The sequence below is a fragment of the Ruminococcus sp. genome, assembly GCF_024684275.1.
The window spans coordinates 1-115,343 of sequence record NZ_JAIKXF010000090.1; the positions used below are offsets into that span (position 1 = coordinate 1).

Consider the following 115,343-nt stretch of genomic DNA (forward strand, 5'->3'; position numbering starts at 1 on the left):
CCTATGTTCAGAAAAATTGCTGCGGCTGTATCTGCCGCCATACTGTCAGTCAGTCTTGCTTCGTGTTCAATGACGGAAAAATCAGCTGAAGAGATCGAAAATATCACGGAAGTGCCTCCGAAAATGCTGTTTCTCGGCGATTCCATAGCGGCTGGCTATGGGCTTGAGGGGTACACTGCCGATGATAATTACAGCTGCCGCTCCTACTCAAATATACTCAAGGATAAGTACAGCGAGGAGCTGCGCGGCAAATGCAGCCATACCATGATAAATAAGGCTGTTTCGGGAGCTGCTTCCGCCGACCTTATAGAGCAGATTCAGAGCGGTCAGCTTGACAGTGACCTTGCAGACTGCGACGCAGTAGTTGTGTCTATCGGCGGAAATGACCTTCTTGGCATACTGCTGGAGGTCTTGAAAAATATTGGTATCAGTGAGAACGGTTCGTTTGATACACAGAACTTTGACCTTTTCGGTGCGGCATCGCTGCTTATGGGAATGAATAACGATATAGACAAGGCTCTTGAGCAGTTTGACAAGAATATAAAGATAATTTACGATGAGCTTTCACGAAGGACCGATGGTATCATATACATACAGACGCTATACGATCCTCTTGAGTACTACAGACAGGTAAAGCGTGTGACGGATTTTTCAAATGATAAGATTGGCAGGCTAAACGAGATGATCACCGAAAACTCTGCCTGCGGCTATAAGGTCATAGACGTTGCCGCGGATTTTGAGGGAAAGGCTGACAGTCTCACAAATATTGCAGATTTTGATATACACCCCAATGCTCAGGGACATGAGGTCATTGCCGAGGACGTGGACGCAGCTTTCCGAGCAACGGGCTTTACATATACTACCACAGTCTACGGCGACAGACAGCTCTCGGCAGAGGGCAGGATAGCCATTGGCGGTATCATTGCAGGCATCGCTTTTATGACAGTTGTGGGAGCGGCTCTGCTGGTGAAAAAGAAAAAGGAGTAATGGGAGAAGCATATGGACAGAGTTCGAAGGCATATTATTTTTTACGGTTATGTGCAGGGAGTAGGCTTTCGCTGGAAGGCAAAAAATACTGCAAGACGCTTAGGACTCAGCGGCTGGGTGCGCAATCTTGACGACGGCTCTGTGGAAATGGAGGCAGAGGGCACAGAGAGGGATATATCAGACCTTGTTGAAGCTATGGAGAACCACTCGTGGGGCAGCGTTGAGCGCATAGAATCGGAAAGAATTCCCGTTCACGGAGATTACAGCTTTGAGGTAAGATGAAACAAAAAGGGCGCGATAACTGATGATCGCGCCTTTTTTTATCTGTGTCTTTCGGTTCCGAAGAATACCTTGTCGAAGAAATCCTTTGTCTTATCCTCGCCGAGCTGTTTTTTGAACACATCTGTGGAAACTCCGCCCTTTGAAATAAGGTCGTCGGAATATTTCTGAGTGAGCTCAAGCTTTACTGCCTTTTCCTCGTCTGAGAGGACTTCAAGCTCCTTTGCCTTTTCAATGTAACAGCTTACAGCATCGCAGAACATAGCCTCTATTTTTTCGTCATCGGCACGTTTGCCTGCCTTATGGAGAGCTACTGTCATCAGGTCATCATACCATGCAGGATCGGTGGTTATGTCCTCAAAGCTGCTGTATTTGTTTTCAAATTCCTTAAAAGTACTTATAACGTCTGCATAATCAGCAGAGTTCTTATCGGGGACAAGGTCGTAGAATTCAATGTAGGACTTGCGCTTCCCAAAGATATACATGAAATCCATTGACATAAGAGGCATATTCTTGTCAAATGGAGTGATAACGTATGATACCATCTGCATAAAGCCCATATTTACCTTCATTACGGAAAGATTTCCGACATCTGTGATGTCATACTGTGAAACATCAAACTTCATTAAACCGTACATCTTTATCTGCTTGTATTCTCCCGGGTCAACAGGAGTGACTCCTGCGCAGTTTGAAAGTGTTTTTTTAGCTGAGCTGCAGGTCGAGTTCACGACCTTCATGTTCTGTGAAGCATTGTAGAGTATAAAGCCTGCAAGAGCTGCTATCAGCAGAACGATGACCAGAAGTACTTTTGGCCATTTCTTTTTCTTATTGATATTTTGTTCCTTCATGATGAATATCTCCTTTATGTCTGAATGATATGATAATCCAATGTCCTCTCAATAAAAATTATCCCGATAATTTTTTCTGCGTTTTGTTTTGCCCTGACAGGCACTTATTGAGCAAGATATATTATAGCATTGTCACAGTTAAATGTCAATAATATAGGGCGTGAACGATGTCACGCCCTCGCAGATTATGAACCTGTACCGCTGTAATTTTTAGCGCCGTGCATCCATATCTTATAGCTGAGCAGGAAGAATGCGATGCCTATAAAAGGCGAGAGCCACGATAATATGGGCACTTCATCGGGACGAAGTATCACAAGGCTCGGATAGTAGGCGATAAAGGCTATCGGCATAAGGAATGTAAAGATGAATCTGAATACAGAGCTGAATATAGTGATAGGGTATTTAGCGTAGTCTCTGAATCGGTATGCCAGATCAAGGACATAGAATGAGTTTTGTATCCAGAAGCAGGTTGCTGCCGCAGCGTTTTGCAGGGCTATCATTATAAGTGAAGCTGTTATGAGGAATACTATCATTTTCAGCAGCATAAGAGGTGTAAAGCCCAGCCCTAACTTTATCCATGAGAATATAAGTGTGACCAGTCCGAAGGCGAGCTGACCAAGACCTTTTATATCGAAAACCTCTGACTGATAGTAGAAGAACATATTGATAGGTCTGAAACAGTATTTGATGAAATCACCGGTGTATACGTTCTGTCTCAGGCTCCAGTTGTTGTCAAAGAAGCACTGCACCGGGGTAAGCGAGATCAGTGAAAAGCCGTAAAGGAACAGCATCTCATAATAGCCCCAGCCCTTTATTGACGGGAAATTCCTGAATAATATCCAGAAGCTTATAAAGCCTGCGATATTTGTGCATATCATTCCGATAGTAGAGATGATGAAGTCAGCACGATAGCTCATTTTGCTTTTCAGATCCTGTGCCAGTATTTTGCAGTATATCTTAGCGTAAAAGCGTAAACCTTTTCTTTTCATAGATCATCAGCCTCCGTTCACAGTTATCTGTCGCAGGGATAGCTTCCAGAACAGCTTGCTTATCACCAGCATTACGACGCACCAGAAAAGCTGAAATCCGAGCATACACCACGGTTCGTGAGGCTCCATGCTGATACCGTCCCAAAGAAGGAATTTCAGCGGCACATCATAGATAGCGGAGAAGGGGAGAAGCTCAACTGCGTCACGAAGCTTATCTGGGAAAAAAGCAAGAGGTATCGTTGCACCCGAAAGCAGAAGAACGATGACCTGCTTCATTATATTTATGCCCCATATTGACTCGGTGTAGAGACATATCGTACCTACGATGAAGTCTATGCTGTAATTGATGGAAACTGCCATGACCACCGAGACTGCAAAGAACAGCAGATTTATCCCAAGAGGTATAGCTCCGTGAGTAACTATCGCCACGGCTATGAATGTGGGCAGGAACGTGAGGAAGAACTGAGTCACGAACGAGCCTGAATATGACCAGAACAGATACTTTCTGTATTCCATAGGCTTCAGCAGGTCGAGTATGATTTTCCCCGACTGGATATTTCGTCCTATTTCCCAGACGGTGTACATCTCCATAAAGTTGAAGAGTGCAGTCGCCAGTACCAGATATATGAGCGTATCCGTAAAAGTCATGCCGTTTACAACGTCTGTGCCTGCGGATTCGTAGATAGCCTTCCACAGGAAGTATACTACTATAAGGTAAAGCAGATTTCCTATCACCATTACCACGAATGAAAGTCGGAACTGCAATGCCTCGATAATGCCTGCACGGGTGAGAGAAAGGTACTTTTTCAGCTTCATTGTACTCCCTCCTCGTATATCTTTTTGATGACCTCCTCGGTGGAGATCTCTTCAAGCTGCATATCTCTTATGTTAAATGAGTGCTGAAGCTTTCCGAGAACGTCTATTACCTTTGCCTTTTCCTCGTCAACGAGAACTGATATCCATTCATCGTCGGCAGACACCGAAAACTCGGGGAGCTCCTTCTGTATATGCTTTGCCTGTTCCTTCAGGTCGCCGTCTATGCGGAGCTTTAATGTACGGTATGATCCAAAGAAGCCTTTGAGGTGCTCAATATCGTTGTCGTAGAGCATTTTTCCCTTGTCAATTATGACGATCCTTCTGCAAAGTGCATCAACATCGCCCATATCGTGGGTTGTCAGGATAACGGTCGTGTTCTTTTCCTTGTTAAGAGCATGGATAAGAGTACGTATCTTAGCTTTCATTGAAACATCGAGACCGATAGTCGGCTCATCAAGGAATACTATCTTAGGATCGTGTAGAAATGCCGCAAGTATATCGCTTAGAGTACGCTGTCCCAAAGACATCTGACGTACAGGCTTATGCAGCAGCGGCTCTATATCCACCAGTGAGCGGTAGAGCTTTAGTATGCCCTCGTATTTTTCATCAGGTATCTGATATATGTCCTTGAGAAGCTTGAATGACTCCACCAGCGGCAGTGCCCACCACAGCTGCGAGCGCTGACCGAATACCACGCCTATTTCCTGTGCGTTTTTTGAGCGGTTATTATAAGGGACATTACCGCCCACAAGTATCTCGCCCGATGTTGGTTCGAGAACGCCTGTCATCATCTTGATAGTAGTGGACTTACCTGCACCGTTTGGTCCGAGGTAGCCTACTATCTCACCCTGCTCAATGGTCATTGAGATGTTGTCCACTGCCCGTACTGTCTTGTAGTCCCTTGAAAAAAGGTCTCTGAGACTGCCCTTGAGACCTTCGTGCCTGTTGAGCACCTTGAACTCCTTGCTTACGTTTTTGATTTCGATTATAGCTGACATATTTACCTCTCTTTTCTTTTCGCCTGCAATAAAAAAGCACTCCTACAGAATGCAGGAGTGCAGAATGTACACCGTTATATAATGCTGAAAAAAGCTGTTATACGGCTGTGCAGGCAAACTCCTTGCTTTGTGATATTTTGTTGTAATATGGTCTCTGATATGGTCGTGTATAAGTTGTTCTCATGAAGTTCACCTTCCTTTCAGTTAATATGAAAACATTATACCTTACAATTTTTTATTTGTCAAGGGAGTTTTTTCACTTCGTTGATATGCTTCTGATTATGCACATAATGTGGAGAATTATGACGGCTTTTCAGAGAAAATGTAATTTGCGCCCCCTGAACATTGTTCAGGGCAATAATCGCCGTTAGTCGGTTATTGAGTGGACATTTTTTATAAACAGTCAGGGCGATTTTTTTTAAGTCACATAAAAATTGCTTGACAAATGAAAAAATACCATGTATAATATGCTCATATCAACTGAAAGGAAGGTGAACTCAATGAAAAATACAGTATTTACATCAGGTCACAACATAACAATACAAAGCAAGGAGTTTGCCTGCACAGCCGTATAACAGACTATTTATCGGTATACGTTCTGCGCTCCTGCGTTTTGCGGGGGCGCTTTTTTCATGCAGGCGACGGTGTCACGACAGGAGGAAAAATGAAAATAGAACAACTTACAAGTACACATGAAAACTGGGATAAGGCTGCGGTATTCGCCGAAAACTGCTCATGGGGAGCAGGGAAGACGCTTGCAGGGTTAATGGGCAAAAATGAGTTCAAGGACTGGGAGCGCGTTTTCACAGCCTTTGAAGACGATGAGCCTGTGGGCTTCTGCACCCTTACCGAAAAGGACGAGCTTCACCCGAAATATCCATATACTCCGCTGATAGGATTCGTTTTTGTCGATGAGGCTCACAGAGGCAGGAGAATATCCGAAAAAATGATAGAAAAAGTCCTTGAATATGCGAAAAGTATTGGTTACGGCAAGGTATATGTCATGAGCGGCGAAAAGGGATTGTACGAGAAGTACGGCTTTATTCCGATGGGAGAATTTGAGTCTGTATACGGCGGCAGCGAAGAACTGCTCGTGATAGCGGTATGAAAGGAGATAATAATGGATAAATTCGTATCTTATGATAAAATGAGCAAGAAGGAGAAAAAGAAAATAAACGACGAAAAACGTCGGGACTGGAACGGCGTAAGCCCTGTTACTAAGGTAGTTCCCGACAGCAAAAAGATATATAAGCGCAAGCCCAAGCATAAGAATGAGGATTGGGAGCAATAATAAAAGGCTGCATGACCTCGTAGGTGATGCAGCCTTGAATATTTCAGAGATCTTTTTTCATTTTTTCCACAGCGGCTATGACCTTGTCGCACCACTGGTCGAATTCCTCGTCGTCGTTCTGGTATTCGGGGTGGGCAAGAATATGCTCAACTGTGCGGCGTATGCCCTCCTTAGCGGAGACCTCAGCCCTGAAATCAGGCACAAGTGCCTTTACCTTTGAGTTGTCAAAAACTACAGAGTTGGACTTGTCTCCGATAAGGCTTCCGAGGAAGTCATAATCGCTCATATCCACAAGAGTCTGTGACGAAACATAGTACGGCTTCAGCTCAACGCCGAGAGCGTCAGCAATAGCCTTATATATCTCGTTCCAGCTTACACTTTCGTCAGAGGTTATATGGAAAGCCTCGCCGATAGCCTTTGGATTGCCGATAAGTCCCACATAAGCCTTTGCGAAGTCGCTGTTGTGAGTGATAGTCCACAGAGAGCTTCCGTCGCCGTGGATAATGACGGGCTTGCCCTCCTTTATACGCTTTACGACCTGCCAGCTTCCACCGTTTCCGTGAACTCCCAGCGGTACGCTTCTCTCGTCGTAGGTATGACTTGGACGAACTATGGTCACAGGGAATCCGTCCTTATTATAGCGCTCCATGAGATATTCCTCGCAGGCCTTCTTGTTTCGTGAATATTCCCAGTATGGGTTTTCAAGAGGAGTTTCCTCGGTTATTACATAGCCTGTTGGAGGCTTCTGATATGCAGAAGCAGAGCTTATATATATGAACTGCTTTGTCTTGTCCTTGAAAAGGCGGTAGTCGCGCTCAAGCTGTGACGGCACGAAGCCGATGAACTCGCCGACACAGTCAAAGGACATACCCTCCAGCTTTTTTGCAGTTTCCTCCTCGTTGGATATATCAGCAATGATAGTCCTGACATTATCAGGAAGGTCAGTGTTACGGTTTCCGCGGTTGAGCAGATAGAGCTCATGTCCCTGCTGTGCAAGAAGTCTTGTTATAGCCATACTGATAGTGCCTGTTCCGCCGATGAATAGTATCTTCATAGTGTTCACCTCAGAGGCTTGCATTTGCAGCTATCTTGTATATCTCAGTGACATCAGCAGCAGAAAGTGCCACAAAGCCGCCTGTTCTGCCGTCGCCTACGCCGAACTTGTCAACGAGAGCAGGTATATCCTCCTCCTTAGCTCCCAGCTCTGCGAAGTTTATAGGCATACCGATGCTGTGGAGGAAGCTTCTGAAACGGCGGATACCCTCTAAAGCAGTTGCCTCGGGGTTCTCGAAATTCATCTGACAGCCGAAAACTCTTGTTGCCATCTGGCAGAAGCGCATAACATTATGCTTGTAGACAAACTCCATCCATGAGGGCATTATAACGGCAAGTCCTGCACCGTGAGCGCAGTCATAGAGTGCTGACAGCTCGTGCTCGATGCCGTGGCTGTTCCAGTCCTGAGAGCGTCCCACGCCGACGATGCCGTTGTGAGCCACCATTCCTGCCCACATGATATTTGCTCTTGCCTCGTAGTTGTTTGGATCAGCTATAACCCGGGGAGTTTCCTTGACCATTGTTATGAGTACGGCTTCACAGAGACGGTCAGTTATCTCGACTTCTGCTGTATTAGTGAAGTATCTTTCAAAAACGTGAGCCATAATATCCGTAGCTCCGCAGGCTGTCTGATAAGCAGGCAGTGTCTGTGTGAGAGCAGGATTGAGGATAGAGAATCTTGACCTCAGGGCGTCAGAGCCTGCGCCTCTTTTCAGCATACCGTCCTCTTTTGTGATAACTGAGTCGCCTGAACCCTCACTGCCTGCGGCTGCGATAGTGAGGACAACGCCGATAGGCAGAGCCTTTTCGATGTTCTTGCCGCTGTAGAAGTCCCAGAAATCGCCGTCATAGGGTACGCCTGCTGCGATAGCTTTTGCCGAGTCGATAGCCGAGCCGCCGCCGACTGCAAGGATAAAGTCAACACCCTCGCTGCGGCAGAGCTCAATGCCCTTGTATACCAGAGTATCACGAGGGTTCGGCTGAACGCCGCCCAGCTCAACGAAGCTTACTCCGCTTTTGTTAAGAGATTCTCTTACTCTGCCAAGAAGACCGGACCTTTCGGCAGAGCCGCCGCCGTAGTGGATAAGCACCTTGCTTCCACCGTATTTTTTTACGTATTTTCCGCATTCTGATTCTCTGTCCTTTCCGAAAACGAACTCAGTAGGACTGTAAAAGTTAAAGTTGTCCATTGTTTACCTCCATGAAGTATAATAGTATTTTTCGCAATGCCAACCTTTGTCCATTGCTGTATGGGTACAGGCAAGCAGCTGTGTTATTATGTCATGAAACATAGTATGATATAAACATTATATCATAGCAGATTTAAAATAGCAAGGCAAAAAGTACATTGTTTTTTTGCTTTCATGTAAAATATTGCGAAGTTTTACCGAAAATATTGCAATTCTCAGAGCTGTATGGTATAATATTTTATATGTTTTTTTGAGCTTGTGTGTCATCAAAGTGAAATGAGAAACCAATATTCGTTCATGCTGATGGATAACAGAACGTGATTTTACAAAAATTTCGGGCGAACACTGTTCGCCCGAGTTGGTTTAGTGATAAATTTAAAGGACCGCATTGCAGTCCTTTTTCATTCTCTTATCCTGTCCATGAACAGGTCATATGCACTTTTGCCTTCGTCCTTTGAATCAAGGTCAACGTCCTTTGAGCTTTCCTTCCATTCAGAGCTTTCGGGCAGCAGGAAATACGCCTGATTGTGCTTGCGCCATTCGTGAGCCATATCCTCGGCAGTCCGCCAGCCTGTCATATCCGCGCTGTGAACCGGGTTCACAGAAATAAGCGCCTGACATATGATAACAAGGTCGGCTTCATCTGTGATAAGGTACGAATCATTTATATGCCAGTTATCGGGCTCATAAAGAGCAGAGAAGCTTCTGCCGCCGTAGTGGAATTCGTAATTCTGACCGTTTCCGTCAATATCACGGAGTTTTATATCCTCGGCAGACCTTAGCAGTGATGCCGACACTGTTGTGGGTTCTGAGACTGCTTCTGTTGTGGGAGCTATAGCCGTTTCGGCAGCCGTTACCGCCGCGGCAGCTTCAGAAGATATGACCTTTGAGCTGTTGTTGTCAGAGCAGCTGTACACTAAAGCTGCAAGAAGCGCTCCCGTAAGTAATATGCCTGTTTTCATTTATTGTTTTTACAGCAGGCAGAGCAGTCTGAGCAGCAGCCTCCGCAGCCCCTGCCCTGTTTCCTGTTTCGTATGCATACTGCCACAGCGGCTGTAAATGCGGCTGCGATAGCTGCAATAAGGATAATATCTATAGTATTCATCATCCCACTCCTAACGCAATGCAGATAAGTCTGACTATAAGTGCGGCAGTCCATGCGATAACGCACTGCCATACGACTACTGTTACTGCCCATTTCTTGCCGAGCTCTCTCTTGACGGCAGCAATGGCTGCAACACAGGGAGTATACAGCAGAGAGAATACCAGCAGGGAAGCTGCGGAAAGTGATGACATGGAAGCCGAAACACCGCTGCTGTAGAGTATCTCAAGGGTGGATACAACGCTTTCCTTAGCCATGAAACCGCTTACCAGCGAAACAATGATGCGCCAGTCGCCCAGACCTACAGGCTTCATAACAGGGGCGAAAAGCCCTGCAATTTGGGCGAGTATGCTGTCCTCGGCGTCGCTGACGATATTCAGCTTAAGGTCAAAATTCTGTAAGAACCAGACGCATATAGTTGCGATAAGTATTACCGTAAATGCTCTCTGGAGGAAATCCTTAGCCTTTTCCCACAGCAGCTGAGCTACGTTTCTTGCACCGGGCAGGCGGTAGTTGGGCAGCTCCATAACGAAAGGCACAGCCTCACCTCTGAACAGGAAGGTCTTGTAGAAATAAGCGGCGAGTATTCCGATAATGATACCGAGAAGGTAAAGTCCTACCATAATAAGACCGCCGCGCTTCGGGAAGAATGCGTTTACGAAAAATGCATAGATAGGCAGCTTTGCTGTACAGCTCATGAACGGCGTCAGGAGTATAGTCATCTTTCGGTCTCTCTCACTGGGGAGAGTTCTTGTAGCCATTACCGCAGGCACAGAGCAGCCGAAGCCTATCAGCATAGGTACTATGCTTCGTCCCGAAAGGCCTATCTTACGCAGCAGCTTATCCATGAAGAATGCGACTCTTGCTATGTAGCCGCTGTCCTCAAGCATTGACAGGAAGAAGAAAAGCGTGACGATTATGGGCAGGAAGCTGAGAACACTTCCCACGCCTGCGAATATGCCGTTGATGATAAGGCTGTGTATGGTATCGTTGACATTGGCATTTATGAGAGCCTTGTCCGTTACCTCAGTAAGCTTGTCTATGCCTGTTTCCATGAGACCTTGCAGCCATGCTCCGATGACGTTGAAGGTCAGCCAGAAAACCAGAGCCATGATGCCTACAAAGGCAGGTATCGCTGTATATTTTCCTGTGAGGACACTGTCTATCCTGCGGCTTCGGATATGCTCCTTGCTCTCGGTAGGCTTAGTGACCGCTTCCTCCACAAGCTTTTGTATGAATGAGAACCTCATATCTGCGATAGCCGCGCTTCTGTCAAGTCCGCGTTCCTTTTCGAGCTGCATAACGATGTGGTCTATCATTTCCTCCTCGTTTTTGTCCAGAGCAAGCTGAGAAATGATAAGGCTGTCGTTTTCTATGACCTTGCAGGCGGCAAAGCGCAGGGGCAGTCCTGCTGTTTCGGCATGATCCTCGATGAGGTGGCATATTCCGTGGATACAGCGGTGAACTGCGCCGCCGTTTCTGCTTTTTCCGCAGAAATCAGTCTCTATGGGGCGTTCCTGATACTTTGCCACATGGATAGCGTGTTCCACAAGCTCCTCGATGCCCTCATTTTTAGCTGCCGAAATGGGAACGACAGGTACTCCGAGGAGGTGCTCAACACGGTTTACGTCGATACCGCCGCCGTTTGACGACAGCTCGTCCATCATATTCAGAGCCACGACCATCGGGACATTCATCTCTATCAGCTGCATGGTCAGGTAGAGATTACGCTCGATATTTGTGACATCAACGATATTGATTATGGCATGGGGCTTTTCTTCGAGGACGAAATTCCTTGATACTATCTCCTCGCTGGTGTACGGCGACATGGAGTAGATACCCGGGAGGTCTGTTATAATGGTGTCGGGGTGCTCCTTGATAGCGCCGTCCTTTCTGTCTACAGTAACGCCAGGAAAGTTTCCGACGTGCTGTTTTGAGCCTGTGAGTCTGTTGAAAAGCGTAGTCTTTCCGCAGTTCTGATTGCCCACAAGAGCAAATTTCAGCTTTGTGCCATCAGGCAGGGGATCACCGTCGCCTTTTGTGTGGAATTTTCCGCCCTCACCGAGACCGGGGTGGGCTATTTTCTTCTTTTCGGTTTTTTTAGCACTGACACCGCTTTTGTTATCGGCGGGGACCACCTCTATCTGCTCGGCGTCAGCAAGACGAAGCGTAAGCTCATAGCCGTGAAGCCTCAGCTCGACGGGATCGCCCATAGGAGCATACTTCACAAGTGTTATCTCTGTTTCGGGGATTATACCCATATCAAGAAAGTGCTGACGGAGAGCGCCGTCGCCGCCCAGCTTTACGACCTTGACTGTCTGACCTATCTTGGCATCTCTTAATGTTGACATTATCTCACCTTTATTCGTGATGTTAGTTTATCCAAATCAATTCTATCATATCCTTAAACGTACTGTCAATAAGAATGCCGCGAAAAAGCCAAGTTCTGCATTTTGAACAAAAAATGCTCCATTCGGACAGAGCTTTTGAGACTGTCAAAAACTATAACATGACAGCATGAGTGATGAAAACTGTACAGAAACTCACGGAGTATGTCTGTACTGCATAGGCTGAGATATCCAACTTTCAGCTTGTCAATAAGCTGGAGGTCCTAAGCTCCATAGATATGCTTACCGGCATAAAGAACCGCAATACCATGAAGAACCGTATTGACCGCATAGTTGCAGGCAGTCGGCAGAAGTCGATGGTCTGCATTTCGCCATAGGCGTGAGCTTTGGCAGTACAGGCGAGGATATACTGAGGTCCATGAGGCTTGCCGATGAGGAGATGTACAAGGATAAAAAGCGTTATTACGCTTCAAATCCCGAGCTTAAATACAGATAAAAATCATAAGCCGAAAGCAGAAAAGACTGCTTTCGGCTTTTTGCACGATATGAGATGATGAGCCGGAGGGGGTTCTGCCCATATTTGCACAAAATATCATACAACAAGCACGAAATGTTATTGCATACTTTGATGCGTTCTGATAAAATATAGTTGTAAAAAAACCAAACGCTAAGCCGGATATGCATAGTTTAGCATCGGGTGATGTTCCGACAGCGGTATCTGAATACCGCATCTGCACTGTATGGATAGTTATACCGAGCACATTATGTTATTCGGCGACAACACAAAATGAGAGGGAATCATATCATGAAGAAAAGTTCTATCAAGCGCTGTGCGGCTGTACTTGCAGCCTGCACCGTAATGGCAGCCTCCGCACCTGCTGTCAGCGCACCAACAATGGCTGCGGGAAATCTCATCAGCAATTCCACATTTGAGTCAGGTACCACAGATTGGGGAACCTACAAGGAGAGCGGCGGAAAGTGCTCTCTCAGCACAAAGGACGGACAGCTTGCCCTTACAGTATCCAATGTGGGCAAGGTAAACTACGCTGTACAGGTGTTCTATGACATCGTTCCGCTGTACAAGAACGGTGTTTACCGTCTTAAATACGATATATCAAGCTCTGTTGACCGCTTTGTTGAGGGCATGATACAGATGAACGGCGGCGACTACAGATCATACACATGGAAGGGACTTCAGCTCACCTCAACTCCTCAGACTGTTGATTATCAGTTCACTATGAAGGACGATACCGATATAATGGCAAAGCTGGTTTTCAACTGCGGTATACAGGAGAAGTATGAGGGCGAGCTTCCTGAGCACACTATCTTTATCGATAATGTATCATTAGAGCTGGTCGATGACAGTCAGGTGGACTACGCTTCGAGCCGTCCGTATGCTCCGTCAATAAATATCAATCAGGTGGGCTACAGACCTGACAGCAGAAAGATCGCTGTATTCCGCGATGTTACTGACCAGAAAGAGTTCAAGGTAGTAAATGCTGTTACAAAGGAAGCTGTCTATACAGGAAAGCTGGAAAATATGAAGGAGAACTCCAGCGCAGGCGAGACCAACTGGACAGGTGATTTCAGCTCTGTTAAGGAAGCAGGAAAGTACTACATTGCCTGCGAGGGACTTGACGATTCATACACCTTCGAGATCGGCGACAAGGTCTACTCGAATCTCATTGATGACAGCGTAAGAATGCTCTATTTACAGCGCTGCGGCGTCAAGGTAGAGGACAAGGACTTCGGTCATGAGCCATGTCATACATCTATGGCTACAGTTTACGGCACAAGCGATAAGATAGATGTAAGCGGCGGCTGGCATGACGCAGGTGACTATGGCAGATATGTAGTTCCTGCTGCAAAGGCTGTTGCAGACCTTATCTACGCATATGATGCAGCTCCCGAGCTCTACAGCGACAATATCGGTATACCTGAGAGCGGCAACGGAACTCCCGATATCCTTGATGAGGCTCGCTTCGAGCTTGAGTGGATGATGAAGATGCAGGCTTCTGACGGAGGCGCATACCACAAGGTATCCTGCAAGACATTCCCGGGCTATGTTGATCCTACAAAGGAGACAGGCGAGCTTATAGTAACTCCTGTAAGCTCAACAGCTACAGCTGATTTCTGTGCTTCAATGGCTCTTGCAGCAGAGTTCTATGAAAAGTACGACAAGGACTTTGCTAAGAAGTGTATGGACGCTGCCGAGAAGTCATGGGCTTGGCTTGAAGCTAATCCTGATTTCAAATTCAAGAATCCCGAGGATATAGTTACAGGTGAATACGGAGACCTGACAGACAGAGATGAGCGTTACTGGGCAGCTGTACAGATGTACCGTGCAACAGGTGACGAGAAATATATTGCAAATGTAAGCAGAGCTCTTACAGGACTTGACTGGTCAACAGTTGGCGATTACGGCAATATTGCTCTGCTGACCATGAAGAATGCTGATAAGGACTCTGAAATATATAAGAATGCTGTTAATGCTGTGACATCACAGGCAAAGTCTATGCTCAGCACCTCAAATTCTTCACCATACGGCGTTTCTATATCAAAGTACAACTGGGGCAGCAATATGACAATTGCCAACAGCGGCATAATTCTTTCACTTGCAAGTAAGCTTTCAGGGGATAATGAGCTTGCAAACGGTGCAAATGCTCAGCTTGATTACCTTCTCGGAACAAATCCTCTTGGTATCAGCTTTGTAACAGGCTACGGTACGGTATCTCCCGAGAATCCTCACCACCGTCCTTCAATGGCTGCCGGTCATGCTATGAAGGGTATGCTGGTAGGCGGTGTAAACCAGAGCCTTGAGGACAGCGCAGCTAAGGCATACTGTAAGGGTCAGCCAAGCGCAAAGTGCTATGTTGATAATTCCGAGAGCTATTCCACAAACGAGATAACTATCTACTGGAATTCTCCTCTTACATATCTGCTTTCTCTCACAGACAAGACAGAGAGCACACAGCCCGAGGTTACAACAACGACCACAACAACTTCTGCGACTACTACAACAACAACCTCGACAACAACAACTACTACAGAGAGCACAACTACTGCAACAAATAAGCCTGATAAAGCGGTAACTCTTGCAGGTGACGCAAACTGCGACGGTGCAGTTGATATGTCTGACGTAGTTATTATCATGCAGGCTCTTGCAAATCCTAACAAGTTCGACATCAATGGTACTGACGAGCACCATCTTACCGAGCAGGGAGCTGTAAATGCAGATGTCAGCGAAAGAGGCAACGGTATGACTACAGCAGACGCTCTTGAGATTCAGAGATATCTGCTTCATATCACAGACAAGCTTTCATAATTTGTCATAATAAATCTCTTGAAAGACAGACAGCCGTGGGGCTGTCTGTTTTTCATTTCTGTGACAAATGTCATTGAAAAAGTGATAAATGTCATCTTGAAATATTGATGAAAATCAATTATAATAAAATCACAGAATTGATCTGAAGGGGAGCTGTAGTATGTTAGTTCATTTTTTTGAGGTAAGAAACTGTACATTTGAAAGCTATAAGGGCGGACCTGTGCTTTTTGCACCGTCTGATACCGATGATGATACCCTTATGAAGCGCGGCTTCAGAAGGAGCAATGATGAGCGCTGGTACCGACCTGTCGATATAAAGGAGTACAACTACATAGTATATTGGGCACAGTACGGAGATGTAGAGATAAACGATGCTGCTTTCCAGAATATGCGCAGCTTCAATATGCCTATGCCCTATGTTCAGCAGCAAAACGACAATACCGCCAATATCCTGTGCTATGTATCGGTGGGACTCATGGCACTGGGATTCCCGATGACCTTTCTTGGGACTATACTTGTGGGCGGACTGTTCTTCATTGCTGCACTGGTGCTTATGATAATCGTCAGGGTAAAATATCCGCAGAATCAGTTTGGAAAGGTGCTTTGCATCGTTTATATAGTTCTTGCGGCAATAGCCCTGATCCTTACTATAGCAGCGATGATAATAATTGCCATAGTCTGCAATCAGATGGTGCAGGATTGTGAATCCTGCTGCCGTAATATGCCGGGCTGATAAAGGAGCTTAAATGCCATGAGAATACATATTGATACGACCTATTCGCTTATACCGCCTTATGTTGTGATGATAGTGGCTGCCTGTGCTGTTGGGATAGTATTGCAGTATTTTATGAACGTAAAACGGGGCATAGACAGGAAAACAGCAGGCTTTGTGGCGCTTTTGTCACCGTTTATGAGCCTTTTCTTCGGCCTTTTGCTCACTTATGTCTCGTCAGGAGGAAAATCCTTCGGCTTATCATCTGTCGGCGGACTTTTTGGAATGTACGGCAGTGTGCTGACTCTTGCGCTTATAATCGGTGACAAAGAGAAGTCAGGAGTGATGTTTGAAAACTGCACTTTTGCTCTGCCTCTGATGTACAGTGTATCGAAGTTAGGCTGCTTATTTGCAGGCTGCTGTCATGGCAGACCATACAGCGGACCGTTCTCTGTAGAGTATACAGGCAAGGTAACAGAAACGGGAGAGGTTTTTCCCGTGCAGCTTTCCGAATCAGTGATATTCTTCCTGATATTTGCGGCAGGTATCATAATGTTCGCAAAGGGCAGCAAGGCGGCAGTTTATGCGGTTTTCATAGCTTCTGCGGCAGCAAAGGGGCTTCTTGACTTTACAAGAGAGTCTCATATCGGGAAGATAGTATCCCTGAATCAGATACTGTGCCTGTTGCTGATCGTAGTCTGCATAGTATGCTTAATAGTAAAAAAACGAAAGACGATATATCCAAAAGAGGCATAAATTCAAGCTTTATGCCTCTTTTAAGCACAAAAAGCGGAGCTTTAGAGCTCCGCTTTTTTATATTTAAGCCTCTACATCGTAATGACCGTTTTTTAGACGTTCTTCAAAATCGGCGAGGGGAAGCGGCTTATCAAACAGGAATCCCTGAGCATATAAGCACTGATTATCCTTTAGTATCTTTACCTGATTCTGAGTCTCAACGCCCTCTGCGATACATTCAAGACCGAGATCCTTAGCCATAGCCACAACGTACTTGAACATAACAGTTCTGCTGCTGTTGTTATTGTCACTGTCTACGGGCAGAAAGCTCTTGTCGACTTTAAGTACGTTCCACGGTACCTCACGGAGCAGATTAAGGGACGAATAGCCCATGCCGAAGTCGTCCACCGAGGTAAAGATGCCCTGCCGCTGAAGTCCGCTTACAACGCGCTTAAGGTCGCGGAACTCGACGTCTGTGGTGGTTTCGGTAAGCTCGATCTCGATATATTTATGGGGAACGCTGTGTCTGTCAACGATATTTATTATATGCTCCAAGAGATCGACGTCCATCATGTGCTTGCGTGAAAGGTTGACTGATACGCGAAACACATTTCCGCCCTCGTTAAGCCAGCGGCGTATATCAGCGCAAACGTTGTCCAGCATATAGAAGTCGAGCTGGCAGATGTCTGTATTCTGCTCAAGAACAGGTATGAACTCCATAGGCGGAACTATCCTGCCGTCTCTTATCCAGCGGCAGAGCGCCTCTGCGCCTATGAGCTTTCCTGTTGCAATATCTATTTTTGGCTGATAGAACACCTTGAATTCCTTGTTTTTCAAAGCGCCTGGGAACAGCTTCTGTATTTCCATACGCTTTTCTTTGTTTATCTCCATTTTCTCGTCGTAGAACACGACGCTGTCCTTTCCTCCCATTTTTGCAGTCTGAGACGCTGAAAGAACTCTGTCCATGACATCTCCCGGAGCGTCAAAGGTGAAATCCTTAGGAATACGGAAAACGCCTGTGCTTGCGGAAAGCATTATGCGCTTGCCGCTGTTTGGCTCATAGATGACGGGAACTCCTCTTAGTATGCCGAGAACATCATCAAGGAGCGAATCATCGAAAACTCCGACGAAATTATCTCCGCCGACTCTGCAAAGTATACCCCTTTCACCGATTATATCCTTGATTATATTGAAATAGTTATGTATAGCGATATCACCTGCGCTTCTGCCGATATCGCGGTTGATAAGTGTGAGGTGGCGCAGATTGTAGTACACCGCAGTACTGCCGCCGAGAGCGTTTTTTGCTTTGAGCATTTCAAGGTAACGCAGGAACGAGCGGACATTCGGGTAGCCTGTATCGTCGAAGAAAACGAATTTCTCCACTACTCCCTCAAGTCTGTGACGGCTTATAAAGCTTAGAACAGAGTTCATGGCGATAGTAAGCTTGTCCTTTTCGTCGTCGTCCATTGGTTCCTCGTCTGGAGACCTGTAAGCACTGCAGATGACGACAGCCATTGACTTTGTGACAACGCGCTTTGACAAGAAAAGTTCCCCCTGCTTTCCGCTGTCGTAGCCGATCTTTATCTCGCCTATGCCTGCTTTTTCGTCAGGAACAGTGCGGTAAAACTCGGAGGTAGCCCTTGTGAGCCTGAAAAATACGGAAACCTTTTTGACGTTTGCGAGTATTTCTTCCTCATCGTAGGTGCTTCCCCGGGTCATAGAGCGTATAAGCTCTTCAAACAATTTATAAAATTCAAAAGTTCTCTCATTAGTCATAACCATCTCTCCATTATTAAATATGGATGCCCCTAATATTAAATACATTATAACATATTTTTTTAAATATTTCAAGAAGTTTTTGAATATTTGCACATGAAGATTGAAAAATCTTTATATATTGAATAATATATCTAACAAATGTTCGGTTTGCCGCGGTTCTGATCAATAAATATGATCTATGCATTGATTTCTGTTGTACAATATGATAAAATAATGTGAACTCAATATGAAAAGAGGTATAATATGATACAGGATATAGGAGAAAAACTATTTAAAAACGAATTTTCACTTTGCAGACGCCCTGCGGCTTCTGACAGAGTCATAGTTTACAGATCGGGTGAAATGGCATACCTTGCTGAAAACAACATCATAGGATTCCCTAAGGTCTGCCAGCTTCCTGCGGAATATGCAGATAAGCTAACGTATCTGTTTGAGGTAGAGGGCGAGGGCTTCTTTCTGCTTCTGACAGACGGAGATATTACTGAGGTACTTCCCGAAAAATACTCATTCGGCAGTATCAGAAAGATACGCAGCACCGATCCTCAGCCTCGTAAGTATCTTTTTGCCGGATTCACGGCTCAGCATCTTGCCGAGTGGTATCTGAACAGCCGATTCTGCGGACGCTGCGGTGCTGAAAATGTTCATGACGAGTCCGAGAGAGCCATGATCTGCCCCGAATGCGGCAAAAAGGTCTATCCGAGGATAGATCCTGCTGTCATTGTGGGCGTAGTCAGCGGCGAAAAGCTTCTTATAACGCGCTACAGGAAAGGCTTTGCCCACAATGCTCTTGTGGCAGGCTTTACTGAGATAGGGGAGTCTCTTGAGGCTACAGTTTCCCGTGAGGTAATGGAGGAGACAGGCATAAAAGTCAAGAATATCCGATATTACAAGTCACAGCCGTGGGGGATAGCGGCAAATATCCTGGCAGGCTTTTTCTGTGAAGCAGAGGGAGACTGCGCTATACATATGGACGAAAATGAGCTGAAATACGCAGAATGGCTGAGAAGTGACGAGATAGTTCTTCAGCCCTATGACCATAGCCTTACAAATGAGATGATGAAGCTTTTCAAGAGTATCGGCAGGAGAGTTCTCGAAAAATAAGATTTTGCATTATTCATATAATTTTTACTGGACATTTGATAAAATATGTGATATAATATCAAAAGAAGGTGTTTTATCTCCTCTATTTCAGAAAGGAGTTCTATATGGATTTTAGAGGCTATTTAGACAGCTGTGATTCTGTGACTTGTATTATGTCCGTAGAAAAAAAGCCCGGCGGCTACGGAAATATTCGTATTCTCGATGGAAATAAAGCATATATTGAATCAATAGAAAACAACCCCGACGCAAATTCAGACGTTGCAAAGGAAAAAGTATTTGTGCCGAATTCACTGTATACAAAATACTTTCCCCATGACCTGAATTTTGAGGATTTCTGCTATCGCTCGGCAGTCAGGAAAGAGGTCCTCCATACATATGTACATCCCGGAAGATTTGACATATGGTTCAATCTGTTCTTCATGCCTTTGCAGAGCGATGATGAGAATATCGGCTATTGCTCGTATACATATACTGTCACTGTCAATGCCGACAGCGAGCTTATGTCAAATATTTCTCTTGCAACTGCCTCTGCTGTACTGCAAAGCTGTATAAAATTATATGGAGCTACTGACTTCAAGAAGTCCATAGACGGGGTAGTAATGGATATACGTGACCTCTGCAAGGCTAACCGCTGCTGCTTGCTGCTTACTGATTTTGAAGCCGAAACCTGTAAGCTTCTCAGCGACAGCCATATTATTGAAGGCGAATTCGGTCCTATCGAGGGAATAATCGATGATTCTTTCTTTGAAATTGTAAAAACGTGGCCTGATACCATTGACGGCAGCGATTTCCTTATGATAAAGAATCATCAGGACATGGAGGTCCTGAAAAGCAGAAATAAGCTGTGGTACGAGTCACTGAAGGTCTATGATGTAAAGACTCTCGTGCTGTTTCCTCTTGTTTATAATGGCGATACAAAGGGCTATATATGGGTAACTGACTTTGATGTTGAAAATGCCCTCAAGATCAGAGAGACACTTGAGCTTACCACATATTTCATCGCATACGCCATAGCAAACTATCAGCTGCTTAATCAGCTTGAGATAATGAGCTCTGTCGATCTGCTTACAGGCATTTATAACCGCAACGCTATGAATCACCGTGTTGACCGATATATTGCAGGTACAGAGTCCACGCCCGAGAAATACGGTATAGTTTTTGCTGACCTTAACGGACTCAAACAGGTCAATGACAGCGGCGGACATATCGAAGGCGATAAGCTGCTTAAAAATGCAGCAGAGATACTTCGGGGCCTGTTTTATGACAGCGACATTTACCGTGCAGGAGGCGACGAGTTCATGATAATGGCGGTAAATGTTCCCGAGGAGGAGCTGGAAAAGCGTATGGAAAAGCTGCGCAGGGACTCTGAGGATCCAAAGAATATCAGCTTTGCTGTAGGCGGCTATTTTGAGGCAGAGGGCGGAGATATCCGCTTTGCAATGCGAACCGCTGACGAGAGAATGTACGCCGACAAGAAAAGATATTACAAGAAGTTCCCTGAACGAAAGAGAAAATAATTTGCAGAGTTGCTCCGCTTTAATGCAGCTCTTGATATTATTCACATAAATTTAACTGGACGCATCAAAAAATATGTGCTATAATGATAATGTAAAAAATATACGCCTGCTGGGCTGAAAGGAGAAAGTATGGATTTTCAGGAATTTGTCAATAATATTGAACCTATGACGTGCATTATATCCGTGGAAAAATTCTCTGACGGAAGCTATGGCAATATCCGTCTTGTTGCTGGCAATAAGGCATATATCGATTCTATAGAAAATCCTGAGAATATTTCTTCAAATCAGATGCTAAATAATAAGTTCATTCCCGATTCTCCTTATGAACAATATATTCCGAAGGACCTGAATTTTGAGGCGGCTATCTACAACTGTGCCATAATGAAGAAGCCGTTCCATACATATATCCACCCCGAGCGTTACAGCTTCTGGATAGATATGTATATGATGCCGCTTGCTTCTTCTGAACCTAATAAGGGCTACTGCACCTATACTCAGGAGTTCACACTTGAGAAAAACAGCGAGAGAATGACTAATATTTCGGCTGATGTCTCATCTGCGGTATTGCAGACGAGCCTGAAACTCAACGGCACAAGGGATTTTAAGAATACTATGGAAGATGTTATGTCGGATATACGTGAGATATGCAATGCCGACAGATGCTGCGTTTTCCTAACGGATTTCAAGGAAAGAAAGTGCTCTGTACTGACGCAGGTCATAGCTCCGGGATTAGACATCAAGCCTATGGAAGTCCACATGAGGGAGAATGCAGTTGATTTCTTTGATATCGTTGAAACATGGCCTGATACCATAGCAGGAAGCACCTGCCTTATCATAAAGAATTCAAGTGATATGGAAGAACTGAAAAGACGTAATCTGATTTGGCAGAGATCACTGGAAAATGCAGGCGTAGAGAGCCTTGTGCTGTTTCCGCTTGAATACAATGATGAGACTCTGGGCTATATCTGGGCGGTCAATTTCGATACTGAAAATGCCTCGAAGATAAAGGAAGTCCTCGAACTCACCACACATCTCATAGCTTCCGAAATAGCCAATTATCAGCTTGTTGACCAGCTGAGGATCATGGGTACTATTGATATGCTTACGGGAGTCTATAACCGCAATGCCATGAATAACCGCGTTGACTGGTTCATCAGAAGCAGAGACAAAAAGCCTGATGCCTATGGTGTTATTTTTGCTGACCTTAACGGCTTGAAGCAAAAAAACGACAATGAAGGACACAGTGCAGGAGACAGGCTTCTTAAAGGTGCTGCGGAGATACTTCGCGATGTGTTCTGCGACGGTGAGATATACCGCGCAGGCGGTGATGAGTTTATGATACTCGACTGTAAGACGGAGGAAGCTGAGCTGAAAAAGCGGGTCGAGAAGCTTCGCAGAGACTCGGAGGATCCAAAGAATATCAGCTTTGCACTGGGATACTATTTTGACAATGGAGAGGGCGACATACGCAAGGCTATGAGGACTGCCGATGAGCGAATGTATATGGACAAGGAACGCTTTTACGCAATGTTCCCGGAAAGAAAACGTACGTAACAGAGAGTGCGGTCAAGCCGTCTTCTCTAAGCCGAAGAACAGGATTACCGAGCCTGAAATTATGGGCTCGGTATTTTTTTGCCGTGATCCTGCCTGAGTGAGCTCAGTTCTGCACTTTATTGTTTACGGCGAGCGGCGATATGCGATTTTGTTGTAACATTTCTTTGTGCAAAACAGCCAAGACAGCGAGCACAATTTCGGCATAATTACGGATTGAAGAGTGTACCCCATTGTGATAAAATTAAAATAGAGTTAATTTTGAAAAGATTTTAAGCAAAGGAGGGATACCTATGCCAGTTCCATTTATTATTGCTCTTGTCGCAGCCTGTGTAGTTATTGCAGCACTTGTTTTTGTTATAACGAAGAAGAAAAAAGAGTCGGACGATATTTATTACAGCGAGCAGATAAGACGCTCAGAGGAAAGACAGGCGCAGCTTGCTGAGCAGGAGCGTCAGAGACGCATGATGCAGCGTGAACGTGCAAGCAGAAGTTAATGTATGATTTGGACTCTGACAAAATATCTGTGTGTGGAACGCCGTTCTCGGCGTTCCTTTTTTTCTTTAAGTGCAAAAAGGCGCTCATTAGTCGCCTCCTCTTAACGGAAAAGTATGGTTACCGTGCCTGAAATTTCAGTCTCGTAAATGTAACCTGCGTTCCGCCGGAGGGGGCTTCCCTTGAGCGCCTTTTTTGTTTAGTCTGAAGCTGACAGGTGGTCATTGCGGCTTTGAGCATACAACAGTCACCTTCATAAGGTCACCGTCGATTTCCGCGAATATATCGCCGCCCATGCCGTTCATAAGCTGTCGGCAGATATAAAGTCCCAGACCGCTGCCCTGCTGAGAGCCAGTATTGGAGCCGCGCCAGAAGCTGTCAAAAATGTGGTTCAGTTCTGTATCCGCAAGGGTGCAGCCGCTGTTGGAAACGGTGATAAGCCTACAGTTCTCCTCATCGGAGAAATCAATTGAGATATTGCCGCCGTCACCGTATTTTACAGCGTTTTCGATTATGTTTTGCAGTACCTCTTCAAGGCGGTCGGGGTCTCCTGAGATGAGGCAGTTCCCGAACTCTGCAACAGTAAAGTCTGTTTTCAGCACCGACAGCTTGTCGCTGTAGTAGTCTGAAATCCTGCTGATTACGTCTGCAAGGTAGAATTCGGTATTGTTGAAGTCAAAGGTCAGAACATCGCTGTTGAGTTCACCTATCATTTCTGCAACATAGCCCTCTATCTCATCAGCCTTTGAGTTTATGCTCTCAGCGGCTTCACGCTGTTTTTCGGCGTCGGGATAAAGTCCCTTTGAAAGCGCCTTTGAGTAGAGCTTTACTGCGGAAAGGGGGGTTTTTATATCGTGGGACAGGGAGAGCAGGAGAGTTTTTTCCTTTTTTGCGCGGTCACGGTCGCGCTGCTTTGCCTGTTCAAGCTCCTGACGAAGCATATCAAGTCCCCATGCGAGCTTGCCGAAATACTTGCCCTTATTTTCCTTTACGGGAGCAGTAAGAGTTCCCTTTGCAAGGTCATAGGGCAGGTCGCTGATCTTTCCGAAGGGCTTGACGATATTTCTGCGGATATAGAAAAGAACGGCTGTCAATATCAGGCACAGTCCGCCCATACATGAGTTGACCGCAATGGGCAGAGCTGAGCTTTTTATCACAGCTTTGTCCGTGTATTCTATACGGTATGTATTACCATTAACAATTCGTATAACGTATTCATTTTTGCATTCGTAGAAGTCATCACTGCCGTCGTATTCGTAGATACCGATGATATTGGGATAGCTGTCGGCAGTGACGGTCTGACCGTTTTTGAGTTCCTGCTCTATGCGGTTCAGCTCGACCTTATAAAGGGGCTGATTCTGCTTGGGAGCCTTCAGCATTATGAGGTTCACAGCTGCGATCACAGCCGCCATAGCAATGACTATCCATGCAATGAGCTTGTCAAATCTCTGCATATCAGCTCTCCCAGCGGTAGCCCTTGCCCCATACCGTAAGTATCCTTGCAGGAGTTTTGGGATCGTCCTCTATTTTCTGCCTCAGCCATTTTATGTGTACGGTGAGAGTCTGCTGCTCGGATTCGCTGTCTGAGCCCCATATCCTGTTGAAAATCAAGTCCTTGCCAAGAGTCTGTCCCTTGTTTTCGATCAGCATACGGAGCAGCTCGAATTCCTTAGCGGTCATAGCGATTGGCTCGCCGTTTTTGAGAACGGTCTCGTCGGCTATATTCAGCGTGATATTGCCCTCAGTGATAACGTCAAGAGCCAGCCTGCGCCTGAAAATGCCCTTTATCTTTGCGATGAGTATATCAATGTCATAGGGCTTTTCGATATAGTCATCGGCGCCAAGCAGTATGCCGTTAAGCTTGTCTTCCTTGTCAACTCTTGCGGTCAGGATGATTATTGGAGTATTATCCTGCTCACGTATCCTTTTGCACACTGCAAAGCCGTCAAGTCCGGGCAGGTTTATATCGAGCAGGACAAGCCTTGCCCCGTATTTTTCATACAGAGACAAGGCTTTTTCTGCTGTTTCGGCAGTGCTTACGGTATAATTTTCAGCGCGGAGAAAATCGCACAGCAGTCCGCAGAGCTCTGCGTTATCCTCAACGATAAGTACATCAGTCATATTACCAACCCATTTCCAGAAGCCAGTTATTCAGTCCGCGTTCACGGTCACGGAGTGGAAGCTTTCTGTTAATATTATACTCCCCATTTATGTTTCCGTCAACTATAAACAGCACTCGTGAGCACTTTGCGGCGACCTTTGCATCATGAGTTACCAGCATAACTGTTGTGCCCTCGTTGTTGAGCTTGGTAAGCTCCTCCATGACCTCGTCTGATGAGGTGCGGTTGAGAGCACCTGTGGGCTCGTCAGCGAATATCATACGTGGATTGTTTATCATGCTCCTGCAAATGCAGGCGCGCTGGAGCTGTCCGCCGGATACCTCGTTGATGTCGTTATCTGAGATGTCGATGATGCCGAGCTTTTTCATAAGTGCCTGTCCGCGCTTCATGGTCTCATTTCTTGATTCCTTTATCTTGTCGGACTTTACCGCCGGGAGTATGATATTGTCAAGTACGGAAAGGTTCTTCATCATGTACATCTGCTGGAAGATGAAGCCCATATCGTCGAGGCGCATTTTCGCAAGGTCATTCTCCCTGAGCTTTGAGAGCTCTCTGCCGCAGAACTTAACGTCGCCTGCGGTCATCTTGTCCATGCCCGAAACAGTGTAGAGCAGAGTGGACTTTCCCGAGCCTGACGGTCCCATAACGGCTACCATTTCACCTTCATTTATCCTGAAGTTTACGTTCCTGAGAACGTTGTTCTGTCTTTTGTTTATGATGTATGTCTTGCAGAGGTCCTTTACCTCAAGAATAGCTGTATTATTCATAACTCATATCTCCTTTTTATATATCGGCTGTATCCGAAGCCTTGATCGATCTCATGCAGAGTGCTGTGAAAAGCACACCTGCCACAGTTGCCGCAAAAACTATTACAGGGTATATAACATATATCTCCACAGGTCTGATGTTGTATTCCACGCCGTTGAGAGCACCCATTATCCTGAATATGGGATTGATGCAGAGCCTTGTCACGGGAGTGCTGAGGACGGCTGAAAGAAGTGAAGCAGCGGCGGCTACTATTGCAAAGCGGAGGCTGTGCTGAGCTATAACAGAGCCTGTTCTGAAGCCCATAGCCTTCATCAGCGCTATCTCGGCTTTTTCCTTTGTGATGAAGGAACGCTCCATAAGGATCGAAATCAGTATGATTATGACCACTGTAATGATTATCACCATAAGCTTTACGCCGTTTATGGTGTCCTTGATATTTGCTCCTATGCAATTCATTACGAAGCCGTCGGTGTCATCGACATACTTTGTATCGAGAATATCCTTGATCCTTTTGATGCGTCTGTTTATTTCAGCCTTGTCGGGAGAGTCGTCAAAATCTATCTGGTAGCCCATGACCTGTTTGATGAACTTATCGGGTATGTCAGTACTTTCGTGGAATCTTCCCGATTCACCAAGCTGTATCATGCTCTGGAAAAATGCGGTTACCATGTAATCATCTGTTTTGCCGTCAATGGTGATCTTTACATTGTCGCCTATACCTATCCCAAGCTTTTCTGCAACCTGTTCTGTAATAGCGATCTCGTCCGCATATTCGGGAGCATAGCCCGCTGAGTACAGGTAATCGGAAGCTTTTGAATCCCTGTTGAATGAGAATGCATAGGAGGCTTTTATGCCGTTTGCCTCGATGGTCGGGAAAATAAGAGCCTCAGATGTGACCTTTCCCGGCATACCGTTGTCGGCAAGCTTCTGTTCAATGTCGCTTTTGAGCTCTTTATATGTCATTTCGCCCGTCAATACCTTTGAGATCATATTGCTGTCGGTGATATAGACATCGCTTTTCTGAGTGCAGAATAATGGAAGGAGCTTCTCGCTTGCAAGAGTGTTTGCAGTATTGGCAAGGCACATTATAAGTAAAAGGCATACTGTGAATATAACTGTCATTACTCCGAATTGCTTTGGACTGCTGAATACATCATTGAACGCAAGGAAGCCTGTTGCGCCGAGCTTGCTCCTGCCCAGATGCATAAGCCCTTTCTTCTTGAATCTTTCTCCTGTCTGACCGCTTCTTACCGCGTCGATAGGCGAGAGCTTCTTTATCCTGCGTGTGCATCTCCAGCAGAACAGCATTATTATAAGGACCACAATGACACTGCACAGGATATTCAGGAGAAGTGTGTTGTCATTGCCGATCACCATGTTTTCACTGACTGATTTCATAAGGGCATTGCCGAAAGGAAAGCTCAGTGCAAGACCAATGACTGCTCCGATGACCGATATGCCCAGGTATTTTACGAGGTAGAGTCCGCGGACGGAGGTGTTTTTCAGTCCGAGTGCCTTCATTACGCCTATTTCACGGAATTCCTCGTTGATAGTAAAGCTTATGGTGAACCTCAGTACGACAAATGAGATAAGTATAAGGCAGATGCTGACGATAAGCAGAAGTCCTGCTACTATACTGTTCATGATGTAGCTTGTTCTGACAATGTTTATGCCCTTGTTGAACTGTGATTCGGGAATGTCTGACAGGTCAGATTCCAGAGCCTTCTTGTCATATCCGTTGATATAGAAAACAGAGCTTTGGTTATTTGCTATGACGCTTTCGTCTTCCAGGAATTTCTCATAGTCTGCATTATTGATTATTACACGCGGATTATAGAACATCTCAGAGCCGAGGAATGCGTCCTTTGCAAGCCCTTTATATTTTAGCGTCAGCTCGGTATTTCCCAGCTTTAGCTTAAACTCTTCACCTGCTTCGATGTCGGCATTGCTGACTAATGAACCTGTGAAGTATCCATATCCTTCGGGGACTTTTTTGAGTATCTCGTTATCCTTGTCGAAGTAATTGAGCTTTGCGTTGTCGATGGAGAGTATCATTCCCGCATTTGAAAACTCAGCAAGCTTTTTGCCGTTTTTTGTAAGGCTGATGTCGTTGAAAAACAGCTGATCCTCACGGCGGTAATCCTTGATGTTCGGGATGCCTGATAGATGCTCCTCTATGTCGTCGCCGTTGTCGTTGAGAGTTATCACAAAGTGATCGCTGAGTTCAGCTTTTTCAAAGTAATAATCGAGACCGTTCAGAACGGTAACGATATTGTTTACACTGCTTGCCGCAAACATAGTGGCAAGTATTACGAACATCAGGAGTATGATGTTCATGGTCTTTTTTCGTTTCAGGTCTTTTTTCAGTATTCTCATATACATGATTTATCCCTCGCTTTCTGTGATTATATATTAGCATGGGAATTATTAAATAATCCTTAAATCATTTCCGGAGTATAGTATATCGTGAAAAAAGCCTTTTGTCAAGGCAAAAGGAAGCCGTCCTCCGAATGGAGGACGGCGTATAGCTCAGCTTCTGAGATATTCCTTTACACTTGATATCAATGATGTATCATCGCAGGAATAGGTATATATATCTTCTGTATAATCGTCTCCTGATATATTGCTCGCACTGTCATAATATTTTGCAATTATCTTGTCGGAATATTCTTCAAGGCAGATAACATAGTTATAATCAAATAACTTACCTGTCAGAACTACATATCTGTCACTTTCTGGAGGGGGAGTATTCTTGTACAGCTCTTTTTCTTCCTCGGCGGAAATCGTTTTGCTGTCTCTGGATTCTTCCTTCCAGCAGCCTTTTTTTAATATGCTGCACAGCTTACGCTTATCTGTTTCAGAAAGCTCAGCAGGAACGCTGTTCTCGTCGCTTATTACAGACCATTCCTTGCCTAAGAAGCCCCATTGGTCCATGCTTATATCGCGGAAATTTTCTCCAAGTATCTCCTTTATCCTGCTTAGGAAAAAGGAAAAGTCTATCTTGTAGCACTTGGTAATATCATTGATATTCAGATTTTCATCGGCAGCAATGTAATGCGCTACAATTTGTTCAGGATCATCAGCAGGCACATCATATTTGGGTTCTATCATGAAGCTTGTGACTGTCAGAGTATCCTGATCGCCGTCGAATCCAAGCATATTGAACTCGCCGTCAGATAGACTGTAAAAACAGAACCGCTCATAGGTGTACAGGAAAAAAGGACAATTATTGACAGGTCCATATCTATCTTCCCATGGAATGCTGTCTGAGATTGTGGGGGGATAGTCAGGCACATTTATTTCTTCCCATTTACAGCTGCTGAAGAAATCAGCAAGCTGCTGCCGCTTTTCAAGGGGGATAATATTGCCGTCATATAGGTTGAATGATGTTTCGCCGTTACCACCCTCAGCTTCTGATTTTCCTGTGGAGACAAAGGTAAATTTTCGGCTGGCAGGATCAGGTCTGATAAATTCATGTGCCGCAAAATCAAATGGACAGCCGCTGATAAGTGCTTCTGTTGGTTCTTCGATGTTTTCATCATCGGAGATCATATTATCGTTAGTTGTATTTTCCTCTGTCACAGGATCGTCTGTTTTTACGTGAGCATTCATGAAATATTTGTATGCCTTGATACCGCCGGCTGCACCGCCTAATAGTATTACTGCGGCAGCAGCACTGAGACATTTTTTCCATATTGGCGGTTTGTAGACCTCGACTCCGCTGACGGTCTGTTCACTGTTTTCTGTGAATTTCGATGTGCTGCTGATTGCTTTATTGGATTTTTCAATGCTCATTCTGAATACATTTTCCTTTTCTTCTGTGTCATCTGGCGGAAACTCCTCAGATATCCTGTCAATGACGCTCTGTTCGGTGTTTTCGAGAATATCAAATTCGTTTTTTTCTTTCATGACATCACCTTCCCTCGCCGTTATCCGTAAGTATTTTTCTTAGCTTATCCATTGCGCGGCTTAGCCTTTTTCGCACCGCTTCGGGCTTCATACCTACCTTATCGGCAATATTAGCGGAGCTCCTTCCGTAATAATATTTCTGCATGATTATGCAGCAGTCAGGCTCTCCGAGAGACTTTACTGCGTCAAGGAGCGCGTGGCAGGTCTCGGCTCTCTCGGCAAGCTCAGTGATATTTTCGGAAGCTGCCAGCCGCATTGTTTCATATCCGTCAATAGGGACAGTATTTACCGACGCTGCACGCAGTCTTCGGAACATATCAACAGCTCTGTTACGGGCTATAGCTGCAATATATCCCTTTATATCGCCGCTGTAGCCGTGCTCTGTACTGTAATGGCGGAAAACGTCGCTGAAAACATCGCTGACGCATTCGTCTATATCCTCCCGTGAAGCAGAGCTTCTCAGGCGATTGAAAACTATTGTGTAGACGTAATTGTAGTATTCGTCGAAAATAAGCCTGTGAGCCTTTTGCGGAGAGCTTTTCAGAAGCTCTCTTGCCTGTTGGTCGGTCATTTTATCCCTCCGTTTATATAAGCTTTCAAATGCATTTGTCACGCTCTGTAATACATACTCGCAAAAGATAGGTAAACTGTGACTATTAGTTAATAATATCATTTTTTTCTTACCAATGCAATACTTGTTCTAAAATCGTTAATAATAAATTCGTAGTAAATCAACAATACAACTTGATTTTGTGCACCTGAAAGGGTATAAATTGCGGTTAATATTATTAAATAATCATTATTTATGAATAAAATATGTTTTTCACATTTGTTAATATCAAAAAATTACAAAAAATGTAATAAAAATGCTTGTATATTGAAATAAACTGTGATATAATGTAGAAAAGGTAACCAAATTAGAGGGTTACAGGAGGATATTAAAATGAAAATAGGATTTATAGGAGCAGGGAAAGTAGGATTTTCCCTCGGCAGGTACTTTGCTGAGAACGGTATCTTTATCACGGGATACTACAGCAAAAGGCTTCAGTCTGCCACTGAAGCAGCAAGATTTACCAAGAGCCGCGTATACGATAGTATGGCGGAGCTTGTGGGCGACAGTGACGTGATATTTTTAACTGTCCCCGACAGCGCTATCAAAGAAGTGTATGAACAGGTCAAGGCTGTGGGTATCGGCGGCAAGCAGATATGCCACTGCAGCGGAGCTATGTCAGTAGCTGATGCTTTTCCCGATATCGCAAGATACGGTGCAAGCGGCTTCTCTATACATCCGCTTTTCCCAATAACCAGTAAGTATGACTCGTTTAAGGAACTGGGCAAAGCGTTTTTCTGTATTGAGGGCAGCGATGAGTTTATAAACGGCTGGGATGAGCTGCTTCGCAAAATGGGCAACGGAACTAAGGTAATATCAAGCGAGAACAAGGCTCAGTACAACGCAGCCTGCTCTATTTCAAGCAATCTGGTCTGCGCACTTGCAGCAGAGAGCCTCGCTCTCATGGAAAAGTGCGGTTTTTCACAGACAGAGGCGCTCAAGGCATTTCAGCCTCTTATCATGAACAATATCAAGCGTATCTTAGCATTAGGTCCTGTTGAGGCTCTTTCAGGTCCTGTTGAGTGCAATGACATACGCATGGTGAGAAAGCACCTTGAATGCATGGATAATGACACCGACAGAAGTATGTATAAGGCAGTTTCCATGAAGCTTGTTGACGTGGCTCAGCAGAAGAATAATGAGGCGGATTTTTCCGAGCTCAGAAGAATACTCAGATAAAATATGTTCAGACAGATAAAAGCTCCGCGTATGCGGAGCTTTTTGTATTTGCTTTATACAGCTTGATCAGGAACTATGATAGCTCCGTTGAGGCTGAGGTTTCGCAGAAAAATAAGGCGAGCCTTGTCGATACATTCGGGCTTTACCATGTAGTAGAGATAGTGCTCCATAAGATTGAACATATCAAAGGTGCGTCCCTCTATCTTGAACTGATTGAAGCCCATGGGCACGTACTTGTTCCATATATCGTCGGGAGTAATATGATTGCTGAGGTCTTTTACATCAAAAAGGCTCCTGTGTTCGCATTTGCACTCAAATATAGCCTTGGCTTCAGGGTGAGAAGCGGCGAACTTTGCAGAGTCAAAAGGGACGTTAGGGTACTTCCTTACGTGATTTGCGTAGGCTATCTGTTCAAGTCCTATCATCTCATAGTGGAGAGAGCGGTTTGCACAGCCCGGATTACAGCAGGCATTCACAAGTATCTCGCACTTGCTCTTATCGGGTATCTTTTCGAGAATATCAAATTTGTTATTGAGGTCATAGTCCAGTACCACGATGTGGTAATCCTTACAGACCTCACTGTAGAGAGACTCAGGCTCAGTGATACGCTTGCAGGTTGAGCTTGTCAGCTTATAGTTCGGATAGGTCTTTCTTATGTAGTCTTCAAGAACAGGTGACATAACTATACACTCGTTCATGCCGTTGTCTGCAATATGCATTACCATGTTGCAGAACTCATCACCGAGGTGCTTTTTTTCTATCATGGGATTGGTGAAAGTAAAGCGGAGCGGAATGCCCTTTTTATTGAAGTAGCCGGTGACTCCCTTTACAAAGTCCTTCTGGCACATACCGTGTACTACACGTCCGCCGTTCCAGAGTGAAGGCGGAAATACGCCGTATATTGAAGCTATCTCCACTCCTTCGCGGAATAGCTCAGGACTGTTTTCGAGCATAGTGAGAAATACAACATTGAATTTGAACATTCTTGCGAAATCAGGCAGGTGAAATCTTACCTTCATGGTCATCCTCCTAAAAAGCGTCTTTACGCGGAAATTATACTTGTATTATAACACATAATTCTAAAAATAGCAATGATCGCGGAAAAAAAGAATGGCGCATTTTTATTATGACGCGAAAATGGTGGCGTGGGCTCCGCGCTTATAACATACATTTTTATAAATAGCAACCGAATAAAGAAAAACCGCAAGAATCACACAATAACATATGCGGAGATATGCTTGGCATACGGTATAACTCTATCGCGGAGCCGGGAGCGCAGGCACGTAATCACGCGCTGAGAGCAGTCTTTCATTTTTATATCACTCGCGGAGAAAGGGAGCGCAGGCACTGCGCCCAAAAAAAGAGCGCCGCAAAAATATGCTTTTGCGGCGTTTTCTTTACATCTTGGTTATCCGCACTTTTACCGAGCGTGCAGATACAAGGGTAAAAGAGGATAAAGGGGATTGGGATTGGATCGAAGTGACCTGTCTTTTTGGGGAAATACCCTTTCGGGCAAAGACAAGTTTGTTTTATGCTGAACAGTCAGTGACTGGTCAAACCATTATTCTGCAGTTTCTACTGCTGGTGCAGCTGGAGCCTTAATAGCACCTGCTGCGATAGCTGAGTCAAGCTCTTCCTGACCGATCTTGATATGCTTAGGAGGCTCTGGCTTCTTGTGCTCTTCATGTACCGGAGGTACAGGAGGAGTTGGAGGTGTAGGAGGCTCAGGCTTCTCATCATCTACCGGAGGAGCTGGTGGTGTTGGAGGTGTGGGAGGCTCTGGCTTCTCTGCGTTCTCGTCCTCTACAGGAGGAACTGGAGGAGCAGGAGGCTCCGGCTTTTCGTGCTTGAAGTGAATATCAGCATGGATATCCTTAGCATTCATGATCTGCTCCTTAACTTCGTCATCAAGGAAATCGATCTTGTCCATGTCGATCATGTCACGGAACTGATAGAAAAGGTCTGTAAGTTCAAGGTGAACATGGTGGAGAGGCTTTGTGGGCTTCTCAGCTTCCTCAGTTGCTTCAGCATCTGTTTCTTCAGCTTCTTCCTTTGCCTCTGTTACAGGAGGAACAGGAGGAACAGGCTTCTCATTCTCGTGGAAATGAACCTCAACCTTGTCGATAAGATCCCAGTTTTCGATAATAGTATCGTTTAATACCTCAATATTTGCTGCTTCAATGAAAAAACGAATCTGGTCAATGATCTCAGTTACATCAAGAATAACAGGAGCTGCAGGGGGCTGTGGCTTTTCGTCTTCAGTAACTGCCTCTGTTGCTTCTTCCTCAGCAGCAGCTTCTTCGGCTGCAGCAGACTCAGTTTCGACTGTCTCAGATGAAGCCTCAGTTACGACAGCAGTTGTAACTGCTTCTGCTTCGTCTGCCTCTGCGGCGAAAGCGTTGAAGCTTCCGGCTGATGCCATCATTGACATTGCAGCGAGTGCAGCAAAGATCTTTTTGCTTCTCATTGTAATTACTCCTTTTTTATGGACTGGATAAGTCCATTTATTTTACTCCCTTTGGGAGCAATTGACTTTGTGCGAACTTCTTATTTATTCGCCTTATGTTAATAGCTTACGGAGCATGAAATAAAAAAACGGGGTATTCTGAAAATAATCCAAAAAATTTTTTATGGGCATAGATCATTGTATTTTTGCAGTAAATGAAAAAGCACTGCTGTGCTAAAGCAGTGCTCTTTCCTTTGCCTGACCGACAGTTTAAGAGGAATGTGAGGTCAGGCAAATTTATGAAGGATCTCATGTTTCCTATTTGCAATAGGTTAGGGAAGGGGAATTGGAAGTGGAGGGCTTTGAATGTTTTCAGCTTCGGGCAGTGCTTCCCGAGCTGGTCCTGTATTCTTATCCGCTTCCGTAGCAGGAGCTTCGGGAGCAGCTGACTCTGGCAGCGGAGTAAGAGCTTTATATGTATTGATCTCCGAAAGACTGAGAGTGCCTAATACTTCTTTTTTTAGCTGTATTTTTTTCTTAGGCAACGCAGGTGCATGAGGAGCTGCGTCATCAACGTGCTTTGGCGGCTCGACCTTATCATTTGGCTTCGGAGCTGCACCCCCATCGGGCTTAGGCGGAACCGGAGCATCTGGTGAAGCAGGCGGAGCAGGAGGTGCTTCGGGCTGCTTTACCTGTGGAGCTGCATTATTGTTTGATGCAGGCGGAGATGCAGGTGCCGGCGGAGCTGAATCCGCAGGCCTTGGAGGCTCGGCCTTGTCATCTGGCTTAGGTGGTGTATTCTTATCCGCAGGCTTAGGCGGCTCCGGCTTCTTGCTGTCCTTTTCAGGATCAGCCTTCGGTGGTTCAGGCGGATTTATTTCGTGAGGCTTTTTGCCGTCAAGCTCCTGAACCTTTACCTTTACGTCGGGAATACCTGTTATGAGGTCGGATTTATAAGAATTGTATTCAGAAGGAGTCTCGGCTTTGATATAGAAATCGACTGTATCGCCGCTTTCGATGTATCCCTTGTCTTTTTCGATATCTATAATATCGTTTGCGGCGTCGAGCATATCCTTGCCCTTGCCGTCATAATTTTTGATTATCTCGTCACTGTCTGCATTTTCGGCGCTGATATTGAGCACCTTGCCCTTTTTGTTGAGCTCCATGCGAACATTAGCCTCAGATGAGATAAGTACAGTTGAATGAGCCTTATAGTTGCTTGAATAGTATAAAGCTCCTGCGGAGACTGCAATTGTAAGGCAGGCTGCAGCTGCAACAAATTTTGAAATATGCATACTGATCCTTCCGCGGTTTGACTCCTCGGCGTTCATCAGAACGGGATCGGTGACGGTCTGTCCGATCTTATAGCGGAGATTTGCCGCCTGTACGAAGCGGGAATCCTCGTCCATAAGGACAGCATAGCCCTCGTGACATTCCATTACCATATATTTCATTTGTTTTCACCACCTTTGAGTACCTGCATTATATGACCGCGCATTATCTCATAGCCGTTGGTGCAAATGAGAAGCACTGCCACAAGATAGCGTCTATGTCTTTCAAGGGACTTTCTCTCTACATTTGCGCCCTCTGCCAGCTTAGCCAGCGGAACGCGCTTAGTCCTGAGAAAGTCATCCAGTATTTCGGGATTGTTTCTTGCGTACTGAACAGCCTTCTGGCATATTTCAAGAGTACGGCGCTGACGTGGAGAATTCTCCGCAACGTCGGTCATTGAAACGCCGAAGTCCTGCATCTGAGCTGAAAGTTCTGCTATTTCCTGCTGTGTTGCTTCTCTTAGTTCGTTTTCTTGGTATTTATCGTGTTCGTCGCGTATTGTATCTTTCAGGTCCTGTTTGTCATCGTCGGAAACGTCCAGCGATATCTGTCCCTTATTTCGTTTTTCTTTTCTATAGTTATCTATCAGGCGGTTCTTTATCTGAAGGGCTGCAAATTTAAGGAATGAACCGCGCAGCTTAGAGTAGTTTCGGATAGATTCATAAAAAGCGAACATGGCTATGCTGAGCTCATCGTCGCTTTTGTCGGGCGGACGGTTTAGGAATTTGGCTGTTTCGGACTTGATAAATGGCATATAAGCCTGTATGAGCTCATCTGCCGCGTGGCTGTCTTTTTTAGCCTTATAGACCTGGGATATGATTTGATGTGCATCAGAATTCATATGTGCCACCCCCAATGTAATAATAGTTTACGTACGATAATTTATAAAAGCGGGGTAATAAAAATATTTTTTTGCAAAAAGCGCCCGACCATTGGGACGGGCGCCGAATATTCGATGGAATGTGAGTGTTTACTTTGCTGAGTTTTCCTCGTCCTGATGGCGTATCTGTGCACGCTTTATCTTGCCGCCGAGAGTTTTCGGGAGCTCCTTTACATACTCGATAACACGGGGATACTTGTAAGGAGCGGTCTCGCGCTTAACGTGATCCTGAAGCTCCTTTGTGAGCTCAGGTGACGGAGTATAGCCCTCAGCGAGAACGACTGTAGCCTTGACTACCTGACCTCTGATAGGATCGGGCGCACCTGTGATAGCTGACTCAACAACAGCGGGGTGGGTGAGGAGAGCGCTCTCGACCTCGAATGGTCCTATACGATAGCCCGAGCACTTGATAACGTCGTCGTTTCTGCCTACGAACCAGTAATAACCCTTTGAATCTCTCCATGCAACGTCGCCTGTGTCGTAGTTCTCGCCGCCGAGGACAGCCTCAGTCAGCTCAGGGTTCTTGTAATAGCCGCAGAACAGACCTGTAGGACGCTCCTTGTCTATGCCGCAAACCATGATGCTGCCTTCTTCACCGTCGTCGCACTCTGTACCGTCGGGACGGAGCAGGTGGATATTATAGAGCGGTGAAGGTTTTCCTGTTGAGCCGGGCTTTGGATCTATCCACGGGAAGTTTGCGATAAGTACGGTACCCTCTGTCTGACCGAAGCCCTCGCGCATCTTCTTGCCTGTGAGCTCGTAGATACGGTTGAATACCTCGGGATTAAGGGGCTCGCCTGCATTGCAGAAATTCTGGATAGAGGAAAGGTCGTATTTAGTCATATCCTCCTGGAGCATAAAGCGGTACATTGTAGGCGGAGCACAGAATGTAGTCAGCTTGTAGTGGCTGATGACCTCAAGAATATCCTTTGCGTTGAATCTGCCTGTGAAGTCATAGGCAAACTGGATAGCACCGCATATCCACTGTCCGTATATCTTGCCCCAGCCGAACTTAGCCCAGCCTGAGTCTGATATGGACATATGGAGCTTGTTTTCCTGTACCTGATGCCAGTATTTAGCGGTAACGATGTGACCTAAAGGATGTGCGAAGTTGTGACATACCATTTTAGGCATACCTGTTGAGCCTGATGTGAAGTATATGAGCATTGTGTCTGTAGCCTTTGTAGCCTCGGCGCCTGTAGGACGCTCAAAGGTGTCGGGATATTTTTCTATCTCGTCCTCGAAGAAGTCCCAGCCCTCACGGGGCTCTGCAACGGCTATTTTCTTGCGGAGAGTTTTTATTTCTGGAGCAGCCCCGTCTATCTGTCCGCGTATGTATTCGTCATCACAGGCGATAATAGCAGAGATACCGGCCATATTGCCGCGGTACGCAATGTCGTGTGTAGTAAAGAGCAGGTTTCCGGGGATAAGGATAACGCCCATTTTATGGAGAGCGGTAGCTATTACCCAGTACTCCCAGCGGCGGCGGAGTATAAGAAGTACTACATCGCCCTTTTTCAGTCCAAGACTGCGGAAATAGTTGCAGGTCTTGTTTGAAAGCTTAGAAATATCGGTAAATGTGAACGTTCTCTCCTGCTTATCGTGACTAAGCCATACAAGAGCCTTTTTCTCGGGCTCCTGCTTTGCCCATTCGTCAACGATGTCCCAGCCGAAGTTGAAGTCCTCGGGAACGTTTACGCGGTAATTTTTCTTGAAATCCTCGTATGAATCAAATTCGATACGGGGAAGATATCGGTCTAAAAGCATGATTATAAGAACTCCTTTTTATTTGCCCAGAAGCGGCTTTATTCAGCGATCATAGTGAGAAATCTTGCTTTGCTGTCGCCCACGCAGCGCTGTCCGTGGAGATAGGTAGGGTTGAAGTATATGGAATCGCCCTCGTTGAGGATGATTTCCTGATCCTCGAATATTACAGCGACAGTGCCCTTGAGTACAAGGTTGAACTCCTGTCCTGAGTGGCTTACGAGCTTTGCAGGCTCGTCAGAGGGCTCAAGTGTAACAAGAAGCGGCTGCATTATCTTATCGGCATATCGGAAAGCAAGATCCTTGAAGCGATAACCCGGGAAACGGCTTATGCTTCTGCCCTTACCGCGGCGGACGACCTGATATGTGTCGATACGGCTGGGTTCGCCTGTGACCAGCTCATTAAAATCGACTCCGAATTTATTTGCGATCTCATAGATGACGCTTATTGGAAAATCCCCATTCTGTTCATAGCCTGCATACTGCTCTGTGGAAAGTCCAAGTTCCTGAGCAAGCTTTTCCTGTGTGTAGTCGCACACCTCACGCAGCTCTCGGATACGTGCTGCGATCTCGTTAATAGTTTCCATAGCGCAACCTCCTCTTTATAAAAATACTAATACATTAAACTGTATAAATTTAATGATAGCACATTTTGAAGGCTTTTGTCAAGACATGGGGGTATTTATGGTAAAGAAAAACACTTCCGCGCGTAAAAGCAGAAGTGTTTTGTGCTTTTTGCTCATTTGAGCTTATAGGAAGCATTTTTTAGCTGGCAGTATTCGTAATTATTTTCCATATACGTCGTGAAGTCGCCTGTAACAGTGATCAGGGCGTTTTCGTGCGGATAGTCGTCGGGGTATTTGCAGCTGCTTCCGAGGTCGAATTCAAGTCCCTGCTGACAGCAGGCTGTTGCATCTGCAATAATAACGGAAAAGTATGTTTTATCAGTCTGATCATTGTGATAAGCATTGAAATTGCCTGTTACCCTGATTTTTTTACCTATATAGTCCTCAGGTTTTGTCATCATGCTGTAAACGGTGCTGTACACCATAGTACTGCTCATTTTTGTCAGGTCAAGGTCTATGCCGTCCGAGGAAGTACTTTTTGTTGTGTCGGGGGAGCTTTTATCAGTTTTATCAGTATTGCCGCAGCCGGAGAAAAGGGCTGTACACAAGCATAAAACAACTGCGATTGCAAGCTTTTTCATTTATTTTCCTCTCCTTAGTATGAATGATGTAAGACAGAATATGAAGAAAACGATAATGTCTGCCGAAACTATAGTAGAGCCTACAGGAGTTCCTGCAAGGATAGAGATTATTATGCCGAAAAATGCACAGAGCAGGGAGATTATAACCGAGCAGATGATAACGCTGCGGAAGCTCTTGAACACGCGCATTGCCGACAGGGCAGGGAAGATTATCAGCGCCGATATCAGCAGCGAGCCTACGAAATTCATAGCGATTACTATAATTATAGCGATCACTACTGCAATGAGCAGATTATACAGGTCTGAGCGGACACCCGTAGCTTTTGCAAAGCTCTCGTCGAATGTCACAGCGAATATCTTGTTGTAGAATATGAGGAATATTGCGATAACGATGACCGACATAGCCACGCATATCCATACGTCTGCAAGAGAAAGGGTGAGGATAGCCGTCGAGCCGAAAAGGGTACTGCACACATCAGCGGTAACATTTCCCGATGTTCTGCCGCTGCCGCTCTGTGAGGCGATATTCATGAGCATATAGCCCAGAGCCAGAGCTCCCACGGAGATCATTGCAATGGCAGCGTCGCCCTTTATCTTGGTGTTGCTGCCCGTTCTGAGCAGAAGAACTGCCGAGCATACTGTGACAGGCATGATTATGAGCATATTATTGGTTATCCCCGTGATTGTAGCTATCGCCATAGCGCCGAATGCTACATGGGAGAGTCCGTCGCCGATGAATGAAAAACGCTTCATTACCAGCGTTACGCCTAAAAGCGAGGAGCAGAGGGCTATCAGCAGTCCAACTATAAGAGCATAGCGGACTGTGGGCATTTCAAAGTATCTGCCCAGCGTTGAAAACATTTCACTCATCGTCCTCACCTCCCATAACGGAAAGGAAAGCCTGACCTATCTTGCTGTTGATATAGTCATCTTTAGTGCCGAAAAACAGCTGTTTTCCGCCGATGTGCAGTATATGCGAGGCGTATCTCACAGCGGCGTTCATATCATGGGAAACCATGATGACGGTTATACCGTCCTTTTTGTTGAGGCTGCTGATAAGCTCGTACATCTCGTTGGTAGCCTTTGGATCGAGGCCTGTTACAGGCTCGTCAAGGAGTATCATCTTTCTTGCAGCGCACAGAGCTCTTGCAAGGAGCACACGCTGCTGCTGACCGCCTGAAAGCTCTCTGTAGCAGCGCTTGGTGAGAGGCTCTATCTCAAGTCTTCTCATCATGTCATGAGCCAGCCGTTTTTCCTCTTTGTTGTAGAACGGACGAAGTCCGCAGCGGTTCATACAGCCCGAAAGGACTATCTCGCGCACTGAGGCGGGGAAGTCTCTCTGCACCATAGTCTGCTGGGGAAGATAGCCTATCTCGTTTTTGCCCATTCCGCCGCAGAGCTCAATATTGCCGCTGATGGGAGGCTTTAGTCCGAGAAGAGCCTTTATCAGCGTACTCTTGCCCGAACCGTTCTCGCCGACGATACAGAGGTAATCGCCGCTGCTTACAGTGAAATTAAGATTTTTGGCGATGACATCACCCTCATAGCCGAGAGAAACGTTCTCGCATTTAAGCAATGCACTCATTAGTCAAGCACCCTCTCAAGTGTTTCAAGATTTTGCTCCATAAGGGAAATATAGGTCGCTCCGTTGTTTATGTCTTTCATTGTTATGGACTGAAGCGAATTGAGCTTTTCGATATTGACGTCCTTGTTTTTAGAGTTTGCGATTATGGATTTTGCAATGGAATCATCAGAGTTTTCGATGATAAATACGGTGTCAAGGCTGAGCTCGTTCACTTTTTCAGCAAGCTTTGCGATAGTCTCAAAGCTTGCGGCAGTTTCCGCCGAACAGCCTGCAAAGGCTGCATAGTAGTCTATGCCGTAGTCATCGACAAGATAGCGGAATGGAAAGCGGTCTCCGAAAAGAATAGTCTTTGTCTTAGCGTTGTCAGCCATTTCGGTGAAGCTGTCGTCCAGTTTTTTCAGCTCAGCCTTGTAGGATTCAAGGTTAGCGCGGTATTTATCGGCATTTTCTGCGTCCTTTTCGCATATCGAGCTGCATATAGCCTCACAGATGACCTCGGCATTCTTTACAGACAGCCATACGTGCTCGTCGTATTCAGGACCTTCCTCGCCTTCGTCTTCCTCCTCCTCGGGCTCCATGCCCTCTTTGAGCTCCTCTTCCTTGATGCTCTGACCAAGAACGTCAAAGAGCCTCAGTACCTTCATATCCTTATTCTTCGTGTCCTTTAGGGCATCTGTGACCCAGCTCTCGGACTCGCCCCCAACGTACATAAGCAGGTCACAGCTGGAAATGGTCAGTATATCCTGTGCTGTGGGCTGGTAGTTATGAAGGTCAACGCCGCTGCCGAGAAGATAAGTTACTTCAGCACTGTCGGTGTCTCCGATAATATTTCTTGTCCAGTCGTATTCCGAAAATGTGGTGCAGACTATGCTTATTTTGCCGTTCTTTTTGGAAGAAGCACTATTGGCACAGCCTGTGGATACTGAAACCGCAAGAACAGCGGCTGCTGCAAGGGAAAGAAATCTGCCGATCCGGAACATTTGAACAACACCTCATATTTGAATTTGATAATCATTTTCAATTTATTATATACCATGTTTTGCGGTTTGTCAAGAGCTTTTTTAAAGAAATCCTCTCCTGCAGCGATATACTTGACATTTGCTGCGCTTTAATGTATAATTACCTTGTAATATTGATAATAGGGGGCGGTATTATGCCAAAAACGAACAAAGATAAAGAGCTTGACAAAATGTACAAGGAGCTCCTTGAAACTCGTGACAGCGCACGTGCTGCAAACAAGAGCAAGGGGAACAGGCTTTTGTCGTTCTTTATAGGACTTCTTCTGTTGGGCGGCGGACTGTTCATGATATTCCAGAATATCGAGGTCACGAGCTCATGGGGCTACGGAGGCTCATTTTTCAGGATAGGGGGCTTCGGGCTTCCCAACGGACTGATAATGCTGCCTATAATCATAGGCATAGGTATGCTGTTTCTCATGGATAGAAAGATATTCGGCTGGATAGTGCTTGCTATCGGAATAATAATCGTTCTGCTCAGTGTTATGATGACTACACATCTCCACTGGATACGCTCCAGTGCATTCACGTTTATAGTGATGTTCGGCATGACTGCGGCAGGCGGAGCAATGGTGCTCAGAGAGCTTTTCAGGAAAGACTGAGAAACAGGCGTAAAGAATTATCTTTACGCCTGTTTTATGTATAGATGTCAGTAAGCATCAGGCAGAATCAGGCAGAAAAAAGAGGGCGTGACAATTGTCACGCCCTCGCTTTTACTGCGTAATATATGCCGCGATCGGCTCAATGTATCTCTTGTCGGTATAATCGCCCGATTTTGAAACGTGTTCAGCCATTGCGATGTCGTCCGGAGTTTTCTCCTTTTTGCCGTTTATCATGGCAGCAAAGGTCTTCATGAGCATTTTTGAACCGAGGGACATTTTCTCGTAATTCAGTCCGCCCTCGCAGTAGAATACCTTTGCATACTTTTTCTGGTCGTCGGTAAGTGCTTTTTTTAGAAGATTGTCCACTCCCGAGTATTTAGCAGGGCTTGCTCCTACGCAGAACATGGCAAGCTTTTTGCTCTGCCATTTTTCTATCCTGCTGGTGAACCAATCAGCCTTATGTATCTTTTCAACAGCTACCCAGCCGCCGTAGATTATGGCGTCATAGCTATCAAAATATTTATCGTCCTTTTTGCGGGCGTCCTTTATTGTCATTATCTCGGCACCCAGCTTTTCTGCCAGCCATTCTGCGTATTTTTTAGTAAAGCCTGTCTGTGATGAATATACAATAATAGTTCTCATAATTATTACCTCTTTTTATGGCTCGTTGAATGTATTTTAGGTATCAGTGCAAAGAACAGTGCTGAGATGTTATGATTAGTCAAGAGCTGCAAATGCCTGTCTGAGGTCATCAAGGATATCCTCAACATTTTCAAGTCCGACTGATAATCTTACAAGACCGCCGTTGATGCCTGCTGCAATGAGCTGCTCGTCAGTGAGCTGACGGTGTGTAGCGCTTGCAGGATGGAGCACACAGGTACGGATATCAGCAACGTGTACCTCGTTTGAAGCGAGCTTGAGGGAATCCATGAACTTGATAGCTGCGTTCTTGCCGTCCTTGATGATAAAGGAGATAACGCCGCTTGTACCGTTGGGGAGGTACTTCTTAGCCAGCTCATGGTATTTGCTGCTTGCAAGTCCGGGGTAGTTTACTGATTCAACGTGTTCGTTTGCTTCGAGGTACTCAGCTACCTTCATAGCGTTTACGCAGTACTCCTTCATACGGATATGGAGTGTCTCCAGACCGAGATTGAGGTAGAATGCGGACTGTGCCGAAGGATAGCAGCCGAAGTCTCTCATAAGCTGCATTCTTGCTTTTACGATGTATGCAGCCTTGCCGTATGCCTTTGTATAGATAGTTCCGTGATAGCTCTCGTCAGGCTCTGTGAACTCAGGGAACTTGCCGTTTGTCCAGTCAAAGTTGCCTGAATCAACGATAACGCCGCCGCCCTGAACTGCATGACCGTCCATGTACTTAGTAGTAGAGTGGATAACGATATCCGCACCGAACTCGAAAGGTCTGCAAAGGATAGGTGTGGGGAAGGTGTTGTCGATGATGAGAGGAACGCCGTTTTCGTGAGCTATCCTTGCGAATTTCTCAATATCAAATACAGTGAGGGCTGGATTTGCGAGAGTTTCGCCGAAAACTGCCTTAGTATTGGGCTTGAAAGCAGCTCTTATCTCAGACTCCGGAGCGTCTGCGTCAACAAAAATACATTCGATCCCGAGCTTTTTCAGTGTGTATGCGAAAAGATTGATCGTACCGCCGTAGATGGTAGCTGCCGAGATGAAGCTGTCGCCTGCCTTCAGGATGTTGAGCAGGGAGAGCAGAGAGGCTGCCTGACCGCTGGAGGTACACATTGCGCCGATACCGCCTTCAAGAGCGGCTATCTTGTCCTCAACAGCCATAACTGTCGGGTTCTCAAAGCGCGAATAAATAAGACTTTTTGTAGGATCATCGAATACTGCCGCAACGTCATCTGTTGAGTCGTAAACGTATGTAGTACTCTGTACTATAGGTACTACTCTGGGCTCAGTATTCTTTGGTGTGTAGCCTGCGTGCAGGCATTTTGTTTCAATCTTCATTGTAGGATACCTCCGTTGTATATTATTACTGTGCTTTTCTGTGAACTATGCGCTGAACCTTTGGAACGCAGAATTCCAGTATCGCACAGTATTTGTCAATAACTGTGATAATATATGTTTCCTTATATTTAGGCATTGGTCTGGTCACGGGCCACATATGCTTCTCTATCATGTCCCGTTCGAGCTGTGAGATCTTTGTGATCTCTGAGGCGTTTGCGCAGGCGAGCATGGCATGGTTTTTGCTATGGGAAGCCTGACCTTTCAGCTTTTCGGAATTATACTGTTTTCTATCATAATAGAAAAGGTCGTGGAGAAGCCCTGCTCTTGCGGCTGAACGTGCGTTGAGCCTGAATTTTCTGCATACCATATAAGAATAGTATGAAACGTTCACGCAGTGCTGGAAGCGGGTGGTTGATACATGGTGGGTGATAGACCTGAGCTCCTGCACCTGCTGACAGCCGATTATGTCCTTGACGCAGTCGTAATAGCTGTTTGAGGTGAGCTCCTTTCGGGAACATATTGCTTTAAGCATATCGTTTCCCTCCTTGTTGTCTTTCTCTCTTTACATTGGAAAATTATCCAATATAGATATTATACAATAAATCACGCAAAAAATCAATATAAAAACAGCAAAATATAAAATAATAAATCCTGCCTGTCGAAGCATGGTACAATTTCTGTAAACTACATCTTACAAATTTGGAGCAGAGGAACTGTAGATCTATACAAAAGCATTGTAAGAAATCAATAAAAATCAATACGCATTTTGTGCAGTAGAGACAAAAACGAGAAAAAAATGAATTTCACCGCTTTAAGGTATTGCAAAATGCTGTGCGGAGTGCTATAATTATTCGTGAACTGCGTTAGTCGCAGAATTTTGAAAAGGAGGTTTTTTAACAATGGCGTTAAAAAATCAGTATCTTATCGATCTTTTAGAAACAGTTAAGAAGAGAAATCCGGGCGAGCCTGAGTTTATCCAGGCAGTTACAGAGGTTCTTGAGACACTTCAGCCTGTTGCTGAGAAGAGACAGGACCTTATCGATGCAGGCGTTTTCGAGCGTATCGTAGAGCCTGAGAGACAGATCATTTTCCGTGTTCCCTGGGTAGATGACAAGGGCAAGGTACAGGTAAACAGAGGCTTCAGAGTACAGTTTAACTCTGCTATCGGACCTTACAAGGGCGGTATCAGACTTCACCCATCAGTATATCTCGGAATCATCAAGTTCCTCGGTTTCGAGCAGGTATTCAAGAACAGCCTTACAACACTGCCTATGGGCGGCGGCAAGGGCGGTTCCGACTTTGATCCTAAGGGCAAGAGCGACGGAGAGATCATGCGCTTCTGCCAGAGCTTCATGACAGAGCTCTGCAAGCACATCGGCGCTGACTGCGACGTTCCTGCAGGTGATATCGGAACAGGCGCAAGAGAGATCGGCTTCATGTTCGGTCAGTACAAGAGGATCCGCAACGAGTTCGTTGGCGTTCTCACAGGTAAGGGCCTTACATACGGCGGTTCACTTGCAAGAACAGAGGCTACAGGTTACGGTCTCTGCTACTTCACAAACGAAATGCTTCAGGCTAACGGCAAGAGCTTCAAGGGACAGACAGTTGTTATCTCAGGCTCAGGCAACGTTGCTATCTATGCTACAGAGAAGGCTACACAGTACGGCGCTAAGGTAGTTACTGTTTCCGACTCTAACGGCTATATCTACGATCCTGACGGAATCGATCTTGATCTCGTTAAGCAGATCAAGGAGGTTGAGCGCGGCAGAATCAAGGAGTATGTCGGCAGAACTTCACACAAGAATGCTGAGTACCACGAGGGCAGCGTTTGGACACTCAAGTGCAATGCAGGCGATATCAAGCTTGACATCGCTCTTCCATGTGCTACACAGAACGAGATCAACGCTGACGGCGCTAAGGCTATCGTTGCTAACGGCGGCTACGCTATAGCTGAGGGTGCAAATATGCCTTCAACTCCTGAGGCTATCGAGACATACCTCTCAAATGGTCTCCTCTATGGTCCTGCTAAGGCTGCAAACGCTGGCGGTGTTGCTACATCAGGTCTCGAAATGAGCCAGAACAGCGAGAGACTCAGCTGGACATTCGAGGAAGTTGATGAGAAGCTCCACGGCATCATGAAGTCTATCTTCAAGGCTTGCGACGACGCTGCTAAGGAGTACGGCATGGCTGGCAACTACATGGCTGGTGCTAACATTGCAGGCTTCCTTAAAGTAGCTGAGGCTATGAAGGCTCAGGGCTGTGTTTGATCCGAAACTGATATATTTTAAACAGTAATGTAAACTTATTATCTCCCGTTGTGTTAAGCGACGGGAGATATTTTATTTTAATAATGTGCACAAATCATGCGGCAGCAAATTGTTGAAAACATAGAAATATCCGTTTTAGACAATAGTTATTGTAAGATAACTTGAAATATGTGCAAAATGTGGTATAATACTATTATGCTTGTTTTATCAAAGTTTCAATAATATTTTATCTATACGGAGGTAACACCGATGAAAAAACCTATCATTACAATTGAACGACAGTACGGAAGCGGCGGAAGCGTCATCGGTAATCTTGTTGCTGAAAAGCTTGGTATCAACTGCTATAATCGTCAGATACTGAAAATGACAGCCGAGAGATGCGGCATCGCTGTTAAGAATCTGGAAAATGCAGAGGAAAATGTTCCAACGAGCTTCCTTTATTCGCTGCTGCTTTCGGCAAATCCGGCAAGAACTATGGAGGAAAATCTTCCGCTCTCAGATAAGGTCTTCATTATGGAGAGCCGTATCATAAACGAGATCGCAGAGCAGGAAAAAAGCTTCGTGCTTGTAGGCAGATGCGGTAACTATATACTCGAAGAAAAGGGCTGTTTCAGCGTTTATATCTACGCTGATACTGAGTCGCGCATGAAACGTGCCATAGCTGATTACGGCGTTGAGGAGAAAAAAGTCGAATCAACGATGAAAAAGGCTGATAAGCGCCGCGAGACCTTCTATAACGTAAATACAGGAAAAAACTGGCAGGATAAGGATCAGTATTCACTCTGCCTCAACAGCGCCGAACTTGGCGACGATCTTTGTGCGGATATAATTGTAAAGGCTTATAAGGAATATAATAAGCGATTTGCAGGATAAACAGAATAAAACAGCTCCTTTTGCGGTACAATAGCTGCAAAGGAGCTGTTTTTATGTGCGTTATACTGATCCGCTCGGTTATTCTGTACGTTCTTGTAATATTTGCCGTGAGACTTATGGGAAAGCGGCAGCTTGGGGAGCTTCAGCCCTCTGAGCTTGTTATCACTATCCTCGTTTCAAACATTGCAACTCTGCCTATCGAGGACGTGAATATCCCTGTTATTGTCGGTGTTACGCCTATTCTGTCGCTGGTGTGTTTTGAAGTCATGGTGTCATGGCTGGATCTGAAGCTGCCGAAGCTTCGCCGCCTTATCTCGGGGAGTCCGAAAATAATCGTCAGAAACGGCTGCATAGAGCGCGATATACTGAGAGAACTGCGTTTTTCGGCTGATGATCTTCTCATGGCGCTGAGAAGCAAGGATATATTTGATATAAGCGAGGTGCAGTTAGCTATAGTGGAAACTACAGGCAGCGTTTCCGTTATGAAAAAGCCTTCGGAGGATACTCCCACAAGAAGCGATATGAAGCTGTCGGCGGACTGCTCTGATCCGCCTGTGATGATAATATCCGACGGGAAATTCATACCGCAGGCGATGAAGTCCTTGAAGCTGAGCAGATGTGCGGTAGAAATGCTGCTTTCTGCAAATAAAATTAGTGTGAATGATGTTTTTATCATGACCGCAGACAGTGACGGGAACTGCTTTATAGCTGATAAGCATGGAACTGCACCGAAAATCGTGAACTTGAGGGAGAAAAATGACGAGAGTTAAGATCAGCGGAGCGATATTGCTGCTGCTCATAGGTGTGAGCATATTTTCGGGTGTATGGGTGAACCGCCGCTGTGACGCGCTCCTTTCAGAGATAAACGTGATAAACGACCTTGAAGAAAGCGGCAATACTTCGGGAGCTGCCGAAAAAGCAAGGCAAATGAACGCAGATTGGGAGAATTTCCGTGAAAAGGCTTCGGTATTGCTGAAATACGACAAGCTTGTGGAGATAGACCGCCTGTGCTCGCGGATAGTTTATCTGACAGAGAACGAGGAGACTGAGATGACGGCGGAGCTTGCAGAACTGCACCATATGCTTGAAATGCTGAAAAGCGGCGAAACGCCGCTTTGGAATAGTGTCTTTTAGTTGAGAATTGAGAGTTCAGAGTTGAGAGTTTAAGGTATCGCTGCGGCGATGTTATAAAAAGGAGAGCTGAGCGTAAAAAAACTCTCAACTCTCCACTTTCAACTCTAAACTTACTTTTCCAGTGTTCCGTGTGAGAGCGACTTCAGATAAGCATTGATAAAGCCGTCGATGTCGCCGTCCATAACAGCCTGTATATTGCCGTTTTCAAAGCCTGTACGAGTGTCTTTTACAAGAGTATATGGCATGAATACATATGAGCGAATCTGTGAGCCCCATGCGATCTGGTTCTGAACGCCCTTGATGTCCTCGATCTTTTCAAGGTGTTCTCTCTCCTTGATCTCAACCAGCTTTGAACGGAGCATCTTCATGGCATAGTCCTTGTTCTGGTACTGGCTTCGCTGTGTCTGGCATGAAACAACGATGCCTGTGGGCTTATGGATAAGACGTACAGCTGAACTGGTCTTGTTGACCTTCTGGCCGCCTGCACCGCTTGAACGGTAAACCTCCATTTCGATATCCTCGGGACGGATATCTACCTCGATAGAATCATCGAGCTCGGGCATTACTTCAAGAGCTGCGAATGAGGTGTGTCTGCGTCCCTGTGCGTCGAATGGGGATACACGTACAAGTCTGTGAACGCCGGACTCAGACTTCATATAGCCGTAAGCATTTTCACCCTCAATAAGGATAGAAGCGGACTTCATACCTGCTTCGTCGCCGTCGAGATAGTCAAGAAGCTCAACCTTGAAGTCGTGGCGCTCAGCCCAGCGGTTGTACATACGATAGAGCATTTCTGACCAGTCCTGAGCCTCTGTGCCGCCTGCACCTGCGTGGAAGGTGAGGATAGCGTTAGCGTTGTCGTACTCGCCGGTAAGGAGAGTAGCCAGCTTTTCGTCCTCCAGCTTTGTCTTGAAGGCGTCGGACTCCTTTTTTATCTCGTCGATGTCGCTCTCGTCGTCAGCCTCGATAGAGAGCTCGATAAGAGTGATTATATCTTCAAGATTTTCGTTGAGCTGATTATAATGCTCGATCTTCCTTTCAAGGGACTTCTGCTCCTTGAGCACCTTCTGGGAATTTTCGAGATCGTCCCAGAAGCCCTCCTTTGCAGTCTCGTCGCCAAGCTCCGCAACTCTTTTCTTAGCGGCTTCTATATTCAGAACGTCGGCAAGCTCCGCCATTTCCTTGCGGTAGCCTGTCATTTCGACTCTGAGCTCGTCAAGTATTATCATGGTTTCAAATCCTTTCAAACATAGATACATATATTATATCACAGTTTTATTGCAACTTCAAGAGCAAAACATTATTTTTTAGAAAAAAACAAGCAGCTGACTTACCCTCACACAAATCGGCTGCTTCATTAAATAGTGAGAGAGGCGAATAATGTCACCCTACACTGGCTATTATATTTGCAGCGAAACTGCTGACTGCCAAAGGCAGCCCCTACAATCTTAGTGCTTAGCTCTCAGTTCTGACAATTCCGTCTTGACAAACGGGAATTTATCGTGTATAATAGTAAAGTATTCAAAGGCGATGATGAAGAGGAGTACGCAGGATACCCGATTTTCAGAGAGCTGCCGCGCGGTGAAAGGCAGTATGAGGGACTTGCGGAAGTAGCTTCGGAGCTTCGCGTGCCAACGGCTTTGCTCAGTAGTATGCGGCGTGATCCTCACGTTACAGGGGAAGAAGCTTAGCGGCTTCGCAGAGTGCGGGATATTATTCCCGAATTCAGGTGGTAACACGGACTTTAGTTCGCCCTGGACCGAAAGGTGCAGGACGGACTTTTTTATTTTAAGTTGAGAGTTCAGAGTTGAGAATTGAGAGTTATAGTGCCGTCAAGGACGGAATATTTAAATATATCTGCGTGAGCAGATACAATAACTTTCAACTCTCCACTTTCAACTCTCAACTCATGAGCGAAAAAATTTTTAAAGGAGAATTGATCGAAATGGCAAAGGAACTTGCAAAGGCTTACGATCCAAAGGACTTTGAGGACCGTATCTATGCCGCATGGAACGAAAAGGGCTGCTTCCGTGCAGAGGCTGATCCAAAGAAAACGCCCTACACTATAGTTATCCCCCCTCCGAACATCACAGGACAGCTTCACATGGGACACGCCCTTGATGAGACATTACAGGATATACTTATCCGCTGGAAGAGAATGAGCGGCTACAGCGCACTGTGGCTCCCCGGTACAGACCACGCTGCTATAGCTACCGAGGCTAAGATAGTTGAGGCTATGCGCAAGGAAGGCGTTACAAAGGAGGACCTCGGACGCGAAGGCTTTATGAAGCGCGCTTGGGAGTGGAAGAAGCAGTACGGCGGACGTATCGTTGAACAGCTCAAAAAGCTGGGCTCATCATGTGACTGGTCAAGAGAGCGCTTTACTATGGATGAGGGCTGCTCAAAGGCTGTCAAGGAAGTTTTCATAAAGTACTATGAAAAAGGTCTCATTTACAGAGGCGAGCGTATAATCAACTGGTGCCCTAAGTGTAAGACTTCACTTTCGGACGCTGAGGTAACTTACGAGGATCAGGCAGGTCATTTCTGGCATCTCCGCTACAAGATAAAGGATTCAGACGGCTATCTTGAGCTTGCTACAACACGTCCCGAGACTCTCCTCGGTGATACTGCTGTTGCTGTAAATCCAAAGGACGAGCGCTATACAGACCTTGTAGGCAAGACAGTTATCCTTCCTATCGTTCACCGTGAGATACCTATCGTTGCCGATGATTATGTTGAAATGGACTTCGGTACAGGTGTAGTTAAGATAACTCCTGCTCACGACCCTAACGACTTTGAGGTAGGTCTCCGTCACAAGCTGCCCGTTATCAATGTTATGAACGACGACGCTACTATCGTTGACGATTACCCTGCATACGCAGGCATGGACAGATATGAAGCACGTAAGAAGATAGTTGAGGACCTTGAAAAGGAAGGCGCTCTCGTAAAGATAGAGGAATACAGCCATAACGTAGGTACCTGCTATCGCTGCGGTACTACTGTTGAGCCTAAGGTGTCAACTCAGTGGTTCGTTAAGATGAAGCCTCTTGCTGAGCCTGCTATCAAGGCTGTAAAGAACGGCGATACAAAGTTCGTTCCTGAGCGCTTCGACAAGATATACTTTCACTGGCTCGAAAATATCAAGGACTGGTGTATCTCCCGTCAGATATGGTGGGGACATCAGATACCTGCATTCTACTGCGACGAGTGCGGCGAAATGGTGGTTACTAAGGAAAGCAGCGCAGTTTGCCCTAAGTGCGGCAAGCCCATGAGACAGGATCCCGATACCCTTGATACATGGTTCAGCTCTGCACTCTGGCCGTTCTCAACTCTGGGCTGGCCCGAGAATACCGAGGACTTGAAGTACTTCTACCCAACAAATACCCTTGTAACAGGCTATGATATAATCTTCTTCTGGGTAATCAGAATGATGTTCAGCGGTCTGGAGAATATGGGCAAGGTACCTTTTGATACAGTTCTTATCCACGGACTTGTCCGCGATTCACAGGGACGCAAGATGTCCAAGTCTCTTGGCAATGGTATCGACCCTCTCGAAGTCATCAACGAGTACGGCGCTGATGCCCTCCGCTTCATGCTGGCTACAGGCAACTCGCCCGGAAACGATATGCGTTATATCGATGACAAGGTAAAGGCTGCCCGTAACTTCGCAAACAAGCTCTGGAACGCTTCACGTTTCATAATGATGAATCTTCCCGAGGACTTCGAGTTCAAGGGACTTCCCACAGAGCTTGAATTAGAGGACAAGTGGCTTGTAAACAAGTTCAATCAGCTTGCTAAGGAAGTCGGCGAGAACCTCGATAAATACGAGCTTGGCGTTGCTTCACAGAAGATATACGACTTTATCTGGGACGTATTCTGCGACTGGTACATTGAGCTTACAAAGCCCCGTATACAGGCAGGCGGCGAGACAATGGCTAAGGCTCAGGCAGTTCTTGTATGGGCTATGCAGGGTATGCTGAAGCTTCTCCACCCATTCATGCCGTTCATCACCGAGGAGATATGGCAGGTCCTCAATAACGAGAAGTCCATGATAATCCTTGAAACTTACCCCACATATGATGCTTCTATCGACTTCACAGCCGAGGAAAAGGCATTCGAGAAGATAATCTCGGCTATCAAGGCTGTAAGAAATACACGTACAGAAATGAATGTACCTCCGTCAGTAAAGGCTAAGCTCTTTATTGAAACTGCCGACAAGGAGCTCTTTAACTCCTGTGCAGTATTCTTCGAGAAGCTTGCTTCTGCTTCCGCAGTTGAGACAGGTGACAAGTTCGATATTCCTGATTCTGCAAACGCAGTTACAGACTCGGCACGTATCTTCATTCCTATGGACGAGCTTGTTGACAAGGAGAAGGAGATAGCACGTCTTGAAAAGGAAAAGGCAAAGGTTCAGAAGGACATCGACTTCCTCAGCGGAAAGCTGAACAATCAGGGCTTTATAGCAAAGGCTCCTGCTCAGCTCATTGACGCTGAAAAGGCTAAGCTTGCAAAGGCTGAAGAGAAAATGGCTAAGATAGAGCAGTCTATCGCAGCGTTCAGAAAGTGATAAAACAGCAAAGCTCCCCAATATCGGGGAGCTTTTTGCTGTTATTATTTTATTTTGAAGGAGTAATGGTAAATGCTTATTCTTCCTCGTCAGCAGCCTCGGCGGACTTATCGGATTTTTCAGTTTTTTCTGTCTTTTCAGCCTTGTCGGACTTGCTCTTCTTTGTAGTCGTCTCTTCTTCCTCCTCGGCTTCGTCCTGTTCGTCTGTTTCTTCCTTAGCCTTGCTGCTCTTCTTGGACTTGCTCTCAGATGACTCGTCCTCTTCTTCAGTTTTCTCAACTATCTTTTCGTCGAGAGTTACCTTGACAGTCTTTTCTTCATCGTCTCTGACGAAGGTTATCTCAAACTCTTCGCCTGCCGAGTGCTTGCTCATCTGTCCGATAAGCTCCTCGGTTGAGGTTACCTTTTCACCGTCAGCCTTTACGATGATGTCGCCCTTCTTGAGGCCTGCCTTTTCAGCGGCGCTGCCCTTGTTTACGTTGAATACATAGACACCTGTCGGCCAGTTATACATCTTTGCGGTTACTTCGTCAATAGGCTGACAGCTGATACCGAGCTGAGGCTTGCCTGTTACGTAGCCGAACTTCATAAGGTCATCAATGATGGAAGCAGTCTCATTTGAAGGGATAGCGAAGCCGATACCCTCGATAGAAGCTCCTGATGATGAATATGATGATGACATTTTTGAGGAGTTTATTCCTATTACCTGACCGTATTTATTGATAAGCGGACCGCCTGAGTTTCCTGAGTTGATAGCAGCGTCGGTCTGGATAAGGTTCATAGCCTTGTCGTTGATAGTGATATTACGGTTAAGTCCTGATACCATGCCGCCTGTAACGGTGTCCATGAGCTCAAAGCCGAGAGGATTGCCGATAGCGATGACTGATTCGCCGAGTTTGAGCTCGTCGCTGTTGCCGAATTCTGCTGCGGTCAGACCTGTTTCGTCTATTTTGAGCACTGCAAGGTCGCAGTCAGTATCATAGCCGATAATTTCTGCATCATAGTAATCATCGTCATTAACTACTACTGAAACACTTGTTGCTTTTTCTCCGCCGTACTCACTGTCATATATTACGTGAGCGTTTGTGACTATATAGCCGTTTTCAGAGATTATAACGCCTGTACCTGTGCCCTTGAATTCTCTTGTTACAGGCTCGCTGTTTCTGCCGCTGCCGCCGAAACCATTGCCGAAGCCGAATCCGAAGTCAAAGAAGTCCTCAATATCGCCAAAGTTGCTGCCGATAGTCTGCTCAGTTGTGAATGTTGATTCGATACCGACTACAGAGGGGAGCACCTTTTCAACTATCTCTTCGTTTGAGAGAGCGCTGCCGCCAATTTCTTCAGGCTTTATAAGGCTTACTGCCTTTGATGCGAGAAGCTCTCTTGTTGCTTGCTTTGTGGTGGACTCAGCGTCGTCTTCAAGCTCCTCTATGACAGAATCACCTGAGAGGTTCTCGCCTGCGAAGTGGCGGTAGATACCGATAGAGCCGCCTGATACAACAGCCATAGCCATAATAAAGGCGGTTATCTTCAGACCTGTGTGCTTTTTCTTTTTGGGAGCCTCAGTGCTGTCGGTGCTGAAGCCGTTGTAATTTTCACCGTTATTATTGGGGTTCTGCTGGTTATTGTAATTGTAGTTATACTCACTCATAAAATTCACGTTCCTTTTTTTATTTTATTTCTGAGGTCCTCCCTCAGCCTGTGATTATATTATATTGGTTGTTTGTGATATTAATTTGCGGCAAATGTAATGTTTTGGAGAATTTTATGTGTAAATTCTATCACATTTCAAGGCTTTGTGTGTTAAATGTGATTGTTGTGTTAAGCGGAGCGAAGTTTAAGCAGTCAGTCGGGAAGCTGAAAAAACGGAACATTCCGGACATTTCCAAAACTTTATCGCCGTGCCTCTTGCTTTTTTGCAGCTTTTATGATACAATTAAAATATTATATATTAAGGAAAGGAATACTATGGACAGTTCAGATATATGGAAGATAGTTCTTGTAGTCGCTATGATGATATTTTCGGCGATATTTTCAAGTACCGAGACTGCCTATTCCAGCGTGAACAAGCTTCGTCTGAAAAATTATGAGGCACAGGGCAGCAAAAAAGCCAAAAAGGCTCTGAAGCTTGCCAATCGCTTCGACGAGGTTCTTACGGCGGTTCTCATCGGTAATAATATCGTCAATATCGCTACATCGTCTGTGAGCACTATCATATTTATAAGTATAATGGGCAGCAAGGGCGCGGCAGTCTCAACAATTGTGATAACTGTGCTGGTGCTGGTATTCTGCGAGGTACTGCCAAAATCCTATGCCAAGAAAAATGCCGAAAAGCTGGCACTGGCGTTTGCATCTCCGCTTTCGTTCCTTGTTATGGTATTCAAGCCCTTTGTGTGGCTGCTGAACAAGCTCTCGTCAGCTATCAGCAAGGGCGATACAGCACCGAGCGTTACCGAGGACGAGCTTAAATATATGATAGATGAGATAGAGGAGCAGGGTGTCATCGAGGAGCAGGAGAGCGAGCTTGTCAAAAGTGCTCTTGAATTCGACGAAATAACAATAAACGAGATACTTATCCCCCGTGTCAAGGTCATAGGTGCTGAGCTGGGCTCTACTATCGACGAGATAAAGGAGATATTCAGCAGAGAGATGTATTCCCGTCTGCCTGTTTATGAAAAGAGCCTTGATAATATAGTAGGTATCATTACTAACAAGGCTTTCTTCAAAATGCTCGTTGAGGGCGGCAGCGATGTGAGATCTATAATACAGGAGGTCCCGCACATTGCCGATACCAAGCTTATAAGCGAGGCTATGCGCGATATGCAGCGCTCAAAGGTGCATCTTGCAGTAGTTATCGACCAGTACGGCGGTACTAAGGGGATCGTTACCCTTGAGGACATCATTGAGGAGCTGGTAGGCGAAATATACGACGAGGACGACGAGATAGAGACAAATATCATGATGATAGCTCCCGATAAGTACGAGGTGGCAGGCGATATGAGCATAAGCGATATGCTTGAGATGCTTGACCTTGACGATGACATGATAACCACGGATTATACCTCTGTGGGCGGCTGGGTAACAGACGTCATGGAGCATATCCCCGAGGCAGGTGAGACTGCCGAGAGCGGTATTTTCCGCATTACTGCCGCTGAGGTGAATGAGCAGAATGTGGAAAAGGTCATAATCGAGGTGCTGCCGATTGACGACGATGATGATGACGACGAGGAAGAAGAATAGAACTAAGAACTAAGACCGTAGGGGCTGCCTTTGGCAGTCTGCTCGGTCATTGGCGGAAGAGAGGCTTCAGAGCCATGAAAAAGAAAAGCGGAAAGGCGTATATAATTTCGGGAGCAATACTGCTTATAGCAGGAATACTCGCTAATATCCGGACTATATCCCGTCTGGTGAGTATAATCACAGCTCCTGAGCCAGAGGGTATAGGCATTATCGGCGGCGCAGATGCTCCCACGGCTATATTCCTGACGGACAGGATTTTTATGGATATAAATATCATTGAAAAGGCAGGTCTTCTGCTGATAATAATAGCTCCTGTGCTGATTATTATAGGTATAGTAAAATGCCTATGTAAGAAACGCCGTTCCAAGGATTCGGAATAACCATTTGTAGGGGCGGATATTATCCGCCCGAAAAAACGATACAAACCGACGGGCGCACAATGTGCGCCCCTACACTAATAACTAAAAACTCCCGAAAGGTTATCCTTTCGGGAGTTTTGATTACTCTACAGTGCCCTCACTTCTGCCGATAGTGAGGACAAAGCCCTTATTTATAGGCATTATACCCTGTGGGTCAACGTTCTTTACAGTATTATCAGGAAGCTTAACGCTCCATGTGTCCTGAGTCAGATTGCGGAGGGCGTGTTTGCTGGGGTCCTTCTTGTTGCGGACTACCTCGCCGATGAGCTTGTGGAAGTCTCCCTCGGTGTCGCCTGTCATGCCCTCGTATAGCTTTGCTCCGCCGAATGAGGGCAGCTCAAAGCGCTTGAACTTGATACTCTCCGTGCAGGTCAGCTGACTGCCGCAGTACATACAGTTCACCGAGTACTTGGGAGCGATAAAGGTCTCCTTGCCGCAGTGAGGGCAGGGGACAGTCTCACTTCTCAGCTTAACGAAGGCGTCCAGCCATGTGAGCTCGATAACTCGGTCATAGGGAGGCTTTACCGATGCCTTTCCGAAGGACTGCACAAAAAGGTCGCGGATATAATCTGGATATATCTTCCAGAATCGCAGGGTATTCGTGTTGAGCTGATTGTTAGCAGCGTTGCGGTCGTCCTCGGGGTCAAGAACGAAAACAGGATCGCTGCCATAGAATTTTTTCTCCAGCTCGGGAGTCATACATGGGGGAGTGGAATACTTTCCTTCAAGAGGGTGCTCAATGAACAGCATACGAAATAGGATAACAGCAAGTGAGAAGCGGTCAGAGCGCTTGTCGGGAGCTCCGCCGAGAACCACCTCAGGAGCCATATATCGCTGTTTTCCTGCGATACCGAAGTTTACGCCGCGCTCGGAAACATTGTCATTGTCGCATATGAGAACATCGCCGTTCTGGGGATTTATGAAAAAGTTGCCGTTATTAAGGTCCTGATAGCTGTAGCCGTCGTTGTGGAGAGCACGGAAGCCCTCGATAATATTGATAGCTGCGTTGCAGCGGGCAGTGATATTTGCAAAGCTTGCCTTCATTCTGCGAGTTTTGGGATCCCACAGCAGGAATCGTGTGAGCTCCTCATAGCCCTGTGGGCGAAGGGGCATGATATAGCCGAAGCTGCCGTCTATCCAGTTTGAAAGCTCCTCAGGCCAGAGAAAATTCTTTGTGGGAGCGCCTTTTTTTATGTTCGCCTTGAGGTTCTCGTAGAATTCCTGTGGATTTTTCATCTTGTCGATAGTGGATTTATGATACCATTTCAGCGCCATTTCCTTGCCGCCGCATTCAATTCGGTAGACATTTCCCTGTCCGCCGCCGCCGAGAAATTCGAGTATGGTAAATGTTGAATTATATACTGTTTTGCCCTTGTATCCGACCTTTAGTTCTGCCATAGCGTACTCCTTTCGGTATTTGTCACTGATTTGAAAAGCTTTCGTTCTGAGGACGTGTTGCAGCAGCAGGCTCAGAGGTATAAGTTGAAGCCTCTGTAGTTTCTGGCTTTGCTGCTTCTGTTGCTGATGTGCCGGCAGGTGCAACAGTATTCTGGCATAGCCAGTCGCACCAGTCGGCATAGTACTTAGCCAGAACGTGGATGCCGTCACTGGTATATTCTGCGGTAAGTGCGCCCGAGCCGTCATCAAAGATGCTGTTCACTTCTATATAGAAAATAGACTTATTGTCTGCAAGTGCCTGTATTTTGCTGTTGAGAGCGTTGATACGCTCATTTGAGATAGTGGAGGTCTCAGCAAATGAAGCAACATGGAGATTTCCCTGAAGGTAGATGAGAGCGTTGGGCTGTACAGCGTGTATTTCGTCAACGATCTTTCTGTAAGCTGAGGCGGTATACTCAATATCGTTGCCCACTTCATTTATGCCGAGCATAAGGTATATCTTGGCATATGGCTTCTTTTTCAGAAAATCCCAAACTGTATCTCCATTCACATAGGAGGTGTCTATCTGATATGCAGAAAGACCTCTCTGGCAGAAATAATCTGCATTTTTCAGTGTTCCGTAATCTCGTATGCCTTCTGTACGTGAATCGCCGATAAACAGCGCATCGTCAAAATATTCTGGACCGCTCTGCACCCAGTTTACTGTAGAAGATACCGGCTCTGTTGGCTGCTCCTGTGTTGCAGGGGCAGTTGTCTCGCCCTCTGATGTGGGCTGAGCCTCAGTGGTACTTTCCTGAGAGGCTGTTGTTGTCTCAGCCTCAGGCTTTGAAGCAGCAGAGGGCTCCTTTGCTGAAGCCTTGGGGCTTATGACTGTGCTGTCATTCCATATCTGTTTATAAATATACGGTGAAGCCACCAGACAGGTGAGCAGAAGTATCACCGTGTATATGCATTGTTTTAACTTGCTCAATTTTTTCTCTCCTTAGAATCTGAAATACATGAATGGATCGTCCATGCCTCTGTACATACAGTATACAGCTGCACAGAATACCAGAAGCAGCAGTATAGCTGTCAAAATTGAGTTTTTTATCTTTTTGTAGACAGCCTCGGGTATCCTTGTGGAGAACAAGAGAGCTGCTGCAAAGTATTTCCAGTATTTCGACCAGTAAACTGCGTAATCCTTGTCCATTATGGCATAGGTCTTCTGAGGCAGGAATGGGATAAGCCTCTTGAAGTATATTCCCAGCTCGTGGAAATCTGTGATAGCGAATAACAGCCATGTCACAGGGATTATCAGCAGCATATAGAGATGACCGAGGGGCTTTATCCTGTTGAGGGTATTGCCTGTCCAGAATTTTTCTGTCATGATTATGACAAAGAGTACCAGTCCCCACAGTACAAAGTTCCAGCTTGCGCCGTGCCACAGACCTGTGAACAGCCATACCACAAGCATATTGAACACCATGCGTCCCTCGCCCTTGCGGTTTCCGCCAAGAGGGATATATATGTAATCCTTGAACCATGAGCCTAACGTCATATGCCAGCGGCGCCAGAATTCGGTCATGGTAAGTGACATATACGGGTGGTCGAAGTTCTTAGGCAGCTCAAAGCCCATTATCCTGCCCAGACCGATAGCCATGAGGGAATAGCCGCAGAAGTCGAAGTAGAGCTGGAATGAATAAGCGAAGATACCCAGCCATGCAAGCCTTGAGGATATGCTCTCATAGCCTATCATTGATATATCGCTCCAGAGACCGCCTATCTGATTGGCGATAAGCACCTTATAGCCCAGACCGATAGTAAAGGTCTTGAGACCGTCCTCTACTCGTGCAATGGTATGAGTACGGCTTTTCAGCTCCTTTGCAACGTGGTCAAAGGTAACGATAGGACCTGCTATGAGCTGAGGGAACATAGTGATGTATGCTCCGTAATTGACAAGGTTCTTTTCTGCTTTTGCCTTGCCTCTGTATATATCTATTATGTAGGAAACGTTCTGGAAGGTGTAAAAGCTTATACCTATAGGGAGAATGATGTCTCTAAGCGGTAAGCTCTGATGGAAGATACGGTTGATGTTCTCTGTTCCGAATGTCCAGTATTTGAAGAAAATGAGCCACCAGAAGTTGAAAACTATGCCGAAGAACAGCCAGAGCTTCTTAGTGTACCTGCTGTTCTCAATGAATTGTGCAACTATGAAGTTGAGAAGCACCGTCAGCAGGAAAAGCATGATATACACAGGCTTTTTTACGCCGAAGCTGTAGAAAAGGACGCTTCCCGTAAATATCACAAGGTTCTGATACTCTATCCTTGTGGACGAGTAGGCGTGTGCAAGGAGAAATCCTATAGTCAGCAGGAATATCAGGACGGGGACGGGTTTGAAAAGACCGTGGTCGTGGAAAAGTACATAGCCTGCTATGGCACTTGCAATGAGTATGACGTCACATCGGAAACGCTTTTCATGAGCTGTGCAGGACTCGAACAAAAGCCAGAAAACAGCCGCTAAATACAGCAATATGTTGAGTATTCCCGTCATATGCAGTACGCCGAATACCACGTAGCCCGTGATCATGCTCGATACAACTAAAACGATGTTTCTGTATTTTTTTTCAGATGCCGAATAAGCTATCAAAAAAACAGGCAGGAATATGAAGATAAATTCCAAGCTGCTGAATACCAAATATACCACCCTTTAATTAATTCATTTATTATTAAATGCAGAACGCAGCAGTGTGCGCTATCTGCGAAAAATAGCGTTATAAAAACTCATACATACTTATTTTACACGTTTGATATAAAAATGTCAATACCTTTGGAATAATGTAGCAATTTGCTGTAAACAGTGGAATAAAGGCACGGCTTTTAGTTGCTTTTGACAACGAAAAAATAAGGGAACACCGAGAGCGGCGTTCCCTTATGGGATATATTTTTAGATCTCTGTCACGAACGGCGTGATAAGTATCATTATCATGCACACAGGGCATACAGCCTTTATCATTACGCTGTAGAGAAGCTTTGAGCGGAATCGCTTTTCGCCGTACATTACCTCTTCCTCTATGTACTTTGTCTTTGCAATATAGCCTACAAGTATACAGGTGAGGAATGCAAGAACAGGCATCATCAGGTTGTTTGTGGTGAAATCGAAAAGGTCAAGAATCTGCATACCGAATATCTTCACGTCAGACCACGAACTGTAGCCAAGTACCGACAGCATACCGAGTGCAAGTGTCAGAGCTATGACAATACAGCAGCTCTTTGCACGGCTGAGCCTGAATTTCTCCATAACTACGGCAACTACTGTCTCCATAAGTGAAATGGACGAGGTGAGCGCAGCAAGTGCAACGAGAATGAAGAAGGCTGATCCGATGATACCGCCTGCCGGCATTTCTGAAAATACCTTTGGCAGAGTTATGAACATAAGTCCGGGACCTGCGTTGAGGGCGGAGCTGTCACCGCCTGAGAATACAAATACCGCAGGGACGATGATAAGTCCTGCAAGGAAAGCAACAGCAGTATCGAATATCTCTATCTGACGGACAGAGTTTTCGAGAGAGTCTTCTTTTCTCATGTATGAGCCATAGGTGACCATAATTCCCATAGCTATAGACATAGAGTAGAAAAGCTGTCCGCAGGCAGCAGCGATAGTCCGCATGAGCTTTGAAAATGTGAAATCCTTTGTGTTGGGGAGAAGGTAATATTTCAGTCCTTCACCTGCGCCGTCAAGAGTAAGTGTATATATTGCGATACCAACGATAAGTATCAGAAGAACAGGCATCAGGAACTTGCTTACCAGCTCTATGCCCTTTTCAACTCCGATAAATACGGCAACAGAGGTCAGCAGTACGAATATGATGAAGAAAACAGAGGGCTGTACCAGCTGACCAATGAAGTGCTCAAAGAAGCTTAGCTTCACATCGGGGGAAGCTCCTGCGTATTCGGCTTTGGCAGCTTCTGCACCGCTGTTTGTGATGAATACCGTCATATATTTCAGTACCCAGCCGCCAATAACGCAGTAATAGGGGAGTATCAGTGCAGGGATAGCGGCAGCAAGAACACCCAGAAATGAGAAGCGTTTGTCCACGGCTTTGTATGCGCCGATAACGCTTTTTCCCGTGCTTCTGCCAATGGCTATTTCGGTCAGCATTAGGGTAAAGCCGAATGTGACCGCAAATATGATATATATCAGCAGGAAAACACCGCCGCCGTATTTGGCGGCAAGATATGGGAAGCGCCATATATTGCCAAGTCCTACAGCAGAGCCTGCTGCGGCAAGTATAAAACCGAGCTTTGAGCCAAATCCGCCTCGTTCGGAGGCTTTTTTAGTATCATTCATGTGAATATGTCCTTTCATTTTGTCTTAATAATGCAATACAAATATAATTATAGCATTAGTAATAGGAAAAATCAATATCAAGTCATGCATAACATCAAAAAAAGAAAAAGGAACGGCGAAACGCCGTTCCTAAACGGGGCGATGTGGGTGACTCCCTGCTGTGCAGGGAGATGTCCGCAGGACAGAGGGTACGGGTGCCTGTTAGGCATCGCCCCCTACTACTTACTACTCTCTACTTACTACTCACTCGATCCCTGCCTGCTGTTTAGCAGCTGTGAGGGTATTCTTCATGAGCATTGCAATTGTCATAGGACCTACGCCGCCGGGTACGGGAGTTATGAACGAAGCCTTCTTTTCAGCGGACTCAAACTCAACATCTCCGCAGAGCTTGCCGTTGTCGAGGCGGTTCATGCCGACGTCGATGACTACAGCGCCTTCCTTTATCATGTCGCCTGTAACGAAGTTAGCGCGTCCGATAGCAACTACGAGTATATCAGCGCCGAGGCATATCTCCTTGAGGTTCTTTGTCTTTGAGTGGCAGATAGTAACAGTGCCGTTCTTCTGGAGAAGGAGCATAGCCTGCGGCTTGCCAACGATATTGCTTCTGCCGATAACTACGCACTGCTTGCCTGTTATATCTGTGCCTGTGCTCTCGATAAGGCGCATAACGCCTGCGGGAGTACATGGAAGGAATGAATATTCGCCTATCATTATCTTGCCTACATTGATAGGGTGGAATGCGTCAACGTCCTTATCAGGTGAAATAGCGTTGATAACAGCCTTTTCGTCGATGTGCTTAGGCAGAGGGAGCTGAACAAGTATTCCGTTCACTCTGTCGTCGCGGTTGAGTACATTTACAAGGTCAAGAAGCTGCTCCTGAGTTGTGTTTTCGTCAAGAGCATACTCATATGACTGGAAGCCTACAGCTTCACAAGCCTTTTTCTTGTTGTTTACGTAAACTCTCGAAGCAGGATCATTGCCTACTATAACAACTGCAAGACCTACCTTGAGTCCCTTTTCTTCCCTGAGCTTAGCTGTTTCCTCTGCGACCTCAGCCTTTACTGCTGCTGAAACTGCTTTTCCGTCGATTATCTGTGCCATGATCATTTATCCTCCTTGTTTTCAGCGGACTTCTCGTCCTCTGTGTCAGTAGCTTTATTTTCAGAAGTCTCTGCTGGCTTTGCAGGAGCTTCATCATCATCGTCATCGAATTCGTCGTCATCGTCATTGAGCGCGTCAAGCTCGGACTCGTCGAAATCATCGTCGTCATCGTTAAGTATATCCAGCTCGTCATCGTCGATGCCGTCTATTTTTGCGTCTTCATGCGAGATACCCATTTTCTTGCGGCGTGATTCCTCGATGAGGTGGTGTGATTCCTCGGTACTTGCATAGAGCACCATGCTCTCGGGATCACGTTTTTTCTTTGAGAAAAGCACTATCTGGAGTATTACTGAGGCTACGAAGATAACTGCTGAAAGAGCCTGTGAGATACGGATATTGCCCAGCATAAGGCTGTCTGTGCGGAGCCCCTCTACTACAAAGCGCTCAGCGCCGTACCATGCGAGGTACATGAGGAATATCTGTCCGTCGTACTTTCTGCGCTTAGACCAGAATGAAAGTATCACAAATCCCAGCAGACACCATACTGATTCATAGAAGAAGCAGGGGTGAACAGGCTTTTCCCATAGCATTTCAAGACCGTTATTGTACATATCTCCGCCCATCTGCATACCGTCGCTGATAGTGCGCTGGATAGTACCGCCTGTCATACCGAGGAAGGAGTCGGTGTTTGTGCCGAAGGCTTCCTGATTGAAGAAGTTGCCCCAGCGTCCCACGCCCTGTCCGATAAGGAAGCCGAGAGCCGTAATATCCAGCATGGGGAGCATTTTTACCTTGCGTATCTTACATATTATCAGTCCGACTAAAAGAGCGCCTATGATACCGCCGTAAATGGCGAGACCGCCCTGACGGGTGTTGATTATGGCTTTCCAGTCGCCTTTGTACTCGTCCCAGCGCATGAGCACATAGTAGATTCGTGCGCCGATAAGACCGCCGATAACTCCGCCGATAATTGCGTCAACAGTTCTGTCTGAGTCAAGTCCGAAGCGCTTCATTTTTGGGAGAGCGTAGACAAGTGCAAGGATAAGTCCGAGAGTGATGATAATGCCGTACCACTGGATATTGAAGCCGAATACCGTGAATGCGGTAGGATCAATATTGAATTTCCAGCCAAGCTCGGGAAATTGTATTTCGTGTGGTTCTAAAAGTGTATCTGTAGACATTGGTTAAGCCTCCGTTTCAATTACTGACAGAACACATCTGCCGCGGCGCAGCTGACTGCGCATAAATTCGATAACATCGCCGCAGGTCAGTTCTGACATTATGCTGATAGAGTCATAAGGTGAGACATTTTCCATATAGGCGTTGAGCATAAGGCTTGCAACAGCCTCGACGTTATTGAGCTCCCTGACCATTACGCCGTAGGCGGACTTCTTTACGCGCTGGAAGTCCTTTTCGTTAATGCCCTCGGCAATAAGGCGGTCTATCTCAGAGAATACAGCCTCGCGGATAAGCTCGGGCTTTTCTGCTTCGCCTGAGAATATCAGTGTAAAATAGCCGTCACCGTAGAATACCTCACAGTTGAAGGTGGAATTTATCACCTCGTCTTTGAGAAGCTTCTCGCACATAGGCAGTGCAGGATCGGTGAGCAGTGACGAGACTATGGAAGCCGCAGAGACCGCCTTCAGGCGGTCGATACCGTTCTGTGGGGGGCATTTGTATCCGAGATGGAATATAGAGGTGCCGATAGGCTGTTTTTCATGTACCTCAGCCTCGACTATCTCATCGGGCTCAGGAGGGAATACTGATTCAAGCCCCTTGTCTGCGCAGGGGTTAAGATACTCATCGCATATCTCAAGGACCTTGTCCGCACTGATGTTTCCTGCAATGGAAAGCACCATGTTATTGAGGTTATAGAAGGTATCATAGCACTTGTACAGAAGGTCAGCGTCTATCTTGGCTATACTCTCGACAGTGCCTGCGATGTCTATCTTTACGGGGTGGGTATGGTACATGGCTCTAAGCATATTGAAGAATACGCGCCATTCGGGGTTATCATTGGTCATTTTTATCTCCTGACCGATGATGCCGAGCTCCTTTTCAACAGTTTCCTGCGTAAAGTAAGGCTTCTGGACGAAATCCAGCAGTATTTTAAGATTTTCCTCATAATTTCTTGAACAGTTGAAAAGGTATACTGTCTTGTCGAATGAGGTATAGGCATTTCCCGAAGCTCCTGTCTGGGCATAGAGCTCAAAAACTCCGCAGTCCTCGTTCTCAAAGAGCTTGTGTTCCAGAAAATGAGCGATACCCTCGGGAACAGTGGTATAATCGCTGTCTGCGGCAGTTTTGAACATAGTGTTCACAGAGCCGTATTTTGTGCCGAAGAGGGCTTCGATACCGCTGAATCCGGGCATTTCGCAGATGTAGATGTCAAGTCCGCTGCTGTGCTTTACGTGGATACAGCTGTCGCCTGTACGGGCACTGGTGAGGATCTCCTTCTTCATTATTCCTGCACCTCCTTGTTGAGCATAAGGTAAATACTGTCAAGCTTCAAAGACTTTGCGGCTTCGACCATTCTTTCCTTTGTCACGCCGCAGAATCTTTTGTAGTGTTCCTCGGGGGTGTAGTAGTCGTTCTCAAAGAAGCAGTCCGCATACCATGTGATATACGATGTGGGGGTATCGCCGACCTGCGATACCGCGTTATCCAGAGCCATAAGTGAACCCTGTATCTCCATATCAGAGATATTGCCCTTCTTTATCTCATCAAGCTGAGCAAGTATCTCAGCCTTAGCCTTTTCGATGTTTTTTCTCTCTACGCCGCAGTCTATGAAGAATGCTCCCTTTATTGAGATAGAGCGGCTGGTGCAGTAATAGCACAGGCTCAGCTTTTCGCGCACATTGAGGAAAAGCTTTGAGAATGGCAGCTCGCCTAAGATTATGCTGACCATTTTCAGGGCGTATCTGTCGTCGGAATCAGTCTTGAAATTCAGCACAGCCTTGCACTGGTTGACGTCATATTCCTCAGAAACGGTCTCGACTTCGGCTTTGAGAGGGCTGTGGCTGCGTATGCTGACCTCTTTTGGTGCTCTTTCTATCTTTGCGAAGCTTTCGCGGAACATATCCGCAAACTTGCTGTCCTCGTCCGGGGATACCAGATATATCTCGATTTTTGCGGTTTTAAGAAGCTCCTGATATGCTTTATATGCTTCTTCGGCAGTTGAGGAGAGCACAGCCTCCCTTGAGCCGTATTCCATGATTGCCGCAGGCTCGCCGCGGTAGGCTGTCTGAACAGCCCTTGTTATAGCGTATCCGCGCTTCTGGTTGAACTCTGCGTTTATATTGTCAAGCAGGTCCTTTTTTACCATAGCGAATGATTCGCTGTCGTATGCTCTGTCCTTGATATTTGGGGCAAAGAGGCAGTCGTGAACGACAGATACCATTTCTCCGCTGATGTCCTCGCCGTCAATGGCGTATTTGTCGTCAAGCCACGAAGCATTGAGACCGAGGACCTGTGCGTCACCCTTTTTTCGGGCAATAGAGCCCACGGAAGCACCGTAAAGCTCAGAAAGCTTTTCACTCAGGGCTGCATAGGTGGGGTATCTGCTGTTTGATACCGCCAGAACGCCTGTGCCGAGGTTGTTGAGAGCGGCGGTTTTTTCGTCCGACTCTGTCAGAAAGTATATTGCAAGGACACAGGATTTGAATTTGCTGTCAACCATTGAGGTGAAGCCTATGCCCTCGCCCAGCTCTGACCTTTTGTATATCATAAGGCTTTTACTCCGATCATAAAATTGCTGTATGACCTTTGTCAGGTATTACATACACATTATTATATCACAGTTGAGAAAGAATTACCATAGTATTTTGAAATTTTTTATTTTTTGCGTCTTTGCTAAGGGCTTTTATCCTGTTCGATGCCATAATTCTTAATTTAATCTAAAAATTACTTGATTTTTACAGAGGAAAAGTGGTATAATATACTTTAAGATTTGTAATCATTAAAAAAGGGGGCTGAGAAATGGATTATATCGGAGAGATATGTCCCGTATGCAGCAAAAGCTTTACTGCTGATGATGATATAGTTGTGTGCCCTGACTGCGGTACTCCGCATCACAGGGAATGCTATAAGATAGAAAACAGATGTGCGAATATAGCTTTGCACGGAACAGGTGAAAAATGGAAGCGCAGCAGGCATGACGAGAAGCTGTACAAGATATGTCCTGTATGCAGATTCCCGAACAGGGCTTCGGACGAGACCTGTCAGCGCTGCGGCAGCACTCTTGCTGAGGCTACAAGCGATCCATTTGAGAAAGCAGGGGAGAACGGCGAGCAGCCGCGTGATCCGTTTTCGGCATATAGCCGCGAGGAACTGTTTGATCCTATAAAGTATCTTGGCTATGATCCCAATGAGGATATGGGCGGAGTTACCATGAAGGACGTTTCGGACTTTGTTGGTCCGAGCACGATATACTACGTCCCGAAATTCAAACAGATGAAGGAGAGCGGTGCAAGACCGTCATTCAATCTGTTCAGCCTGATATTCCCGTCGCTGTTTTTCGCGAACAGAAAGATGTGGGGCTGGGCTATAATTGCTGCCGTACTTGGCATAATATTCAACCTTCCTGCGAATATCCTTCTTTATATAGAGGAGTATCCCAGTGATATAGCAGGCTTTATCACTGAAAACAAGCATATTATACAGACTATGAACGAGGTCTTTATGATAGCCGATATGGGAATAAGAGCATTGTCATGCCTATTTGCCAACTGGCTGTATTTCAGGTTCGCAATGCGGTCAGTGAAAAAGCTCAAGCACAATGGCGCCGAAAGTACAAGGATAAAGTCAGTAGGCGGCGTAAAGCCTATGAATATGGTGCTTATACTGCTGATAAAGTACGGTATCGGCGTGGTTGCGGTAATGTCGCTGTATGTTTTATTTACAATGGTGACTACAATAAACAATTTCAGCACTCTTTGTCTGCGGTAAAGCCGCGGTATAGCGGTAGGTCCGGTATTTTAAGGGGGAAATCCGGCATTACTGCGGAAAGATATGTGCTGCTGTGTAACAGGGGGGATCGAGATTGAAGCTCAGAAGGGCATTGCTTCTGATAATGCCGTTTTTGCTGTTGTTGCTTTTCAGCTGCGGTATACAGGACTATCCCACGTATACCTATGAGCTCAGCAACGGGCTCGGCGAAAAATATCTGGTGAATTACTGCGAACAGACAAATTATCCTGATAATACCACCAGAATAAAGGTCTTTAAGGAAAAACACAAGATAAGCGATTTCGAGGGCGGAGCCTATTCGGGCTGCGATTCCTACATACCGTCACAGGTCATGCTCATTTGCAGCGGTGACGGCGTGGATTATTACTATATCCGCTCTCAGTTCGGAGAATACATTGCAGCAGACGGTCTTGCTGACCTGAAGATGAATTTCAACATGATGTCTATAAGCCGCGATGTTTCAGAGCTGAAGGATACCGAGAAGCATACGTATTCAAAGCTTTCCGGACTTATACGCGGTACAGTTTCGGCTGATGCTGCAAAAAAGCGGTTTGCAGACTGCGGCTACAGCTCCGAGCGATTTATGGCGTTTTACAATTATGAATGAAAAAGCTCCTCGCAAGAGGAGCTTTTTGTTTGCCCAAATATTATAAAAAACAGAGCCCTGCAAGGGGAGCCCCCTCTGGCGGAACGCAGGTTACATTTACGAGACTGTAATTTTAGGCTCGGTAACCATATTTTTCCGCTAAGAGAGGGCGACTAATTGCAGAGCTCAATGTTTTATTCATAATCGGATTGAGTATCAGGCCACATTCTGAACATAGGTTCATCATTGCTGCCGTCGCCTACCCATATCTCAACTGTTTCGTAGTTATTGTTTTTTGCACAAATGAACCAGCGATTGAGTTTTTTGCCTTTGGCAGATGTGGTGTACTTTACAGGAGTACTTTCACTGCCGAAGAAGCTGTTGACAGCGTCCTCAAATGGCTTAGAATCAGCACTTCCATTTGACCATAACGGCTGGTGGCTTCCTGTATTCTTAGCACCGTCCTTTGAGCAGACAACATAGAGATCATATGTCTCTCCTGTGCCTCCGTTAGGGATAGTTTTCTGACCTTTGTTATCATTGTTTTTTACAAAGGCTTCCTGAAGTTCGTCATTGTCGGCGAGAACAGTCATTACACCGGTATAGATAGTGTGTGCCGTTGAAATATCAGATCTGCGCTTTGACTTTCTGACGTATCCGATAAGAGATGGAACAAGTATAGCTGCGAGAACGCCGATGATAGCGATAACAACTATAAGTTCGATCAAGGTAAAACCTCGTTTTCTGTTTCTTTTCATAAAAAAGCCCCCCTTTATCATGATGAAGAAAACTAAGATTTTCCTATATTATACGTTGTTTTTTTTGATTTGTCAATAGCTTATTCAAGGAAAAATATATAAATAATTATTTTTTTTGATTAATTTATACTTGTCGTAAAATGCACTTATTTTATAACTATTTTCTTAAATGCTTTCTTTCCTTTGCGGACGATCGTCTCTCCCTCAAGGGCTATCATTTCCTTAGGATCAGTCTTCTTTTCATCATTGACTGTGATGCCGCCCTGCTGTACAAGACGTCTTGCTTCAGATACTGAAGGAGCAAGCTCAGCCTTTACAAGAAGGTTGAGAAGACCTATAGCGCCGTCTGTAAGGTCAGCAGAGTCTATCTCAGCAACAGGCATATTCTCGTTTGAGCCATTACCGCCAAAGAGAGCCTTTGCAGCAGACTTAGCCTTTTCAGCCTCTTCCTCGCCGTGAACAAGCTTTGTGAGCTCATATGCGAGAAGCTCCTTAGCTGCGTTGAACTGAGCGCCTTCCATAGTCTTTTCCATTTCCTCGATCTGCTCAACAGGAACGAAAGTGAGCATTTTCAGGCACTTGATAACGTCGGCATCTGCAACGTTTCTCCAGTACTGGAAAAATTCGTAAGGAGATGTCTTTTCGGGATCAAGCCATACTGCACCCTTTTCGGTCTTGCCCATTTTCTTGCCCTCTGAGTTTAGGAGAAGGGTGATCGTCATAGCGTAAGCGTCCTTGCCAAGCTTGCGGCGGATAAGCTCTGTGCCGCCAAGCATATTGGCCCACTGGTCATCGCCGCCGAACTGCATATTACAGCCGTATTTCTGGAAGAGCTCAAGGAAGTCGTAGCTCTGCATTATCATGTAGTTGAATTCGAGGAATGTAAGGCCGCGCTCCATACGCTGCTTGTAGCATTCGTGGGAGAGCATACGGTTTACGCTGAAATGAGCTCCCACGTCGCGGAGAAGCTCTATATAGTTCAGCTTCATGAGCCAGTCAGCGTTGTTCACGATGATAGCCTTGTCCTCGGAGAAGTCGATGAATCGGCTCATCTGCTTCTTGAAGCAGTCAACATTGTGCTGGATAGTCTCGGGAGTCATCATCTTACGCATATCGGTCTTGCCCGAAGGATCGCCGATCATGGCTGTACCGCCGCCGATGAGGACGATAGGCTTGTTGCCTGCCATTTGCAGTCTCTTCATAAGGCATAGTGCCATGAAGTGACCAACGTGGAGAGAATCGGCTGTAGGATCGAAGCCGATGTAGAAGGTAGCCTTGCCTGCATTAACAAGCTCCTCTATCTCCTTTTCGTCTGTGAGCTGCGCGAGGAGACCTCTGCGCTTGAGTTCTTCAAAAGTAGTCATGATTTATTTCTCCTTTATATTATAATTCATTAATTATCAATAACAGATTTCAGCTCATTGAGCCATTGCGGCGGTTCATTGCCGTATATTACAAGACTGCCGTTTTTATATTCGCCAACATTAACGAAGCCGTTTTCGTTGTCCCAGAATTCTGCTTCACTGCAATATGGAAGAATGGCGGAAAGGTCGCTGAAACGCTTTTCATATCTGCGCTGTACGTCCTCAGACGGGATATCGTGACCGCCCTTGCGTACTCTGTTAGCGATGCGTAGCAGGCTTTCCTCGCAGGAATTAACGCCGATATAGTACAGCCTGATATGATAATCAAGCTCTATTGCACGGCGTATGGTTTTCAGCGTTCTTACGCCAGAAAGAGTAGTTTCCTGCGTAAAGCAGAGTCCTTTTTCAAGGCAGTCCTCCATAAGAGCTATGGCTTTTTTGCCGCCCTGTATGCGGTCACCGTCAAACTCTGCATTGAGCTTGTCGGTATCTATTATGATACCGAGGTCATCGGTCTTGCGGACGAGAACGCCAGTGAAGCTGCTCTTGCCAACACCGTTGACTCCGCCGATTATGGTATATGTTTTCATATTTCACCGCCTTTACTTCAGATAGCTTTTCAGATACTGTCCCGTATAGGACTTTTCGCACTGAGCCACCTCCTCGGGAGTGCCCTGTGCTACAATAGTGCCGCCGCCGTCGCCGCCTTCGGGACCGAGATCGATGATGTGGTCTGCGACCTTTATGACATTGAGGTTGTGCTCGATGACAAGGACTGTATTTCCCTGATCTGTCAGCCTTTGCAGCACCTCTATGAGCTTGTGTACATCGGCTGTGTGGAGACCTGTTGTAGGTTCGTCGAGAATATAGATAGTATTGCCTGTTGAGCGCTTGGAAAGCTCTGTTGACAGCTTTACACGCTGAGCCTCGCCTCCTGAAAGAGTGGTAGCAGGCTGACCTATCTTGATGTAGCCCAGTCCTACCTCCTGCAGGGTTTTCAGCTTCTTGGCTATCTTTGGGATATGCTCGAAGAATTCCACGCCCTCGTCCACGGTCATTTCAAGCACGTCGTATATTGACTTGCCCTTGTAGTGTATATCGAGAGTCTCGCGGTTGTAGCGCTTGCCCTTGCAGACCTCGCATGGCACGTATATATCGGGCAGGAAGTGCATCTCGATCTTGATGATACCGTCGCCTTCGCAGGCTTCACAGCGTCCGCCCTTGACATTGAAGGAGAATCTTCCGCTGGAATAGCCATGAGCCTTAGCATCGGGAGTTTTTGCGAAAAGGTCACGTATATCGTTGAATACGCCCGTATATGTGGCTGGGTTTGAACGTGGAGTACGTCCTATAGGGGACTGGTCAATGCAGATGACCTTGTCAAGATGTTCAAGTCCCTCCATTTCGCGGAACTGTCCGCATTTAGTCTTGGCGTGGTTCAGCTTTGCAGCAAGGTGCTTGTAGATTATCTCGTTGACCAGAGAGGATTTTCCTGAGCCCGAAACTCCCGTAACGCATACCAGCTCGCCAAGAGGAATGGAAATGTCGATATTTTGCAGATTATGCTCGGAAGCACCGCGGACTGTAAGGAAATTACCGTTTCCGCTCCTGCGCTTCTTTGGTATCTCTATTTTCTTTTTGCCGCTGAGGTACTGACCTGTTATGGAGTTCTTGCATTTCAGCAGCTTATCAACGGTTCCTGCGAATATCACCTCGCCGCCGTGTATTCCGGCTCCCGGACCTATGTCCACAATATAATCAGCGGCAAGCATAGTGTCGTCGTCATGCTCGACTACAATGAGTGTATTTCCTAAGTCGCGGAGCTTTTTCAGTGTAGCAATGAGCTTGTCATTATCACGCTGGTGGAGTCCGATGCTTGGCTCGTCAAGGATATATAGTACGCCCACAAGGGATGAGCCTATCTGCGTAGCAAGGCGGATACGCTGGCTTTCTCCGCCTGAGAGAGTTCCAGATGAACGGGAAAGCGTCAGGTATTCAAGTCCAACGCTTTTGAGGAAGCCCAGACGCTCCTTTATTTCCTTGATAATGCGCTCTCCAACGAATCTGTCATGCTCTGAGAGCTTCAAGCCGCTGAAGAAGCCAAGACCGTCCTTGACGGAGAAATCTGTGAGGTCGCTGATGTTCTTGTCGCCGACAGTGACTGCAAGGTATTCGTCGCGCAGGCGCTTGCCCTTGCAGACAGGGCACTTGACCTCGCTCATGTACTCCTCTATCTCGTTCTTGGACCACTCGCTGGAGGTCTCCTTGTAGCGGCGTTCAAGATTGTTGACAACGCCCTCGAACGGTGAGCTGTAGCTTCCGCCCCCCAGAGAATCAGGGCGTTTAAGCTCTAATGTCTCGTCACCTGTGCCGTAGAGAAAGAGGTCAAGCTGTTCCTTTTTCAGTTCCTTGACGGGAACAGTGATAGGAACGCCGTATTTCTTGGATATAGCGCGGTAATACATGGTAGCGACAGATGTCTCGTCGAGACTGTTCCAGCCAGAGGCATTTATAGCACCGTCCTCTATAGACAGGTCTTTGTTCGGGATAATGAGGTCGGGATCAATGTGTCTGAAAACTCCCAGACCTGTACATTTGGGGCAGGCTCCCACAGGATTGTTGAATGAGAACATAACGGGTTCAAGCTCGCCTATGCTGATATTATGCTCGGGACAGGCGTAATTCTGAGAGAATAGTATCTCCTCGCCGTCGATGACATCGGCAATGGCAAGACCGCCCGTGAGGTTGAACACAGTTTCAAGGCTGTCGGTGATTCGGGATTCTATGCCCTCTTTTATGACGATACGGTCAACGATTATCTCAATATTATGCTTTTTGTTCTTGTCAAGCTTGATCTCTTCTGCAAGCTCGTACATGATGCCGTCAACTCTTGCACGGACAAAGCCTGATTTTCTGGCGCTTTCAAGCTCTTTTGAGTACTGTCCCTTGCGGTTGCGCACGATAGGGGCAAGGAGCTGGAGCTTAGTGCCGACAGGGAGCTCCATAAGGGTATCCACCATCTGGTCAATAGTCTGCTGTGAGATCTCCCTGCCGCAGACAGGACAGTGTGGAACGCCTATCCTTGCGTAGAGCAGACGGAGATAGTCATATATCTCGGTAACAGTTCCCACAGTTGAGCGCGGGTTCTTGGAGGTGGTCTTCTGGTCAATTGAGATAGCAGGGGAAAGTCCCTCAATGCTGTCAACATCGGGCTTTTCCATTTGCCCGAGGAACATTCTCGCATATGAGGAAAGGCTCTCTACGTAGCGGCGCTGACCGTCGGCGTAAATGGTATCGAAGGCAAGAGATGACTTGCCCGAGCCCGAAAGTCCCGTCATGACGATGAGTCGGTCACGGGGAAGCTCTAAGTCGATATTTTTAAGGTTATTGGTCCGTGCACCTTTGATAATGATTTTATTTGTCATAAAAACTCCTTTGGGGATCAGTCACAGTGCTTGATTATGGTCTTGATCAGACCGAGGAATGCCGAGTGGATAAAGGTGCGGACTGCAATGAGAGCCTGTCCGCCCATGAATACATATTTACAATAGGTGTAGAAATATTCTCCCGCGCCGCCTTTGTATCTGGCTGCAAGGGCTGTGTAGTATGGCTCGAGAGTAGTATTCCCGAAGCTGACATATTCGGTAAATAATGCGAGGGCTATGGCTATGGTGAAGCCGAGGTTGAGATGTGCGCTGTCAAGTCCTGCAAGCCCTGTTATTAAATGTATATAGCGTGTGGATAAGCTGATGACTATAATGCACAGCAGGGTGCATATTATCATGCGTATGAAAGGGGAGTCGGCAGCGTTTTTGGCTGGGCTTATGAAGCCGATATACATGAAAAGCAGCGATATGAGAAATACTGCCGCTGAAATACTTAGATATGCAATGGCTCTTTTCATATTTTCCCCCTTACTTATTATATAATACGGAAATATAAAAGCCCCCGAGCAGAGATACTGCTCAGGGGCGAAGCTACTCGCGGTACCACCCTGATTTATCCGTTTTGGACGGAACTCGAAAAGCTGTAACGGGCACACCCGTCCGCACCTACTTGCTTTCAATGCGGCAACTCCCGAATGTAGGTCACTGTGCGCCGTCGTTTCCTTACACCACACGGAAACTCTCTGTATCGGGCTCTGCACAGGTTTTATTCGTTCACGGTTTTTGCCTTTATATCATAGCATATCTTTCAGCCGTTGTCAAGACCTTGTCGACAGCTGTGTACCGTGCTTAAAAATGCCATTAAAGTTAATAAAAGATTTTTTCGGTGCAGTACTTGAAATTTGTCGGGCTTTGGTATATAATAAATTATTATAATGTTTACGGGAGGAAGAGAAAATGAGTTCCAAAATTGGTTTTGACAATGAAAAATATCTAAAAATGCAGTCTGAGCATATCAGACAGCGTATCGCAGAGTTCGGCGATAAGCTTTATCTGGAGTTCGGCGGAAAGCTCTTTGACGATTTCCACGCTTCGAGAGTACTTCCCGGCTTCAAGCCTGACAGCAAGCTCCAGATGTTATTGCAGCTCAAGGACGAGGCTGAAATAGTTATCGTCATCAACTCCGACGATATTGAGAAAAACAAGGTGAGAGGCGATCTGGGCATTACATATGACGTTGATGTTATCCGCCTTTTAAATGTATTCACCAAGATAGGGCTCTACGTCAGCAGTGTTGTCCTCACAAGATATGACAATCAGCCGACAGCCGATGCTTTTCAGAAGCGTCTTGAAGCACTCGGCGTAAAGGTCTACCACCATTACAGCATAAAGGGCTATCCTTCCAACCTTAAATATATCATCAGCGATGAGGGCTATGGCAAAAACGAATATATCGAGACCTCACGCAAGCTCGTTGTCATTACAGCTCCCGGTCCCGGAAGCGGAAAAATGGCTACCTGTCTCTCTCAGCTCTACCATGAGCACAAGAGAGGGCTAAACGCAGGCTATGCCAAGTTCGAGACCTTCCCGATATGGAACCTTCCTCTCCGTCACCCCGTTAATATCGCATATGAGGCTGCTACCTCCGACCTCAACGATGTGAACATGATAGACCCGTTCCACCTTGAGGCATACGGAAAGACTACCGTAAACTATAACCGCGATGTTGAGATATTCCCCGTGCTCAACGCTATGTTCGAGACTATCCTCGGTGAATCGCCTTACAAGTCGCCTACGGATATGGGCGTTAATATGGCAGGCAACTGCATAATCGATGACGAGGCTGTCTGTGAGGCTGCAAAGCAGGAGATAATCCGCCGCTACTATACAGGTATGTGCGAGTACCGCAAGGGACTTATCTCTGAGGACGAGGTAATGAAGCTGGAGCTTCTTATGAAGCAGGCAAGCGTTACCGTTGAGGACAGAAAGGTGGTATCTGCGGCACTTGAAAAGGAAAAGGCTACAGACGGACCTGCGGCGGCTATGGAGCTTCCCGACGGAACTATCCTAACAGGACGTACATCAAATCTTCTCGGTGCAGTATCGGCTCTGCTGCTGAATGCGCTTAAGCATTTCGCAAATATTGATGACGAGATACTTCTCATGTCTCCCCACGTAATCGAGCCTATTATGGCACTGAAGGTAAATCACCTCGGCAACAACAATCCGAGAATGCATACCGATGAGACTCTTATAGCTCTCTCTATCTGTGCAAACACCGATGATAACGCTAAAAAGGCTATGGAGCAGATATCAAAGCTCCGCGGCTGTGAGGTCCATTCTACAGTTATACTTTCCTCGATCGATGAACGTATCGCAAAGAGACTGGGTATAAATCTTACCTGCGAGCCTAAGTACGAGGCATAATTGATAGTTTAAAAGGCACTCATTTGAGTGCCTTTTTTGCTGTATATGAGGAGATAATACGGGCGCACACTGTGCGCCCCTACATAATTATTAGCTCTAAGCTCTTAGTTCTAAAGCTAACGGATAAAGGCTAACTATCCCTCTATCTGTCTTGCAAGGAACTGTGCGGCGGCGTTGATAAGGCTTTTTTGCAGGTCCGTTACCTCATTGCATTTTTCACTGGTGAGGAATGCTACAGCTCCCGAAACATCGCCTGCTGTGATTATAGGCAAAGCGGCAATGGCTGTTCGGTCTACGCCCTCGGCAGGAAAGAAATTATTGGTGCTTCCGTCGGGGCAAAAGAACTGTCCGCGGTTTTCCATGAGTTCCTCAAGCTGTCCTGTGACGCGGCGCTCAGCGAACTCCTTGCGCGGCACACCTGCTGAGGCTACTACGTGGTCCTTATCAAATATGACAACGGGACAGCCTGCTATCTTATGCATTATATCCGCTACGTATCCTGCGTTCTCGCTCATTTCGCTGACCGCGGAATACTTCTTGAAAATGACTTCGCCCTCGCTGTTTGTGTATATTTCGAGGGGGTCACCGTCACTGAAAACATTGACACTAAGAATTTCGCCCTTTCTTTTTTGAATATGGGCGAATAGTGACGAAAAATCGGTTATCTTAGTGCCTTGCTTAAAATTTGCGCCTGCTCCTATGGTTTCGGTCTGAAGCTCGGCAGGCATACCTGTTCTCAGCAGTGCATCTATGTCTGAGCGGAGCTTTACGTCGATGTGGTCCTCAAATACGTCGATGCGCTCAACGATGAAGTCAACATCGACCTTTGCAAGCTTTTCTTTATTAATTATGGCGTCAAATATCTCCATTACCGTCTTTGCAGTTCGGTTTACGGAGATAATGGCGTTATGCTTATCAGCCGAAAGCTGTATCTGACTGCGGAAGCCCTCTATCTGCTTCATCAGCTCTGTTACCTGCTCCTGATATACTTCTTCAAGCATATCCTCCTGCTCGGGGTGCCTTGCAATATCCTTGATGTGCTGACGGCTGAGGAATTTCATTTCCGTCTTGGCGTCCTCCATTCTCTGTATAAGGACTTCAACTACATCTTTACCCGAAGAAGTCTCTTTCTGCTCCCTGTCGATAGATTTCTGGAGCTGAGTCAGCATTTCCTCTGAGTTTTCCTTAACTTTTCTGATGAATGACCTCAGTGTCTCGTCAAGTGTGTCAACTCTGATGTGGTGCGAGGTGCAGCCCTTGATACCGCGCTTGTGGTATGTTCCGCAGCGGTATGCCTGCGGTATATCGGCTCTGCTCATGGCAAACATGGGACTTCCGCAGTCGCCGCAGAAAAGGTGCCCCGTGTATACATTGTCGAACTTCTTTATTCCCCGATAGCCGTTGTGAGAGCGGAGCTTCATCTGCTCCTGTACAGCCGCAAACAGCCTGTAATCCACGATAGGCTCATGGTTGTTTTCGAGTACGATATGGTCGGTCTCATGGAGCTTCATATCTCCGCCGTTTATTTTTTTCCGGTGGTATTTTCGCTGTCGGAGAGTGCCGATGTAGAAGTCGTTGCTGAGTATTGTACTGATAGTGACGATACTCCATGAATCCTTAGAGCGGACGGTGAATTCTTCGCCCTCGGCTTCCTTACGCATTTCTTCAGCCTTGCGCGGAGTGGGAATATGCTGGTCGGTGAGATAATTGGCTATCTTCTTATACCCCCAGCCCTCTGAGTAAAGCTGAAATATCTTTCTCACTACCTCTGCTGAGGGCTCATCGATGCTGAACTTCATAGTCTTGCTGTTGGTCATAACATAGCCATAGGGGACAGCGCATATCCACTTGCCCTCTTTCTGGCGGTTGTTGATAACTGCCCTGACCTTTTTGGAGGTATCCGTAACGGGCATTTCGTTTACAAGAAAGCGGAACTGTATCGCCATCCAGTCGTCAGAGGTGGGGAAGTCTATACCGTCGCCGATAGAGATTATCCGCATACCTGCGTCGCGGAGGTCCTCAAGCTCCACAAGTCCGCGGCTGGTGCGCCGTGAGAAGCGAGAGAAATCCTTTATGACCAGTATGTCATACTCATGGCAGAACAGCTTTTTGCGGAGCTCCTGATAGTTCTCACGCTGCTCAAAGGTATAGCCTGAGCGGTCACGGTCGGTATAGAAGTCAAGCTGAGCGTCGGGAAATGTCCGTGTTACGTAGTCTGCGATGAGCGCCTTCTGGTTCTCAATCGAGGTATTGTCACGGTCAAGCTCCTCGTCTACAGAGATACGGCAGTAGCCTGCTATTCTGAGTGCGCTGCCCATAAGATTCTCCTTTCTGTCAATGTTATTCATATTAATTTTGAATTGCTATTATCATTGTAACGTATGTGACTGCTTCTGTCAAGTGAAAAAATGAGGTGCGCATCATACGCACCTCATATTCTGTAACAGTAATCTCTCTGTGTTTGCGAACAGATCCTCGCTTCCAGACAATAGGTAGATCACACTGCATTTTTTTACCGTAGCTTTGGAAAGGAGCAGCTTTGTCAGTTCCTTGCGATCGTATATCTCCTGTTCTTCATTTGTAAGCCAGACTTCGATTAAGCCTTTATCCTGTTTATTATATATTTCCACGTAAGCAGCTCCCTCCTCTCAATTTGATTATGCCCGTTTCATGAGAATAAATACTGTTATTTCATGATAGGTACCATTCAGTCCGTTTTTCTTCTTCATCATTGCTAAAAATGTTATTAAAGATTGTCCATAATACGAAAGCAAGCACTCTGCATTATAATGCAGAGTGCTTGCTTGGTTAATAACCGAAAACTAAAAGTTTTGAATTTAATATATATTATAGCTTTTTATGAGACATATTCAAGATGTCGGATTTTTAGGTGTTCTACACATGATTCTCAATTATTCAAAACAGTAGCCGCTTGTTCTGTTTTCAATCTGAATGTCAATCTGCATACCTTAATTAACACAGGTTTATCAAAATCACTTCAGCTCCCAGCCGTTATCACCGTGGTATATCATCAGCTTTGTCATACCGCCGTCGATGCAGATATTCTCGCCTGTGATGAAGCCAGCCTTGTCAGAGCAGAGAAACATGACCATATTGGCAATATCCAGCGGATTCCCCACACGTCCACAGGGCTGCTGATATGCGTCGGGACCCTCATAGACCTTGTATGACGTATCTATCAAGCCGGGAGAAATGGAGTTCACACGCACCTTTCCTGCAAAGCTCACCGCAAGTGCGTGAGTGAGGGCAGCTATACCGCCCTTTGCGGCAGTATAGCTCTCGGTCTGAGGTTGGCTCATACGGTCACGGGAGGACGAAATATTGATGATACTGCCGCCCTTATTGAAGTTTGGAGCGAACAGCTTCGACAGGTAAAACGGTGCAGTCACTCCCACTGCGAGAGCGTACTGAAACTCCTCATAGCTGCACTCGTCAATGCCCTTCATCAGCGGCAGAGCGTTGTTGACGAGATAGTCGATGTGTCCGTGCTTTGCAATGACTTCCGCCGCAAACCTTTCAAGCACAGTCTTGTCGGAAATATCGCCGACGAAGTGATCTCCCTCAGCCTTGTCGATAACGCAAACCGTCGCTCCGTTTCTGCGGAATTCCTCGGCTATACACTTTCCGATACCATTTGCGCCGCCTGTTACTATGGCTACTTTGTTTTTGAACATATCAATCACTCTTTCTTATCGGGTGGCGGATAATCGTCTTCCACTTCTCAGGAGGCGTTTTTCTCGGATCTGAGAGGTATATCTCATGGTGCAGACGACCACTGCTGATGTCGTTCTGACAGCCATTTTCAGCGATAAACTTGTCCATCAACTCGACTGTTGCAGGCTCGTCATTGTAGGAGCCATAGTGCATTATCTGAACGCAAAGTCCCTCATTTATCGTAAGAAACTCTGCTGATGAGCAGTCCAGTTTTTTCTTCTTTGAAGCTGTTTCAATTGCCCACTGAAAGTCCTTCTCCGTGACAAAATCGGGAAGTCTGATAACAGATATCCACCTGAGCTGAGACTTGTCTGCGTAGTCGAAAGCTCCAACCTTATTGCTCCACCAGAAGCCCTCCAGAGGCGGTACGACATATTCGAAAAAACCGTCGATCTTATAGTCTGTCTTGTAACTCATTTTCAGTGTATAGGCAACGGCATAGAGCACTTCTATTGCCCGTTTGTATTCGCCGTTTTCATCATTAGGGTCACCTTTTCCGCGGACAGCGATATAGTTCATAGTCGGTATCTTAACGATCTGCGGCTTATTCTTTGGCATATAGTATTCCTTGTATTCTTTCTTGAAATCAAATGGCATGGTTACCTCCTGTTTTATTCAGAATTTGTAACACCTCTCCGGTCGATAATTCCTGATAACTATATTCTATCATTTTATCTGAAAAAAATCAATGCTCAATCCTTTGCATTCTATTTTTTGAAATAGAGCCAACAAGAAAAAATTCAAAAAAATTTTTGTGTGCCATGTAACACTTGTGATTTTTGCTTCGATTGTTCTTTATGAAAGGTCGACCAAGAACAAAAGTCCATACGGACATATCAATACACATAAGGAAAAATCTAAAGCCTTATGTGACAGAAATATCGGAGGAAAATATTATGAAAAATCTCGTTGCTATTATAGCCGCTTTCGGCATCATGTTTTCAGCATTTCCCACAGTTTCTGCTTATGCAGCAGATACAGCATCCGCTTCAGTTTCATCTGAGACTTCAGTAGAAACAACCGACATGGAGCACCTTGCAGGTGAATGGAAGTATCAGTACACCAATACTACTATGCCTGTATATGTAAGCCCTTCAGACGGCGGTACAGTAGTTATCAATAAAGACGGAACATATAAGTTCAGCCGCACAGACGGAACGGTCTCATCAGGAAAAGTTGAATTAGGATTGTATACCATTGGCGGTCAGGTATTTCAGAGTATAAGCCTATACGAAGGTCAGGAGCGTATGTTCGGAGGCTATTATCACAGCGATGATCCCGACATTATCTATCACGGAAACAATGTTGCTTCACGCCTTATCCGCAAGAGCTCGGCAGTGGTAAGCATTAAAGACTTCGTAGGAAGCTGGAAGGAACAGACAGCTGACACCAATGCTGATATAGAGGTATCTTTCAAGGAAACAGGCAGCTGCGAGATAAAGGCTGACGGCACATATGTATACACAGATGCCAGCGGCAAGACATCATCAGGTATAGTTTATGTCGGAGATGAAACAATAGGCGGTACAGTTATACCTGCACTCAGATTCTATAACGGCAATACACTGGAACGTGCATCTTCCTATCACCCTTCAAGAGCTGACCAGATATATTTTGGCAACGGTGCAAGAGTACGCTTTGTACGCGATCCAAAGGTGATGCTAAGTGGTGACGCTAACTGCGACGGCACAGTAGATATGTCAGATGTGGTTCTGGTTATGCAGGCTCTTACAAACCCTAACAAATACGGTATAAATGGTTTATCTGACAAGCACCTTACACCCCAGGGAAGAATCAACGCTGATATGGACGGCAGCGGTCTGACAGTGGGCGATGCTAATGCTATCCAGAATAAACTCCTTAACAAGTAATTAGCCTTGACGAAAAAACAAATGCCATAGAGTTAAAAACTCTATGGCATTTTTATATTTATGGAGAATTATGAGCCTGTTTTTCCATAAATTCTTCCATTGATATTATTTCTTCCTTTTCAGTTGAGGTATAGGCATAATAGGAAAGAATATTTGAAGCGTCTACGGCGTTGATACTGCCGTTACGGTCGACGTCTGCGGCAAGCTTCTGATTCGCATCGAGGTCGCCGTTCTTATTGGTGGAGGTCATGGCGTAGTATGTCAGGACCTCAGAAGCGTCCACAGCATTTATCAGCCTGTCATTATTTACGTCGCCAAGCTTATACTCAGCAGTTTCATCAGGGTTAGCAGTTGTTGTGACAGTAGTTGTAGTGGTTGTAGTTGTTGTCGTAGTTTTTTTCTCGCCGAGTATCTTGATGTAGCCGTTGTATATACCCTTGGTGAATACATAGGTCATCTGAAGCTTTCCTGCCTCGTCCTTTTGACTGTTTATAAAGGTATCAGCTACTATGCCGTCGTCTGTATACGCCAAGCCTATGGGGTAGACTTCGCCCTGCTCAGCATTTTCGGGAACTATAAAATCAATGGTGAATAAACAGCTGTGATCCAGCAGAGTATCCTCGGCATATGCGTAGAATGCCAGCTGTCCGTCTTCGATCTTTGCTGAACCCGTAGTGAAGCCGTTTAATCCTTTGCCTGGTGTTATGAACTTACCTGCTGAATTTTCTTTGACAGTGAGACGAGTGTCATAGAAAATATGGAACTTGATGTAGCTGACAGGTTCAGTTGCGCCTGTAATGCTGAAATATACACGCTGTACCTTGCCCTTTGCATATTCGGGTTCAAGTCCTATTTTATCGAAATAGAGCATAATGCCGCCATTATAATCCCTGGGATCTATCTTCGGAGTATTCCAATCATTCGGCTGTACCCAGCGAGTTCTGTCGTAGGGGACTTCCATGTCGTCCTGTTTGTCAAAGGGATTATCTGATATCGTATCAGACGTATCAGCGACACTTTCGGCTTCGGTAAGAGCATTTGAATTTGTCCTTATTATGCTGTCGGGAAAGCAATAATAAAGCGATAAGACCAGTGCAAGACTTGTTATTAATGATATAAAGCGAGTCAAAAGTCTATTTTTCATAATGGGCCTCCTGTTACACAGCAATTCAGTAATAACAGATTATCATAATTTCTGCAATGTGTCAATACCTTTCTTGGAAGAATATATGCATAGAATAAGGCAGTCCAACGGACTGCCTTGTTGTAATGCTAAAATACGTTTTTTTGTTCTGATTTGTCCCTTACAATTTATTTTAGAAATTATATCAATCTGTGCAGTGCTATGTGCAGATGCACTGCACAGATCAACATCGGAAAAGAATTATAACATCAGCTATTGATGTGTATGGATCAGTAAAGCCACTTTGAAGCAAATGTATCTGCAAATGAATCTTTATTCTTTGGAAGAGCAAATACAGATGTCTGAAGCTCATCAAGGTTCATTTTCGGCTGTATTCCGTATACATGATAATCGAAATACTGCACCATTTTCTCGACGTCCTCTGCTATGACTGCGTGGCCTGATTTGTGGATATTTATAGCCAGATGATCGCTGAGTCCCACATAATCCCATACGTGCTTCATACCGAGGTAAGCCATCCATACTGACGGAGCATTTACCCAGTCCTCACTTTCGCATGAGCCGATTATGAACAGATACCTGTCAGGATCACAGCAGAGAGAGCCAAGCATATGCTGATCCATCGGGAACTGTTCAGCGCTTCTGAACTCCATGAATCTGCCGTTGAACCAGCCCTGCTCGCCGGAAGCCTGTAGGCTTCCGAGAGGCTCGTTTTCCTTATATGTATAAGATGAAGAACCACCCTTGCTGGAGAAGTCATAGGTCTTTCCCACTGAGCTGTAGCGATACAGTGCAAGACCGCCTGCACCCGAGCATGAGGGCGCACACATTTTGATGCGTGTATCAAATGCTCCGCATACAGAAGCTGCCTTGCCGTATCTTGAAACACCTGTAACGATAGAGCTGTCAGGATTGATGTTCAGCTCCTTTGCGGCTCCGTTGTAAAGTGCGTCGAGTATCCTGCTGATTCCCCATGACCACGCCATAAGGTCACCTGTCTGCTCGTCCCAGTTCCTTCCGTAAGGATAGAGATCATAGAAAGCGCCTTTGTGCTGGTTGTTATCCTGTGCAGTTCCCGGAGCACTGAACATTCCGTCGCTGTCGTAGGTTATAACTGCATAGCCGTTGGAGGTAGCTGTGCTCTCGGAAATGCCCTTGTGCATACCAAGTATAACAGGAGCTCCGCCCTCATGGCGAACAGTCTTTGGAAGATTTATAACTGCCTTGAAAGAAGCGGTCTTGCCTGTGCTCTTGCGCTTAACATTAACAGTCATGGTGTTTCCGCTTATGCTGTAGGTAGTTTCGTCATCAGAGCCGTCTATCCACTTGCCGTACATATAGTACTCATACATACAGCTTATCTCGCTCTGACGCTTCCACCATTCATCGGTGGACTCCACCTTTGAGCCGTCCATGAATATAAACGGATCGGGAATATCCTTTGAGCTTTTCAGCTGATTTACAGCAGGGAAGTTGTAGCTCTTTTCAAAAACAGGCTTTTCTGTGACAGTTTTTTCAGCCACGGTGAACTCTTTTATCTTACCGACTATAAAGCTCTGGAGCTGGACAAGGTCTGCTGTCTCTGCCTTGCCGTTCTGATCTATATCAGCGGCTTTCTTTACGTTGTTATCCTTGAAGTCGTTTATGAGTCCCTTTCGCATGATAACAGCGTCAAATGAGGTTATCAGCTTATCTCCGTCGAGGTCGCCGTAAATAAGATCGGGACCGTTATTGCCCTGTGACGGCTGAGTTGGCTGTGTCTGCTGCGGATCATCAGATTTCTTTAAATAGCCCTCGATCTGTTCGAGCCAGTATTTGCCCATTTTCTCATAGCCGCCTGCGTTGGGGTGAACTCCGTCCGCAAGGTCCTTTGAAGCATCTATTACGCTGTGGATATCGGCGTAAATAACGTTTTTGCTGCTGTAGTCATTTGCAACTTTTTTTATGAGCTCATTGTATTTTGCAATATCGTCGTTTGAATTGCCGCCCCAGCCTGAATTGCCCAGGTCTGGGATAGTAGTCAGGAAAATCTTTCCGTCTGACGGCATATTTTCTCTAAGATAGTCGAGGAGCTTGTGCAGACGTTCCTCAGAGCCGTCAAGATGACCGTTTGAAACATCGTTTGTACCTATCTGAAGAAGTATTATATCGGGAGAGTACTTTTTTATATAATCTCCGCCCTGCATTGTCTCAAGGATACCGTTGAGCTGACCGAACCAACCGCCCGGCAGGTTGGTTATGGTATAGCCGCTGTAGCCTGCATGGTTGTCGTCGTACTTGACATTCTGACCGTTGTAATTGAAGGAAGCGCTGTCCTTTCCCTCAGGTCCTACGAGATCAACGTTTGTGTAGTCCTTTTGCTGCAAAAAGCAGCTGAGATACTTTCTGTAGCCGCCCTCGTCAGCCATACCATATGTAATGGAATCGCCCAGAGGCATAATCTTGATGGTGTCGGCTGCTGAACTCTGCCTCGGTGCAGAAGGAAGCAGGCTGAGTGTAGAGATAGAAAGTGCAAGAGATGTGCTGATCCTGAGAAAACGTTTTATTGTTTCCCCGACAATAAAGTGCTTTTTCATAAGTACCTCCCAAATAAAATTAATTAAATGAATGTGTGCTTTTTGTTTCCCCGTCTTTTGTTTTTATCAAGGCAGAATGCATAATTTTATTATATTAAATATAACATAATTGTGAATTGCCTTTGACAACAATATACACTAATCAACCGCAAATTGTAAAGAGTTTGTGAACGGAAGAGCAATTTTTGGTCAACAAACAGCAATAATTGGCGATAAAAAGGTAATATATTGATGTTATATGCAAAAATATATCAAAATTGTTACTGCATAAGCTGGATTCGTAACAAAAAATCCATATTCAAATCGTGCTAACAATATCATTTTCGGGTCAGATTGGTATAGTTATATTTATTTCTTAACTGCTCGTAACTTCTGAAAAAAGGCTGGCTATTAGTGCGCTTAATTTAATTAATACACATTGGGTGGATAATATCAATTAAGAAGATAATGTATTTGATCAACATAATCTGACAGGCTGAATTAAAAAACATATTGGCAAATCTGAATATGTGTGCTATAATAAACGTAAACTCAATTTTGTCAAGTATCATATCCAAGATTTTATTGGTACATCAATATTCATGAAATAGGAAATTTACTCGTAATTCGGGAGGATAACATTATGGATAACGTTTCAAAAGCAGTGGAGCTGTTCGGTAAAGGATTTAAGTGTTCACAGGCAGTATTTGCCGCTTTTTCGGAGGAGTTCGGCATCAGCGAAAAACAGGCTTTGCAGATCGGTGCCTGTTTTGGCGGCGGAATGAGCAAGGCGGAGGTCTGCGGTGCCTGCACGGGGGCACTTATGGTTCTCGGTATGAAGTATGGGCAGTACGATATTGATGACCTTGAAAGCCGTGCTGCCGAGAGCGAAAAGGCGTTGCAGTTACTTGAGAGATTCAAGAAACGTAATGGTTCATATATCTGCCGTGAGATACTCGGCTGTGATATTTCTACCGATGAAGGCAGAAATTTTGCGAGGGCAAATGGACTGTACGTAAAATACTGCACCGAAATGGTACGCACTGCAGCAGAGATAACAGCTGAAATGCTGGAAGAAGATAAGTGATTCTTGCGGTATGCACGGCTTTGAAAGCTTACCGCGGCTATCCGTTCACGGAGGTAAAAATGAAGGTATTTGATTTCGATAACACGCTATATCACGGAGAGAGCGCGGTAGACCTTGCTATTTTTATGATAAAAAATAACAAGAAGATCATATTGTATCTCCCTAAGATATTCATAAATCTCATAAAGTACAAGCTTTGCATTGTCAGGAAAGAGAAAATGGTCCGAGCTATCAATGACTTTATGAGAAATGTCCTTCGTGATAAAAATGAGATATATGAAGCAGTAGAGGGATTCTGGGAGAAAAACAGTCATAAGCTGGACAGAAAAATGCTTGCAAAAATCAGTCATGACGATGTTATTATTACTGCCGGACCCGATTTCCTGATAAATGGAATACGCGATATAATTAATACCGATCACATCATCAGCAGCAGGATAGACTCTGAAAAAATGAAGGTCAGATATCTCAATTTCGGTGAAAACAAGGTCAAAGGGTATAAGGCGTTATATGGGGATAAGCGGATAGAATGCTTCTATACCGATTCCTATAACGACAAGGCGCTTATGGAAATATCAGACAGGGTATTTATTGTAAAAAAAGGCAGACTCACCAGAATAAAATAAGTTCGTGAAATAGAATGAAGGCGGCTTTCGAGCCGCCTTCATATTTTATGTGAGCTTGTCTTTTTGTTTTTACAGTGATAGTGATTGCCGCATAAAACTGAGGCTATCAGTTTGCAGCTTCAAGTCTGCTTTCAAAATTGTCATTGGTAAAGCCTGATGTTCTTATCGCCATTATGTAATCATCATTTATTCTTCTGACATAGTTTACGTGAGCCTGATCAAAGACTGTGTAGCTTGCTTTGATGTAGCTTTTGCCGCAGAGTTCAACCGTTTCGGGAGCACTTATATCAGTTGCCTCAATATCAGGCGAGAAGCTCAGTTCATTGCGCTGCATGAATTCTTCGGCGGTAATATCGGGATCATCAGGGTATCTGAGCTTTGTATTGAAGAACCATACATCGACATATTTTACATTTTCCAAATCCTCGCCATAGCAGGCAGATGCGTCCAATGTGCTTGTGAAGTATGTCTCTTTTTCCGCCGCGCTCATGAATCTTGTAGGCATGATATAGTGAGTATCAAGATCGGCACTGTTCAGAAAACCTGCATTTTCGGGTAAAGTGATCTTTATGCCTGCAAAATCAGAGGTATATACGTTTCCGTTTGATACTCCTGCGGAAAAAGTATTATCCTCAGCAGGTTTGTTTTCAAGCTGAGCGGTATTTGTGTCTGATACCTGAACTTCTTCATTATTTGTCTCAGCAGATACAGCAGCAGTATCATTTGTCTCACTTGTGACAGTAGTTTCAGACGGCTTAGCAGTAGCAGCTTCTGTTGTTACATCTGCGGAAATAGCCACAGCATTGGGCTTATCAGCTGGTGAAGCGGCGGTTTCGGGGAAAGAGTAATTTTCCTTTCCGCATGATGTGAGTGCGCAAAGTGCGGCTGCAAGTGTGATAATAATTGACTTTTTCATAATTGTACTCCTTTATTTGTATAGGTTTCAAAATTAAATTGAACGTTCATAAATACTAATCGGAGCCAAAAAATGAAATGTGACATAAACTTCTGAAATTAAAAAATTATTTCTGAAAACGTCATGAGCCGCCGTTTACAGCGGCTCAGTGTGTAAAAAAGTCAGAGCAGAGCAGACAACAGCGCAGCTGCGATAATTTGTCCATGAACCTTTTTCGCACCAATGCAGTATTATGTAAACAGGCGGTTGTTTTACAGCCCATTTTACTGCAATTGGCGGGAAAGGAAACATATACATGATAACAAATGTGGTCATTGGGATACTTGTCCCTTTTATTGGCACAGCAGCAGGTGCTGCCTGTGTATTTTTTACGAAGCATGAGCTGGGAAGGGGAGTACAGCGCGCCCTTCTTGGCTTTGCAGGCGGTGTAATGGCAGCAGCCTCTGTATGGAGCCTCATTATCCCGGCTATAGAACAATCTGAGCAAATGGGGAGATTGTCGTTCTTTCCTGCTGTGGCAGGATTCTGGGGCGGAATATTGTTCCTCATGATGCTGGACCATATCATTCCGCGATTAAACAACAATGCTGCCAAAACTGACGCAGGCTCAGGCAAGCTTTCAAAGACCGCAATGCTGGTGCTTGCGGTGACACTCCACAATATTCCCGAGGGAATGGCTGTGGGAGCTATATATGCAGGCTATCTTTCGGGCTCGGCAGACATAACCGCAGGAGCTGCCTTTGCACTTGCAATGGGTATAGCAATACAGAATTTCCCTGAGGGTGCGATCATTTCCATGCCCCTTCACGCAGAGAACAAGAGCAAGTGCAGAGCCTTTGCTGACGGTGTGCTTTCAGGTGTTGTCGAGCCCATAGCCGCAGTCATCACGGTGTTCCTTGCAGGAGTTATAATACCTGCAATGCCTTATATTCTGAGCTTTGCGGCTGGTGCAATGATTTATGTTGTTATTGAGGAGCTTATACCCGAGATGAATGAGGGCGAGCGTTCAAACATGGGAGTCGTTATGTTTGCTGTCGGATTCACGATAATGATGGCACTTGATGTTGCGCTGGGGTGAAAAATGTGTTAAATGCTATATAAGTTCACTTTATATTGAAAGCGCGGTTGAGCTTTGCAGCAAGGTCGGTGGCAAGCAAGCCGTTTTCTATCATCTGCCTGTACATTGATTTCATCTCAGGCGGCATAGTTCTGAGCTCTTCCATTGATAAGCTGCCGGGCTCAACGTTTTCGCTGATATCGTTCATCTGGTTTGCTATGTCATATCTATGCTTATACATCTGTAAAACTTTTTGTAAAAAACCTTGAATATGACATTTTAAAATGATATAATACAAATACATTGATATATGTATGCAAATTATAAATCTCAGGAGGCATTAATCATAATACGGTGTTGCACTTGATGTTTACATATATCGGGTGATAAAATATATACAACTATTAATATTACAGGAGTGAACTATATGAAAAACAGACTATTAGCAATAGCGATGTCAGCGGCAGTTTTCTCTGAGTGCTTTGCTTCTATGCCGGATGTTTTTTCAGCGCAGGCTATATCCAGCTGGGGATTAGAGGGTGACTACGTTGAATACAGAGACGGTGCTGACGGAGAATTAGGCTTGACATATTATATTTATTCAGATCATGCTGTTCTGACTAATGTTGACTGGGATTTGTCCGGAGTAACTATCCCTGATACAGTTAAGGGTGTTCCTGTAACATCAATTACTGATGAGGCATTCATGGGTGAGCAGACCACAAATATAAGTATTCCGTCCACAGTCACGGATATAGGAAGCTCTCTCGGTTATCTGGATACGGAGTTTACTGTAGTATTCGATGTTGAGAATCAGAGCTTTAAAGATGTAGACGGGATCATTTACAACTCGGATATGACTGAGCTTATCAGATGTATTCCTACAGCTGACCTGAAAGAAGTTACTATACCTGACACTGTAAAAAAGATAGATGAAAAGGCGTTTAACAACTGCGAAAAAATAAAAAATGTGAATCTTCCTGCTTCTGTGCAGGATATCGGTGATGACGCTTTTAATAATTGCAGTAGTCTTGAAAGTATTGACGTAAACGGAGATAACAAAGAATATTGCAGTATAGACGGCGTTTTGTTCGACAAAAATATGGAAATACTGTATCAATATCCTATAGGAAGCTCTGAAAGCAGTTATACCATCCCTGACAATGTGAGCTTGATAAACAGCGGTGCCTTTCTTAACAGTGATAACCTTGAATCGGTTAGGTTTAATAAAGAAGTTCAAACTATTGGAAGCTATGCTTTTTTTAATTGCGATAAGCTGAATAATGTTGTGCTTCCTGACAGTGTGGCAGAGATCGGATATTATGCATTTGCGCAGTGTGAGAGTCTGAAAGATATTGTTTTTTCTGAGAACATTATAAAGGCTGACGGTGATATCATAACGGATTCTCCGTGGTTTGATGAACAGCCCGACGGCATCGTTTACATAGGAAAGGTTCTGTATAAGGTAAAGGGCAGACTGCCTGAAAACTCTGATGTGACCGTGAAAGAGGGGACTGTTTCCATATGCAATAGTGCTTTTTGTACTGAGGACGGTGAATACGGAAAAAATACGGAAGGTGATAAAAAACTCATATCTGTAAAGCTGCCTGAAAGCATCAGGTATATAAACAGAGAAGCTTTTAAAGGCTGCATCAATCTGAAAGAGATAAATCTTCCAGACAGTATTTCTGAAATAGGAATAAGTGCTTTTGAGGGATGTTCTGCACTTAAAGAGGTGCATATACCAACGTCGCTGGTTTCTGTGGATTATTCGGCGTTTGCTTTGTGCAGTTCTCTTGAAGAAGTTGTGCTGCCTGAAAATGTTGAGACTGTTAATTCAAGTGCATTCGCTGATTGAACTTCTCTTAAAGCTTTGACAATAGAAAACAAATATTGCTATATCGACGATCCTTTTGGTATGGAGAAGCCTGAATATCTGAGAGCTTCTGCAGATTTCAGCGGAACTATATATGGTTATGATGATTCAAATGCTCAGGCATACGCAAATGTATATGAATATAAGTTTTCTTCTCTTGGCAAAAAGGAAGAGCCGTCGTGGTCATATCCCGAAAATAGTGATATGTTTAATTCCGATGGTGTATGGGACTGGTATGAGTTCGGAGATCATGCTGAAATATGCGGCTACAGCGGTGAGTCCGAGACTATGGAGATACCTGATACACTAAACGGTCTGCCTGTTACCAAAGCATATAGCTATTTTTCTATTTATAATGGAGAGAATCATAACAACGAGATTAAGAAGGTAAAAATTCCTGCCGGCTTTACAGATATTTACTCTATGCTGAATGCCATTAATGGAGTCTCAGATATAGAAGTTGATAAGGATAATAAGTCATTTGCAGTTGAAGACGGGGTGTTATACAGTGCAGATAAGACACAGCTCCTGAAATGTCTGAAAGGAAAGGTCAAGGGCGAGTTTTCTATTCCGAATACAGTAACTAATGTTGCTAATGCTGCATTTAGTAATTGTTCTGAGGTGACAGTGATCAACGTACCTGCATCGGTTGAGAGTATTGAATATTCATTAAATGACTGCACTTCACTTGAAGCGATCAATGTTTCTAAACTCAATGTCAATTATTCGAGTATTGACGGTGTTCTGTTTGATAAAGGAAAGAATATGCTTTATCTCTATCCTCAGCAGCACGCAGGGACAAGCTACACTGTCCCTGAAACAGTAACCTGGATAGGCGATAATGCGTTTGAAAACTGTGACAAGCTTGAAAGTGTAAAGCTTCATGATAAATTGACATTGATCATGACAGGCGCATTCAGAAACTGCGGCAAACTTGATAATGTAGTTATCCCTGACAGTATAAACAGAATAGAAGCAGAAACATTTGAGAACTGTTCAAGCCTGAAAAATATTGAATTCACAGATAATATTATTGAAATTGGTTCAGATGCTTTGTATGGAACACAGTGGTTGAATGATCAGCCTGACGGTCTGATCTACTGCGGTTCAGCTTTATATATGCTAAAAGATGAAAAGACGGGATTTACAGAGATAACCGTAAAAGAAGGCACAAGATCAATATCTTCTCATGCATTCTGTAAATATACGATCGATAATGATAATATAAAACGTCTTAAAGAGAATACAAGCCTGAAAAAAATAGTGCTTCCTGAAAGTGTCGAACAAATAGGAAGCAGAGCTTTTGGCGGCTGTACTGCTCTTACAACTGTAAATATCCCTTCAAATGCGGAGAAATCGGGCTTTAATACATTCAGTGGCTGCACCTCTCTGAAAGACATTATTTTAGCTGATACGGATACTGAGATAGGTTCGGGAGAATACGAAAACTGCGGCTCGTTAGAAAATGTTGTTATCCCTGAGAGGATCACCACTATTGATAGTTACGCTTTTTGCGATTGTTCTTCACTTGATTCGATAACAATAAAGAATCCGGAATGTGAAATAAACGGCGGTTCTGAAACTATCAACAACTCTTTGATATATCCAGAAGATAGTGATGAAGTTATTGTTGCTTTCAATGGAACAATATGTGGCTATGACGGTTCTACAGCCGAAAAGTATGCTAAGGACTGTGGATATAAGTTCAAGTCACTGGGAAAAGCTCCGAATAAGCTGGGCGATGTCAATGATGACGGAAGTATAAATGCCGTTGACGCTTCTTCTGTACTTTCATATTATGCGATGATCTCAACTAAAAAGGACGGCGGATTCACAGATGAACAGAAAAAGGCAGCAGATGTAAACCATGACGGAGCAATAAACGCCGTTGACGCATCGTGTATCCTTTCATACTATGCTTATACCTCTACTACAAAGGAAACGGTTGTGCCGCTGGAAGAGTATTTGGAGAAAGAGGCATAAAAATAAAGAAACATATTAACTAAATAATCCCCGAGCCATTAGGCTCGGGGATTATGTTTTGGTTTATTTGATTTCATTTAAATAACGTGAAAGTGCGTCCTGCCATGTTGGTAAGGGCTTGAAGCCGTTTTCAACAAGCTTAGACTTATCAAGTCTGCTGTTGAATGGTCTTGCAGCTTTGGAAAGTCCGTACTCAGCCGTTGTCACGGGAGTAACCTTTGTGGACAATCCTGCCTGTTTGTATATCTCTACTGTGAAGTCGTACCATGAAATATAGCCGCCCTCATTTGTAGCGTGATAGTAGCCGTACTTCTCGGTCTCTGCCATATCAACAAGAAGTCTTGAAAGATCAAGAGTATATGTGGGAGTTCCTATCTGGTCGCTTACAACGCGAACTTCGTCGTGTGTCTTGCCTACATTTATCATAGTCTTGATGAAGTTCTTGCCGTTTACACCGAATACCCATGCGATACGAACGATAAAATACTTATCGAGAGTATTTGCAACTGCAAGCTCACCGTCAAGCTTTGACTGACCGTATACGTTCTGCGGAGCGTAGTCCTTGCAGTCGGGCTGCCACGGCTCAGTACCCTGTCCGTTGAAAACGTAATCGGTGGAAATGTATATCATTTTGCAGCCAAGCTTCTTACATACGTTTGCGATATTCTTAGTACCGTCAACATTTATCGCCTTTACCTTCGGACGATTCTTCTTTTCCTCGGCAGCGTCAACTGCCGTCCATGCTGCACAGTGAACCACAACATCAGGCTTTACATCTGATATTGCCTTATCAACTGCTTCAGCGTTGGTTATATCAAGCTGTACATAAGGATACTTTGTATCAACTGATTCAAGTATATCGGAGCCTACACCCTCATATCCGCGCTTTGCCAGTTCGTCCATTACATCATGTCCCAGCTGTCCGCCTACACCTGTTACAAATGCTTTCATCTATTATACTTCTGCACGGTTGCCGTACATCTTCTCGTAGTAGTTCTGATACTCGCCGCTGATGATAGTCTCCCACCACTCACGATTCTCAAGATACCACTTGATAGTCTTCTTGATACCGTCCTCAAACTTTGTCTCAGGAAGCCAGCCAAGCTCGTTGTGGATCTTAGTAGGGTCAATTGCATAACGCATATCGTGTCCCTTTCTGTCCTCAACGTGAGTGATAAGGCTCTCGGGTTTGCCAAGCTCCTTACAGATGAGCTTTACGATGTCGATGTTCTTCATCTCGTTGTGACCGCCAACGTTGTAGACCTCGCCAACTCTGCCCTTATGGATAATGAGGTCGATTGCACGGCAGTGGTCCTCAACATAGAGCCAGTCGCGGACATTAAGACCTTCACCGTAAACAGGGAGAGGCTTGTCTGCGAGAGCATTAGCTATCATAAGAGGAATAAGCTTCTCAGGGAAGTGATAAGGTCCGTAATTGTTTGAGCATCTTGAAATAGTCACAGGCAGACCGTAAGTTCTGTTGTATGCCATAACAAGAAGGTCAGCGCCTGCCTTTGAAGAGCTGTACGGGCTGCTTGTATGGATAGGTGTAGTCTCTGTGAAGAAGAGATCAGGTCTGTCCAGCGGAAGGTCTCCGTAAACCTCGTCTGTGGATACCTGATGATAACGCTGGATACCATACTTGCGGCAAGCGTCCATAAGAACCTGTGTACCGAGAATATTTGTTTGGAGGAATATCTCAGGATTCTCGATGCTGCGGTCAACGTGTGACTCAGCCGCAAAGTTTACAACGATATCAGGCTTTTCTTCCTCGAAAAGCTTGTAGATAGCTTCACGGTCACAGATATCTATCTTCACAAAACGGAAGTTAGGATTCTTCATAACAGGCTCCAGTGTTGAAAGGTTGCCTGCGTATGTGAGCTTGTCCAGACATACTATTCTGTAGTCAGGATATGTGTCAAGCATATGGAATACGAAATTTGAGCCTATAAAGCCGGCTCCACCGGTTACGAAAATTGTCATAGTTTTCACCCTTAAAATTCTATTTTTATATCTGCAAGAAGCGGCTGTATCTTATCTTTTTCACTCAGAATTATTTCGCCGGCTTCTGGCCATTCTATACCGATCGTGGGATCGTTCCAAATTATACCGCCCTCGTCCTCGGGGTGGTAAACGTCATCACATTTATAAGCGAATTCTGCATAGTCACTGAGTACAAGGAAGCCATGTGCAAATCCTCGCGGTATCAGGAACTGCTTCTTGTTTTCTTCGGAAAGGACAGCTCCTATCCATTGTCCATATGTTGGACTGCCCTTGCGAAGGTCAACAGCAACATCGAATACTTCTCCCTTCATAACACGGACAAGCTTAGCCTGTGGGTGCTTCTTCTGGAAATGCAGACCTCTCAGAACGCCTTTTCTTGAACTGGATTGATTATCCTGAACGAAGTTGTAGTTCAAGCCTGCTTCCTTGAAATCGGAATCCTTATAGGTCTCCATAAAATATCCGCGATTGTCACCGTATACTTTGACGTCTATTATGTATACGCCTTTTATTTTAGTTTTGTTGAAGGTAAAGTTACCCATATTAAACACTTCCTAATATTTAATATTGCCTTCGGCAATTTTCAGGAGATGTTCGCCGTATGGAGATTTTCCATATTTCTTGGCGGATCTGATAAGCGCGTCATTATCTATCCAGCCATTGATGAAGGCTATTTCCTCAGGAGCTGAGATCTCTATACCCTGACGCTTCTGAACGATCTGAACAAAGGTAGTTGCATCTACAAGACTATCCATCGTACCTGTATCGAGCCATGCAAATCCACGGCCGAGAAGCTTGACATCAAGCAGCTTATCATCGAGATACATTTCATTGAGTGTGGTTATTTCGAGCTCACCGCGGGCTGAAGGTTTGATCTGCTCTGCTCTGTCACTGACTCCGGCAGGGTAGAAGTATAAACCTGTAACAGCATAATTGCTTTTAGGCTCTTGGGGTTTTTCTTCAATAGAAATAGCCTGACCGTTGTCATTGAACTCTACAACGCCAAAGCGCTCGGGATCGGAAACGTAGTAACCGAAAACAGTTGCCCTGCTGTTAGTTTCTGCATTTTCTTTTGCTGAACGCAGAAGTGTTCCGAATCCGTTGCCGTAGAAAATATTGTCACCGAGTACCATTGCACAAGCGTCATCACCAATGAACTCCTTGCCGAGAATGAATGCCTGTGCAAGACCATCGGGGCTGGGCTGAACCTTATAGCTCAGACTGATACCATATTGTGAACCATCACCGAGAAGCCTTTCAAAATTCGGAAGATCAGTTGGTGTTGAGATGATAAGAATATCCCTTATTCCTGCAAGCATTAATGTGGAAAGAGGATAGTATATCATAGGTTTGTCGTATACGGGAAGCAGCTGCTTGGACGTTACCATAGTCAGCGGATAGAGTCTTGTGCCGGAGCCACCAGCGAGAATTATACCTTTCATAAATATTTCTCCTTAACCATTCTTCATTGCATGAACACAAATTAAATGGTATAATCTACTTTTCATTTTACAACTGAACAGCAGTTCTCAAAATGCCGCTACTTTTTATTATACATCATTAATAGAAAAAAAGCAATGGCATTAAGCAGATTTTATGCTATTAATATTATATAGGGGCGATTGTATGGTGTATTTTAGTTGTTATGCCAAGTAAAAAATGAAAAGAGTAAATGAGCTTGATAAATCAGACCAGTCTTTTTTTACACAGAGTTATATAATTATATGTTATATCATTCTATAGACTTATATTTTACAAAATATGTTGAAATTAGAAAGATAAATTTGCTATTTAGGAATAATCGGCAAGAAGATAAGATGTAATGAGCAGTATATGCCGATATACAAATCTTAAATAAGCCCTGTATTTTGACTTTAAGTATATTTTTTCGTGCTATTTTAACAGTTGACTATGCAATATTTTTGTTTAATATGCCAAAAATCTTTGTGGGTTTAGAATTCCCTAATTTTTACGCTTGCTTTTTTTTATGCCAAAGGGTATAATTGAAACGTACAGCCTTTGCTATACTATATTATTTATGTTTCTCTCAGTATCATTGATGCGGTGCGGAAATATGGCAGGGTGGTACATCATACTTTTATAAAACAGCAAATGAAAAATAATTTATTGCCCCACGATGGGCGAGGAAAATGATAAATATAGGCTTGTTGGTTCAGTCTGTGTCGTGAAGACAGAGTAGATCCCGTGATTACAGAATGAATCAATAACGCTTGGTGGATAGGAGTAGAAACAACAGATGTTTGTAAACAAGAGCAACATTAAACCCTTTGAAAAGAAAGTATGGCTTTCATCGCCAACTATGCACGGTGACGAGCAGAAATGGGTAAACGATGCATTTGAGAAAAACTGGATAACAACAGCAGGAGAGAACATCAACGAGGTCGAGAAGCTCGTTGCAGAGTACGCCGGAGTAAAGTACGCCGTAGCTCTTTCCTGCGGAACAGCTTCACTTCATCTTGCAATAAAGCTTGCAGGCGAAAGACTTTATGGTCAGCCTAAGCCGAATTGCGGCACACTTCAGGGACACAAGGTATTCTGTTCGGATATGACATTCGACGCTACCGTAAACCCTGTGGCTTATGAGGATGGTGAAGCCGTTTTTATTGATACAGAGGCGGATACATGGAATATGTGTCCAGATGCTCTTGAAAAGGCATTTGAGATATATCCAGATGTTAAGCTTGTAGTTGTTGCACATCTTTACGGTGTTCCCGGAAAGATCGACGCTATCAGAAGAATATGCGACAGACACGGCGCACTTATAGTTGAAGATGCTGCCGAGTCCTTCGGTGCTACATATAAGGGTAAAGAAACAGGCGGTTTCGGTGATTATAGCGCTATAAGCTTCAACGGAAACAAGATCATCACGGGTTCGTCAGGCGGTATGTTCCTTACAAACAGCATTGATGACGCTGACAAGGTTCGTAAATGGTCAACTCAGAGCCGTGAGGCTGCTCCTTGGTATCAGCATGAGGAAATTGGCTATAACTACCGTATGTCTAATATCATCGCAGGTGTTGTTCGCGGACAGATGAACTATCTTGACGAGCATATTGCTCAGAAAAAAGCTATATATGAGCGTTACAAGGAAGGCTTCAAGGGACTTCCTGTAACTATGAATCCTTTTGATGCAGTTGATAGCGAGCCTAACTACTGGCTCAGCTGTATGCTCATTGATAAAGAAGCGATGTGTAAGCAGGTTCGCGGCGAAAATCAGCCGATGTATATTTCTGAGCAGGGTAAGACCTGTCCTACTGAGATACTTGAGACTCTTGCAAAGTTCAATGCTGAGGGGCGTCCGATATGGAAGCCTATGCATATGCAGCCTATCTACCGTATGAACGGTTTCGTTACTGCAAAGGGCAACGGCAGAGGACAGTCCAATGCATATATTGACCGCGGTGATGTTCTTGACGTTGGTGCAGACATCTTCGAGAGAGGGCTTTGCCTCCCAAGCGATAATAAGATGACACCCGAACAGCAGGATATTATAATCGAACTTATCAGGAGTTGTTTTGAATAATGTATGCAAAGTATTTTAAGCGTATGCTTGATTTTACTCTTTCACTCGGAGCAATAATCGTTCTTTCACCAATACTTCTGGTTCTGACTATTGTAGGAACAGTCGCAATGGGCGGTAATCCGTTCTTTACACAGGATCGCCCCGGTAAGAACGAGAAGATATTCAAGCTTGTAAAGTTCAGAACTATGAACAACAAAAAGGACAAGAAAGGAAACCTTCTTCCGGATGAGAAGAGACTTACTTCTTATGGAAGGTTGCTCAGAAGTACAAGTCTTGATGAGCTTCCTGAATTGTTCAATATTCTGAAAGGCGATATGGCTATTATTGGTCCAAGACCTTTGTTAGTTCAATACCTGCCTTATTACAAAAAAAATGAAAGGAAAAGACATAGTGTACGCCCGGGACTTACCGGTTTAGCACAAGTAAGCGGAAGAAATTTTTTGAATTGGGATGATAGACTTGCTTGTGATGTGAAGTATGTTGATAATATATCTTTAAAGGAAGATGTAAAAATAATACTAATGACTATAAAAATAGTTTTCAAAAAAGAAGGTATTTCAGTAGATTCAACAAGTGTTGAAAGCTATCTTGATGAAGAAAGAGCAGTAATGTATACTAAATAGTGTAATGTAAAGTTGCTCGTAGGAGAAAAAAATGGATGAAAAGTATAAGATGCAAACTCCGTTTTATCTTATTGATAAACAGGAGTTGGATAGTAGTCTTGCAGCATTTAAATCAGCTTTAAATAAATATTGGAATAATTATATAATTGGCTATTCGTATAAAACAAATTCTTTGCCATGGATTATTGAGTATTTTAAAGCTAATGGATGCTTTGCTGAGGTAGTTTCTGATAATGAATATGAACTCGCTAAGTCGATTGGCATTGAAAATAATAAGATAGTTTACAATGGTATTATAAAATCAAAAGAAACATTTTTAGAGGCTGTTCATAATAAAGCGATTGTTAATATTGACTCTAATTACGAGATTGAATGGCTTGACGAGCTTAAAGGCGGTTCGGGTCATGAAATTGGTATAAGAGTTAACTTTGAACTGGAAAAGTATTGTCCTGGTCAGACACAGTGCGGAGAAGATGGGGGAAGATTTGGATTCTGTTATGAGAACGGTTCCCTTGAAAAGGCTATAAAGCGCATAGAAGAAAAAGGTGTTAAAGTAGTTGGACTTCATCTTCATGTAAGTTCAAAGACTCGATCACTGGATATTTACAGAGCAATTGCAAATATGGCGGTTGAAATAGCAAAGAAGTATTGTCTTGAACTTAAATACGTTGACGTTGGAGGAGGGTTTTTCGGAGGTTTACCGAATAAACCAAGTTATGCGGATTATATCGAATTGATTAGCACAATTCTTTCAGAGACATTTACTCCTGATAAGACAAAGCTTATTGTTGAACCTGGAATGTCGCTTATTGGGGCGCCTATAAGTTATGTTACCTCTGTCATAGACATAAAAGATACAACAGCTAATCGTTTTGTTGTAACAGACGGTTCAAGAACTAATATTGATCCGTTAATGTCAAAGAAAAGTTATTTTTATGGTATAATTAAAAATGACGAAAGTAATAATAGGCATTATTATAATAAGCAGATAATATCAGGGTTTACATGCATGGAACATGATCGTTTGTTTGAACTTAATGATCATGAGGAGTTGATGTGCGGCGATAAGATCGTGTATGATAAGGTTGGTGCATATACTATGTGTTTGACACCTTTATTTATAAAATACTTTCCTGATGTATATGTTACAGATGGTGAGAAGATTACTAAGGTCAGAAACAGATGGACACATATAGAATATAAAGCGTGAGAGTGATTTTTTGATGAATATTTTGATTTTAAGTGCAGGAACTCGTAATAAAATTGTTCAGTACTTTAAAAAGGCGATTAATGGAAAAGGAAATGTTATTGCTACAGATTGCAGTAATCTGGCTCCTGCTATATACGATGCTGATAAATACTATATAGTGCCAAGAATGACAGATAATGGTTATATTGATGTGATATTTGATATATGCAAAAAGGAAAGCATTGATGGAGTACTTAGCCTTATAGATCCGGAGCTTAGTTTATTAGCTGAAAATGAAAGTAAGTTTAATGAGTTAGGAGTTAAGGTAATCGGATCTTCTTATGAATTGTGTGAAATGTCGCTTGATAAGATTGAGATGTTTAAATGGCTGACATCACATAACTACAACTGTGCAAAGAGCTATATGGATAAAGAAGAGTTTTACAATGATCTTGAAAATGGAAACATTTCATTTCCTGTGTTTGTAAAGCCAGCTAGAGGATCGGCAAGCATATCTATTTCAAAGGTGTATGATAAGGAAACGGTTGAGATATTGTTTGCTCATGATGATGGATTGATGATACAGGAATTTCTTGATGGACAAGAGATAGGCGCTGATGTATATATTGATATGATATCACATGAGGTAGTATCTATCTTTACCAAAAAGAAGATAAAAATGAGAGCTGGTGAGACCGATAAGGCAGTATCTTTCAAGGAAGCAAAGCTTTTCGATCTAATTGAGAGATTTGTTAAGGAATCGGGGTTTAACGCTCAGATAGATATTGATATATTTGAAATTAATGGTGAGTATTATATTTCTGAAGTGAATCCAAGATTTGGTGGTGGGTACCCTCACGCTTATGAATCCGGTTCAGATCATATGTCATTAATAGTGAATAATATATTAGGTAATGCGAATAATAAGCAAATTGGTAATTATCGTGAAAATACATACATGATGAAATACAATGAATTAAAGGTTATTGATGGTACAAAGTGAGCTTTTTTGAGGTGGAGTTATGAAAAAGGAAGAAAAGGAATATTATGAAATCTCTCAGGATACATTCAAGAAAATGCAGAATAAGATGCTGGAAATGCTCTTATATTTTGATGATTTTTGTAAAAAACATGAGTTGATGTATTATATTCAGGGAGGCGCAGCTATAGGTGCTATCAGAGAGCACGGCTTTGTTCCGTGGGACGATGATATCGATGTTCTTATGCCGCGTCCTGATTATGAGAGATTTATCAAGCTGTGGAAGCAGTACGGTGATGAAAAAAGGTATGTTTTCTGTAAAACTGATCGTAAGGTAAATTACCATCACTCATGTGCATCACTGAGAGACCCTAATACAACATTTATCTGTTCTTATAATCAGAATCTTGATATATGCCACGGTCTTGCTTTTGAGATAGGCCCTATCGATGGTTGCCCAAATTCGAAAATTGCAAGAGCAATCCAGTTATTTCATGCATTCAATTATGCATTATTCAATACTCAGCGTCTTCCTAATAATAAGGGCAAGTTTTTCAGAGCACTGACAAAGGTAATACTGACAGTAATATCCTCTGAAAAATTGAGATATGTGTTCTGGAAGCATGCTGAAAGAGAGATGTCAAAGTATTCATGGAATGACTGTGAGTATGCAACAGAGCTTATTGGAAGCATTAAGGGTATGCTTAATGTGTATCCGAAGAAATGGTTCGATTCACAGGTATATGTTGATTTTGAAGGACATAAAGTTCCTGTTATGGCTGGTTATGACCATTATCTTAGAATGGTATTCGGTGATTATATGAAGAGACCGCCAGAGTCAGAGCAGCATGCTAAGCATAAGCTTGAATTCGTTGATATGGATCATCCATATACTTATTATAAAAACAAGAAATACTTCCCAGGACGTAAGGGAAAAACAGGAGGGGCGATTTAAATGGCTAATGTAGCAGTCATTTTTGCGGGCGGTACTGGTCAAAGAATGAATTCCAAAACCAAGCCTAAGCAGTTTTTGGAACTTCATGGAAAGCCTATCTTGGTATATACAATTGAGCATTTTCAAAAGCATAAGGACATTGATGGAGTAGTTTTAGTCATTTTGGAAAGCTGGATAGATTATTGCAAAGAACTTATTGAGCAATATCGTCTTACAAAGGTGAAGGCAGTTATTGCAGGTGGTGATACAGGACAAAGTTCTATTTATAATGGCCTTTCAAAGACGGCGGAGTTATTTGGGGATGATAGCGTTGTTCTTATTCATGACGGCGTCAGACCGCTTATTGATGAAAGCACAATAACTAATGCACTTGAATGTGTTAGAAAAAATGGAAATGCAATAACTGTAACTCCGGCTATCGAAACAGTTTCGATGATAGACGAAAACTGTAAAATAGTTGATGTAGTGGATAGATCAAAGTGCTTTATGGCACGAGCACCGCAGTGTTTCAGGCTTAAGGATATTCTTTCTGTTCATCACAAGGCAAAAGCTGAGGGTAATAAGCAGTTTATTGATTCCGCAAGTATGATGAGATACTATGGATATGATCTATATACTGTTGAAGGGGCTATTGAGAATATAAAAATAACAACCCCTTCGGACTACTATATATTCCGTGCTATAGTCGACGCGAGAGAGGATTCGCAGATATTTGGATTATGATACAGGAGTTGCTGAGATATGGATAATAAAATCATTAATGAAGATATTGATTATATATTGAATTCATCATGCATTGAATGGGAAAAATTAAAAAATACAAATATTTTGGTAACAGGTGCTACAGGCCTTATTTGTTCGCTTGTGGTAAAAGCTTTGGTAGCTGCAAGCGAAAGATATAACCTTGATTTGAAGGTGTATTGTTCGGTACGTAATATTTCCAAGGCTGAAAGTGTTTATTCCGACGTTCAGAATAAAAAAGCAATCAGATTTATAAAGTATAAAGCTGAAACAGATGTTTCAGATAAGTGCATTTTTGATTATATTATTCATGGCGCAGCACCGACGTCAAGTAAGTTCTTTATTGAGTACCCAGTTGAAACAATTCATTCAATGGTAAATGATACAATGCATTTTCTTGATATTGCAAAAATTAATAATTCAAAAGGATTTGTCTATCTTTCAAGCATGGAAGCATATGGACAGGTTAACAATGAAGAATTGCTGACGGAAGATAAACTTGGATTTATCGATTTATCAAATGTAAGAAGTTCTTATCCCGAAAGTAAAAGAATAAGTGAACTTTTATGCAAATCTTATGCCAATGAACACAATATTCGTATAATGAGTATTAGATTAGCTCAGACATTTGGCGCAGGAATATCTGCTGATGATAATCGTGTTTTTGCAATGATGGCAAGAAGCGTCATTAATAAAGAAAATATCGTTCTGCTTACAAAAGGTGAGAGTAAACATCCATATCTTTATACTGCTCAGGCTGCAGAAGCAATACTTTGCGTATTGATAAAGGGTGAAAAAGGTGAAGTATATAATGCAGCTAATCCATGTACTTATTGTTCAATTTATGAGATGGGATTAATGGTTGCTGAAAAGCTGGCAAACGGTGAGATCAATGTTGTGATTAATGAAACAAGTGAAAACAAGAAGTATCCGCCAGCAAGTTATTTAAATCTTGATATAGGTAAAATAATGAGTATAGGTTGGAAGCCATCAGGTTCACTTGTTGATATATACAGTAGGATGATGGCGGCAATGTAATTTTATGTGGTGATTAATAATAATGCGTATCAAATCAAAAATCATAATATCAAAAATGACAGGATGTATGGCTGTCTTTTTGACTTTTTTTTTGACAGGTGTCATATTTTTGTATAATGATTCTCATTTGTTCTTTTTACTTAGACTTGGCGTTATGTTTTTAGGAGCGGTTTGCGGCTATTATATATGCCTAAATAAGAAAAAGTGCAGGAATATTTTTATTATATCTTTAGCTTTTGTCTGTAGTTGGATTTGTTGTTTTGTTACACAGAATGTGCCGAATTCATCTCCTGTTGATTTAATATATACGCTTTTTTATATTGGAATATCTATCGTTATGCTATTTAATATAAGGCATTTAAAAATATGTAGTTTGATTATGTCTTTAATTGTAATGCTTTATATTTTATATAAATTGTTTATAGGAGTACATTTTACTAATATTTTGACAGCTACTTCACAGAATTATATTTCAGTTTTGATATTATTCTTTCTTCTTTTATATTATTCATCATGTTATGAAGCTAATGATACTTTTTTTGTTTTCCCAAGTTATTTGTTTTTTGTATGTTGTTTAATGGCCCAGGGCAGAAGCGGTATTGTTCTTTCTGCTATTTTTTCGATTGTAATTACATTTTTTAAAATAAAAAATATAGAAAATAAACTTTTTAGAAAATTTTTGAAAGTGATAATTGTCGTATTATTAGTCTTTATGGTTTTTTATTTGTTTTCAACTATAAAAAGACTAAAAGGCGATTTAAATGGAACATATTTAGCGAGATTTACAAATAAAGGAACCGTAGATTCGGCAAGAATTGTTATTTGGAAGGATTATTTTGCCAATAATTTTGCTTCATTAAATAATTTTTTATTTAGCTCTGAGACAGTGTTGATACGTGATGATGGTAATCTTCATAATTCGTTTTTTATGTGTTATGCTGGTTATGGATTCTTTATGTTCGTTTTTATGATGTCGTTGATAATTTATGCGGTTTTTTGCGGCATTAAGAAAAAGAATTATTTTATGGTTTTTCTTTTCATTACGTTACTTTTGAGGGCACTTACAGATAAAATATTTTTTCAAGGATACTGTGAGGTATTTCTTTATTATTATATTTTTTATTTTATTATTAATAGAAGTAATAGAATAAAGAAAGGAAAAAATGATGCAAATAATAGAATCTTGTTATATTTGTACAACTCCATTTCAAATAATAACAGCAACTGTGATGGCGTGTGAAAAAAAGGAAGTTGCTGATGTATATATAGTTCCTCAATTTATTGGAGCAGATAATTATTGTAACAGACTAAAAAAATTAAATGTTTTCAGAAAAGTCGTTCTTGTCGATTCTGATCAATTTGAAAAATATAAACGTTTTAAGAATGGTTTTTTTAGGGCTGCCGGTATAGTAGTTAATTATATTAGAATTAATAAAGTGGTTAGAAGCATTTTGCTGAAAGATACTTTATATGATAATATATATATATCTTCAAAAGCAAATATTGGACGTTTGATATGTTTATATCATTTAAAGCACAGACCTAAGACTATAATTTCTTATTTTGATGACGGTGAAGGAAGTTATAATAATGAAAGATTATATACTCCAAAGACGGGAGATTATATTATTCGTAGAGTAATATTTGGGAAAAGAAGTATTGATCTTAGTAAAACGATATACTTATATTCACCTGAGCTATTTAAAACTATTCATACACAAAGTGGAATGATAATAAAAAAAATAAAAACATGGCACAATGATTCCGAAATGCTTTCAAAAATAAATACTCTTTGCGATTATGATGAAAAAAAGGGGATCGAAGAGGACGTTATTTTTTTAGATACTCTGGCTGAAGATGTTTTTAATAAGGATTATGTTTCAAAATATTATAGAATACAAGATCAAATTAATGATTTGTTTCGGGGTAATATAGTTTATAAAAAGCATCCAAGAGATAATAAAAAAAGTGATCCTGACAAGCGAATATATTGCTATGATTCGATTCCTTTTGAAGTTATTTGTGCTAACTGTGATATGTCTAAAAAGATAATTATAACAACATCTTCGACAGCAGTAGCAACACCTAAAATACTATTTGATGCTGAACCTGTAATTGTGATGATGTTTAATTTTGTTCATTGGAAGAATAAAGATACTGGTGATAAAGAAAAATATTATTCAGCTTTAATGCGGGTTTATAATGATAAAAATAAGTTTTATTCTCCACATAATAAAAAAGAGTTCTTTAAGTGTTTGACTGAATTAAAAAATCGTATAATTAATTATACGGAGGATACAAATGAACAATGATAGAAAAGCATTAAAATCAGGTATATGGTATACAGTAGCAAATTTTTTGACAAAGAGCATAGGTATTCTTACGATCCCTATATTTACAGATTTGTTATCAGAAGCTGAATATGGTGCATATGGAAATTATGTTGCATATCTTCAGGTTTTGACAATTTTGATAACATTAAATCTGGAAAGCACATTTATTAGTGCTAAAAAAGATTTTGAAAAAGATTTTGATTCTTATGCAAGTACTATGTTTTTATTTAGTGGTTTATTTTCAGTAATATGGTGGATTTCTTTAAATGTGTTTTCTGGATTTGTTGTTTCTAAAACGCATATTAATATAGAATATATAAATTGTATGTGTGTATATCTATTCTTTTTGCCGGCAGTAAATTTGTATCAGGCAAAAGAAAGGTATAGATTTGGATATAAGAAATCAGTACTGATAAGTTGTCTCATTGCTGTAGGAACTGCTTTGGTGTCTGTTTTACTTGTTCTGTTTATGTCAGATCGTCTTGCCGGCAGAATATGGGGAAGTGCACTTCCAACTGTTTTGATTGGTGTAATACTGTTGCTATTATTGTTCAGAGCAGGACACAATTTTAAAATTGAATATATAAAATATGCTTTACCGATCTGTCTGCCGTTTATACCGCATTTGTTATCTATGACAGTGCTTAATGCACTTGATAAGATGATGATCACTGATATAAGAGGTGACAGGGAAAATGCTTTGTATACATTGGCTTATCAATGCGGAACAGTTGTAACTATCCTTGTAACGTCCTTGAATACTGCTTTTGCACCATGGTTAGGTGAAAAGCTTAATGATCATGCATTTTCGGAAGTACGTGAATTTGCAAAGAAGTATGTGCTTATTTTCATGTATTTTACCGTTGGCATCATGCTTATTTCTCCTGATATTATGATGATAATGGGACGAAAGGCATCATACATGGAGGCTCAGTACGTAATGCCGCCTGTAATGCTTGGATGTGTATGTCAGTTTGTGTATACAATGTATGTTAATGTTGAACAGTTTACAAAGCATACTGTGGGGATGGCAATAGCAAGTGTTTCTGCTGCAGGAATTAATTATGTTTTGAATTACTTATTGATTCCAAAACATGGATATATTGCAGCTGCATATACTACACTCATAAGTTTTGTTTGGCTGGTGTTGGCTCATATAGTGTTAGTTTATATATTAGGTTACAGTAAAACATACCCGAACAAATTTATTTTAGGAATGTTGGGAGTTGCAGCCGCTATAACTGTTGGCGTTAATTTTCTATACAAGGTGCCGATTTGTAGATATATAATTGTGGCGATATACGGTTGCATTTTTATTTTTGCAATAGTTAAGTACAAAGATCAGATAATTAATCTGTTTAGAAAAAAAGCTTCAAAAACAAATTAGGAGGTCAAAATATGTTTGAACTTTCGTCATTTATTTCAAAATACGTAACCAAGAGACCAGAGTCAATGTTTCTTGGCGATATAGAGGGAAACAGGTCAAGACTTACTGAAAAGATCAAGGATAAGAGTGTTCTTGTTATTGGCGGTGCAGGAAGTATTGGAAGCTCATACATAAAGGCAATTCTTCCATTCAAGCCAAAGACTCTTGTTGTTGTTGATATCAATGAAAACGCACTTGCTGAACTCACAAGAGATCTGAGAAGTACAGAAGGTATGTTTGTACCTGATGATTATATTCCTTATCCTATGGATTTTGCTTCCAGTGTATTCCGTAAGATGTTTATTGCCCGCGGAGGATTTGACATTGTTGCTAATTTCTCAGCTCACAAACACGTAAGAAGCGAGAAGGATATATACTCTGTTGAAGCTCTTATCCGTAACAATGTTCTGAATGCTAAGATATTGCTTGATCTTCTTGAACAGTATCCGCCCGAGGAGTATTTCTGTGTATCGACCGATAAAGCTGCAAATCCTGTGAATATCATGGGAGCGAGTAAGAGAATAATGGAGGATCTTATCTTCTCGTATTCAGATAAGTTCCCTGTAAAGACTGCAAGATTTGCAAATGTTGCTTTTTCAAACGGTTCATTGCCAGCAGGTTTCCTTGCAAGAATATCGAAGCTCCAGCCTCTCAGCGCTCCGTCTGATGTAAAGAGATATTTTGTATCTCCTGAGGAGAGCGGACAGATCTGTATGCTTTCATGTATGCTTGGAAACAACAGAGAGATCTTCTTCCCCAAGCTTGAAGAGTCGCAGATGATGACATTTGATTCTATTGCAACCAATCTTCTGCATGAATACGGATATGAAGTGTTACACTGTTCTTCGGATGAAGAAGCAATAAAGAAAGCAAAGAACCTTAGAAACGGCAGTATGGAGTATCCAGTACATTATGCAGTATCAAACACATCGGGTGAAAAGTCATTTGAAGAGTTTTATACAGAGAATGAAAGCCTTGATATGGACAGACTTTCTGCGCTTGGCATTATAACTGATAAGGAGATACCAAGCAGAAAGGACATTGAGATACTGTTTAACAAGCTTACAGATGTTTTTGCAAAGGATACAACCTCAAAGGAAGAGGTCGTTGATATAATCAAGTCATACTTACCTAATTTCGAACATATTGAAAAAGGCAAGTCGCTTGACAGCAAAATGTGATCATTGAAAGAAGGATATAATTATGGGACGTTTTATACCTCTGTCTATTCCTAATTTTGAGGGAAATGAAAGAAAATATGTTGATGATGCAATTGATCAGGGATGGGTGTCTACCGGCGGTGCATATATAACTAAGCTTGAAGAAGAAATGGCAAAGTTCCTGCATACGGATAATGTATCTGCTTGTCAGAGCGGTACTTCAGCGCTTCATCTTTCTTTAGTTGAAAGCGGCGTTAAGCCTGGAGATATTGTTCTCGTGCCTCCGCTTACTTTTATTGCAGCAGTAAATCCGGTAAAGTATCAGTTTGCACAGCCTATATTTATAGACTGTGATGACAGCTTCTGCCTCGATCCTGTAAAGCTTCGCGAGTTTTGTGAGAACGAGTGTGATTTTGCTGACGGAAAGCTTACATATAAAGCTAACGGATGTCAGGTCAAAGCAATTGTTGTTGTTCATGTATTCGGAAATATGGCTGATATGGAAGCTATAATGGACATCGCTCATAAATATGGACTTAAGGTCGTTGAGGATTCAACAGAAGCGCTTGGAACACACTATACTTCCGGTAAGTTTGCAGGCAAATACGCTGGTACTATTGGTGATTTCGGTGCATATTCCTTTAATGGAAACAAGATAATTACAACCGGAGGCGGCGGAGCTGTTACTTCAAATAAGTCTGAGACAGTTGACCATATTCGTTTCCTTTCAACACAGGCTAAGACAGATCCTCATTACTATATCCACGATGAAGTTGGCTATAACTACCGTATGACAAATTTACAGGCTGCTTTGGGTGTAGCTCAGATGGAAGAGCTTCCAGAGTTTATTCGCCGTAAGCAGGTAAATTATGATAAGTATGCAAAGCTTTTTGAAAACTATGAGCTTGCTAAACTTATTCCATTCCGTGAAGGAACATCATCTAACAAATGGTTTTATTCTCTTGAAATAAACAGAGAGCGTATAACTGTTGAGATGAGAGAAATCATTACAAAGCTTCAGGACAAGGGAATCCAGACCAGAGCTATCTGGGGACTTATTAACGAACAGAAGCCATATCTTAATGAAATAACATATAAGCTTGAAAAGGCTCCGTATTACGCAGAAAGAATACTGAATATACCTTCAAGTACACAGATTACTGATGAAGAGATAGAGTATGTTGCTTCGGAGATAAAGAAACTATTTGAGGAATTGGACAATGGTAAAAAGTGATATAGCTAAATTTGTAGCCTCCAAGAATGTTACTGCCGTTGAGGCAATGCAGCTTATTGATAATAATACACGCGGAATTCTTTTTATTGTCAATGATGATGACAAGTTGATCGGTAGTTTATCTGATGGTGATATACGCAGATGGATAATTAAAACAGGAGATCTTAATGGTGCTGCTGATAAAATGATGAATAAGAATCCCAAAATGCTTCTTGAAAATGAGAAGGAAACTGGATACGAGTTAATGAAAAACAAGCATATTGATTCTGTTCCGATTGTTAATGCTGAAAAGAAAATAGTTGATATTCTCTTTGAAAGTGATAAAGAATCTGCAAACGAAAACACTGATGGACTTAATGGAACACCGGTAATCATTATGGCAGGCGGAAAGGGAACAAGGCTTTATCCTTATACAAAGATACTTCCAAAGCCTCTTATCCCAATTGGAGATATTCCGATTCTTGAAAGAATCATTAATCGTTTCTATAATTGTGGAGCAGATGATTTCTATCTGACTGTCAATTATAAAAAAGAAATGATAAAATCGTATTTCAAAGAGCTTGCTCCGGATTACAACATTACATATGTTGAGGAGAATAAGCCTCTTGGAACAGCTGGAAGTATAAAGCTTATTGAAAAGAAGTTTGACAGACCTGTTATCATTACTAACTGTGATATATTGATTCAGGCTGATTATGAAAAAGTTCTTAATTATCATAAGGAATCAGGAAACGCATTAACTATTGTGTCTTCTCTAAAAAATGTTACTATCCCCTATGGTGTTCTTCATTCTACAGAGAATGGTGTAATTACTTCAATGGAAGAAAAGCCACAACTTTCGTATTTTATAAATACAGGAATGTATGTTATTGATCCAAAGTATATTGAAAAAATACCTGATGATACTTTCTATCACATGACACATCTTGCAGATCAGCTTATGAGTGATGGTTTGAAGGTCGGAATGTACCCTATAAGCGAGAATTCTTTCCTTGATATGGGAGAATTTGAAGAGATGAAGAAGATGGAAGATCGTATTAATAGTGGTTCTGTATCATAAACGGAGTTAAGTATGGGCAAAAAAATAGTTCTTATAGGCGGTGGAGGACATTGTAAATCAGTTCTCGATACGTTATTAAGAAATAATGAGTATGATGAGATAGTTATTACTGATAATGATATTCCAGTTGATTCTACAATAATGGGGTGTAGAGTAGCAGGTAATGATGATGTTCTTTCAGATTTGCTTGTTTCTGGATTTACTGATGCATTTATAACTGTTGGCAGTATTAAATCAACCAAGGTAAGACATATACTTTTTGAAAAAGCAGAAACAATTGGTTTTAATATGATCAATATAATTGATAAATCAGCAACTGTTTCTGAATATGCTAAATTGGGAAAAGGTATATTTATTGGTAAATGTACGATTGTAAATGCTGATGCAGCTATTGGTGATGCAGCTATAATCAATACCAATTCAGTTATTGAGCATGAATGTGTCGTTGGCAACTTTACACATATTTCTGTAGGCGCAAAACTGTGTGGAAATGTGAAAATAGGTAATGATACATTTATAGGCGCAGGCTCTGTGGTTATACAAGGCGTAAGAATAGGAAATAATGTTATTATTGGGGCAGGAAGTACCGTAATTGATAATGTGAATGACAACGCCACCAAGGTTGGATTAGTCAAGTAGTTTTTGAGGTGATAGATTTGGGCAAAACATTAATAATTGCTGAAGCTGGAGTTAATCATAACGGCAGTCTTGAGATAGCCAAGAAACTTGTCAGAACTGCTAAGGAATGTGGAGCTGATATTGTTAAATTCCAGACTGCAAAGCTTGATTCATTGGTTTCAAAGTACGCTGAGATGGCTGATTATCAGAAAAAAAATATTGGTAAAGAAGAGTCTCAGAAGGAGATGCTTAGTAAGCTTTTACTTAGTTATGATGATTTTGTTGAATTAGCTGAGTATTGTAATGAAGTTGGGATAATGTTTTTGTCTACACCTTTTGACATTGATAGTATTCGTTTTCTTGATCCAATGCAGGATATCTGGAAAGTACCATCTGGTGAAATAACGAATTATCCATATCTTGTCGAGATTGCTAAGACGGGTAAGAGAGTAATTATTTCCACAGGAATGTGCGAAATGAACGAAATTGAAGATGCATTGAAGGTTTTAAAAGACAATGGAACTAACGATATAACTGTTCTGCATTGTACAACTGAATATCCTGCTCCTTTTGATGAAGTCAATCTTAATGTAATGAGTACATTAAAAAAAGAATTTGGATATCCCGTTGGATATTCGGATCATACAAAAGGCATAGAAGTGCCTATTGCTGCTGTTGCTCTCGGAGCTGAAGTGATAGAAAAACACTTTACTCTTGACAGAAATATGGAAGGCCCCGATCATAAGGCAAGCCTCGAACCTTCAGAGCTTAAAGCAATGGTAGAAGGAATAAGGAATATTGAGAAGGCTCTCGGTAACGGCGATAAGAAGCCTTCTGATATAGAAATGAAAAACCGTCTTGTTGCAAGAAAGAGCATCGTTGCTCTTAAAGACATCAAGGTAGGAGATAAATTTACAGCTGATAATCTGACAACTAAACGACCAGGCAATGGTATTTCACCTATGAAATGGAATGATGTCATAGGTCAGACTGCAAAACGTGATTTTTCGGAAGATGAGTTGATAGAAATATGAAAAAAATCGCTGTTGTTACAGCTACAAGAGCAGAGTATGGTATTCTTACTCCGCTTATAAAAGCTATAGATGATGATAACGAACTTGAACTTGATCTTATAGTTACAGGTACTCATTTGTCTGAAAAGCATGGCTATACCAAGAAATTTATTGAGATAGACGGTTTCCATATATCTCATGAGATACCGATCTTAGAGGACGGAAATACTCCATTTGATATTTCGATAACTATGGCGAATGCAATTACAGGATTTGCTGAATGCTTTAGAGATGACAAACCTGATATGGTTGTCCTTCTCGGAGACAGAACCGAGATGCTTGGAATTGCAGCTGCGGCAATGAATGAACGTATTCCTATCGCTCATTTACATGGTGGTGAGGTTACAGAAGGTGCTGTTGATGACTGTGTTCGTCATGCTTTGTCAAAGATGAGTTATCTGCATTTTACTTCAACAGAGGCATATCGAAACAGAGTTATCCAACTCGGGGAATCACCTGAAAGAGTATTTTTTGTAGGTGCATTGAGTACCGAAAATATATTAAAAGCTCCGCTGCTGAATGAAAGTGATATCAGATTAGAGGTCGGTATTCCCGAAAACATACCATACTCTGTTGTTACTTTTCATCCTGTTACTCTTGAAGCTGATTCTGCAAAGCAGCAGACACTTGAATTGTGCAAAGCAATGGAGGAGTGTAGTGCTTATTATTATCTCATTACAATGGCAAATGCCGATGCTGGCGGAGATATGGTTAACAAGCTCATCGGCGAATTTGCTGACAGGCATGAGAATGTCCGGCTTGTTTCTTCTCTGGGAATGACAAGGTACCTAAGTGCAGTCAAGTATTGCAGATTTGTACTTGGTAATTCTTCGAGCGGTATCATAGAAGCTCCTGTTCTGGGAGCTCCTACAGTAAATATCGGTGATCGCCAGAAAGGCAGGCTAATGGCTGAAACTATAATCAACTGTGAGCCTGACTGCAAAGATATTGTTGAGGCAATACATAATGCTGAATCAATGGAGCATACTTCAACCCTGATGTATGGTGATGGTAATACATCAGAAAAGATTGTAAAAATCATAAAAGATGTATTAATGAATGATAAAGTTAATCTTAAGAAAAGGTTTTATGATATAAAGGGTGATGATTTTGAGAATTGAGGAAATGGCAATCCATCAGCTAAAAAATATTTTTGCACTTACTGAGTATGAAGAAAAAGA

General features: G+C 43.9%; 101 protein-coding genes and 2 other annotated features (1 of these 103 running past the window's edge). Of the genes, 46 read left to right on the top strand and 55 right to left on the bottom strand.

Annotation, left to right across the window (positions count from 1 at the left end; translation table 11 throughout):
• The coding region (locus tag K5677_RS09355) for an SGNH/GDSL hydrolase family protein (protein WP_366849229.1) at positions 1–987 on the top strand (987 nt) is incomplete at its 5' end.
• Between the two features lie 12 nt (positions 988–999).
• On the top strand, positions 1,000–1,269 hold the full coding sequence (locus tag K5677_RS09360) for an acylphosphatase (RefSeq protein WP_296727205.1): 270 nt from the start codon (positions 1,000–1,002) through the stop codon (positions 1,267–1,269).
• 38 nt (positions 1,270–1,307) lie between these two features.
• Here the strand turns inward: K5677_RS09360 and K5677_RS09365 are convergent, their stop codons facing one another.
• The 4 genes from K5677_RS09365 to K5677_RS09380 all read right to left on the bottom strand — a co-directional run bounded on the left by K5677_RS09365 (position 1,308) and on the right by K5677_RS09380 (position 4,917).
• Positions 1,308–2,114, bottom strand: a complete 807-nt coding sequence (locus K5677_RS09365) for a hypothetical protein (RefSeq protein WP_296727208.1) — start codon at positions 2,112–2,114, stop codon at positions 1,308–1,310.
• A 185-nt stretch (positions 2,115–2,299) separates the two neighbouring features.
• Positions 2,300–3,103 carry an ABC-2 family transporter protein gene (locus tag K5677_RS09370; protein ID WP_296727209.1) on the bottom strand — a complete coding sequence of 268 codons (804 nt, stop codon included), beginning with the start codon at positions 3,101–3,103 and terminating at the stop codon, positions 2,300–2,302.
• A gap of 6 nt (positions 3,104–3,109) precedes the next feature.
• Positions 3,110–3,919 carry an ABC-2 family transporter protein gene (locus K5677_RS09375; RefSeq protein ID WP_296727211.1) on the bottom strand — a complete coding sequence of 270 codons (810 nt, stop codon included), beginning with the start codon at positions 3,917–3,919 and terminating at the stop codon, positions 3,110–3,112.
• Positions 3,916–4,917: an ATP-binding cassette domain-containing protein gene (locus tag K5677_RS09380; RefSeq protein WP_296727212.1), complete on the bottom strand. Its 1,002-nt coding sequence runs from the start codon at positions 4,915–4,917 to the stop codon at positions 3,916–3,918. The genes K5677_RS09375 and K5677_RS09380 overlap by 4 nt, the downstream gene beginning before the upstream one ends.
• A 664-nt stretch (positions 4,918–5,581) precedes the next feature.
• Here K5677_RS09380 and K5677_RS09385 point away from each other — a divergent pair.
• Both K5677_RS09385 and K5677_RS09390 read left to right on the top strand, forming a co-directional pair.
• Positions 5,582–6,025 (top strand): GNAT family N-acetyltransferase, encoded by a 444-nt coding sequence (locus K5677_RS09385; protein ID WP_296727214.1) that lies wholly within the window; start codon positions 5,582–5,584, stop codon positions 6,023–6,025.
• A gap of 12 nt (positions 6,026–6,037) precedes the next feature.
• Positions 6,038–6,208 carry a hypothetical protein gene (locus K5677_RS09390; protein ID WP_296727216.1) on the top strand — a complete coding sequence of 57 codons (171 nt, stop codon included), beginning with the start codon at positions 6,038–6,040 and terminating at the stop codon, positions 6,206–6,208.
• 43 nt (positions 6,209–6,251) lie between these two features.
• Here K5677_RS09390 and K5677_RS09395 read toward each other — a convergent pair whose 3' ends face one another.
• The 5 genes from K5677_RS09395 to feoB all read right to left on the bottom strand — a co-directional run bounded on the left by K5677_RS09395 (position 6,252) and on the right by feoB (position 11,904).
• Positions 6,252–7,262 (bottom strand): SDR family oxidoreductase, encoded by a 1,011-nt coding sequence (locus tag K5677_RS09395; RefSeq protein ID WP_296727219.1) that lies wholly within the window; start codon positions 7,260–7,262, stop codon positions 6,252–6,254.
• A gap of 10 nt (positions 7,263–7,272) precedes the next feature.
• A complete protein-coding gene (locus K5677_RS09400; RefSeq protein WP_296727220.1) occupies positions 7,273–8,451 on the bottom strand; it encodes an iron-containing alcohol dehydrogenase in 1,179 nt (392 codons plus the stop codon).
• A gap of 401 nt (positions 8,452–8,852) precedes the next feature.
• Positions 8,853–9,413, bottom strand: a complete 561-nt coding sequence (locus K5677_RS09405) for a hypothetical protein (RefSeq protein WP_296727221.1) — start codon at positions 9,411–9,413, stop codon at positions 8,853–8,855.
• Complete coding sequence (locus tag K5677_RS09410; protein WP_296727223.1) at positions 9,410–9,556, bottom strand: hypothetical protein; 147 nt, start codon at positions 9,554–9,556, stop codon at positions 9,410–9,412. The genes K5677_RS09405 and K5677_RS09410 overlap by 4 nt, the downstream gene beginning before the upstream one ends.
• The gene (feoB, locus tag K5677_RS09415; RefSeq protein WP_296727225.1) at positions 9,556–11,904 is read right to left on the bottom strand and encodes a ferrous iron transport protein B; all 2,349 of its coding nucleotides are present in this window, start codon (positions 11,902–11,904) and stop codon (positions 9,556–9,558) included. The genes K5677_RS09410 and feoB overlap by 1 nt, the downstream gene beginning before the upstream one ends.
• Before the next feature lie 802 nt (positions 11,905–12,706).
• On the opposite strand from feoB, the gene K5677_RS09420 reads away from it, so the two are divergent.
• From K5677_RS09420 to K5677_RS09430, 3 genes are all read left to right on the top strand, one after another.
• A complete protein-coding gene (locus K5677_RS09420) occupies positions 12,707–15,226 on the top strand; it encodes a glycoside hydrolase family 9 protein (RefSeq protein ID WP_296727227.1) in 2,520 nt (839 codons plus the stop codon).
• Between the two features lie 160 nt (positions 15,227–15,386).
• The gene (locus tag K5677_RS09425; protein ID WP_296727229.1) at positions 15,387–15,959 is read left to right on the top strand and encodes a hypothetical protein; all 573 of its coding nucleotides are present in this window, start codon (positions 15,387–15,389) and stop codon (positions 15,957–15,959) included.
• Positions 15,960–15,977: 18 nt separating this feature from the next.
• Positions 15,978–16,694, top strand: coding sequence for a prolipoprotein diacylglyceryl transferase family protein (locus K5677_RS09430; RefSeq protein WP_296727231.1), 717 nt, complete (start codon positions 15,978–15,980; stop codon positions 16,692–16,694).
• Between the two features lie 63 nt (positions 16,695–16,757).
• Here the strand turns inward: K5677_RS09430 and K5677_RS09435 are convergent, their stop codons facing one another.
• Entirely contained in the window at positions 16,758–18,449 is a 1,692-nt protein-coding gene (locus K5677_RS09435; RefSeq protein ID WP_296727233.1) for a GGDEF domain-containing phosphodiesterase, read from the bottom strand.
• A gap of 246 nt (positions 18,450–18,695) precedes the next feature.
• Between K5677_RS09435 and nudC the strand changes: the two genes are divergently transcribed.
• The 4 genes from nudC (at position 18,696) to K5677_RS09455 (ending at position 23,118) form a co-directional block, all read left to right on the top strand.
• Positions 18,696–19,553, top strand: a complete 858-nt coding sequence (gene nudC, locus K5677_RS09440) for an NAD(+) diphosphatase (RefSeq protein ID WP_296727234.1) — start codon at positions 18,696–18,698, stop codon at positions 19,551–19,553.
• 104 nt (positions 19,554–19,657) lie between these two features.
• A complete protein-coding gene (locus K5677_RS09445; protein WP_296727236.1) occupies positions 19,658–21,070 on the top strand; it encodes a GGDEF domain-containing protein in 1,413 nt (470 codons plus the stop codon).
• Positions 21,071–21,199: 129 nt separating this feature from the next.
• The gene (locus tag K5677_RS09450) at positions 21,200–22,624 is read left to right on the top strand and encodes a diguanylate cyclase (RefSeq protein WP_296727237.1); all 1,425 of its coding nucleotides are present in this window, start codon (positions 21,200–21,202) and stop codon (positions 22,622–22,624) included.
• A gap of 290 nt (positions 22,625–22,914) precedes the next feature.
• Positions 22,915–23,118: a hypothetical protein gene (locus K5677_RS09455; RefSeq protein WP_296727239.1), complete on the top strand. Its 204-nt coding sequence runs from the start codon at positions 22,915–22,917 to the stop codon at positions 23,116–23,118.
• A 219-nt stretch (positions 23,119–23,337) separates the two neighbouring features.
• On the opposite strand, the gene K5677_RS09460 is transcribed toward K5677_RS09455, so the two are convergent.
• From K5677_RS09460 to K5677_RS09485, 6 genes are all read right to left on the bottom strand, one after another.
• Positions 23,338–24,570, bottom strand: coding sequence for a HAMP domain-containing sensor histidine kinase (locus tag K5677_RS09460; protein WP_296727240.1), 1,233 nt, complete (start codon positions 24,568–24,570; stop codon positions 23,338–23,340).
• Position 24,571: 1 nt separating this feature from the next.
• Positions 24,572–25,237 carry a response regulator transcription factor gene (locus K5677_RS09465; protein ID WP_296727242.1) on the bottom strand — a complete coding sequence of 222 codons (666 nt, stop codon included), beginning with the start codon at positions 25,235–25,237 and terminating at the stop codon, positions 24,572–24,574.
• Between the two features lies 1 nt (position 25,238).
• The gene (locus K5677_RS09470; RefSeq protein ID WP_296727244.1) at positions 25,239–26,003 is read right to left on the bottom strand and encodes an ABC transporter ATP-binding protein; all 765 of its coding nucleotides are present in this window, start codon (positions 26,001–26,003) and stop codon (positions 25,239–25,241) included.
• Positions 26,004–26,019: 16 nt separating this feature from the next.
• Positions 26,020–28,386 (bottom strand): ABC transporter permease, encoded by a 2,367-nt coding sequence (locus K5677_RS09475; protein WP_296727246.1) that lies wholly within the window; start codon positions 28,384–28,386, stop codon positions 26,020–26,022.
• Positions 28,387–28,533: 147 nt separating this feature from the next.
• A complete protein-coding gene (locus tag K5677_RS09480) occupies positions 28,534–29,913 on the bottom strand; it encodes a hypothetical protein (protein ID WP_296727248.1) in 1,380 nt (459 codons plus the stop codon).
• A gap of 4 nt (positions 29,914–29,917) precedes the next feature.
• Positions 29,918–30,484, bottom strand: coding sequence for a sigma-70 family RNA polymerase sigma factor (locus tag K5677_RS09485; protein WP_296727250.1), 567 nt, complete (start codon positions 30,482–30,484; stop codon positions 29,918–29,920).
• A gap of 372 nt (positions 30,485–30,856) precedes the next feature.
• Here K5677_RS09485 and K5677_RS09490 point away from each other — a divergent pair, with 372 nt between their 5' ends.
• Positions 30,857–31,702: a DUF2520 domain-containing protein gene (locus K5677_RS09490; RefSeq protein WP_296727252.1), complete on the top strand. Its 846-nt coding sequence runs from the start codon at positions 30,857–30,859 to the stop codon at positions 31,700–31,702.
• Between the two features lie 53 nt (positions 31,703–31,755).
• Here the strand turns inward: K5677_RS09490 and K5677_RS09495 are convergent, their stop codons facing one another.
• The 10 genes from K5677_RS09495 to K5677_RS09540 form a co-directional block, all read right to left on the bottom strand.
• The gene (locus K5677_RS09495; RefSeq protein WP_296727255.1) at positions 31,756–32,721 is read right to left on the bottom strand and encodes a hypothetical protein; all 966 of its coding nucleotides are present in this window, start codon (positions 32,719–32,721) and stop codon (positions 31,756–31,758) included.
• A gap of 542 nt (positions 32,722–33,263) precedes the next feature.
• Positions 33,264–34,169: a hypothetical protein gene (locus K5677_RS09500; RefSeq protein ID WP_296727258.1), complete on the bottom strand. Its 906-nt coding sequence runs from the start codon at positions 34,167–34,169 to the stop codon at positions 33,264–33,266.
• A 311-nt stretch (positions 34,170–34,480) separates the two neighbouring features.
• Positions 34,481–35,602, bottom strand: coding sequence for a hypothetical protein (locus K5677_RS09505; protein WP_296727259.1), 1,122 nt, complete (start codon positions 35,600–35,602; stop codon positions 34,481–34,483).
• Positions 35,599–36,321: a sigma-70 family RNA polymerase sigma factor gene (locus K5677_RS09510; protein WP_296727261.1), complete on the bottom strand. Its 723-nt coding sequence runs from the start codon at positions 36,319–36,321 to the stop codon at positions 35,599–35,601. Before K5677_RS09510 ends, K5677_RS09505 begins: the two co-directional genes overlap by 4 nt.
• 129 nt (positions 36,322–36,450) lie before the next feature.
• A complete protein-coding gene (locus K5677_RS09515; RefSeq protein ID WP_296727263.1) occupies positions 36,451–38,127 on the bottom strand; it encodes an AMP-binding protein in 1,677 nt (558 codons plus the stop codon).
• 38 nt (positions 38,128–38,165) lie between these two features.
• The gene (locus K5677_RS09520; RefSeq protein ID WP_296727264.1) at positions 38,166–38,711 is read right to left on the bottom strand and encodes a cupin domain-containing protein; all 546 of its coding nucleotides are present in this window, start codon (positions 38,709–38,711) and stop codon (positions 38,166–38,168) included.
• Positions 38,712–38,863: 152 nt separating this feature from the next.
• Positions 38,864–39,331 (bottom strand): hypothetical protein, encoded by a 468-nt coding sequence (locus tag K5677_RS09525; RefSeq protein WP_296727266.1) that lies wholly within the window; start codon positions 39,329–39,331, stop codon positions 38,864–38,866.
• Complete coding sequence (locus K5677_RS09530) at positions 39,332–40,201, bottom strand: metal ABC transporter permease (protein WP_296727268.1); 870 nt, start codon at positions 40,199–40,201, stop codon at positions 39,332–39,334.
• Entirely contained in the window at positions 40,194–40,916 is a 723-nt protein-coding gene (locus K5677_RS09535; RefSeq protein WP_296727269.1) for an ABC transporter ATP-binding protein, read from the bottom strand. The genes K5677_RS09530 and K5677_RS09535 overlap by 8 nt, the downstream gene beginning before the upstream one ends.
• The gene (locus K5677_RS09540; RefSeq protein ID WP_296727271.1) at positions 40,916–41,896 is read right to left on the bottom strand and encodes a metal ABC transporter substrate-binding protein; all 981 of its coding nucleotides are present in this window, start codon (positions 41,894–41,896) and stop codon (positions 40,916–40,918) included. The genes K5677_RS09535 and K5677_RS09540 overlap by 1 nt, the downstream gene beginning before the upstream one ends.
• Positions 41,897–42,069: 173 nt before the next feature.
• Here K5677_RS09540 and K5677_RS09545 point away from each other — a divergent pair, with 173 nt between their 5' ends.
• Positions 42,070–42,534: a hypothetical protein gene (locus K5677_RS09545; protein ID WP_296727274.1), complete on the top strand. Its 465-nt coding sequence runs from the start codon at positions 42,070–42,072 to the stop codon at positions 42,532–42,534.
• Positions 42,535–42,645: 111 nt separating this feature from the next.
• Here K5677_RS09545 and K5677_RS09550 read toward each other — a convergent pair whose 3' ends face one another.
• The 3 genes from K5677_RS09550 to K5677_RS09560 all read right to left on the bottom strand — a co-directional run bounded on the left by K5677_RS09550 (position 42,646) and on the right by K5677_RS09560 (position 45,052).
• Complete coding sequence (locus K5677_RS09550) at positions 42,646–43,176, bottom strand: flavodoxin domain-containing protein (protein WP_296727275.1); 531 nt, start codon at positions 43,174–43,176, stop codon at positions 42,646–42,648.
• 75 nt (positions 43,177–43,251) lie between these two features.
• Complete coding sequence (locus tag K5677_RS09555) at positions 43,252–44,520, bottom strand: PLP-dependent transferase (protein ID WP_296727279.1); 1,269 nt, start codon at positions 44,518–44,520, stop codon at positions 43,252–43,254.
• A 25-nt stretch (positions 44,521–44,545) separates the two neighbouring features.
• Positions 44,546–45,052, bottom strand: a complete 507-nt coding sequence (locus K5677_RS09560) for an HD domain-containing protein (protein ID WP_296727280.1) — start codon at positions 45,050–45,052, stop codon at positions 44,546–44,548.
• Between the two features lie 367 nt (positions 45,053–45,419).
• On the opposite strand from K5677_RS09560, the gene gdhA reads away from it, so the two are divergent.
• From gdhA to K5677_RS09580, 4 genes are all read left to right on the top strand, one after another.
• Positions 45,420–46,787, top strand: a complete 1,368-nt coding sequence (gene gdhA, locus K5677_RS09565; protein WP_296727282.1) for an NADP-specific glutamate dehydrogenase — start codon at positions 45,420–45,422, stop codon at positions 46,785–46,787.
• 249 nt (positions 46,788–47,036) lie between these two features.
• Positions 47,037–47,660, top strand: a complete 624-nt coding sequence (locus K5677_RS09570; RefSeq protein ID WP_296727284.1) for a cytidylate kinase-like family protein — start codon at positions 47,037–47,039, stop codon at positions 47,658–47,660.
• Between the two features lie 53 nt (positions 47,661–47,713).
• The gene (locus K5677_RS09575) at positions 47,714–48,430 is read left to right on the top strand and encodes a DUF421 domain-containing protein (protein WP_296727286.1); all 717 of its coding nucleotides are present in this window, start codon (positions 47,714–47,716) and stop codon (positions 48,428–48,430) included.
• Positions 48,417–48,794, top strand: coding sequence for a DUF4363 family protein (locus K5677_RS09580; RefSeq protein WP_296727288.1), 378 nt, complete (start codon positions 48,417–48,419; stop codon positions 48,792–48,794). The genes K5677_RS09575 and K5677_RS09580 overlap by 14 nt, the downstream gene beginning before the upstream one ends.
• A gap of 110 nt (positions 48,795–48,904) precedes the next feature.
• Here the strand turns inward: K5677_RS09580 and prfB are convergent, their stop codons facing one another.
• Positions 48,905–50,023: a peptide chain release factor 2 gene (gene prfB, locus K5677_RS09585; RefSeq protein WP_296727291.1), complete on the bottom strand. Its 1,119-nt coding sequence runs from the start codon at positions 50,021–50,023 to the stop codon at positions 48,905–48,907.
• A 292-nt stretch (positions 50,024–50,315) separates the two neighbouring features.
• Positions 50,316–50,554: a binding site (T-box leader), on the top strand.
• A 185-nt stretch (positions 50,555–50,739) separates the two neighbouring features.
• Between prfB and K5677_RS09590 the strand changes: the two genes are divergently transcribed.
• Positions 50,740–53,361, top strand: a complete 2,622-nt coding sequence (locus K5677_RS09590; protein ID WP_296727293.1) for a valine--tRNA ligase — start codon at positions 50,740–50,742, stop codon at positions 53,359–53,361.
• A 76-nt stretch (positions 53,362–53,437) separates the two neighbouring features.
• Here the strand turns inward: K5677_RS09590 and K5677_RS09595 are convergent, their stop codons facing one another.
• On the bottom strand, positions 53,438–55,012 hold the full coding sequence (locus K5677_RS09595; RefSeq protein WP_296727296.1) for a trypsin-like peptidase domain-containing protein: 1,575 nt from the start codon (positions 55,010–55,012) through the stop codon (positions 53,438–53,440).
• A 317-nt stretch (positions 55,013–55,329) separates the two neighbouring features.
• Between K5677_RS09595 and K5677_RS09600 the strand changes: the two genes are divergently transcribed.
• Together K5677_RS09600 and K5677_RS09605 are read left to right on the top strand one after the other, a co-directional pair.
• Positions 55,330–56,601 carry a hemolysin family protein gene (locus K5677_RS09600; protein WP_296727297.1) on the top strand — a complete coding sequence of 424 codons (1,272 nt, stop codon included), beginning with the start codon at positions 55,330–55,332 and terminating at the stop codon, positions 56,599–56,601.
• A gap of 74 nt (positions 56,602–56,675) precedes the next feature.
• Complete coding sequence (locus K5677_RS09605; protein ID WP_296727300.1) at positions 56,676–56,981, top strand: hypothetical protein; 306 nt, start codon at positions 56,676–56,678, stop codon at positions 56,979–56,981.
• A gap of 120 nt (positions 56,982–57,101) precedes the next feature.
• On the opposite strand, the gene K5677_RS09610 is transcribed toward K5677_RS09605, so the two are convergent.
• The 8 genes from K5677_RS09610 to K5677_RS09645 all read right to left on the bottom strand — a co-directional run bounded on the left by K5677_RS09610 (position 57,102) and on the right by K5677_RS09645 (position 67,573).
• Positions 57,102–58,418, bottom strand: a complete 1,317-nt coding sequence (locus tag K5677_RS09610; RefSeq protein ID WP_296727302.1) for a protein kinase — start codon at positions 58,416–58,418, stop codon at positions 57,102–57,104.
• A gap of 22 nt (positions 58,419–58,440) precedes the next feature.
• Positions 58,441–59,388: a GDSL-type esterase/lipase family protein gene (locus K5677_RS09615; protein WP_296727304.1), complete on the bottom strand. Its 948-nt coding sequence runs from the start codon at positions 59,386–59,388 to the stop codon at positions 58,441–58,443.
• A gap of 12 nt (positions 59,389–59,400) precedes the next feature.
• Positions 59,401–61,092 (bottom strand): MBOAT family O-acyltransferase, encoded by a 1,692-nt coding sequence (locus tag K5677_RS09620; protein WP_296727305.1) that lies wholly within the window; start codon positions 61,090–61,092, stop codon positions 59,401–59,403.
• Positions 61,093–61,341: 249 nt separating this feature from the next.
• Positions 61,342–62,745: a sodium-dependent transporter gene (locus tag K5677_RS09625; RefSeq protein ID WP_296727307.1), complete on the bottom strand. Its 1,404-nt coding sequence runs from the start codon at positions 62,743–62,745 to the stop codon at positions 61,342–61,344.
• 243 nt (positions 62,746–62,988) lie between these two features.
• Entirely contained in the window at positions 62,989–63,849 is an 861-nt protein-coding gene (folD, locus tag K5677_RS09630; protein WP_296727460.1) for a bifunctional methylenetetrahydrofolate dehydrogenase/methenyltetrahydrofolate cyclohydrolase FolD, read from the bottom strand.
• Positions 63,849–65,027, bottom strand: coding sequence for a prolipoprotein diacylglyceryl transferase (gene lgt, locus K5677_RS09635; protein ID WP_296727314.1), 1,179 nt, complete (start codon positions 65,025–65,027; stop codon positions 63,849–63,851). The genes folD and lgt overlap by 1 nt, the downstream gene beginning before the upstream one ends.
• Before the next feature lie 3 nt (positions 65,028–65,030).
• The gene (locus K5677_RS09640; RefSeq protein WP_296727317.1) at positions 65,031–66,308 is read right to left on the bottom strand and encodes a pitrilysin family protein; all 1,278 of its coding nucleotides are present in this window, start codon (positions 66,306–66,308) and stop codon (positions 65,031–65,033) included.
• Positions 66,308–67,573 (bottom strand): insulinase family protein, encoded by a 1,266-nt coding sequence (locus K5677_RS09645; RefSeq protein ID WP_296727320.1) that lies wholly within the window; start codon positions 67,571–67,573, stop codon positions 66,308–66,310. The genes K5677_RS09640 and K5677_RS09645 overlap by 1 nt, the downstream gene beginning before the upstream one ends.
• 251 nt (positions 67,574–67,824) lie before the next feature.
• On the opposite strand from K5677_RS09645, the gene K5677_RS09650 reads away from it, so the two are divergent.
• Both K5677_RS09650 and K5677_RS09655 read left to right on the top strand, forming a co-directional pair.
• Positions 67,825–68,793, top strand: a complete 969-nt coding sequence (locus K5677_RS09650) for an RING finger protein (RefSeq protein WP_296727322.1) — start codon at positions 67,825–67,827, stop codon at positions 68,791–68,793.
• Between the two features lie 94 nt (positions 68,794–68,887).
• On the top strand, positions 68,888–69,421 hold the full coding sequence (locus K5677_RS09655; RefSeq protein ID WP_296727324.1) for a hypothetical protein: 534 nt from the start codon (positions 68,888–68,890) through the stop codon (positions 69,419–69,421).
• A gap of 173 nt (positions 69,422–69,594) precedes the next feature.
• Here the strand turns inward: K5677_RS09655 and K5677_RS09660 are convergent, their stop codons facing one another.
• The 5 genes from K5677_RS09660 to K5677_RS09680 all read right to left on the bottom strand — a co-directional run bounded on the left by K5677_RS09660 (position 69,595) and on the right by K5677_RS09680 (position 75,426).
• Positions 69,595–70,158: a type II secretion system protein gene (locus K5677_RS09660; RefSeq protein ID WP_296727327.1), complete on the bottom strand. Its 564-nt coding sequence runs from the start codon at positions 70,156–70,158 to the stop codon at positions 69,595–69,597.
• 146 nt (positions 70,159–70,304) lie between these two features.
• Positions 70,305–71,522, bottom strand: a complete 1,218-nt coding sequence (gene tyrS / locus K5677_RS09665; protein ID WP_296727330.1) for a tyrosine--tRNA ligase — start codon at positions 71,520–71,522, stop codon at positions 70,305–70,307.
• A gap of 29 nt (positions 71,523–71,551) precedes the next feature.
• Positions 71,552–72,112 (bottom strand): hypothetical protein, encoded by a 561-nt coding sequence (locus tag K5677_RS09670; RefSeq protein ID WP_296727333.1) that lies wholly within the window; start codon positions 72,110–72,112, stop codon positions 71,552–71,554.
• Between the two features lie 12 nt (positions 72,113–72,124).
• Positions 72,125–74,947, bottom strand: a complete 2,823-nt coding sequence (gene uvrA, locus K5677_RS09675) for an excinuclease ABC subunit UvrA (protein WP_296727335.1) — start codon at positions 74,945–74,947, stop codon at positions 72,125–72,127.
• Between the two features lie 17 nt (positions 74,948–74,964).
• Positions 74,965–75,426 (bottom strand): hypothetical protein, encoded by a 462-nt coding sequence (locus K5677_RS09680; RefSeq protein WP_296727338.1) that lies wholly within the window; start codon positions 75,424–75,426, stop codon positions 74,965–74,967.
• Between the two features lie 60 nt (positions 75,427–75,486).
• Positions 75,487–75,695 (bottom strand) — a binding site (T-box leader).
• A gap of 170 nt (positions 75,696–75,865) precedes the next feature.
• Here K5677_RS09680 and K5677_RS09685 point away from each other — a divergent pair.
• Positions 75,866–77,335 (top strand): DUF1846 domain-containing protein, encoded by a 1,470-nt coding sequence (locus K5677_RS09685; protein ID WP_296727341.1) that lies wholly within the window; start codon positions 75,866–75,868, stop codon positions 77,333–77,335.
• A 134-nt stretch (positions 77,336–77,469) separates the two neighbouring features.
• Here the strand turns inward: K5677_RS09685 and K5677_RS09690 are convergent, their stop codons facing one another.
• The 3 genes from K5677_RS09690 to K5677_RS09700 all read right to left on the bottom strand — a co-directional run bounded on the left by K5677_RS09690 (position 77,470) and on the right by K5677_RS09700 (position 81,667).
• A complete protein-coding gene (locus K5677_RS09690) occupies positions 77,470–79,653 on the bottom strand; it encodes a stage V sporulation T C-terminal domain-containing protein (protein WP_296727343.1) in 2,184 nt (727 codons plus the stop codon).
• A gap of 675 nt (positions 79,654–80,328) precedes the next feature.
• Positions 80,329–81,030: an SDR family oxidoreductase gene (locus K5677_RS09695; protein ID WP_296727346.1), complete on the bottom strand. Its 702-nt coding sequence runs from the start codon at positions 81,028–81,030 to the stop codon at positions 80,329–80,331.
• Position 81,031: 1 nt separating this feature from the next.
• Positions 81,032–81,667 carry a GyrI-like domain-containing protein gene (locus K5677_RS09700; protein ID WP_296727350.1) on the bottom strand — a complete coding sequence of 212 codons (636 nt, stop codon included), beginning with the start codon at positions 81,665–81,667 and terminating at the stop codon, positions 81,032–81,034.
• Between the two features lie 299 nt (positions 81,668–81,966).
• Between K5677_RS09700 and K5677_RS09705 the strand changes: the two genes are divergently transcribed.
• Complete coding sequence (locus tag K5677_RS09705) at positions 81,967–82,941, top strand: dockerin type I repeat-containing protein (RefSeq protein WP_296727353.1); 975 nt, start codon at positions 81,967–81,969, stop codon at positions 82,939–82,941.
• A gap of 58 nt (positions 82,942–82,999) precedes the next feature.
• Here the strand turns inward: K5677_RS09705 and K5677_RS09710 are convergent, their stop codons facing one another.
• Both K5677_RS09710 and K5677_RS09715 read right to left on the bottom strand, forming a co-directional pair.
• The gene (locus K5677_RS09710) at positions 83,000–84,085 is read right to left on the bottom strand and encodes a dockerin type I domain-containing protein (RefSeq protein ID WP_296727356.1); all 1,086 of its coding nucleotides are present in this window, start codon (positions 84,083–84,085) and stop codon (positions 83,000–83,002) included.
• A 269-nt stretch (positions 84,086–84,354) separates the two neighbouring features.
• Positions 84,355–86,661, bottom strand: coding sequence for an SGNH/GDSL hydrolase family protein (locus K5677_RS09715; RefSeq protein WP_296727359.1), 2,307 nt, complete (start codon positions 86,659–86,661; stop codon positions 84,355–84,357).
• Positions 86,662–87,283: 622 nt separating this feature from the next.
• Here K5677_RS09715 and K5677_RS09720 point away from each other — a divergent pair.
• Entirely contained in the window at positions 87,284–87,727 is a 444-nt protein-coding gene (locus K5677_RS09720; protein WP_072300968.1) for a C-GCAxxG-C-C family protein, read from the top strand.
• A gap of 59 nt (positions 87,728–87,786) precedes the next feature.
• Positions 87,787–88,353, top strand: coding sequence for a haloacid dehalogenase-like hydrolase (locus K5677_RS09725; protein ID WP_296727362.1), 567 nt, complete (start codon positions 87,787–87,789; stop codon positions 88,351–88,353).
• A gap of 106 nt (positions 88,354–88,459) precedes the next feature.
• Here the strand turns inward: K5677_RS09725 and K5677_RS09730 are convergent, their stop codons facing one another.
• Positions 88,460–89,269, bottom strand: coding sequence for a hypothetical protein (locus K5677_RS09730; protein WP_296727365.1), 810 nt, complete (start codon positions 89,267–89,269; stop codon positions 88,460–88,462).
• Positions 89,270–89,564: 295 nt separating this feature from the next.
• On the opposite strand from K5677_RS09730, the gene K5677_RS09735 reads away from it, so the two are divergent.
• Positions 89,565–90,347, top strand: coding sequence for a ZIP family metal transporter (locus K5677_RS09735; RefSeq protein WP_296727367.1), 783 nt, complete (start codon positions 89,565–89,567; stop codon positions 90,345–90,347).
• A 25-nt stretch (positions 90,348–90,372) separates the two neighbouring features.
• Here the strand turns inward: K5677_RS09735 and K5677_RS09740 are convergent, their stop codons facing one another.
• A complete protein-coding gene (locus tag K5677_RS09740; protein ID WP_296727370.1) occupies positions 90,373–90,567 on the bottom strand; it encodes a hypothetical protein in 195 nt (64 codons plus the stop codon).
• A 186-nt stretch (positions 90,568–90,753) separates the two neighbouring features.
• Between K5677_RS09740 and K5677_RS09745 the strand changes: the two genes are divergently transcribed.
• A complete protein-coding gene (locus K5677_RS09745) occupies positions 90,754–92,184 on the top strand; it encodes a leucine-rich repeat domain-containing protein (RefSeq protein ID WP_296727371.1) in 1,431 nt (476 codons plus the stop codon).
• Positions 92,185–92,244: 60 nt separating this feature from the next.
• Positions 92,245–94,185, top strand: a complete 1,941-nt coding sequence (locus tag K5677_RS09750; protein WP_296727374.1) for a leucine-rich repeat protein — start codon at positions 92,245–92,247, stop codon at positions 94,183–94,185.
• A 63-nt stretch (positions 94,186–94,248) separates the two neighbouring features.
• Here K5677_RS09750 and rfbD read toward each other — a convergent pair whose 3' ends face one another.
• The 4 genes from rfbD to rfbA are packed head-to-tail and all read right to left on the bottom strand — an operon-like array spanning position 94,249 to position 97,631.
• The gene (gene rfbD / locus K5677_RS09755; protein ID WP_296727376.1) at positions 94,249–95,136 is read right to left on the bottom strand and encodes a dTDP-4-dehydrorhamnose reductase; all 888 of its coding nucleotides are present in this window, start codon (positions 95,134–95,136) and stop codon (positions 94,249–94,251) included.
• A 3-nt stretch (positions 95,137–95,139) separates the two neighbouring features.
• Positions 95,140–96,168, bottom strand: a complete 1,029-nt coding sequence (gene rfbB / locus K5677_RS09760; RefSeq protein ID WP_028515421.1) for a dTDP-glucose 4,6-dehydratase — start codon at positions 96,166–96,168, stop codon at positions 95,140–95,142.
• A gap of 11 nt (positions 96,169–96,179) precedes the next feature.
• Positions 96,180–96,731: a dTDP-4-dehydrorhamnose 3,5-epimerase gene (rfbC, locus tag K5677_RS09765; RefSeq protein WP_296727377.1), complete on the bottom strand. Its 552-nt coding sequence runs from the start codon at positions 96,729–96,731 to the stop codon at positions 96,180–96,182.
• A gap of 12 nt (positions 96,732–96,743) precedes the next feature.
• Positions 96,744–97,631 carry a glucose-1-phosphate thymidylyltransferase RfbA gene (rfbA, locus tag K5677_RS09770; protein WP_296727381.1) on the bottom strand — a complete coding sequence of 296 codons (888 nt, stop codon included), beginning with the start codon at positions 97,629–97,631 and terminating at the stop codon, positions 96,744–96,746.
• An 815-nt stretch (positions 97,632–98,446) separates the two neighbouring features.
• On the opposite strand from rfbA, the gene K5677_RS09775 reads away from it, so the two are divergent.
• The 17 genes in view from K5677_RS09775 to K5677_RS09855 are tightly spaced (at most 31 nt apart) and all read left to right on the top strand, a layout consistent with a single transcriptional unit that may run on beyond the window.
• Entirely contained in the window at positions 98,447–99,733 is a 1,287-nt protein-coding gene (locus K5677_RS09775) for a DegT/DnrJ/EryC1/StrS family aminotransferase (RefSeq protein WP_296727383.1), read from the top strand.
• Entirely contained in the window at positions 99,733–100,356 is a 624-nt protein-coding gene (locus K5677_RS09780; protein WP_296727384.1) for a sugar transferase, read from the top strand. The genes K5677_RS09775 and K5677_RS09780 overlap by 1 nt, the downstream gene beginning before the upstream one ends.
• 31 nt (positions 100,357–100,387) lie before the next feature.
• On the top strand, positions 100,388–101,566 hold the full coding sequence (locus K5677_RS09785) for a pyridoxal-dependent decarboxylase (RefSeq protein ID WP_296727386.1): 1,179 nt from the start codon (positions 100,388–100,390) through the stop codon (positions 101,564–101,566).
• A gap of 13 nt (positions 101,567–101,579) precedes the next feature.
• Complete coding sequence (locus K5677_RS09790) at positions 101,580–102,548, top strand: ATP-grasp domain-containing protein (protein ID WP_296727388.1); 969 nt, start codon at positions 101,580–101,582, stop codon at positions 102,546–102,548.
• Positions 102,549–102,567: 19 nt separating this feature from the next.
• The gene (locus tag K5677_RS09795; protein WP_296727390.1) at positions 102,568–103,479 is read left to right on the top strand and encodes a LicD family protein; all 912 of its coding nucleotides are present in this window, start codon (positions 102,568–102,570) and stop codon (positions 103,477–103,479) included.
• Positions 103,480–104,202, top strand: a complete 723-nt coding sequence (gene ispD / locus K5677_RS09800; protein ID WP_296727391.1) for a 2-C-methyl-D-erythritol 4-phosphate cytidylyltransferase — start codon at positions 103,480–103,482, stop codon at positions 104,200–104,202.
• Positions 104,203–104,220: 18 nt separating this feature from the next.
• Positions 104,221–105,258 (top strand): NAD-dependent epimerase/dehydratase family protein, encoded by a 1,038-nt coding sequence (locus K5677_RS09805; RefSeq protein WP_296727394.1) that lies wholly within the window; start codon positions 104,221–104,223, stop codon positions 105,256–105,258.
• A 22-nt stretch (positions 105,259–105,280) separates the two neighbouring features.
• Entirely contained in the window at positions 105,281–106,498 is a 1,218-nt protein-coding gene (locus K5677_RS09810; protein WP_296727397.1) for a hypothetical protein, read from the top strand.
• Positions 106,425–107,570 carry a hypothetical protein gene (locus tag K5677_RS09815; RefSeq protein ID WP_296727400.1) on the top strand — a complete coding sequence of 382 codons (1,146 nt, stop codon included), beginning with the start codon at positions 106,425–106,427 and terminating at the stop codon, positions 107,568–107,570. The genes K5677_RS09810 and K5677_RS09815 overlap by 74 nt, the downstream gene beginning before the upstream one ends.
• Positions 107,560–108,978 carry an oligosaccharide flippase family protein gene (locus K5677_RS09820; protein WP_296727404.1) on the top strand — a complete coding sequence of 473 codons (1,419 nt, stop codon included), beginning with the start codon at positions 107,560–107,562 and terminating at the stop codon, positions 108,976–108,978. Before K5677_RS09815 ends, K5677_RS09820 begins: the two co-directional genes overlap by 11 nt.
• Positions 108,979–108,989: 11 nt before the next feature.
• Positions 108,990–110,198 carry a polysaccharide biosynthesis protein gene (locus K5677_RS09825; protein WP_296727406.1) on the top strand — a complete coding sequence of 403 codons (1,209 nt, stop codon included), beginning with the start codon at positions 108,990–108,992 and terminating at the stop codon, positions 110,196–110,198.
• Positions 110,199–110,220: 22 nt separating this feature from the next.
• Entirely contained in the window at positions 110,221–111,411 is a 1,191-nt protein-coding gene (locus K5677_RS09830) for a LegC family aminotransferase (protein ID WP_296727408.1), read from the top strand.
• Positions 111,398–112,471, top strand: coding sequence for a nucleotidyltransferase family protein (locus tag K5677_RS09835; protein WP_296727410.1), 1,074 nt, complete (start codon positions 111,398–111,400; stop codon positions 112,469–112,471). The genes K5677_RS09830 and K5677_RS09835 overlap by 14 nt, the downstream gene beginning before the upstream one ends.
• A 12-nt stretch (positions 112,472–112,483) precedes the next feature.
• Complete coding sequence (locus tag K5677_RS09840; protein ID WP_296727415.1) at positions 112,484–113,110, top strand: acetyltransferase; 627 nt, start codon at positions 112,484–112,486, stop codon at positions 113,108–113,110.
• Between the two features lie 17 nt (positions 113,111–113,127).
• Positions 113,128–114,123: an N-acetylneuraminate synthase gene (gene neuB, locus K5677_RS09845; RefSeq protein WP_296727418.1), complete on the top strand. Its 996-nt coding sequence runs from the start codon at positions 113,128–113,130 to the stop codon at positions 114,121–114,123.
• On the top strand, positions 114,120–115,283 hold the full coding sequence (neuC, locus tag K5677_RS09850; protein ID WP_296727422.1) for a UDP-N-acetylglucosamine 2-epimerase: 1,164 nt from the start codon (positions 114,120–114,122) through the stop codon (positions 115,281–115,283). Before neuB ends, neuC begins: the two co-directional genes overlap by 4 nt.
• On the top strand, positions 115,273–115,343 hold the beginning of the coding sequence (locus K5677_RS09855) for a transferase (RefSeq protein WP_296727426.1). 532 nt of this gene lie beyond the right edge of the window; 71 of the gene's 603 nt are visible here — the first part of the coding sequence; its start codon is at positions 115,273–115,275; its stop codon lies off the right edge, out of view. The genes neuC and K5677_RS09855 overlap by 11 nt, the downstream gene beginning before the upstream one ends.

What these genes read in the sequence shown, in the direction of transcription:
- K5677_RS09360 (WP_296727205.1), top strand. Translation starts at nt 1,000, where the DNA reads ATGGACAGAGTTCGAAGGCATATTATTTTTTACGGTTATGTGCAGGGA.
- K5677_RS09365 (WP_296727208.1), bottom strand. Translation starts at nt 2,114, where the DNA reads ATGAAGGAACAAAATATCAATAAGAAAAAGAAATGGCCAAAAGTACTT.
- K5677_RS09370 (WP_296727209.1), bottom strand. Translation starts at nt 3,103, where the DNA reads ATGAAAAGAAAAGGTTTACGCTTTTACGCTAAGATATACTGCAAAATA.
- K5677_RS09375 (WP_296727211.1), bottom strand. Translation starts at nt 3,919, where the DNA reads ATGAAGCTGAAAAAGTACCTTTCTCTCACCCGTGCAGGCATTATCGAG.
- K5677_RS09380 (WP_296727212.1), bottom strand. Translation starts at nt 4,917, where the DNA reads ATGTCAGCTATAATCGAAATCAAAAACGTAAGCAAGGAGTTCAAGGTG.
- K5677_RS09385 (WP_296727214.1), top strand. Translation starts at nt 5,582, where the DNA reads ATGAAAATAGAACAACTTACAAGTACACATGAAAACTGGGATAAGGCT.
- K5677_RS09390 (WP_296727216.1), top strand. Translation starts at nt 6,038, where the DNA reads ATGGATAAATTCGTATCTTATGATAAAATGAGCAAGAAGGAGAAAAAG.
- K5677_RS09395 (WP_296727219.1), bottom strand. Translation starts at nt 7,262, where the DNA reads ATGAAGATACTATTCATCGGCGGAACAGGCACTATCAGTATGGCTATA.
- K5677_RS09400 (WP_296727220.1), bottom strand. Translation starts at nt 8,451, where the DNA reads ATGGACAACTTTAACTTTTACAGTCCTACTGAGTTCGTTTTCGGAAAG.
- K5677_RS09405 (WP_296727221.1), bottom strand. Translation starts at nt 9,413, where the DNA reads ATGAAAACAGGCATATTACTTACGGGAGCGCTTCTTGCAGCTTTAGTG.
- K5677_RS09410 (WP_296727223.1), bottom strand. Translation starts at nt 9,556, where the DNA reads ATGAATACTATAGATATTATCCTTATTGCAGCTATCGCAGCCGCATTT.
- feoB (WP_296727225.1), bottom strand. Translation starts at nt 11,904, where the DNA reads ATGTCAACATTAAGAGATGCCAAGATAGGTCAGACAGTCAAGGTCGTA.
- K5677_RS09420 (WP_296727227.1), top strand. Translation starts at nt 12,707, where the DNA reads ATGAAGAAAAGTTCTATCAAGCGCTGTGCGGCTGTACTTGCAGCCTGC.
- K5677_RS09425 (WP_296727229.1), top strand. Translation starts at nt 15,387, where the DNA reads ATGTTAGTTCATTTTTTTGAGGTAAGAAACTGTACATTTGAAAGCTAT.
- K5677_RS09430 (WP_296727231.1), top strand. Translation starts at nt 15,978, where the DNA reads ATGAGAATACATATTGATACGACCTATTCGCTTATACCGCCTTATGTT.
- K5677_RS09435 (WP_296727233.1), bottom strand. Translation starts at nt 18,449, where the DNA reads ATGACTAATGAGAGAACTTTTGAATTTTATAAATTGTTTGAAGAGCTT.
- nudC (WP_296727234.1), top strand. Translation starts at nt 18,696, where the DNA reads ATGATACAGGATATAGGAGAAAAACTATTTAAAAACGAATTTTCACTT.
- K5677_RS09445 (WP_296727236.1), top strand. Translation starts at nt 19,658, where the DNA reads ATGGATTTTAGAGGCTATTTAGACAGCTGTGATTCTGTGACTTGTATT.
- K5677_RS09450 (WP_296727237.1), top strand. Translation starts at nt 21,200, where the DNA reads ATGGATTTTCAGGAATTTGTCAATAATATTGAACCTATGACGTGCATT.
- K5677_RS09455 (WP_296727239.1), top strand. Translation starts at nt 22,915, where the DNA reads ATGCCAGTTCCATTTATTATTGCTCTTGTCGCAGCCTGTGTAGTTATT.
- K5677_RS09460 (WP_296727240.1), bottom strand. Translation starts at nt 24,570, where the DNA reads ATGCAGAGATTTGACAAGCTCATTGCATGGATAGTCATTGCTATGGCG.
- K5677_RS09465 (WP_296727242.1), bottom strand. Translation starts at nt 25,237, where the DNA reads ATGACTGATGTACTTATCGTTGAGGATAACGCAGAGCTCTGCGGACTG.
- K5677_RS09470 (WP_296727244.1), bottom strand. Translation starts at nt 26,003, where the DNA reads ATGAATAATACAGCTATTCTTGAGGTAAAGGACCTCTGCAAGACATAC.
- K5677_RS09475 (WP_296727246.1), bottom strand. Translation starts at nt 28,386, where the DNA reads ATGTATATGAGAATACTGAAAAAAGACCTGAAACGAAAAAAGACCATG.
- K5677_RS09480 (WP_296727248.1), bottom strand. Translation starts at nt 29,913, where the DNA reads ATGAAAGAAAAAAACGAATTTGATATTCTCGAAAACACCGAACAGAGC.
- K5677_RS09485 (WP_296727250.1), bottom strand. Translation starts at nt 30,484, where the DNA reads ATGACCGACCAACAGGCAAGAGAGCTTCTGAAAAGCTCTCCGCAAAAG.
- K5677_RS09490 (WP_296727252.1), top strand. Translation starts at nt 30,857, where the DNA reads ATGAAAATAGGATTTATAGGAGCAGGGAAAGTAGGATTTTCCCTCGGC.
- K5677_RS09495 (WP_296727255.1), bottom strand. Translation starts at nt 32,721, where the DNA reads ATGAAGGTAAGATTTCACCTGCCTGATTTCGCAAGAATGTTCAAATTC.
- K5677_RS09500 (WP_296727258.1), bottom strand. Translation starts at nt 34,169, where the DNA reads ATGAGAAGCAAAAAGATCTTTGCTGCACTCGCTGCAATGTCAATGATG.
- K5677_RS09505 (WP_296727259.1), bottom strand. Translation starts at nt 35,602, where the DNA reads ATGAAATATATGGTAATGGAATGTCACGAGGGCTATGCTGTCCTTATG.
- K5677_RS09510 (WP_296727261.1), bottom strand. Translation starts at nt 36,321, where the DNA reads ATGAATTCTGATGCACATCAAATCATATCCCAGGTCTATAAGGCTAAA.
- K5677_RS09515 (WP_296727263.1), bottom strand. Translation starts at nt 38,127, where the DNA reads ATGCTTTTAGACCGATATCTTCCCCGTATCGAATTTGATTCATACGAG.
- K5677_RS09520 (WP_296727264.1), bottom strand. Translation starts at nt 38,711, where the DNA reads ATGGAAACTATTAACGAGATCGCAGCACGTATCCGAGAGCTGCGTGAG.
- K5677_RS09525 (WP_296727266.1), bottom strand. Translation starts at nt 39,331, where the DNA reads ATGAAAAAGCTTGCAATCGCAGTTGTTTTATGCTTGTGTACAGCCCTT.
- K5677_RS09530 (WP_296727268.1), bottom strand. Translation starts at nt 40,201, where the DNA reads ATGAGTGAAATGTTTTCAACGCTGGGCAGATACTTTGAAATGCCCACA.
- K5677_RS09535 (WP_296727269.1), bottom strand. Translation starts at nt 40,916, where the DNA reads ATGAGTGCATTGCTTAAATGCGAGAACGTTTCTCTCGGCTATGAGGGT.
- K5677_RS09540 (WP_296727271.1), bottom strand. Translation starts at nt 41,896, where the DNA reads ATGTTCCGGATCGGCAGATTTCTTTCCCTTGCAGCAGCCGCTGTTCTT.
- K5677_RS09545 (WP_296727274.1), top strand. Translation starts at nt 42,070, where the DNA reads ATGCCAAAAACGAACAAAGATAAAGAGCTTGACAAAATGTACAAGGAG.
- K5677_RS09550 (WP_296727275.1), bottom strand. Translation starts at nt 43,176, where the DNA reads ATGAGAACTATTATTGTATATTCATCACAGACAGGCTTTACTAAAAAA.
- K5677_RS09555 (WP_296727279.1), bottom strand. Translation starts at nt 44,520, where the DNA reads ATGAAGATTGAAACAAAATGCCTGCACGCAGGCTACACACCAAAGAAT.
- K5677_RS09560 (WP_296727280.1), bottom strand. Translation starts at nt 45,052, where the DNA reads ATGCTTAAAGCAATATGTTCCCGAAAGGAGCTCACCTCAAACAGCTAT.
- gdhA (WP_296727282.1), top strand. Translation starts at nt 45,420, where the DNA reads ATGGCGTTAAAAAATCAGTATCTTATCGATCTTTTAGAAACAGTTAAG.
- K5677_RS09570 (WP_296727284.1), top strand. Translation starts at nt 47,037, where the DNA reads ATGAAAAAACCTATCATTACAATTGAACGACAGTACGGAAGCGGCGGA.
- K5677_RS09575 (WP_296727286.1), top strand. Translation starts at nt 47,714, where the DNA reads ATGTGCGTTATACTGATCCGCTCGGTTATTCTGTACGTTCTTGTAATA.
- K5677_RS09580 (WP_296727288.1), top strand. Translation starts at nt 48,417, where the DNA reads ATGACGAGAGTTAAGATCAGCGGAGCGATATTGCTGCTGCTCATAGGT.
- prfB (WP_296727291.1), bottom strand. Translation starts at nt 50,023, where the DNA reads ATGATAATACTTGACGAGCTCAGAGTCGAAATGACAGGCTACCGCAAG.
- K5677_RS09590 (WP_296727293.1), top strand. Translation starts at nt 50,740, where the DNA reads ATGGCAAAGGAACTTGCAAAGGCTTACGATCCAAAGGACTTTGAGGAC.
- K5677_RS09595 (WP_296727296.1), bottom strand. Translation starts at nt 55,012, where the DNA reads ATGAGTGAGTATAACTACAATTACAATAACCAGCAGAACCCCAATAAT.
- K5677_RS09600 (WP_296727297.1), top strand. Translation starts at nt 55,330, where the DNA reads ATGGACAGTTCAGATATATGGAAGATAGTTCTTGTAGTCGCTATGATG.
- K5677_RS09605 (WP_296727300.1), top strand. Translation starts at nt 56,676, where the DNA reads ATGAAAAAGAAAAGCGGAAAGGCGTATATAATTTCGGGAGCAATACTG.
- K5677_RS09610 (WP_296727302.1), bottom strand. Translation starts at nt 58,418, where the DNA reads ATGGCAGAACTAAAGGTCGGATACAAGGGCAAAACAGTATATAATTCA.
- K5677_RS09625 (WP_296727307.1), bottom strand. Translation starts at nt 62,745, where the DNA reads ATGAATGATACTAAAAAAGCCTCCGAACGAGGCGGATTTGGCTCAAAG.
- lgt (WP_296727314.1), bottom strand. Translation starts at nt 65,027, where the DNA reads ATGTCTACAGATACACTTTTAGAACCACACGAAATACAATTTCCCGAG.
- K5677_RS09640 (WP_296727317.1), bottom strand. Translation starts at nt 66,308, where the DNA reads ATGAAGAAGGAGATCCTCACCAGTGCCCGTACAGGCGACAGCTGTATC.
- K5677_RS09645 (WP_296727320.1), bottom strand. Translation starts at nt 67,573, where the DNA reads ATGATATACAAAAGGTCAGAGCTGGGCGAGGGCATAGGCTTCACCTCA.
- K5677_RS09650 (WP_296727322.1), top strand. Translation starts at nt 67,825, where the DNA reads ATGGATTATATCGGAGAGATATGTCCCGTATGCAGCAAAAGCTTTACT.
- K5677_RS09660 (WP_296727327.1), bottom strand. Translation starts at nt 70,158, where the DNA reads ATGAAAAGAAACAGAAAACGAGGTTTTACCTTGATCGAACTTATAGTT.
- tyrS (WP_296727330.1), bottom strand. Translation starts at nt 71,522, where the DNA reads ATGACTACTTTTGAAGAACTCAAGCGCAGAGGTCTCCTCGCGCAGCTC.
- K5677_RS09670 (WP_296727333.1), bottom strand. Translation starts at nt 72,112, where the DNA reads ATGAAAACATATACCATAATCGGCGGAGTCAACGGTGTTGGCAAGAGC.
- uvrA (WP_296727335.1), bottom strand. Translation starts at nt 74,947, where the DNA reads ATGACAAATAAAATCATTATCAAAGGTGCACGGACCAATAACCTTAAA.
- K5677_RS09680 (WP_296727338.1), bottom strand. Translation starts at nt 75,426, where the DNA reads ATGAAAAGAGCCATTGCATATCTAAGTATTTCAGCGGCAGTATTTCTC.
- K5677_RS09685 (WP_296727341.1), top strand. Translation starts at nt 75,866, where the DNA reads ATGAGTTCCAAAATTGGTTTTGACAATGAAAAATATCTAAAAATGCAG.
- K5677_RS09690 (WP_296727343.1), bottom strand. Translation starts at nt 79,653, where the DNA reads ATGGGCAGCGCACTCAGAATAGCAGGCTACTGCCGTATCTCTGTAGAC.
- K5677_RS09695 (WP_296727346.1), bottom strand. Translation starts at nt 81,030, where the DNA reads ATGTTCAAAAACAAAGTAGCCATAGTAACAGGCGGCGCAAATGGTATC.
- K5677_RS09700 (WP_296727350.1), bottom strand. Translation starts at nt 81,667, where the DNA reads ATGCCATTTGATTTCAAGAAAGAATACAAGGAATACTATATGCCAAAG.
- K5677_RS09705 (WP_296727353.1), top strand. Translation starts at nt 81,967, where the DNA reads ATGAAAAATCTCGTTGCTATTATAGCCGCTTTCGGCATCATGTTTTCA.
- K5677_RS09710 (WP_296727356.1), bottom strand. Translation starts at nt 84,085, where the DNA reads ATGAAAAATAGACTTTTGACTCGCTTTATATCATTAATAACAAGTCTT.
- K5677_RS09715 (WP_296727359.1), bottom strand. Translation starts at nt 86,661, where the DNA reads ATGAAAAAGCACTTTATTGTCGGGGAAACAATAAAACGTTTTCTCAGG.
- K5677_RS09720 (WP_072300968.1), top strand. Translation starts at nt 87,284, where the DNA reads ATGGATAACGTTTCAAAAGCAGTGGAGCTGTTCGGTAAAGGATTTAAG.
- K5677_RS09725 (WP_296727362.1), top strand. Translation starts at nt 87,787, where the DNA reads ATGAAGGTATTTGATTTCGATAACACGCTATATCACGGAGAGAGCGCG.
- K5677_RS09730 (WP_296727365.1), bottom strand. Translation starts at nt 89,269, where the DNA reads ATGAAAAAGTCAATTATTATCACACTTGCAGCCGCACTTTGCGCACTC.
- K5677_RS09735 (WP_296727367.1), top strand. Translation starts at nt 89,565, where the DNA reads ATGATAACAAATGTGGTCATTGGGATACTTGTCCCTTTTATTGGCACA.
- K5677_RS09740 (WP_296727370.1), bottom strand. Translation starts at nt 90,567, where the DNA reads ATGTATAAGCATAGATATGACATAGCAAACCAGATGAACGATATCAGC.
- K5677_RS09745 (WP_296727371.1), top strand. Translation starts at nt 90,754, where the DNA reads ATGAAAAACAGACTATTAGCAATAGCGATGTCAGCGGCAGTTTTCTCT.
- K5677_RS09750 (WP_296727374.1), top strand. Translation starts at nt 92,245, where the DNA reads ATGGAGAAGCCTGAATATCTGAGAGCTTCTGCAGATTTCAGCGGAACT.
- rfbD (WP_296727376.1), bottom strand. Translation starts at nt 95,136, where the DNA reads ATGAAAGCATTTGTAACAGGTGTAGGCGGACAGCTGGGACATGATGTA.
- rfbB (WP_028515421.1), bottom strand. Translation starts at nt 96,168, where the DNA reads ATGACAATTTTCGTAACCGGTGGAGCCGGCTTTATAGGCTCAAATTTC.
- rfbC (WP_296727377.1), bottom strand. Translation starts at nt 96,731, where the DNA reads ATGGGTAACTTTACCTTCAACAAAACTAAAATAAAAGGCGTATACATA.
- rfbA (WP_296727381.1), bottom strand. Translation starts at nt 97,631, where the DNA reads ATGAAAGGTATAATTCTCGCTGGTGGCTCCGGCACAAGACTCTATCCG.
- K5677_RS09775 (WP_296727383.1), top strand. Translation starts at nt 98,447, where the DNA reads ATGTTTGTAAACAAGAGCAACATTAAACCCTTTGAAAAGAAAGTATGG.
- K5677_RS09780 (WP_296727384.1), top strand. Translation starts at nt 99,733, where the DNA reads ATGTATGCAAAGTATTTTAAGCGTATGCTTGATTTTACTCTTTCACTC.
- K5677_RS09785 (WP_296727386.1), top strand. Translation starts at nt 100,388, where the DNA reads ATGGATGAAAAGTATAAGATGCAAACTCCGTTTTATCTTATTGATAAA.
- K5677_RS09790 (WP_296727388.1), top strand. Translation starts at nt 101,580, where the DNA reads ATGAATATTTTGATTTTAAGTGCAGGAACTCGTAATAAAATTGTTCAG.
- K5677_RS09795 (WP_296727390.1), top strand. Translation starts at nt 102,568, where the DNA reads ATGAAAAAGGAAGAAAAGGAATATTATGAAATCTCTCAGGATACATTC.
- ispD (WP_296727391.1), top strand. Translation starts at nt 103,480, where the DNA reads ATGGCTAATGTAGCAGTCATTTTTGCGGGCGGTACTGGTCAAAGAATG.
- K5677_RS09805 (WP_296727394.1), top strand. Translation starts at nt 104,221, where the DNA reads ATGGATAATAAAATCATTAATGAAGATATTGATTATATATTGAATTCA.
- K5677_RS09810 (WP_296727397.1), top strand. Translation starts at nt 105,281, where the DNA reads ATGCGTATCAAATCAAAAATCATAATATCAAAAATGACAGGATGTATG.
- K5677_RS09815 (WP_296727400.1), top strand. Translation starts at nt 106,425, where the DNA reads ATGCAAATAATAGAATCTTGTTATATTTGTACAACTCCATTTCAAATA.
- K5677_RS09820 (WP_296727404.1), top strand. Translation starts at nt 107,560, where the DNA reads ATGAACAATGATAGAAAAGCATTAAAATCAGGTATATGGTATACAGTA.
- K5677_RS09825 (WP_296727406.1), top strand. Translation starts at nt 108,990, where the DNA reads ATGTTTGAACTTTCGTCATTTATTTCAAAATACGTAACCAAGAGACCA.
- K5677_RS09830 (WP_296727408.1), top strand. Translation starts at nt 110,221, where the DNA reads ATGGGACGTTTTATACCTCTGTCTATTCCTAATTTTGAGGGAAATGAA.
- K5677_RS09835 (WP_296727410.1), top strand. Translation starts at nt 111,398, where the DNA reads ATGGTAAAAAGTGATATAGCTAAATTTGTAGCCTCCAAGAATGTTACT.
- K5677_RS09840 (WP_296727415.1), top strand. Translation starts at nt 112,484, where the DNA reads ATGGGCAAAAAAATAGTTCTTATAGGCGGTGGAGGACATTGTAAATCA.
- neuC (WP_296727422.1), top strand. Translation starts at nt 114,120, where the DNA reads ATGAAAAAAATCGCTGTTGTTACAGCTACAAGAGCAGAGTATGGTATT.